Here is a 115,343-nt window from a genome sequence, read left to right as displayed (position 1 = left end):
TAGTCGGCGATCTTCTTGGCAAAGTTCATTTCGGTTCCCCTTCGTTTTGATGACCAATATCTAGATCACTTCAGTAGTGATTAGTAGATGGCCTTGCTGCACATCCGTTATGCATTTTGTGCAAACGAAAGAGGCATATCCGCCATGATCGCGACACAGATGTCCCCACCCCAAACCTCGTCGCACCCCTGGCCTGCCCCACTAAACCACTTGTTAACCAACAAAAAGCCGGATCCGTCGGGTACGAATCCGGCGTTTCCGATTTTTGACCAGATGGTCAGCAGCCATGCACTACAGGGATGTCGTCTCTCGCCCTTGCTCGCGAGCGAGACGACGGTCCTCGCGCATTTCGAACCACATGGCGTTGAGAATGCCGAAAGTGCAGGCCAGACTCAGCCCCAGGATCCACGAAAAATACCACATGGTCTTCTCCTAGTAGGCGTTGGGGTTCTTGTTGAGGCTTTCCGTCGTCACCGGCCCACGCATGATCCGGAATACGAAGCTTGTGTAGATGAGGACGATCGGCAGGAAGAAGGCCGTGGCCAGCAACATGATGAACAGCGTCAGGTGGCTGGACGAGGCGTCCCATAGCGTTAGCCCGGTATTGGGCACGGTCGAGGAGGGCAGAAGGAACGGGAAGAGCGACAGGCCCGCCGTCGAGATGATGCCAATAATGCCAGCGCTCGATCCGAGCAGCGCCGCCAGCTTCAGCCTCCCGCGCAGCGACAGCACCGCCACCGCCAGCCCGGCAAAGCCGATAAGCGGCGCCGCCATCATCCAGGGATAGGTGGCGTAATTGCGCAGCCACCCGCCCGGCACCAGGTCCACGGTCTTTGCCATCGGGTTGATCGGCCCGTTGGGGTCGATGACGCTGGTGATCACATGCCCGTTCATCCCCGCCACCCAGAGCCCGCCCAGGGCAAACAGCACGATGGTCAGCAGACCCGACAAGGTGCCATAGGTCCGGGCCCGATCGGCGATCACGCCCGTGGTGCGTCCGGCGATGACAGCTGCCCCCTGGGTCACGATCATCCCCAGGCTTACCAGTCCGGCCAGAAGCGCGAAGGGCATGAGCAGCTGGAAGAAGTTGCCGGTATAGAAGATGCGCATCGTGTCATCGAGATGGAAAGGTGCGCCCAGGAGCACATTGCCCACAGCCACGCCCATGATCAGCGCCGGTACAAAGCCCCCGACAAACAGGGCCCAGTCCCAGGTCGAGCGCCAGCGCGGATCGGAAATCTTGCCGCGGAACTTGAAGCCCACGGGCCTCAGGATCAGCGCCAGCAGGATCACGATCATGGCGAGGTAAAAGCCCGAAAAGCTCGCTGCATAAAGCGGCGGGAAGGCCGCGAAGATCGCCCCGCCCCCCAGAACCAGCCACACTTGGTTGCCTTCCCAGGTCGGCCCGATGAGGTTGAGCAGCACACGCCGCTCATCGTCGGTCCGCGCCACGACGGGCAGCAGCGCCCCCACACCCAGATCGCGCCCGCCCATCACGGCAAAGCCGATCAGCAACACACCCAGAAGCAGCCACCAGATCAGCCGCAGCGTTTCATAGTCGAGTGGAATACTGCTCACGATCCGAGCTCCTTGGTTGCAGGTGTCGACGGCAGTGTGGTGATGACGAAATCGTCCTCGTCATCATTGTGGGTAAACAGCTTCTCCTTGGGACCGGCCTTGATGATACGCACCATCAGGATGACCATGATGATCAGCAGCACCGTATAGAGCAGCACGAAGAAGGTGAGGCTCAGGACCAGGTCCAGCACAGTCAGTCCCGAAGCCGCGTAGAACGTGGGGAGCACCCCTTCCACCACCCAGGGTTGTCGCCCGAACTCGGCGATGAACCAGCCGCTTTCGATGGCCAGCCACGGGGTCGGCAGCATGAATACCGTGAACCACAGAAGCGGCTTGTTGGTATCGATCCAGCCGCGCGAGGCGCGGTAGAACCAGAGGCCAAAGAAGGCGATGAAGAAGAAGCCCAGGCCCATCATGATGCGGAAGGTCCAGAACAGCGGCCACACATCGGGCACGGTGTCCTCGGCCGCCATGGCGATTTCCTCAGCCGTGGCGTTCTCCACATCGACGCGGTAGCGCTTCAGGAGCAGGCCGTAGCCCAGGTCGGCCCAATGTTCTTCGAACACTGCGCGCGCTTCCATATTGGTGCCGTCGGCGCGAATATCCTGCAGCGCAGAATAGGCCACCATTCCCGAGCGGATGCGGTCCTGCGCACGATCCACCAGTTCGTGTATTCCCTCGAGCTCCTCATCAAGCGAGCGCGTGGTGATGAGGCCGCCCATCCAGGGCACCGAGATCGACCAGGCGGTTTCCCCGTCTGCACCGGGAATGGCAATAATCGTCCATGGTGCCGGTGCCGGCTCGGTGTGGAACGAGGCCTCGATGGCCGCGATCTTCATCTTCTGGTGTTCGGTTGCGACATAGCCGCTTTCGTCCCCCAGCACGACCACCGACAGCGCCGAAGCAAGGCCGAAGCTGGCGGCCACGACCGCCGAGCGCTTGGCCAGCTCCACATGCTTGCCCTTGACCAGGAATAGCGCCGAGATGGCCAGCACGAACACCGCGCCGCAGACATAGCCGGCGCTGACCGTATGCACGAACTTGGCCTGTGCGACCGAGTTGAAGATCACCGCCATGAAGTCGGTGATTTCCATGCGCATCGTGTCGGGGTTGAACTTGGCGCCAACCGGATTCTGCATCCAGCCATTGGCAATCAGGATCCAGAGCGCCGAGAAATTGGCGCCGAAGGCCACCAGCCAGGTTACCACCAGGTGGCCCACCTTGCTCATCCGGTCCCACCCGAAGAAGAACAGGCCCACGAAGGTCGCTTCGAGGAAGAAGGCCATCAGGCCCTCGATGGCCAGCGGCGCGCCGAAGACGTCGCCCACATAGTGGCTGTAGTAGCTCCAGTTCATCCCGAACTGGAATTCCATGACGATGCCCGTGGCAACGCCCATGGCAAAATTGACGCCGAAAAGCGTGCCCCAGAACAGGGTCGCCTTGCGCCAGATATCGCGCCCGGTCATCACATAGACACTCTCCATGATCGCCATCATGAAGGAGAGGCCGAGCGTCAGGGGCACGAAGATGAAGTGATACATCGCGGTAGCGGCGAATTGCCATCGCGAGAGGTCGACGACGAGCATGTCGATCATGGCACGTTCTAACTCTCTGGTTGCGACGGCCAGAGTCGGGGCCGCCAATGTCCCTTCCAATGCCTCATCAGACTGACCTTCGCCTTGATTCAGATCAAGGTGTCAAAATTCCTCGCAAATTAAGGTACAACCAGCACTGTTACTGTGGCCCCAGCCTCCGGATATTCGTGAACACCCGATCCAATTCCGCGAAAAGCGAGAGCACGCACGCGCTCAACCGTCTGCATGGTAAGGGCGGACTTGCCCTGATTGCGGCAATGGCCGCGCCCTTCATTGGCGGCGTGCTGCTGGTCTGGCAGGCATGGACGCTTTCCGATGTGCTGGGGCGCACCATCGAGCATGGGGAAGCCGCCAGCGCCCTCCTCCCGTCCGTTGGTCTCATCCTGGGTCTGCTGGCCATCCGCGCCGGCCTCGGTGCTGTGGGCGAACAGGCTGGCATTGTCGCCGCCGAGGCCATCAAGCGCCATCTGCGCCTGGCGCTTTTCGCCCAGCTCCTGTCTCGCTCGCCCCGCGCCGCTGAAACGCCCCCCTCAGGCGCTGCCGCATCGGCCATTGTCGATCAGGTCGAGGCGCTCGACGGCTATTTCGCCCGCTATCTGCCCGCCGCATTGCAGGCCGCCCTGCTGCCGCTGCTCTTCGGCGCCATCATCCTGCCGCTCGACTGGGTGGCCGGCGTAGTGTTCCTCGTCACCGCCCCGCTGATCCCGCTCTTCATGGCGCTGGTCGGCTGGGGCGCGCAGGTCGCCACCGACCGGCAGGCCCGTGCCCTCACTCACCTCTCCGGCCGCTTCGCCGACCGGCTGCGCGGATTGCTGACTCTGAAACTCTTTGGCCGCGAGGAGGCCGAGACAGCGGGCATAGTCGAAGCCAGCGAGGCCCTGCGCCTGCGCACGCTGAAAGTTCTGCGCATCGCCTTCCTGTCATCGGCCGTGCTTGAATTCTTCGCCGCGCTCGGCGTTGCCGGTATTGCGCTTTATGTGGGCCTCACCTTCATCGATTACCTGCACCTGCGCACCAGTCCGCTCACCCTGCAGCTCGGGCTCTTCCTGCTGCTGATGGCGCCGGAAATCTACAATCCCCTGCGGCTGCTCGCCGCCCACTATCACGACCGGGCCACCGCCAAAGCCGGGCTCGAGGAAATCGAGCGCCAGCTTGGCGGGCTCCCCGCCGAACCGGTTATCCATGCCGACATTGCCCCGCGCCCCGGCCCCGCCATCGCCGTGGCCTTCTCCGGCATCACCCTGCGCACGCCTGATCAACAGCGTACCGTGCTGCATGAAGCGGCGCTCTCCATTCCAGCCGGTCAGCACATTGCTCTTGTCGGTCCCAGCGGTTCGGGCAAATCGACCCTGCTGGAGGCGCTTGTTGGTCTGCGCACAGCCGAGGGTCAGATCACTCTCGATGGCCGCGCCCTGGCCGATTGGGCAGACGGGGATATGCGCGCCCGCACCTTCCTCCTCGCCCAGAAGCCGCGGCTCATCCATGCCAGCATCGCCGCCAATATCGGCCTCGCGCGACCAGGCGTGCCCCGCCGCGACATCGAGGCCGCCGCCGAGCGCGCCCGGGTCGCCGGCTTTGCCAATGGCCTGCCCGATGGCCTCGACACCGTCATCGGCGAAGACGGCATCGGCCTTTCCGGTGGCCAGGCGCAACGCGTCGCCCTCGCGCGCCTGTTTCTGCGCGAGGCCGGCCTGATCCTCCTCGACGAACCCACCGCTCATCTCGATGCTGATCTGGAGGACGAGGTTATGTCCGCCATCCGTGACTATGCCAAGGGGCGCACACTCATCGTTGCCACCCATTCGCTCGCTGTTGCCGGGCGCATGGACAAGGCCTGGCGCATTGCCGGTGGCACCCTGGTGGAAACGCCCATCAGGTCCAGCAAGCGCGGTGTCGCATGAAAGCGCTTCTCACCTTCCTTCCCTTGTTCCGGCAGCGCGGCACAGCACTGCTCCTGGCGCTGCTCCTCTCTGTGGTCACGCTGGTCTCCGGCGTCGCGCTGCTTGGCACATCGGGCTGGTTCATCACCGCCACGGCCCTCACCACGCTGGGCCTCGGCTTCAATATCTTCGTGCCCTCGGCAATGGTGCGCGGCTTTTCTTTCGTGCGCATCCTCGCCCGCTATGGCGAGCGGCTGGTCGGCCACAATGCGACGCTGAAGCTCCTGTCCGACCTGCGCGGGTGGCTGTTTGCCCGCCTTTTCCCGCGCCTGCCGCTGGCGGATCGGTCGCTCCGGCATGGCGACCTCGTTTCGCGCCTCACGGCCGATGTCGATGCACTGGACACCGCCTTCCTCGTCGCCATCGGCCCGCTTGCAGCCGCCGCCATGGTCGGCGCTGTCATGACCGCGATCCTTGCCGTGTTCCTGCCCGCCGCCGCTCTGCCCTATGGGCTGGCACTCGCTCTTGCCGCGCTGGCCGTGCCGTCGGCCATGGTCGCCCTCGGGCGCAAGGCTGGACGCGACAGCGTCGCGGCCCAGGCCGATCTGCGCATGAACGTGCTCGATGGCGTCAATGGTCATGCCGACCTTGTCCTGCTTGGCGCCCTCGGTCGCACCAGCGCTGCCTTCGCCATGGCCAATGACCGTGCCGCTTCGCTCCGGCGCCGGCTGGGCCTCGTCACCACGCTAAGCGGCTTTGCCGTGCAGGTGCTAGCCGCCCTGGCGCTGGCCGGCACGCTCTGGGCCGGCCTCGTTGCCCTCGATGCCGGGCAGATCGATGGCCCACTCATGGCCGCGCTGCTACTGGCCGTGCTCGGCAGTTTTGAGGTCACCAGCCTCATCGTGCGCAGCACAGCCAAGGCCAGCCAGGCCATGGCTGCCGCCGAACGCCTTGTGGCCCTCAACGACCTCGCGCCATCAGTCATCGAGCCCGAAGCTCCCGCGCCCCTCCCGCAAAATGGCGCCATTGCCTTCGAGGATGTGCATTTTGCCTATCCGGGCCTGCCCGAAATCATTTCCGGCCTGACCCTCGTGGTCGCGCCAGGCGAACGCGTGGCCATTGCCGGCGCCAGCGGCAATGGCAAGTCGACCCTGTTGCGCCTCTTGCTCCGTCTCGCCGATCCGCAAGCGGGCCGTATCAGCATTGGCGGCGTCCCGCTCGCCGCTCTCAGCAGCCGCGACATTCACGCCCATATGGCGCTGCTCAGCCAGGATAGCCCCGTCTTCATCGACACGATCCGCAACAATCTGCTGATCGGCCGCGCCGATGCCAGCGATGCCGAACTCTGGGAGGCGCTCGCAAAGGCCCAGCTCGACGCCCATGTGAGCGCCCTGCCGAAGGGCCTCGACACAATCGCGGGAGAGGCGGGACGCACTTTCTCAGCCGGCCAGGCGCGACGACTGTGCCTTGCCCGGGCACTGGTCTCCAATGCACCGGTCCTGCTGCTCGACGAGCCCACCAACGCGCTCGACCGCGACACCGAGGAAGCCTTCTTCCAGGTCATCGCCTCGGGCACGACCGGCCGCACCGTCATTCTCGTCACCCACGCCGCCCTGCCCGAAGGCACGGTCGACCGGGTGCTCACCCTGGAGAACGGCGTGCTGGGCTGACACCCACCACCCCGGCCGTCACACCCACCTGACCGCACTCGGGCTTGACCCGAGTGCCACCCGCCAAATCAAGGCCGTGTCGACTGGTCCTCGGGTCAAGCCCGAGCACGGCACGGTTTGAGTGGAGAATCTGGAGCGACACGCCTCCAGGGGGAGGCTGGGTGGGGCGCCGTAAGTGTACCACGGACCCTCACCCGCATCTCAGCCGCAACCGCGCCAGATCGGGCACAGTCACATGCCTGAAATTCTCGATCTCGATCACGCCTTCCACCTTGAGCCGGCTCATCTGCCGGCTCACCGTCTCGACGGTCAGCCCCAGAAAATCGCCAATGTCGCCGCGGCTCAGCGGCAGTTCAAAAGTGGTTTCGGGCTGGTCTTCGCTGGGGCCAAGATGGGTCGCGATCAGGTACAGGAAGCTCGCCACCTTTTCGGCGGCACTCTTGCGGCCCAGCGTCACCATCCAGTCGCGCGCTTCGTCCAGTTCGCGCAGTGCCTGCATCATCAAGAGGTGCTCTAGCGCCGCATTCTCCCGTAGCAGGGTTTCCAGCGCCGCCTTGGGGATCATGCAGAGATCGACATCGGAGGCCGCCTCGGCGCTCACACGGCTCTCCGTCGCAAAAGGCCGACCGAGCAGGTCTGGCGCAAATTGCAGCGCCACCACCTGCTGACGGCCGTCCTCCAGCACCTTGCTGAGCTTGACCACGCCCGAAAGCACATAGGCATAACTGGCAATGGGCATGGCGTCGGCCAGCAGTTCCTCGCCTGCGGATCGATGCACATGCCGCGTTATCCGCGATAATGCGCTGAGCTGGCTCGGCGTCAGTACACCGCATACGCCCTCGTGCCGCATCTCGCAGCCAAGGCATGGCAAAGCCAATTCGCTGTAACCCGTGTCGTTCCGTACCGTTTGCATGGCCAGGCTCCTGACAAAGCAGGATTTAGGTCTTCCGCATCACCGAAATAAGTCGCCAGACTGTCGCTGTGCCAAGAGGTCGCATTGGTCCTGCACTGGCCCTCGAGCCTGACCCGAGGGCCACTCGCGACGTCCAAGCTACCGTGGGTACACGTTTGCCAAAAATTCGCCAGCGCACCTCTTGACCTTCCCATGATGGGAAGGATTACTTATATCGGGACAAGGAAGAGTCCCATGAACGAACACGCACACCACCATCCCGCCGCGACACCCGTTTCGCTCAATATCGAAGGTATGAGCTGCGCCTCCTGCGTCAATCGCGTGGAGAAGGCCCTGCTCAAAGTTCCCGGCGTCCAGACGGCATCCGTCAATCTGGCCACCGAGCGCGCCACGGTCGCGGGCGGCGATGTCGATGCTCTCATCAAGGCGGTCGAGAAGGTCGGCTACAAGAGTACGGTCCGCCAGCCCGACGCGCCTGCGCATGACCACATGCACCACCACGACGAGGATGCGGCCGTGCTCCGGCGCGACGTCATTATTGCGGCCATTCCCACCATTCCGCTCTTTGTCGTCGAAATGCTCGGCCATCTCTACATGCCCTTCCATATGTGGGTCATGTCGGTCGTCTCCATGGACGTGCTGTGGGTAGCCTACTTCGCCCTCGCCACCTTCGTCCTCTTCGTGCCGGGCCTGCGCTTCTTCAAGGTCGGTATCCCGGCGCTCCTGCGCGGCGCGCCAGAAATGAATTCGCTCGTTGCCCTGGGCGCGGGAGCGGCCTGGCTCTATTCCACCGTCGTCACCTTCGCGCCCCAGCTGGTGTCGGCCGAAACCCGCTATGTCTATTTCGAGGCCGCTGCCGTCATCGTCACGCTGATCCTTGTGGGGCGCTGGCTCGAGGCCATTGCCAAGGGCCGCACCGGCGAGGCCATCAGCCGCCTCGTGCAGCAGCAGGCAAAAACCGCCCGCGTCTCGCGCGACGGGCAGGTCACCGAAATTCCGGTCGAAGCGGTCCGCGTTGGCGACATCATCGTCGTCCGTCCCGGCGAAAAGATAGCCGTTGATGGCGAGGTGACCGACGGCGAAAGCCATATCGATGAATCCATGATCTCGGGCGAACCTCTGCCCGTGTCGAAGGGCGTCGGCGCTGCCGTCGTCGGCGGCACGCTCAACACCTCGGGCAGCTTCAGCTTCCGCGCCACCAAGGTCGGCGCCGACACCATGCTGGCTCATATCATCCGCATGGTCGAAGACGCCCAGGCCGGCAAGTTGCCGATCCAGGCCGTGGTCGACCGCATCACCTCGATCTTCGTGCCCGTCGTCATCGGTCTTGCCATCCTGACGGCCATTGCCTGGTTCATATGGGGCCCGGAACCGTCTCTCACCTATGCGCTGGTCAATGCCGTTGCCGTGCTGATTATCGCCTGTCCCTGTGCCATGGGCCTCGCCACTCCCATGTCCATCATGGTCGGTACGGGCCGCGCCGCACAGCTCGGCGTCCTCTTCCGCAAGGGCGAGGCGCTGCAGCAGCTGCAAAAGGCCGGCATCGTCGCCTTCGACAAGACCGGTACGCTGACGGCAGGCAAGCCTACCCTCACCGATCTCATCCTCGATGATGATTTCGAGCATGACGAGGTGCTGGCGCTCGTGGCCGCAGTCGAAAGCCGCTCCGAGCATCCCATTGCGGCGGCCATTGTCGCGGCTGCGGAAAAGGCTGGGCTGGCCCTGGGCACGGTCACCGAGTTCGCCTCCAATCCTGGCACTGGCGTTACCGCCCGCGTCGATGGTCGCCTCGTGGCCGTTGGTTCGCAGCGCCATATGAGCCATCTCGATTTCTCGGATTTCGCGGAAGCAATCGAGAAGCTGGCCAATGAAGGAAAGACGCCGGTCTTTGCCGCCGTGGACGACAAACTTGCCGCCGCTATCGTGGTTGCCGACACGATCAAGCCCTCAAGCAAGGCGGTCATCGATGCCCTCCACGCCAAAGGCCTCAGGACTGCGATGATCTCGGGCGACAACGCGCGCACGGCAAGGGCCATCGCCGCCCAACTCGGCATAGACGAGGTCCGTGCCGAAGTCCTGCCATCGGACAAGGTCGAGGCCATCAAGTCGCTGCGCGGCCCCCATGGCGTGGTCGCCTATGTGGGTGACGGCATCAACGACGCACCGGCCCTGGCCGAAGCCGATATCGGCATTGCCGTGGGTTCGGGCACCGACGCCGCCATTGAAAGTGCGGACGTGGTTCTTCTCGGGGGCGACCTCAAGGGTGTGCTCAATGCCCTCGTCGTGAGCCGCGCCACCATGCGCAACATCTGGGAAAACCTGTTCTGGGCCTTTGGCTACAATGCCCTGCTCATTCCCGTCGCCATGGGCGTGCTCTATCCGGCCTTCGGCATCCTGCTCTCGCCCATGATCGGGGCCGGTGCCATGGCACTGAGTTCGGTCTTCGTGGTTGGCAACGCCCAGCGCCTGCGCGCCATCAAGGGAGTATCGGCATGAATATCGGCCAGGCCTCCGAAGCTTCCGGCGTTTCCGCCAAGATGATCCGCTATTATGAGCAGATCGGGCTGATCACGCCGCCCTTGCGCACGGACAGCAACTACCGTGTCTACGGTCCCGACGAGGTGCATGTGCTGCGCTTCATCAAGCGCTCCCGTACTCTCGGCTTCTCGGTTGAGGAAACCTCCGCCTTGCTGGGTCTTTGGCAGGATCGGTCCCGCGCCAGTGCCGAAGTCAAGGAGATTGCCAGCACCCATATCGAGGCGCTGGAAACCAAGATTGCCGAGTTGCAGGGCATGGTCAAAACCCTCAGACATCTGGCCCATTGCTGCGCCGGCGACAACCGCCCCGACTGCCCCATTCTCGACGACCTGGCCGGAAAGCCGGCCCACTAAATCAATCCAAAAACGCTTCGGTCACGCGACCGAATTTGACAGGAGACATGCATGAACAAGACTTCAACCTTCGCCGTTCGCGACATGGATTGCAACCATTGCGCCGGCACCGTCCGCGGCGCCCTCGAGAAGGCCCTGCCCGGGACCAGCGTCAGTATCGACCTGGCCGCGCGCAAAGTCAGTTTCACCGGCGACCGCGCCAAGGGCGCCGAAGCCATCCGCCAGGCCGGCTACACGCCCGAAGCGGCATAAGTCTCCCGGGCGCTTTTTTTGGCATGCTGGTGTCACTACCACAGTGCCGTCCTCGGGCTTGACCCGAGGACCACTCGCCACACCAGCGAACCTTCCGGCAGGCCCTCGGGTCAGGCCCGAGGGCGGCGCGGTGTCAGAAGAGGCCACCCGCGCTTTTCATTCACCCACCGTGTCATTTCCACGAAAGCTGGAACCACCGTTCCCAAGCGCGCGGGCACAACCGCACGGCCGGCAATACCACCCCAGGCGAGCGCACATCAGGAAATGGAAGAATTCTGGTGAGCTCCAGCGGCACCAAAGACTAGGCGGGCGTCGCCCGGAGCTCGGATTGGGTAATGCGTCAGCCCGCCTGACGTTCCTGCGACATGTTGTCAGCACTCAAAAAATCGCTGCGCGCTGCAACATTCTTACGCGCGCCACCGTCCCACCCACCGCTCCGTCCTCGGGCTTGACCCGAGGACCGCTCCAAACATGCATGCAATGCGTGTGGCAAACGGCCCTCGGGTCAAGCCCGAGGGCGGAACCGTGGTTCTGCGCGGTTGAGTGCCAACAGCGCCCCACAAATCTGGTGAGCCCCCGCGACGCCAAGGAAGGCGGGCATCGCCCGGAACTCGGTTGAGAGAAATACAGGGATTCTCGTGTCGCCTTGACGACAAGCCAGCCCTCTATAAAGCCTAAGAAAAAGGGGCGTCCGGCAAGCCGGGCGCCCCTCTCGTGTCCGTTCCGGGAAGGATCAGAACGGGCTTTCTTCGTCGATGAACTGGTCGACATTGTCCTGGGTGATGACGGTCGAGTCGAGGATGTAGCGACCGGCAACCTGGATGCCGCCAGTGAAGTGCGACGTCGTCAGCTCGATGGCCGTGGCAATCATGGCTGGGCTGTAGCTGACGTCGATCGGGGTCAGCGGATCGCCGGCCTTCACCGCCTGCAGGATCTGCTGCATGCCGGCGCCGCCGACGATGAACATCTCCTCTTCACGGCCAGCCTGCTTGATGGCTTCGATGGCGCCGAGCGAGATATCGTCGTCCTGGGTCCAGACGGCGTCGATTTCCGGGAAGCGGGTCAGGAAGTCCTGCATCACGCGGAAGCCGTCGTCGCGGTTCCAGTTGGCGAATTCGTTCTCGAGCACCATGATGTTGGAGCCTTCGATGCCGGCCATGAAGCCGTCGAAGCGCTGCTGGTCGATCGGGATCGGCATGCCGCGCAGGATCACAACATTGCCGCCATCGGGCAGTGCGCTCTTGATGTATTCGGCGGCGTTGGCACCGAGGCCCGGATTGTCACCAGCGACGTAGAGGTTCTCCACGCCATCGATCGACAGCTGACGGTCGACCACGGTCACGAACTTGCCGGCATCCTTGACGTGCTTGATGGCAGAGGTCATGGCGTCCGGATCGCCCGGCAGGATCACCAGCGCGTCGATATTGCGGGTGGAGACCATGTCTTCGATGTCGGCGATCTGCTTGGGCGAGTCGGGCGACGAGGCGAAGACATATTCCACGTTCGGATAGGTGGCGCTGAGACGTTCGATCGCCTGCTGGGCGAAGTAGTTGACGCCACCGGTCCAGCCATGGGTCGCGGCCGGAACCGAGACACCGATGGTGATGGTGTCGTCCTGTGCCAAGGCGACGCCGCCCATGGCAAGGGCGATTGCCGCCGACGCCATCAGGGTTTTTGCCAGTTTCATTTGCAGTCCTCCCAAAATGCCCTTTTGCGGGCGATGTGAAACTCGTTCATCCGGCGGGTCCAGGACCCGGTCCGGTTCAGCTGGCGCGCCGCGGTCGTTGCAGCAGCACGGCCAGGATGATGATGACGCCCTGGAAAGCGCCGTTCAGGTACGGGCTGATAAAGCTTTGCAGGTTCAGGATATTTCCGATGAGGCCGAGGATGACGACGCCCACCACAGTGCCCCAGACGCGGCCATAGCCGCCCTTGAGCGTGGTGCCGCCGATGATCACCGCCGCAATCGCCTCCAGCTCCCAAAGCACGCCGGTCGTGCTTGAGGCCGAGCCGAGGCGCGGCACATAGAGCAGCACGGCGACAGCCACCAGCAGGCCCTGCAGGATATAGGTGATCAGCCGGACATTATCGACATTGATCGAGGAATAGCGGGCCACCTGCTCGTTGGAACCGATGGCAGCGCAATGGCGGCCGAACGAGGTGCGGCGCATGACGATCTCGCCGCCAATGGCTACCAGCGCAAAGACCAGGATCGGATAGGGAATACCGAGGAGACCGTCGTAATAGACCGGGCGATAGAGGTCGGCGACCTGGAAATTGAGCGATAGCGTGCCGCCATCGGCGAGGAAGGTCACCAGCGAGCGGAAAATGCCCATCGTGCCCAGCGTCACGATGAAGGCCTCGATGCGCCCTCGGGTAATCATCAGGCCGTTGCCGACGCCGGCCACGCCGCCGAGCAGTATTCCCGCTGCCATGCCGGCCAGGATTACGCTCCAGCTCACGCCCATGACCGGGATCAGCCAGTTCATCACCATGATCATCACCCCGGCGATGACCGCCGCCATCGAGCCGACCGAAAGATCGAGCCCGCCTGCCGTGATCACGAAGGTCGCGCCAATGGCGATGATGCCGATGAAGCTCGAGCGCGCCAGCACATTGGTGATGTTGTTGTAGGTGAGGAAGTTTTCGTTGAGCGTGACGCCGAGCAGCACCAGCAGCGCCAGCGCCAGCAGTGGGCCCACGGTTTTCAGGTCGAGCTTGAAACCGCTCCTGGTCTTGGGTGCCATTTCAGGCGCTGATACGCTCATCGGATCCACTCTGCTTGATGCCTGCGGCGTACCGCATGATTTCTTCTTCGGTGATTTCGGCGCCTTCGAGCACGCCGGCAATGCGCCCGGAGCGCATGACCACGACGCGGTGGGAAAGGCCGATCACTTCCTGGAGTTCGGAGGAGATGACGATGACCGCCTTCCCCTCGGCGGCCAGTGCCGCAATGATGTGATAGATCTGCTGCTTGGTGCCGACGTCGATGCCGCGGGTCGGCTCATCCATGATGACGATATCCGGCTCGCTTTCCATGGTCTTGCCCAGCATCAGCTTCTGCTGGTTGCCGCCCGAGAGGCGCCCGACGGCCACCGAAGCGTCGCGCGCGCGGATGTCGAAGCGCCGCACGGAACGCTCCAGCGCCCGGTCCTCGCTTGTCGTATCGATGAAGCCCATTTTCATATGCTTTTCGAGCGTCAGCAGCGTCAGGTTGGGCCGCAAACCCATATTGAGAAGCAGTCCCTTGCCCTTGCGGTCCTTGGTCATGTAGGCCACCCCGGCATGCACGGACTGGGCGACGCGCGAGAATTCGACGGCCTGTCCGTTGAGCGCGATTTCCCCTTCCGTCTTGTGGGTCAGGCCCACGACAGCTTCGGCGACGGCCGTTCGGCCGGAGCCTATCAGGCCGGCAAAGCCGAGGATTTCGCCCTTTCGCAGGGTGAAGGACACATTGGACACGGACTTGGTCGAGAGGCCCTGCACCCTCAGCACCACGGGCGCATCGACGTCCGGTTCGTGCTTGGGCGGATAAAGGTTGGACAGTTCGCGTCCCACCATCATCTGCGCAATCGAATCCGGCGTCAGCGCTTCGGTGCCGACAGTGGCAATGAGTTGCCCGTCGCGCAGCACCGTCACCCGGTTGGCCAGCTCCATGATCTCATCGAGCTTGTGCGAGATGAACACCACGGCGACCCCCCGCGCCGTCAGGCGGCGGATCTGTTCGAACAGGGTCTGGGTCTCGCCCACCGACAGCACCGCGGTCGGCTCGTCCATGATCAGCACCCGCGCATCGCGGCTGATGGCCTTGGCGATTTCCACCATCTGCTTGTCAGCGACCGACAGGCTCGAGATCCGCGCATCGGGATCCACATGAACATGCAGCGTTTCCATGATGGCGGCGGCACGACGACGCATCTCGCCCACATCGAGGAAGGGACCGCGCTTCAATTCGCGCCCGAGGAAAATGGAATCGGCCACGGTCAGGTGCTCGGCCAGATTCAGTTCCTGGTGGATCAGCACGATGCCCATGGCCTCGGCCTTGCCATCGGGCGGCAGCACCACGGTCTGGCCATCATAGGTGATCGAGCCCGAAGTTGGCTGCTCGATGCCGGAGAGGATCTTGATAAGGGTCGACTTGCCCGCGCCGTTCTCGCCAATGATGGCATGAACCTCGCCGGGAGCGATGTCATAGTCGATGCTGAACAGCACCGGAATTTCGCCGAATGACTTGGAAATGCGGTTTGCCGACAGAATCGGACGCGCAATCCCAGCCGCAGATTCGACCATCCTCCACCCTCCCCCGAGCGCGGCCCGCTTGATGCGCGGCTCTATGCTCAACCTTCGATGTAAAGGTTTTCATGATTGATGTAAAGGTTTACAGTGATCGAAACAAGGGGAACCCTGTGGATCGCGCTGGCGGAGCCGGATCGATCTGCTAAGGGCAGGAGCGCGCTGGACATTTCCCTGTCTGGCGTTGAGGGCGGAGCACCAAGTGCAGCAGCAAAAGCTGGCCACTATTGAAGACGTCGCGGCCATGGCCGGGGTCTCAATTGCTACGGTGAGCCGGGCCATCAATGAGCCCACCAAGGTCGCCGACGCCACGCGCCGCCGCGTTGCCGATGCCGTGGCCCGCACCGGCTATACGACCAATGCCATGGCCCGTTCGCTGCGCATGCGACGCAGCAACATGATCCTCATCCTCGCCCCCGATGTGGGCGATCCGAATTTCTCCAACATCCTCGTCGGTCTGGAGACCGAAGCGAGCAAGCGTGGCTATGGCCTCTTGATCGGCAATACGCAGAACGATCCCAGTCGCGAGACCGATTACCTGCGCTTCATCAGTTCCAACCAGGCCGATGGGCTGATCCTGTTCACCGGCCACCTGCCCTATGGCCTTGGCCAGACTCCCGAAGATGGGCGCCTGCCGCCCATGGTGGCGGTCAACGAACCGGTCATCGGCACCGATGTGCCCTTTGTCGGCGTCGACAATTTCGAGGGCGCACGCATCGCCACCGAACACCTCATCTCCCAGGGCCACCGCCGCATCGCCTTTGTCGGCCGCGCCCCCAACCGCGAAATCGCCCGGCTGCGCGAGGAAGGCTACCGCTCGGCCCTGTCAGGCGCAGGCATTGCCATCGATCCGCGCCTTGTCATCGATGGCGAGGGCACGACCGAAAGCGGCCGCGCCGCCGCCGAGCTGATGTTCGTGCGCGATGCCCTGCCGACCGCCTTCTTCTGTGTCAACGACGCCAGCGCCATGGGCGTGATGATCGCCCTCAATGCCCGCCGCTATGACCTGCCCCGGCAGTTCTCGATCATGGGCTTTGACGACATTTCCTTCGCCAGCTTCCTGACGCCCTCGCTCACCACCATGAAACAGCCCCGTCACCGCATGGGCGAAGCCGCCATGGAATTGCTGCTGACCATGCTGGCCGGCGAAAAACCCAAATCCCGCGAAGTGCTGCTGCGTTCAGAGCTGATCGTCCGCAATTCGGTATCCCGGCCGGAGCGGGGCTAGGTCTCAGTCGCACCCATGGCGTCATTCCCGCGAAAGCGGGAACCTCTGTTTCCTGTCTCACCTCACACACGATGCCGTCCTCGGGCTTGACCCGAGGACCACTCGCAGCGCGTGCCGAATTGCGGAAGGCCCTCGGCGTGACCCGAGGTCGGTCAATCCATCGCGCCGCGAGATGGACCACCCGGACAAGCCGGGTGGTGACGCAACAGGATTTGCACACCGGCCCGCCCCTCCCCCTCCTTCAGGGGGAGGCTGGGTGGGGGTCTTCACACCCACCCTCAAAACCCGTTCTTCGCCAGCCATTCCTTCATCCAGGCGATCTCCGCCTCCTGGGCCGCAATCACCTCCTCCGCGAGCTTGCGCACCTCCGGGTCGGTACCGTGCTCGAGCACGACACGAGCCATGTCCACCGCACCCTGATGGTGCGGGATCATGCCGAGGATGAAATCGGCATCGGCATTGCCGGTATAGGCGATATCCATATCGGCATGCATTTTGGCATTGGCGTCGCGATAGCCGATCGTGGCCGGGCTATCGCCCGCGGCCATCGCTCCGTGGCCGGAATGATCCTGCGCAAAGGCCGGCAGAGCCAGCATGGCAAAGCCAAGGGCAAGAAGAGTGGTTCGCATGGGAGCCTCCTGAGTATGGACGCCCCCTCTCTGCCGCCTTCCCAGATGGCAAGGTCAAGAGGCCGCGCACGGTTTCATTCACGAAAGCGGGAACCCGGTTTCAGGACTCGCGCCACACCCAATTCGCTCCGGGGAGTGCTCGATATCCGAACCCCGTCATTGCCCGGCTTGACCGGGCAATCCACCTTGCGGATGCCCGGACCAGCCGGACAAGCCGGGTGGTGACGAAGGTTGAGTACCCCAACCCCACCCAAACACGACTCCGTCCTCGGGCTCGACCCGAGGACCACTGCCAGCATCCGCGAACGTCACGATATGCCATCAGGTCAAGCTCGATATCTGAACCCCGTCATTGCCCGGCCTGACCGGGCAATCCACCTTGCGGATGCATGGACCACCCGGACAAGCCGGGTGGTGACGATGAACAGGAATTGCGAACCGGCCCTCCCCATTCAGGGGGAGGCTGCGTGGGGCTTCGCCCCTACTCCCCCTTCAGCCGTTCCAGGATGGCGTCGAACTGGACCATCGAGACATTGGCGCCCCATTCCATGCCCGTATCCACGACACCATTGCGCATCTCGAAATCGGGGAAGTTCGAAATCGAGCGATAGAAGGTCTTGCCGTCCCGCTCTTCGAAATGGTGCTCCTCGTAATAGCGTTCGTCTTCCGCAGTCATGCCTTCCACCACGAAGGTGTTCCGGATCAGGCTTTTGGGCTCAACCGCAAGGTAGGTGCCGAACATGGTCCACTTCGTGCCGTCGGGCGACAGGCCCACGATCCGCCACTTGCCGCCGGTGCGCACGTCATATTCCAGGACCTCGTTATTGCCGAAGCCCCACCAATGGGCGACGTGTTCCTTTTCGGTCCACACTTTCCACACCAGCGCCAGCGGCGCGTCAAAGGTGCGGGACATGATGATCAGCGGCTGATCGTCGGGCAGTTCGGTTTTGAACGGGTTGGGAAAGGTCTGGTCGTTCATGGGGGTCTCCTCAGTTCTTGGTGTCCGATGTCGGGGTCTGCAGATGCTTGAGGTAGGCGTCGAGCTGGTCGAGGTTGTTCTCCCAGAACCCGCGATAGGTTTCGATATAGGTCGCCACCTCGCGCATGGGCGCCGCCTCGAGCTTGCAGGGGCGGTATTGTGCCTGCCTTCCGCGCGTGATGAGGCCTGCTACCTCCAGCACCTTGATGTGCTTGGAGACAGCCGCCAGGGTCATGTCAAAGGGTTCGGCGAGTTCATTGACGCCAGCCTCGCCCGTCGCGAGCCGCGCAAGGATCGCGCGGCGCGTCGGGTCGGCCAGGGCGGCAAGAGTGGTGCTCAGGGCGTCGGTCATCGTTCAACCAATCTCTATTCAACTTATGTGTTGAATACTACTTGGTTGAATAAAGGTCAAGCCAGCCGGTGATGGACTTGCGCCCATCCCTGAACCGTCCTCGGGCTTGACCCGAGGACCCCTCCTCGCTGCGCGGGATTTTGCTGGTGGCCCTCGGGTCGAGCCCGAGGGCGCTGTGGTGTTGCGTGAGGACCAGCGTCCCACACGCGTAACCTGCCTTAGTGCGCGGTGGCCATCAGTGACGCATTGCCGCCCGCTGCCGTGGTGTCGATGCAGACGTGCCGCTCGAGCTGCAGGCGTCCGGCATCGTCGGCCGAACCAAGGATCGGCAGCAGCGCTCCCTCCCGTTCGCTCAGTGCCAGGCGCACATTGCGAAGGCCTGCCTCGTCGCCAAACCAGGCGACCGCAGCAAAGCCCTCTCCGGCCCGCAGGCGCTCGGCGTCGAGAGTGGCAATCTCGACCGCGCAGCCCGCCGCCTCGGCCATGGCCTTCTGCGCTGCCACGTCATCCGCCGTGGGCCCAAGGCACAACAGCGTGCCGCGCGGCACCACATGCATCTGGTTGCTTTCGCCGGTCGGCCCGGGCAAGTCCAGCGCGCCCGATTGCAGGCCTGAACCACCTTGGGTAAAGCGTGGCAGATAGTGCGGACCGCCCGCCTTGGGTCCGGTGCCCGACAGGCCTTCTCCGCCGAAGGGCTGGCTGCCCACGACGGCGCCGATCTGGTTGCGGTTCACATAGATATTGCCGGCATGAACCTGCCCGGCCAACCGCTTCACCCGTGAGGCGATGCGGGTATGCATGCCGAAGGTGAGGCCATAGCCGGACGCATTGATCGCCTCGATCACCGCATCGACCTGGTCGGCTGCAAAGGTCGCCACATGCAGGACGGGGCCGAAAATCTCCTCCGGCATATCCTCGATGCCGCCAACGCGCAGCACCGTGGGTGGGAAGAACGTCCCCGCCTCCGGCGCCGCAAGCTGGTGCACCACCCTGTCCTGCCGCTCGGCCACGTAAGCCGCGATCTTGTCGCGCGCCGCGCCGTCGATGATCGGGCCGATATCGGTACTGAGGTCCCAAGGATTGCCCAGGCGCAGTTCGTCCATCGCCCCCTTGAGCATGTGCAGTGTGTGCTCGGCCACATCCTCCTGCACATAGAGAATGCGCAGGGCCGAACAGCGCTGCCCAGCCGACTGGAAGGCCGAAGCGATGATGTCGCGCACCACCTGTTCGCTGAGCGCTGTCGAATCCACCACCATGGCGTTGAGCCCACCGGTTTCGGCGATGAGGGGAGCCGATGGCGACGCGTGTTGCGCCATGCTGGATTCGATGGCCTTGGCCGTCTTCAGCGACCCGGTGAACGCGACACCCGCAAGTGCGGCGTTCGACGTTAGCAATGTGCCAACAAATTGCCCCCCCAGCAGCAGATGCAGTGCATCCTGGGGCACACCCGCTTCGTGCAGCAATTGCACCGCCCGATGGGCAATGAGCGGGGTCTGCGGTGCCGGCTTGGCCAGCACCGGATTGCCCGCCACCAGCGCCGCCGCGATCTGGCCCGTGAAGATCGCCAGCGGGAAATTCCACGGCGAGATACACACGAATGGTCCGCGCGGCGCGGCGGTCAGCGTCTCAGCCTCGTCGGCATAATAGCGCAGGAAATCAACGGCTTCTCGCAGCTCGGCAACCGCGTCGCCCCAGGTCTTTCCGGCCTCGCGGGCGAGGAGTGCAAAGAACTCGGCCGCGTTGGCCTCATAGAGATCGGCGGCCCGGCGCAGGATATCGGCCCGCTCACCAACCGGATACTTGCCCCAGCCCGATGCCGAAGCCCGCGCAAAGGCTTGATCGACATCAGCCTTTGTCGCCTCCGGGACCGTTCCAACCTGATCCCCCAGGTCAGCCGGATTGCTGACCGTAGCGGCCGAGCCAACTCGCCACTGGTACTGGCGGAAGGTGTCGCGGGCGCTCGACGCAGCATAAAACGCAATACCGTCAGTCAGGTCCAACCCCTTGGAATTCCGTCGCTTTCCAAAAATACCAGCGGGGGCTGGAATTGCCGGATTGCCGAAGGCGCCGTCAAGTGCCGTCAGCTTGGCGATGGGATCTTCGGCCACCTGTTCGGCGGGGATATCCTCATCGGCGATCTGATAGACGAACGAGCCGTTCGCGCCATTCTCCAGCAGCCGGCGCACGAGATAGGCGAGCAAGTCGCGATGCGCACCAACTGGGGCGTAAATCCTTGTTGTTGTTTCGTGATTTTTGCGCAAGGCCGCGTGCAGCTGTTCGCCCATGCCGTGCAGACGCTGGAATTCGAAGCTGTCCTTGCCTCGGCCGGCGGCCCTGGCCAGATGCAGCACTGCCGCCGCAGTGTGGGCATTGTGGCTGGCGAACTGGGGGTAGATACGGGTGGACCGAAACAGCCGGCGCGCCGCCGCAATATAGCTCACGTCAGTCGTCGCCTTGCGGGTGTAGACAGGGTAACCTTCCAGGCCAAGCGTCTGGGCGCGCTTGATTTCCGCATCCCAATAGGCACCCTTCACCAGACGCACCATGATTTGGCGGTCGAGCTTTTCGGCTGTTGCATCGAGCCAGTCGATCAGCGGCAGAACGCGCTTGCCATAGGCCTGGACGACAACACCGAAGCCGCTCCAGCCGGCCAGTTCGGGCGTTGCCAGCACCGCCTCGATGACATCGAGCGACAGGTCGAGCCGGTCAGCTTCTTCGGCGTCGATGTTGAAACCCATATTGGCCTTGGCCGCGACCAGCGCCAGTTTACGTGTTGAATCAACGAGTTCGGCCATGACGCGATCGCGCTGACCGACCTCGTAGCGCGGATGCAGTGCGCTCAGCTTGACCGAAATGCCCGGATTGTCGCGCACCGCACCATGCACGCAATGGGGCGCCAGGGCGTTGATGGCATTGAGATAGGCCTGGAAATAGCGTTCGGCATCTTCCTTGGTGCGGGCCGCTTCGCCCAGCATGTCATAGGAATAGCGCAGGCCCTGGGCTTCCGGCTTCTTCGCATTGCCGATGGCCTCGTCGATGGTCCGGCCGAACACGAACTGGCTACCCATCAGCCGCATGGCCTGACCGACGGCGGCACGGATCACCGGCTCGCCCAGACGCGCTACGGCCCGGTGCAGCGCCGATTTCGGGCCGACTTCCGGGTCGCCCAAGACATCTGCGGTCAGGTTCAGCGCCCAGGACGAAAAGTTCACCAGCGCGCTGGGTGACCCACCAAAGTGGCTGGCCCAATCCGCTCCGCCGACCTTGTCATGGATCAGGGCATCGATCGTCTCGCTGTCAGGCACGCGCAGCAGCGCCTCGGCAAGCGACATCAGCGCCAGCCCTTCCTCGCTGTCGAGGCCGTATTCGGCCAGGAAACTCTCCATCAGACCCAGCTTCGCGCCCGAGCGTACAGCGTCCACAAGTTGTACGGCCTGAGCGGAAATGTCCGAGCGCGCCTGGGCGCTCAGGCCCGTTCGCACGATGAGATCGGGCGCAAGGACCGCCTCGTCGGCATAAATTTTGGTGCGCAGGTCGATACGGGCGGAATCTTGGGCGGTCGTCATGAGGGCCTCTGAGGGGGATTTCTCCTATTTTGCCAGAGGCGCGTCAGGCCTTTCGCCCGATATTGATCCTTTTGGTCCATCAGATGTACATTGATGGGCAAATTTTCAGGACGATCGCCTATGAATGGCCAGCCAAGCAGCCCTTTGGACCAGATTGACCGGCGAATTCTTGAGGAACTCGCCCGCGATGGCCGGATGAGCGTTGCCGAACTCAGTCGACGGGTCAATCTCAGCAAGACGCCGTGTCAGGCCCGGATGAAGCGGCTTGAACAGGATGGCTATATCCTGGGCTATCGCGCCGTGATCGACCCGACCCGGCTCGGTCTGCCCCATGTTGCCTTTGTCGAAGTGCGCCTCAGCGACACCCGCAAGGCCGCGCTTGAAGCTTTCAACAAGGCCGTCCGGGCGCTTCCGGAGGTGGAGCAGGCGCATATGATCGCCTCGAGCTTCGACTACCTCCTCAAGGTTCGCACCAAGGACATTGCTGCCTATCGCGAAGTTCTGGGCGAAAAGCTATCCGCTCTGCCCCACGTGGCGCACACATCCACCCATGTATCTATGGAAGCGGTGAAGGACGACGCCGAATAGACGCTCCTTCTCCACCGCATCCAGACCATCCGTTGGAAACACCTATGAAGACCATACTTGTTGTCGGCATTGGCACCGGCAGCCCTGCGCATATGACCGTTGCCGCTGTCGAGGCACTCAATCGGGCCGATGTCCTCTTCGTGCCCGACAAGGGCGCGCACAAGTCGGACCTTGCGGATGTAAGGCGCCAGATCATTTCCCGCTTCGTGCAGAGCGAGCCGCGCCAGATCGGTTATGTCGTGCCCAGGAGAGATGCCAGCCATCCGGATTACGGGCAGGGGGTCAACGCATGGCACGACGCCTTGGCAGACGTGTTCCAACTCCTCATCGCCGACATTCCCGAGGATGGAACAGGCGCATTTCTGGTTTGGGGCGACCCCGGCCTCTACGATTCGACCTTGCGCATTCTCGAACGGGTGCCAGAGTCGCTCTCCATTGAGGTCATTCCCGGTATTACCGCCATTCAGGCCCTGACGGCCGCCCATGGCATCACCCTCAACAGGATTGGCGAACCGGTCACCATCACCACGGGAAGGCAACTTGGCCCGATTACGTCTGACACTGTCGTCATGCTCGACGGGCGAATGGCATTCCTGGATGCAGATCCCGATCTTCAAATCTTCTGGGGCGCCTATCTGGGCACGCCTGACCAGGTCCTGATCGCCGGCCGGTTGGGAGACGTGGCCGCGCAGATCGCCAGCACCCGCGAACTGGCCCGGGAGGAGCATGGCTGGATCATGGATACCTATCTCCTGCGCAAGGCGGAGTAGTGTGCCGCAACGGCGGCTGATAGTGTTCATCCGATGACTCCAGGACCGACTCCAGGCTTGACGCTGCCCCCTGCCGGGGCCCTGACTGCCCCGGCCAGTGGCACCTCGCGCCGCGGCGCCTGCCCGACTTTGACCAACCCGATGCAGACCGGCGACGGACTTCTGGCTCGTATCCGCGTTGAGAATCGCGCGCTTTCGCCCGCGCAATTGGGCGCCATCGCGGTCCTTGCGGCCGAGCACGGCAATGGCGTCGTGGAGATCACCACCCGCGGGAATCTGCAGGTGCGCGGGCTAACCCCCAGCAATACAAAGCCTTTTGCCGATGCTGTGAATGCATTATTGCCGATAGAGGCTGGCCTCGTCGTCGATTGCTCGCCCATTGCCGGGCTCGATCCGGCGGAGCGCGCCAACCCTCTGGCGCTCGTCCATGCCCTGCGCGCCGGCACCGCCTCGATGGCCGACCGTCTCGGCCCGAAAGTCAGCGTCGTCGTCGATGGCGACGGCCAGATCCCGCTCGGCGCGCTCAAGGCAGACATCAGGATTTCCGCCCTGCCCGACCAGCGCTGGGCCCTGACACTCGGCGGAAGCAAAGCTCAAATCCTGGCTGCAGACGCCGCGATCGCGACATCTTTGGCGGTCCTCGGCGCCCTTGCCGCAATAGGTCCAGAAGCCCGCGCGACCGACCTTTTCCCTATAAACGCAGACTCACCGGCGCCCGCGATCGACACGACCGGATGGGACTCGCCGCTACGCCTGCATCAGGGACACACAGTCCCCCTGGCGCTGCCCTTCGGGTCAGTGCAGAGCGGAGATCTCCTCGCATTTACATCAGCTGCGGCGACCGACGGCGTTACGACCCTGAGGCTGGCGCCGGACCACGTCCTGCTTGTCGACAACGCATCCGATCGCCTTGTGGAGCGGGCAGATGAGCTCGGCTTCATCACCCGCCGCAACGATCCCCGGCGACGCATCAGTGCCTGTATTGGCGATCAGGGCTGTGCCTCTGGGCAGATTGCATCGCGTATCATAGCGACCAGGCTGGCGCCGGAATGGGCGGCAGAAGGTCACCTCCACGTTTCGGGGTGCGCAAAGGGGTGCGCACATCCGCGCCGCGCCACGCTGGCGATTGTGGGGCGTCCTGACGGGATTGGCCTTGTCTCCAATGGACGGGCGAGCGATACGCCTCAGCAGGTTATGGACGAAGCACAGCTCGCTGACGCCATCCGCCGGCAACAGGGTGCCCGATGACGCAATACGACTACATCAAGGACGGCAACGCCATCTATCGTCAGTCCTTTGCCATCATACGCGCCGAAGCAGATTTGTCTCGCTTCGCCAGTGACGAAGCGGACCTTGCTATTCGCATGATCCATGCTGCCGGCATGGTAGAGGCGGCCGATCAGTTCGAATTTGGCCCTGGGTTTGTTGCCGCTGCACGGACGGCGCTCAATGCGGGCGCCCCCATTCTGTGTGATGCGGAAATGGTGGCCCGGGGCGTAACCGCAGCGCGTCTGCCCGCCGGAAATGAGGTCATCTGCACCCTGCGTGATCCGCGAACTCCGGAGATGGCCGAGGCCCTCGGCAACACCCGTTCGGCCGCCGCGCTTCACCTCTGGGACCGGCATCTAGAGGGCGCCGTCGTCGCTATCGGCAATGCGCCCACCGCGCTGTTCCATCTGCTCGAAATGCTGCGTGATGGCGCGCCAAGGCCCGCTGCCATCCTCGGCATGCCCGTTGGGTTCGTCGGAGCGGCAGAGTCCAAGGATGCCTTGGCCGAGCAGTCCTATGGTGTGCCCTATGCGATCGTGCGCGGCCGCTTGGGGGGCAGCGCCATCACCGCCGCCTGTCTCAATGCACTGGCGAGGCCGGGCCTGTGAGCGGGAAACTGATCGGCGTCGGCACGGGCCCTGGTGACCCTGAGCTCCTCACCCTCAAGGCCGTGCGCGCCATTTCCGGGGCGGATGTCGTGGCGTATTTCGCCAAACGCGGCAATGCCAGCAATGCGCGCGCCATCGCCTCGGCCCATTTCCGCTCCGGCTTGGTCGAAGAGGCGCTGAATTATCCGGTGACGACCGAAATCCATCGCCATGCCGATGACTACAAGAGCCAGATCCAGGGTTTTTACGACGAGGCAGCCGACCGCCTCGCGGCACACCTCAATGCGGGACGGACGGTCGCCGTGTTGAGCGAGGGGGACCCTCTCCTCTATGGCAGCTACATGCACCTGCATGTGCGTCTCGCACCGCGATATGACACCGAAGTCATAGCTGGCATCACGGCCATGTCGGGGTGCTGGTCGGTAGCCGGACTACCGCTTGTCCAGGGCGACGATGTGCTCACCATCCTTCCCGGCACACTCGATCAGTCGGATCTTGCCCGCCGGCTTGCCGAGACCCAGGGCGCGGTCATCATGAAGCTTGGTCGCAACCTGCCCAAGGTGCGAGCAGCTCTGGAAAACGCCGGACGCCTGGATGGCGCTGTCTATGTCGAGCGCGGAACGATGGACACTGGCAGGTCTCTCGCGCTGAGGGACAAGGCGGATGACGAAGCGCCGTATTTCTCACTGATCCTTGTTCCCGGATGGAGCGCTCGCCCATGACCGGCAAGCTAACCGTCATCGGCACAGGGCCGGGCAACCCGGGGCAGACGACACCGCAGGCGTTCGAGGCCATCGCGGGGGGCGCACTGTTTTTTGGCTACGGTCCCTACCTGGACCGGCTGGTGCTGCGCCCGGACCAAGTGCGCGTGGCGTCCGATAACCGCGAGGAAATCGACCGGGCCCGGGCTGCACTGGACGCAGCCTCGAAGGGCGAATCCGTGTGCGTCGTCTCCGGCGGTGATCCGGGCGTCTTCGCGATGGCGGCCGCGATCTGCGAGGCAGTTGAAACCGGCCCGGAGACCTGGCGGCGGCTCGACATCACCGTTTTGCCAGGCGTCACTGCCATGCTGGCCGTTGCGGCCCGCGCGGGTGCGCCGCTAGGGCATGACTTCTGCGCCATTTCGCTCTCGGACAATCTCAAGCCTTGGGAAGTGATCGAACGTCGCCTCCGCGCCGTGGCCGAAGCGGGTCTGGTTATCGCGCTGTACAATCCCATTTCGAGGGCCCGTCCCTGGCAGTTGGCCACTGCTTTCAAGATCTTACGGGAGGTTCTGCCGGTGACGACGCCGGTAATCTTCGGCCGCGCGGTGGGCCGACCGGACGAAAGTTTCATCGTCGCGCCATTGGGCGAGGCCGATCAGCAAAAGGCCGACATGGCGACCTGCGTCATCATCGGATCGGCCGAAACCCGAATCATCGAGCGGCCGGGGATGGATCCGCTGGTCTATTCACCGCGAGGCGCAAGCTGATGAGCGCGCCCTGGCTCAACATTGTCGGCATTGGGGAGGATGGCCTGTACGGGCTAAGTCCTTCTGCCAGAACCGCTTTGGCCGGGGCCGAGGTGGTGTTCGGTGGAACGCGGCACCTGGCGCTGGCGGGACCGGCGATCAATGGGGAAAAGCGGGAATGGCAGACGCCATTTTCCGCCTCGATTGAGGCCATCCTGGCCCTTCGAGGACGCAGGGTTTGTGTGCTCGCCTCGGGTGATCCGTTCAACTATGGCGTGGGCGCGACGCTGTCCCGCCACGTCGACCCGGCCCAAATGCTTGTTATTCCTCACGCTTCCGCATTCAGCCTGGCGGCGGCGCGGCTTGGCTGGCCGCTTCAGGATGTCGTTTCGCTGTCCCTGCATGGGCGGCCGATCGATCTGATCCGGCCGTTTTTGCATGTCGGGGCGCGGATTTTGGCGCTGACTTCGGACGAAAAAGGGCCCGGGGCGATAGCGGCTTTGCTGGTCGAAGCCGGGTTCGGCCGGTCAATCATTACCCTGGCCGAGGCCCTGGGGGGGCCGAATGAACGGGTTTTTTCGCAGATGGCGGACACTTTCATGCTGACCGACATCAACCCGCTCAATATCTGCGCCATCACTGTCGTGCCCCTGCCCGGCGCGCGCATCCTGCCGCTGGCACCGGGGTTGGATGATGGGCTTTTTGAACATGATGGCCAAATCACCAAGCGCGATATCCGGGCACTGACCCTCTCCGCGCTATCGCCGCGTCCGGGCGAAGTGCTCTGGGATATCGGTGCGGGTTCGGGCTCCATCGGCATCGAGTGGATGCTGTCAGGGACAAGCCTGCGGACGGTGGCCATCGAGGCTGACCCAGAACGCGCCGAGCGTATTGCCCGCAATGCCCGTAACTTCGGCGTGCCCGATCTACGCGTCCTAGAAGGCATGGCACCGACGGCCCTGGCCGGGCTGGATGCGCCCCACGCCATCTTTGTCGGCGGTGGTGGTACCGATCCTGGCGTGATGGAGGCGGCGATGACGGCACTCCGCCCCGGCGGCAGGCTAGTGGCGAATGCGGTGAGCCTTGAAATGGAACAGGTGCTGCTGGTGCTCCATGACGAGCATGGTGGCGAACTCGTGCGCCTTTCCGTGGCACAGGCTGCGCCACTTGGCGGGATGACCGGCTGGCGCCCTGCCATGCCGATCACCCAGTGGCGATGGAGCAAGCCATGACGGTGCATTTCATCGGCGCCGGTCCTGGTGCCGCCGACCTTATCACCGTGCGTGGGCGCGACCTGCTGGCAAGCTGTCCGGTCTGCCTCTATGCCGGCTCCATTGTGCCCAAGGAGATGCTCGACTGGTGCAGTTCCGGCACACGGCTCATAGATACCGCACCCATGTCGCTCGACGAGATAGAGGCCGAATATGTCCGCGCCCACGCAGCGAGCGAAGATGTCGCGCGGCTGCATTCGGGCGACCTGTCGATCTGGAGCGCTGTGGCCGAGCAGATGCGAAGGCTCGACCGGCTCGGCATCCCCTATACGCTGACGCCCGGCGTCCCCGCCTTCGCGGCGGCGGCGGCGGCTTTGGGCCGTGAGCTGACCATCCCGGCCGTCAACCAGTCGCTGGTGCTGACCCGAGTCGGCGGACGCGCCTCACCCATGCCCGAAGGCGAGACACTTGCCGCCTTCGGCGCTACCGGCGCAACCCTGGCGATCCACCTCGCCATCCACTCGCTGTCGCGCGTCATCAGCGAGCTGCGGCCGCTGTACGGCGATGATTGCCCGGTGGCCATCGTCGCCCATGCAAGCTGGCCGGGTGAAGCCATCATTCGCGGGACGCTAGCCACGATCGAGCAAAAATTCGATCCGGCCATCGAACGCACCGCCATCATTTTTGTCGGCAACAGCCTCGGCGCGGAGGATTTCCGCGAGAGCGCCCTTTACGACCCGGCGTATCAACGGCGGTTCCGTGGCCGCGATGGTCTCCCCGACTAGTTTCCTGACCTCGAAAGAGTGCACCGTGTCCGACAATCTCGCCCGACATTTTCTCCTGCGTGACGACGTTACCTTCCTCAATCATGGCTCCTATGGCGCCTGCCCGAGGCCGGTCTTCGAGACCTACCAGGCCTGGCAGCTGGAACTGGAAGGGGAACCGGTGGAATTCCTCGGCCGCCGGTTGCGCACCCTGCTACGGGAGCCGCGCGAAAGGCTGGCGGCGGAACTGGGCTGCGGCGCCGAGGATATCGTCGGCGTCACCAATGCAACGACCGGCCTCAACATTGTCGCGCAGTCGCTCGACCTCAAACCAGGTGATGAGATCCTCACCACCGACCACGAGTATTCTGCGCTGGAGAAGACTTGGGCCTATGTGTGCCGAAACACTGGCGCGCAGCTCAAGGTCGTCACCGTGCCCATGCCGCTGACCAGCGAGGCGGCCTTCACCGAGGCCGTCATTGGCGGTATGACCGACCGGACGCGGGTGCTGTTCCTCAGCCACGTCACCTCGGCCACAGCCCTCGTCTTCCCCATCGAGAAGGCCATTGCCGAAGCACGCCTGCGCGGCATCTGGTCGGTGATTGATGGCGCCCATGCGCCGGGCCAGATCAAGCTCGACCTCGAGGCCATCGGCGCCGACTTCTACGCGGGCAATTGCCACAAATGGCTGATGTGCCCCAAGGGCTCGGCCTTTCTCCATGCCCGGCCGGAGGTGCAGGGTCTGCTCAACCCGCTGGTCATCAGCCATGGCTGGACGGCACAATCGCGCGAGCCGGGTGCCCGCGGTGCATTTGGCAATTCGCCCTTCATTGACGAACTGGAAATGCAGGGCACGCGCGATCCAGCGGCCTGGCTGACGGTGCCTGCGACTCTGGATTTCCGACGCGAGCATGACTGGTGGTCCGTGGTGGAGCAATGCCGTGCCATCGCCCAAGAAACGGGCGAACGTGTTGCTCGCCTTACCGGACTGTCCGCCCTCAGCACCGCGGAATTCTGCGCGCCGCAAATGGTCTCGATGCCTCTTCCAGATTGCGATCCGGTGGAGGTACACACCGCGCTCTTCAATCGCTATGGCATCGAAATCCCAGTCTTCCGCTGGCAGGACAGGTGCATCGCGCGGGTGTCGGTGCAGGGCTACAATTCGCGCCACCAGATGGACCGGCTGGTCGCTGCGCTGACCGAGATTTTCGAAATGGCGCAGTCCTAGTTATGCAAGCAGCGCTGGCTCATCGAGGGCGCTGATTCTGGGCGCCGCATTCGCAGGACGATGACGCGCAGGGCCTTCCCGCACTTTTTCTCACCTGGCGTGAGAGCAGGAACTGGGGGATAACGGCCAATAAAGTAATCTCCCTCTAGTGGCCTGAAAAGCAACGTGGTGCCTTTTTCCGATGTCGGAATGCGACGTGATGACTGGCAGGCTTGCAAGTCGGGCCATCGCTGTATAATTCATCCTCGCGATGCTGGTCATTTGGATGACTGCCTTCTTGGACCAACAGAGCGAGCGGCCGGCTCAATGCTTCGCAGACTTTTTTCTCACCTGCACGAATTTCCCAGACCAAAAAAGCTTGCCGCCTTGGTGGCCTTTGACTTCTGCGCGCTCTCGTTAGCCCTATGGGCCAGCTTTTCGCTTCGATACGGCGTTTGGATTCCGCCGACCCAGCCGATCCAATTCGTTTCCATCCTGACCGCGCCGATTGTCGCGATTCCCATCTTTATCCGGATGGGCCTGTACCGGGCCGTCATCCGATATCTGCCCGAGCGCGCGCTGTGGACAGTGCTTCAGGCGGTGACGCTGGCCACCCTGTGCTGGGTCGTGGTGGTGTTCCTGCTCGAAGTGTTCGGACGCGGCACACTGCCCCGCTCCGTTCCGCTTTTCTACTGGACGTTTTCCCTCATTATCATCGGAGGCAGCCGGTTCCTCGCCAAGCGGCTCCTCTGGTCCGGCACGCAGAATCGGAAAAAGGGGACGCCTGTCGTGATATATGGCGCGGGGCATGCCGGGGTACAGCTGGCCACGACCATGCAACGCGACCCCTCTCACTACCCGGTCGCGTTTATCGACGATAACGCATCGCTTCATGGACGAGACGTTGGAGGTCTGCGGGTCTACGGCGTATCCTCCCTGAGCTCGGTGATTGATCAATATGGCGTGGAAGAAATCGTTCTTTCGATGCCATCCCTACCAATGGCCAGGCGCAAGGAGATTGTCGCCAACATCGGTGGCATGGGCGCCAAAATCCGAACCCTCCCCCCAATCAGCGAACTGATATCGGGCCGCTATCTCATCAGCCAGATTCGCGAGATCGATATCGACGAACTGCTGGGCCGGTCATCTGTTCCCGCCGATCATGCGCTGTTGCGCGAAATGATCGAGGGCAAGGTCATCATGGTGACGGGAGCGGGCGGTTCCATCGGTTCGGAACTGTGCCGGATGATCGTCGAATGGGCGCCGCGCCAACTCGTGCTATTTGAGGCAAACGAGTTCGCTCTCTACCAGATTGAACGTGAGCTGGCGGCAGTCGAGGGCCGGTCGATTGTGCCGGTGCTGGGCTCGGTGAGCGATGACGACAATGTTCGCCACACGATCAAGAAATACCAGGCAGAAGTGGTCTTCCACGCAGCGGCGCACAAGCATGTTCCCTTGGTAGAAGCCAACGTGATCGAGGGCATCCGCAACAATGTGATGGGAACGCGCGTGGTAGCGGACGCGGCGTTCGACCTCGGCGTCCGCAGTTTTGTCCTCATTTCGTCCGACAAGGCCGTACGGCCCACCAATGTGATGGGCGCGACCAAACGTTGGGCGGAACTGATCGTGCAAAGCAAGGCCGAGGAAGCGAAGCGCCTGAATACCGGCCAGCGGTTTTCAGCCGTGCGATTCGGCAACGTCCTTGGCTCGAACGGCTCCGTTGTCCCGCTGTTCAAGGAACAGATTGCCCATGGTGGGCCGCTCACCCTGACCGACCTCAACATGACGCGCTATTTCATGTCGATACATGAGGCAGCGGAACTGATCATCCAGGCGGGAAGCCTGTCGCAGGGTGGCGATGTCTTCCTGCTTGAGATGGGCGACCCGGTTCTTATCAAGGACCTGGCCGTTAATATGGTGCAACTCGCGGGATTGACTGTACGCGACGAGGACAATCCTGACGGTGACATCCAGATCGTGGTCACCGGCAAGCGGCCCGGCGAAAAGATGTACGAAGAACTTTTCTACGATGCCGCCACGGCTCAGCCCACCCGTCACCCCAAAATCATGCGTGCGGTCGGCGACATTGAAGGTGGGCGCTCAATCGCCGAAGCGCTTAGCGAAATCAATGCAGCAATTGCGAGCCGAGATGTCGCAGCCGCCAGGACAATCCTGTTCGACCAGATCGCGACCGTCGATGGCGTAGGTGCCTAGCATGGCGAGGGATTCCGCGAAGGAAGGGGCCGAACCGGCGGTGATCAAGAGCATGACGGGGGGAGAGGCCTTGAGGCTAGCCCGGCAATATTGGCTGGCCTTGGTCCTTGCTCCCGCCTTGGTTTGCGGCGCCGCGACGGCACTTTATCTCAGACTGCCCGTGCTCTACGTCGCCAGTGCGACGATGAGTGCTGACCTGAATGTCGCCTCAAGTTCGATCGAGCCGATGAAAGAGGAGACCGGGGCCAGGATCAGAGTGGAACGCGCCTCGAACTGGGACGTGTTGTTGACGGCGGAGTCCGAAGACAGGCAGGCCGCGATCGAAATGCTTCAGCAGGCGATCAAAAGCATACCGGCTTCGGAAGGCGAAGCGCCGCGGCTACCACCAGCCCAAGCCCTGGAATTGCGCGCCCTCGAAGAGTATCACGCCATGCTGCGCAGCACGCTGAACAAGATGGCAAATCTGGACAGCGCTGAGGCGGCACTGCTCCAGCAGGAACTAGCTCTGGTCGGGAACCGGCTGAATGTAATCAACTTCAACAATGTCCCCGCGGTCGATACAGAACCCGTGATTACGCCGGTACGACGTCCACCCACGATCAACGTCGTAGTATTTAGCTTGCTGGCCACATTGTTCGCAACCTGGTCCATTATCTATTTCCTGGACCGTCGTCGCGCCCGTCGCCTTACTCGCAAAGCTCAGACAGATTGACGTTTCCTTGCTTTTCGCTATTTGCAACGAGCGCACACAGCGGCGAACAGGACTCAGGGCCTGCTCAGATCTCTCCGTATCAAATGCCCTGGAACTTCGACAAACTGGATCGGTAACGTGAAGATAAGCGTATTTGGGACTGGCTATGTTGGACTGGTGACCGGCGCTTGCCTTGCGGAAGTGGGACATTCGGTGCTGTGCGTGGATATTGACGCAGCCAAGGTCGAGCGGTTGCGCAAGGGGCAGATCCCGATCTGGGAGCCCGGGCTGGGCGAAATCGTCGGCGAGAATATCGCTTCGGGCAACCTCTCGTTCACCACTGACAGCGCCGAGGCGGTTGCCCATGGTAACATTCTGTTCATCGCCGTCGGAACGCCCATGGGCGAGGAGGGCGAAGCCGACCTTCGCTATGTTCTCAGGGTCGCCGACAGCATCGGTGAGCACCTGGAGAGCTATCGGGTCATAGCAATCAAGTCGACGGTGCCCGTTGGAACCGCCGACCAAGTTTCAGACCGCATCGCTTCTGAATTGAAGGGCCGCGGGCGCGTCGATACCGACCTGTTCGAAGTGGTATCGAATCCAGAATTCCTGAAGGAAGGCGCGGCCGTCGAAGACTTCCTTCGGCCCGACAGGATACTCATCGGCGCATCCAGCAAACGGGCGGCGGACGCCATGGTTGAGCTCTATGCGCCGTTTGACCTCGGGCACGACAAGACGATCGTCACTGATGTCCGATCGTCGGAACTCACCAAATATGCCGCTAACGCCATGTTGGCGACCAAAATCAGCTTCATCAACGAGATCGCCAACATGGCCGAGCGGCTCGGCGCTGATATTGAGGAAGTTCGCAAGGGCATGGGCTCGGACCCGCGCATCGGGCCGCACTTCCTCAGCGCCGGCATCGGCTATGGCGGCTCCTGTTTTCCCAAGGACGTCGTTGCCCTGACACATGCCGCACGCCAGGTGGGCTACGAGCCTGAACTGCTGGTTGCCGTGGATCACGTCAACTCGCGCCAGAAACAGTCGCTTTTCGTCAAGATTGCGAAGCATTTTGGCGGCGAGGCGGCCCTCAAGGGCAGGAAGATCGCGGTCTGGGGTCTGGCTTTCAAGCCGAACACCGATGACATGCGGGAGGCGCCCAGCCGGACACTGATGGAGGCCCTATGGGCCGCCGGGGCAGTGGTGCAGGCGCACGACCCCATTGCGATGAACGAAACGCGCCGCATCTACGGCGACCGAGACGATCTCGTTCTAGATCCAGACAAGTACGGTGCACTCGATGGGGCCGATGCCCTCGCCATCTGCTGCGAGTGGCACCAGTTCCGCGCACCCGACATGGACGAAATGGGTCGACGCATGGCACAGCGCGTGCTCTTTGACGGCCGCAACATGCTGTCGCCTGCACGTTTTGAAGCCGAAGGCTGGGCTTACTTCGGCGTCGGAAAAGCCAGGCAGGTTGCGGGCGGAGTGAAGGGATGAAGTCTGTACTAGTTACCGGAGGCGCAGGATTCCTTGGATCGCACCTATGCGACCGCCTGATTGCCGACGGGATGCGGGTGTTCTGCCTGGACGACCTGTCCACCGGCACAGCGCGCAATATCGAGCATCACGGCAGCGACAGCCGCTTTTCTCTGCATGAAGCGGATGTGGCCGATCCGATGGACTTCGACGTCGACTACATCTTCAATTTGGCCTGCCCGGCTTCGCCGGTGCATTATCAAGCCGATCCGATCCGAACCATGCGCACGAGTGTGCTTGGCGCGATGAACGTGCTCGAGCTGGCAGAGCGTCGGAAGGCCAAAGTGCTGCAGGCATCCACCAGCGAAATATACGGCGATCCCTTCGTACATCCCCAGCCGGAGAGTTATTGGGGTAACGTCAATACGGTGGGCGAGCGCAGCTGCTATGATGAAGGCAAGCGGGCCGCCGAGACGCTGTTCTCGGATTATAGACGTTGCCGTGGTGTCGACGCGAAGCTGGTGCGCATCTTCAATACCTATGGCCCCCGTATGCTGCCTCAGGATGGGCGCGTCGTCTCCAATTTCATTGTTCAGGCCTTGCTTGGTCAGAACCTGACCATTTATGGCCAGGGGACGCAGACCCGCAGTTTCTGCTATGTGGACGACCTGATCGAAGTCATCGTGCGCACGATGTTCACCGAGGGATTTGCAGGCCCGGTCAACATCGGCAATCCTGTGGAGTTCACGATGCTGGAGCTTGCCGAAAAGGTCCTGCAACTGACGGGGTCGGCAAGCACAATCGAATACAAGCCGCTGCCCTCGGATGACCCGAAGCAGCGCCAGCCTGACATCAGTCTGGCTGCCGATCGACTGGGCTGGCGCCCCGTCGTTGGGCTCGAACAGGGCCTGGAACGCACCATCGCGGACTTCAAAGCCCGCCTGAACACCTGACGAGAGACCAGAATGCTCAATGACAAGTCGATCCTGATTACCGGAGGCACCGGCTCGTTCGGCAAAGCTTTCGTGCGCACAGTACTGGAGCGTTATCCCGACATCCGCCGGCTGGTGATCTTCTCGCGCGACGAACTCAAGCAGTTCGAGATGTCTCAGACCTTTTCCGAGCGGGATTATCCCGCGCTGCGGTACTTCATTGGCGACATTCGCGACGAGTCCCGCCTGCGCCGGGCTTTGGAAGGCATCGACATCGTGGTGCATGCCGCAGCGCTGAAGCAGGTGCCGGCTGCCGAATACAACCCGTTTGAATGCATCAAGACCAATGTTCTGGGTGCGCAGAACCTGATCGACGCTTGTCTCGACACCGGCGTCAAAACCCTTGTAGCCCTCTCGACCGACAAGGCTGCGGCACCGACCAATCTCTATGGTGCGACCAAGCTCTGTTCGGACAAACTCTTCGTCGCCGCGAACAATATCCGGGGCGATCGAGAGCTCAAGTTCAGCGTCGTGCGCTACGGCAATGTCATGGGTAGTCGCGGGTCGGTCATTCCGTTCTTCCTCGATCGCAAGTCGACCGGAACGCTGCCAATCACCGACCCGACGATGACCCGCTTCAACATCTCGCTGCAGGAAGGAGTGGACATGGTTCTGTGGTCCATCGAGAACGCCTGGGGCGGGGAAATCCTCGTGCCCAAGATTCCGTCCTACCGCATCACCGACGTTGCCGAGGCCATCGCGCCCGACTGCAAACAGGAGGTGATTGGCATTCGTCCGGGCGAGAAGATCCACGAGGAAATGATTACCGACAGCGACAGCTTCTATACGGTGGATCTCGGCAGGTACTACGCGATTTTGCCGGCAGCTGGTCAGTATTCCATTGAGGAATATTGCGCCAAGACCGGCGCCGTATCGGTACCCAAGGGGTTCGCCTATCAGAGCGGCACCAACCCCGACTTTCTCAGTGTCGAGCAATTGCGCGACCTCATCCAGACGCATGTCGTCGGCAAGACTGTCGACTGAGGTCCACCATGGCGTTCATTCCCTATAGCACCCAGTCGATCGAAGAGAGCGACATCGAGGCCGTGGTGGAGGTGCTGAAGGCTGATTTCCTGACCCAAGGTCCGGCGATCCCGACATTCGAGAAGGCTTTTGCCGAGCGCCATAGAGTGAAGCACGCCGTTGCGATGAGTAACGCCACGGCCGCCTTACACCTGGGATGCTTGGCACTCGGGGTGGGCCCGGGCTCGATCGTCTGGACCGCACCAAACAGCTTTGTGGCCTCGGCCAACTGCGCCATCTACTGCGGCGCCACGGTCGACTTCGTGGACATTGATCCGCGCACCCGCAACATGTCTCTTGATCGGCTCCGCGAGAAGCTGGAGGCCGCCGAGCAATCCGGACGTCTGCCAAAGGTGGTCATCCCCGTCGATTTTGCGGGCTATTCCTGCGACCTGCGCGAAATGCGCGGACTTGCAGACAAGTATGGGTTCTTCATACTTGAAGATGCGTCCCATGCCACGGGTGCGCGCTACCTTGGCGCACCAACCGGCAGCGCGTGGGCAGACCTCACGGTCTTTAGCTTCCATGCCGTCAAGATCGTAACAACTGCGGAAGGCGGCATGGTCACGACCAATGACGACCGTCTTGCCGAACAACTGCGGCACCTGCGCTCGCACGGCATTACCCGCGAAGCGGGGCTTCTGCAGGGGGAGCCCGACGGCCCCTGGTACTACGAGCAGATCGAACTGGGATATAACTACCGCATGACCGACCTGCAGGCGGCCCTGGGTAGCAGCCAGATGGAACGACTTGGTCCTATGCAGGAACGTCGTACGGCCTTGGCCGACCGCTATGACAGGATCCTGGCCGATCTGCCGTTGGACCTGCCGGTCCGCAGCAACGATCGACAATCGGCGTGGCACCTCTATGTGGTGGAAATCCGTCAGCCGGGTCCAACGCGTCGGGAGGTCTTCGAGGCCCTCCGCGCAGCCGGAATTGGGGTGAACGTCCATTACATCCCGATCCACACCCAGCCATATTACCAGAAGCTGGGCTTCCGGAAGGGCGATTACCCCGCGGCGGAACGCTACTACGAGAATGCAATTTCGCTGCCGCTCTTTCCCGCGTTGACGGACGAGCAGCAGGACTATGTCGCCGCGACCTTGCGGCAGGCGTTGGCGGGGAGCGCGCAATGACGATTGCCGTCATCCCGGCGCGCGGTGGTAGCAAGCGAATTCCACGCAAGAATATCCGCGACTTTGCCGGCAAACCCATGATCGCATTCGCGATTGATGCCGCCTTGTCCAGCGGGCAGTTTGACCATGTCGTGGTGTCAACCGACGATGCGGAAATCGCGGACATTGCTCGCCAGCGCGGCGCCGATGTCCCCTTTATGCGGCCGGCTGGCCTCTCGGATGACTTTACCCCGACGGTCCCGGTGATTGCACATGCCATTACCACATGCACCGACCTGGGCATGGCGACGGAACTGGCCTGCTGTATCTATCCTGGCGTTCCCATGATCGACCCGGCGGATCTGTCGACTGCCCGGGAACGTCTGGAACAGACCGACGCGCATTACGCCTTTCCGGTCGCTCCGTTTCCCGCCGCCATCCAGCGGGCCCTGCGACGCAATCCAGACACAGGTCGCGCCAGCCCGTTCAACCCAGAAAATGTCAATGTCCGGACCCAAGACCTGGAGCCGGCCTTTTTCGACGCCGGCCAGTTCTATTGGGGTCGCCGCCATGCCTGGCTCAATGGCCTCAATATTCACGCCAATGGCACCACGATCGTACTACCAGAATGGCGCGTCGTGGATATCGATACACCCGATGATTGGACGCGGGCGGAATTGCTTTATCGGGCGCTTGTCCAGCAATGAAGGTCGTCGTTCGCACAGACGCATCGATGACACGTGGCAGTGGCCACGTGATGCGGTGCCTGTGCCTTGCAGATGCCCTTAAAAAACAAAGACATACGATAACGTTTGCCAGCATCGACCCGCCGGACCACCTGCGCTTCCTCATCGAACAATCAGGACATGAAGTCGTGGCCCTGCCCGACCAGGGTCAATCACATCTCAAAAGTGAGACTATCTGGCCCGAGGCAGCACAGCGTAAGGACGCGGCAGCGTTGGCCGGCGGGTTTGACCTGGCGATTGTCGATCACTATGGACTTGGCCCGACCTGGGAAGCCCTGGTCCACCCCAGAGTAGGCGCGCTGGTCGTCGTCGACGACCTTGGCCGAGAACACCTATGCGATCTGTTGCTTGATCAAAACTACTACCGCGATGCCGTTGGTCGTTACGCCGGAAAGCTCCCGGCCGATTGCCAGATGCTAATCGGCCCGCAGTATGCGCTACTGCGACCGGAATTTGCCGCGTCGAGGCGCTCCTCGCCATACGCTGATGTAAGGAGGCTCGTCGTCTTTGTCGGCGGCATGGACGCCAGCAACGTCACCTCTTACATCCTAACGGCACTGGATGGCGTGACGACTTCGCGGCCGCAAGTCGACGTGATTATCGGCGCGAGCCATCCCAACCGGGCAGGCATCGAGGTACGTTGCGCCTCCCGAACAGGCTGGACCTGCCATACGCAAACCCCACGGATGGCCGAACTGCTGGCAGGCGCGGACCTGGTCGTCGGCGCAGGCGGAACCAATACTTGGGAACGCATGGTCGTTGGGGTGCCGGCCTTGGCCTTGTGCATCGCCGACAATCAAAGAGTGCTGCTGGACGAATGCGCTTCCGCCGGCCTTCTCTATGTGCCAGATCAATCAGCAATGACCGACCCGGCAATCCTGCGCAGCCATATTGAAGCGCTGCTTCACAACCGTCGCTTGCGTCAGCAGATGGCCTTTTCCGGGTTGCAGCTGGTCGATGGCAAGGGCGCTGACAGAGTGGCTCGGGCTATCGGGGCGCTGCAATCCGTGAACGTTCGTCCGGCCACGGAAGATGACAGCGACATGCTGCTGGCGTGGCGGAACCATCCAGCAGTGCGTGCGGTGTCGCGCAGCACCGACATGGTCTCCGAGGCAGGCCACCGGGCCTGGTTCGAAAAGGTCATGGCCGACAAGGCGCGAAGCCTCCTGGTGGGTGAGCGCGGAGGCTCGGCGTTCGGCTGTGTGCGCTTCGACGAGATCGAGGCAGACACGGCCGAAGTGTCGATATACCTATCGTCGGAGGTCTTCGGCATGGGTCTGGGACGCAGCCTGCTCCTTGCAGGTGAGATATGGTTGGCGAAAAACCGTCCTCATATTGCCCGAATCTATGCAGAGGTACTGCACGGCAATTCCGCATCTGCTCAACTGTTTGAACGCGCCGGTTATCTGCCGGTTTCCTCTCGATACTCCAAAGGCCTGCACACATGAGCGCGCAAGACGACTTCAAGATCGGTTCCCGTATGGTCGGGCCGAACCACCGCCCATTCATCATCGCCGAGATGTCAGGGAACCATAATCATTCACTGGATCGCGCGATCCAGATCGTGGAGGCGGCGGCGGCCGCTGGCGCACATGCTCTCAAGCTGCAGACCTACACGGCCGAGACCATGACCCTCGATGCCGAAGGGGACGAGTTCCACATCCGCGACGAGAACAGCCTGTGGAAGGGCGCGTCGCTCTACGACCTCTACAAGCAGGCCTATACGCCTTGGGAATGGCATGCTCCGATTTTTGCGCGGGCTCGCGAACTGGGAATGATCCCGTTCAGCACGCCGTTCGATGAGACTGCTGTGGACTTTCTCGAAGAACTTGGCGTCGAACTTTACAAGATAGCCTCCTTCGAAAATACCGACCTGCCGCTTATCCGACGCGTGGCCCGGACTGGCAAGCCGATGATCATTTCCACCGGCATGGCCACGGTGGCCGAGCTCGATGATACCGTGCGTGCGGCGCGAGAGGCCGGTTGCAAGGACCTGGTCCTGCTCAAGTGCACCAGCACCTATCCGGCAACGCCGGAAAATACCAATGTCGTGACCATCCCGCACATGCGCGCGCTGTTCGACTGCCAGGTGGGCCTCTCCGACCACACTATGGGTGTCGGTGTCTCGGTCGCTGCGGTGGCTTTGGGCGCAACAGTGGTCGAAAAGCACTTTACCCTGGCCCGAGCCGACGGCGGCGTTGACAGCACCTTCTCGCTGGAACCGCACGAACTTGAGGCGCTGGTCATCGAGACCGAGCGCGCGTGGCAGGGCATGGGCCACGTGCAGTATGGCGCGACCGGGGCAGAGAAGAAGTCGCTGCAATTCCGCCGCTCCCTCTATGCGGTAGAGGACATCGAGGCAGGTGAGGCCCTCACCAGTCAAAATATTCGCGCTATACGCCCTGGGATGGGCCTGCCGCCTAAATTCCTCGAGCAGGTGCTCGGCAATAAGGTTACCAGGCCGGTCAAGCGCGGTACGCCGCTTAGCTGGGACCTGTTCAAGTAGGAATGAGTGCCGCGCCCGTTCCCTTGCGCGTTCTTATCGTCGGTTGCGGCAATATTGCCGGCGGCTTCGACGATGCGCGTCCAGCCGACGCGTGGCCTGTTACGCATGCTGGCGCCTACTCACGCCATGGCGGATTTACTCTGGTGGCCTGTGTCGACCCGGACGCGGAGCGGCGGACTTCCTTTGCCCGGCGCTGGAATGTGGAACATTCCTTTGCCTCGCTCGCCGAGGTGCCTGCTAACCTCACGGTTGACATTGTCAGCATCTGCTCACCCACCGCCAGCCACAAGGAGGACATTCTAGGCGCCATCCAGCGCCAACCACGACTGATCTTCTGCGAAAAGCCGGTGACGCCGACGCTTGAGGAAACCGAGGCAGTGGTGGCGCTATGCCAGGAAAACGACATCCAGCTGGCCATCAATCACACGCGCCGGTGGGCCCCTGACATCGTCGAGCTGGCTCACGATCTGGCGGAAGGCTCCTGGGGCGCACTTCGATCGGTCTCGTGCCGATACAATAAGGGCTTGCTGAACAACGGCGCGCATATGTTCGACATGCTGCTGGCGCTCGTGGGTCCCTTATCTCCGCAATGGGCCGGTGCGCCAGTCCACGATTTCTGGCCCAACGACCCTACCATCCCGGCGGTGCTGACCACTGCAACCGGCGTTCCGGTCCAGGTCAACATCGGCCACGCGGCGGACTATTCCACTTTTGAACTGACCCTCGTGAGCGCAGGCGGGACCATCACCCTGGAAGATGGTGGGTTCAACTGGCGGATTCGCCACGCAGTCGACAGCCCGCATTTCGCTGGCTACAAGGCGCTCGACGCGGGGGCGACTTTGCCGGGCCGTTACGAAGAGGCCATGCTTGCCGCGGCCACCAATATCGAGAATGCGCTGCGGCAGGGCCAGGCCCTGTCAAGCACGGGGACCAGTGCCCTCGCCGCGCAACGCATTTGTCACCAGATCCGATTGCTAGCTGAACGGACAGCTTAGGAACACGAAGATGAGCACTCCTGAAACCCTGGCCCTTTATGGTGGCATGCCGGTCATTGACCACCCGTTGCAGCCGTTCAACAGCATTGGCGAGGACGAGGTCGTCGCCGCCACCGAGGTGATCCGTAGCGGCGTGCTGTCGGCCTACATTGGTGCGCCCGGAGAAGGCTTTATGGGCGGCCCGCATGTGAAGGCGTTTGAGGCCAAGGCGGCCCAGTATTTTGGCGTCAAGCACGCTATTGCCGTCAATTCCTGGACCTCTGGCCTGATTGCCGCGGTCGGAGCCCTCGGCATCGAACCGGGCGACGAAATCATTACCTCGCCCTGGACCATGGCCGCCACGGCGACGGCCATCCTGCACTTCAACGGGATTCCGGTGTTTGCCGACATCGACCCGGTGACGTTCAACCTTGATCCGGTCAGCGTTGAAAAGCTGATCTCGCCCCGGACGCGCGCCATCATGGCAGTCGATATCTTCGGCCAATCTGCCGACATGCGAGCACTCCGCGCTCTCGCCGACAGGCATGGCGTCAAGCTGCTCAGCGACACGGCGCAGGCCCCGGGCGCCATGCAGGACAATCGCTATGCCGGCACCCTGGCCGACATAGGCGGGTATAGCCTCAACTATCACAAGCACATCCATTCGGGCGAAGGCGGCATCATCGTCACTGAAGACGACCGCCTGGCAGACCGCATGCGGCTGATTCGCAACCATGCAGAAGCCGTGGTGCGGACCAACGACCCCGAAGCCCTCAACAACATGCTGGGCTACAATTTTCGCATGGGCGAAATCGAAGCGGCCATCGCTTCGGTGCAGCTGGACAAGCTGGCGGGGCGTGTCGCCAGCCGGCAAAAGGCGGCCGAAGCGGTCAGCGCCGGCCTGACAGGCCTTGAGGGGCTGAGCCTTCCGGTCACTGCGTCGGGCAACAGCCACGTTTACTACGTCTATGGCATGACCCTCAACGTAGAAGCACTCGGCATCTCCCGTGCCCGTATCGTCGAGGCACTCAAGGCAGAAGGCGTGCCCTGGCTGGTGGTCGGCTACCAGAACATTCATCTACTACCCCTCTTCCAGCAGAAGATTGCCTACGGCTCGAAGGGGTTCCCCTGGAACCAGCCCTTCGTGTCTCGCGATATCGACTACGGTGTCGGCATCTGTCCGGTGGCCGAGGACTTGCACGCGCGCACGTTCCTGGGTCTCAACTTGTGCATGGGGGAATATACGCAATCCGACATTGACCTGCTGACCGGTGCGTTCCGCAAGGTCTGGGCCAACCTGGACAAGCTCCGTTCGGCATAGCGACCATGGATTCGACATTTGCCCTGACTGGTCGGCTAACCCAGCTCCGCAGCTTCACCAGCCAGGACATAACCGAGACCTACCTGGGTTGGCTCAACGATCCGGTCGTGACGCGGTTCAGCAACCAGCGTTTTCGCCGGCACGACCGGTCAACATCGCTATCCTATCTCGAAAGCTTCGAGGCAACGCCAAACCTGTTCCTGTCGATGCATCGGCTGGAAGATGGCATGGCCATCGGAACCATGACGGCCTATGTTTCCGTGCCGCATGGCACGGTCGATGTCGGGATCATGGTCGGCGATAGATCGGCATGGGGTCGCGGGTACGGGCAGGATGCTTGGAACACCCTGCTGGATTTGTTGTCCCAACGGCCCGACATCAGAAAGATCACCGCAGGAACGGCTGCGCCCAATGTGGGCATGCAGCGCATCATGGAACGCTCGGGAATGACACTGGAGGCCCGGCGCATCGGCCAAGAAGTCATCGACGGAAAGGCGGAGGATATCCTCTATTATGCCCGTTTCCCCTTACGCTGAGCTAGCCGGTCCCGTTGCCGCGGTCTGCAATGACGCCGGCGCGGCCAACGCCGTTTTCTACGGCCTGAGGGGCCGTTCCGATGATGTTCGCGTGTTTGCTACGGGACCTGCTGCCGATATTGCCCACACCTGTGGCATGCCGAGCAATGTCGCAAGCATCGCGGAGGCCCTGGATGGGGCGGCGCTGTTGCTGAGCGGCACGGGCTGGGCGACGTCTGTCGAACACGATGCCCGGCGCCTGGCGCGCGAACGAGGCCTACCGTCGATCGCTGTCCTCGACCATTGGGTGAACTACCCTGCCCGCTTCGTGCGCGGCGGCGACACGGCGTTCCCCGACCGTTTTTGGGTCAGTGATGAGTATGCCCGCACCGAGGCGCTGAAGCACTTTCCGGCCGACCGGGTCGAGCTTGTGCCTAACCACTATGTCGAGGCACAATTGTCCGGCATAAGGCCCGTGGAGCAGGTGACCGAACCAGTCCTGCTTTATGTGCTCGAGCCGGCGCGCAATAACTGGGGTGCGGGGCGGCCCGGCGAGTTTCAGGCACTGGATTATTTCGTATGCAAGCTGCCACACCTCGGGCTTGACCCTCAGACAGTCATTCGGTTGCGTCCCCACCCGTCCGATGCGCGCGGAAGATACGACGACTGGGTGGAGCGACAGAACGGACTGCCCATCGCATTCGATGGCTCCCAGGACATGGCGACGGCAATCGACTCGGCTCGATGGGTGGCAGGTTGCGAATCCTTCGGACTGGCATTGGCACTTGACGCGGGACGCCGCGTGTTCTGTACCTTGCCCCCAAATGCCCCGCCCTGCCGACTGCCGCATGGCGACCTCATCCACCTGCGCGCGATGGAACAGGCGAAATGAAATATTGCAAACGCTGCCTGCAGCCCGATACGCGACCCAATACCCACTTCACCGAAGCGGGAATCTGCCCAGCCTGCGACTACTATTCGCGACTACAGAATGTCGACTGGCAGGAACGCTACGAGATCCTGCAGACAGTCCTGAGCGAACGCCCCCGCAAACCGGGCCGCATGTTCGACTGCATCATCGGCGTCAGCGGCGGTAAGGACAGCACGCGTCAGGCTCTCTGGGTACGTGACAACCTCGGCCTCAAGCCGCTGCTCGCCTGCCTGTCCTATCCGCCCGAACAGGTGACAGAACGCGGGGTAGACAACATCTCCAATCTCATCGAGCTGGGCTTTGACGTTGTCATGTCTGCCCCTGCTCCAGGAACCTGGCGCGGACTCATGCGCGAGTCCTTCGATCGGTTCACAAATTGGGCGAAATCGACGGAAATGGCGCTCTTCAGCTCTGTTCCGCAATTGGCGATCCGCTACGATATTCCCCTGATTCTCTGGGGCGAAAATCCGGGGCTGCAGCTCGGTGACCTCAAGACTCTGGGCAAGACCGGCTATGACGGCAACAACCTGCGCTACATGAATACGCTGTCGGGCGGGGCAGCCGACTGGATGATCGAGGCTGGCGTATCGCCTCGCGACCTGCTGGCCTATCGGTACCCTTCTCCGGAAGAGTTCGAGAAGCATGACCTGCAGATCATCTATCTCGGCTGGTTCCTCGGAGACTGGTCGCTGATCAACAATGGCCTTTACTCGGCTGCTGCCGGCCTTCAGATCCGTACCGACACCGTGGACAATACCGGAGACCTACGCGGCGTGACGTCGCTGGACGAGGACTGGGTCACGCTCAACCAGATGATCAAGTACTACAAGTTCGGGTTCGGTCGCGTGACTGACTACGTAAATGAGGAGATCCGCATGGGTCGACTCGAGCGAGACAAGGGTATCGAACTCGTCGAAGCCTATGACGACGCCTGTGCCCCCCAGTACATCGAGGATTTCTGCAGCTACATAGACATCTCCATCGACACGTTCTGGGATCAGGTGCACCGCTCCCTAAACCGCAATCTGTTCGACATCGACAATACCGGCAAAATTACCCGGAAATTCAAAGTGGGAGCGGGCCTTTGAAACGGCGCACCATAGGAATCGTTGACTACGGCGTCGGCAATATCGGGTCGCTCGAGCGCTCGCTCAGCATGCTAGGTTACCGATGCAAGACGACACCGGATCCCCAGGTCCTTGGTGACAGCGACCTGATCCTCCTACCCGGTGTTGGTGCGTTTCCTGCCGCGATGGATGCGCTGATCAGCCACAACATGGTCGGTTTCCTTCAGGATCGCGCACAGGCGGGTCAGCCGCTTGTTGGCATTTGCCTTGGCATGCAACTGATGGCCGACCGGTCTGACGAAATCCGTCCTACGTCCGGTCTGGGCATCATCCCGGGCTATGTGACGGCCCTGGGCAATTCCGGCTGGCACATCGGCTGGAACTCGATTGAGGCGGTCGGTGAGGATCCCTTGATCGGCCCGAGCCACGGCCGTGCGGTCTACTTCAATCACTCCTACGCATTCCAGACCTCGAGCGAATACACGGTCGGGGTTTCCCGCCTGGGTGAGTCCATGTCGCCATTTGTGGTCGCCGTTCGGCGTGATAACGCGGTGGGCCTGCAGTTCCACCCCGAAAAGAGTCAGGCCGCCGGCCTCCAGCTGCTTTCGGATGTCATTGAAGGACTGTGCCGTGCTGCGTAAACGGATCGTCGGCGTCATCACCGTACGCAATGGATGGGCCGTCCAATCGTTCGGTTTCGGGCGCTACCTCCCTCTGGGCCACCCGGAAGTTCTGGCACGAAACCTCGACCGCTGGGGGGCCGATGAAATCCTGCTGCAGTGTATTGATCGGAGCCCGCACAACCTTGGCCCGGACCTCAAGCTGGTTGAGCGGGTGGCAGGGAAAGGAATTTCTACCCCATTAATTTATGCAGGAGGCATCCGCAGCGCGGAGGATGGGATCGCGGTCATCCATGCGGGCGCCGACCGTATCGCACTAGACACCATGCTGCACACCAACCCGGATGAAGTGCGCCGAGTTGAGGCTCATCTCGGCGCCCAGGCAATCATCGCGGCGCTCCCGTTAGCTTGCGCAGGTGGCAAGCTGCTTCACAAGAATTATCGCAGCGGCGAGGAGGCCCCGATCAGCGCAGCCATTCTCGAGATTCTGCACAATCGCGTTGCTTCAGAAGTTCTGGCGATCGACTGGAAACATGATGGCGGTATCTCATATGACACGGCGATCCTGGATGCCTTCCCGCTCGAGGGCATGCCAATCATCGCCTTCGGCGGGCTGGCCGATGCCGGGCAACTGCGCGCCGTGCTGAGCCGCCGAATGGTGGTCGCGGCTGGTGTGGGTAATTCTCTCAATTACCGTGAACATGCCGTCCGCCTGCTCAAACAGTCGCTGGGCGACCTGCCGATCCGCGCCCACTCCCACCAACGTGGATTGACAACTGACCATGTCTAGAGCCTGTCGCCGCTGCCTCTATCGCTCCAGCCATCCGCTGGGGCTCGACATCGACGAGGAGGGTATCTGCTCGGGGTGCCGCATTCACGAGGAAAAGGATCGCCTCGACTGGGACGCGCGCTGGCAGAGACTGGAAGCGCTTGTCGAACCCTATCGCAATCAGTCCAACTCAAACTACGATTGCATTGTGCCGGTGACGGGCGCAAACGACTCCTATTTCATTGTACACCTGGTCAAGGAACGGCTCGGACTCAATCCTCTGCTTGTGACCTATAATAAGTATTTCAATACTGCACTGGGCATTCGCAACCTGGCCAATCTGCGCATCCGGTTCAATTGCGATATCCTGGTCCAGAATGTGAACCCGCATTCGGTCAAGGCGATCACCCGCACCACGTTGCGCCAGTTCGGCAGCATGTATTGGCCGCCGCTGGCAGGGCAGACCGTCTTTCCGGTCCAGACTGCGGTTCGCTACAAGGCTCCGTTGATCATCTGGGGGGCGCATCAGGGCCTAGAGCAGGTCGGCATGTTCAGCCATGAGCATGAAGTGGAAATGACCCGGCGCTACCGCGCAGACCATGACCTACTGGCCCGGGAAGGCGATGAGCTGTTGTCGATCTTCGACACTCTGAAAGTCGACGACATCTGGCAATATCGCTATCCAGGTGATGCCGACCTGGCGTCGCACGGCGTACGCGGCATCTACCTGGGCAATTATGTGCGTTGGGATCCCAAGGCCCAGCATGAACAGATGATCGAGACCCACGGGTATCAGTCCGCGGCGTTTGACCGGACCTTCGACACCTATGACCATGTTGATTGCTATAACTACATGGATATCCACGACACGTTGAAGCTCTACAAGCACGGCTATTCCAAGGTCACCGATCACGCTACGCGCGAAATCCGGCACGGACGCATGACCCGGGAGGAAGGCCTGGCGCTGGTGCGCAAGCATGAGCAAGCACCCATGAAGCACGCAGAGAAGTTCTGCGAATGGTTGGGCGTGGACAGGCTCGGTCTGCAGTTCATTCTCGATGAGCACCGAAATCCGGAACACTGGACCGAGGAACGTCCGGGGCAATGGAAGTTCCATGGCTGGAGCACGATGGATCAACCCGAAGCGGCGGCCAATCCTGCGCCGATCCGAGATGACAAGGCCTTCGCTGCGACCGACACACTACAGCTCGATAAGCCTGATCGGTATATCGTGATCGGCAGGGGATATCCTTGAGCCTGCGAAAGTCATCAGCCTTATGAACGTCGATACCGTCCTGTTTACCTCGATAGCAGCGATCCTATCGCCGGTCTGGCTGCTCAACATGATGGCACTGGTTCTCCTGGCGACGGCCGCTGGCCTTCCATTGGCGCGGCGCATCGATGCGCCAGGCGCCACGATCGCGATCAGCCTGGTCGTCGCACTCACTCTCACGGTCGCAATTTCGGGCACTCCCCTACCCTTTATGAAATGGACCATAGCCGTGGCGATGGCGGCGATGGCGCTGGCCAATTTTCTGCCGGTTCGCGCACCAGACTCGCCTCAGCGCCTGCCGCGCCCGGCCCTGATCGCGATGGCCGTCATATGCCTAGTGTTTCTCTGGCTGCTTGGCCGGCCAGAAGCCTACATGCACTATGACTATTTCCACGCCAATATGAGGTCGCTCGACCTGGCACGGTCGGGCAGCGTTCTGTCGGACTGGTATCGCTCCTTAGATCCAGGCGGCTGGTTCCTGATAGACCAGACAACGGCGATTGTCCTCGATGGCCTCGAAATCGTCTGGGCAAGCACGGACACCGGCATCCTCCCGAGGGTGTACACAGCCGCCCTGGCCCTTTGGCTGCTCGCTCTGGTGGGCCGGCGAGACAATACGTCAGTCACGGCGGCCACCGCTGTGGTTCTCGTGCTCTATGTTGCCGACAATTCATTCTCGTTCCGGCCCCATATCTATGTCGGCCTGTGCCTTGCCGTGTTGTCCATCACATTGGCGGAAAAGCGCCGGGGCAGTATCGTTGCTGCGGCCGTCCTCATTGCGGGCCTGGCGCTTGCCAAGCGCGACGGTCTGGTGCTGGCGCCGCTCGTAGCCGTGATCGCGGGCGCCAGCCTGATACGACGAGAATGGATTAAGCCGGGCTGGCTGATTATCGGCACTGTCGTCGCGACCATCGTCGCTATAATTGCCTTGTCTGCGACCAGGATAGGCAGTGTGCCGGTCGGCTTGCAGCTCTGGATGTCGGCTCAGAGTCTGGACCTGCCCTCGCTCATCACGCGCGCTCCGGTCCAGCATCTGGCTGCTCTATTGGTCTTCTGTTCGGTCGTTGTGGCTGTCGCCGATCGGGAACCGCGACGGCTGCTCTTCCTGCCACTGGTGCTTATCGTCCTCACCGGCGCACTGGTGCTTGCATCCGCGGTCCTGCTGGAAGGCGCCGACCGATTCAATGAAGGCACGATGATCCGCAAGCTGCTCTACTTCATGGCGCCGCAAGTTATGGCGTTGCTGGCCCTAGCGGCTCCCCGGATCACCGCCGTGAACGAATTGCACAAGGGGTCCAACCTTGCCTTTGCGGTTGCGATGTCAGCGTTTTTGCTCGTGGTCGGCTACCAGTTGCGCGACATCGTGCGCCCCCGCACAGCATGGGGTATTCCGGCGATCGCGGCGGTAGAATTTTTCCGTCAGGCTGTGCCGGACCCCGACGCGCGTATCGGATTTTACGCCCCGACGCAGGGGGACATGGCCCGAACGCCGTTCGGGGATGTCGACGCCTACCAGTTCCCCCAGATGACGGCATATCTCGGTCGCGATTTTCGGTTTGGCGAAAACCTGCAGTCCCTCCACGACCGGGACGTCCTGTTGGTACCGCCGAGCGTCCAAGGGCCTGACCGCCTGGCGCTGATCGCGGACAGCAACAGGCATTACCGCGAGCTAGAAGGCGGCTATGGCATGCTAGTCGATGCCAACTACACCAATGCCGGCAGCTCGCCGCTCATCTTGCGCACCGCTGACGGCGCGCCACTGACCATGCCATCGCAAAAGCGCCAGTGGCAGAATCTGGAAAAAGCCTACTCGCCTGGACTGTCAATTGTTGAAGTTCCGTGGCCCGCCGGCCAAATCCAGGCCACGTTCGTGTGGCCGGAAGACCGTGCAACCTGGGCCGCGCCGATGAGCGTTACCATTGCCAATCCGCGCGAAGAGTACATCCACCGTGTCGAGTTCCGCGAACATCCATTGGGCGACCGGCTGCCCCTGTCGATCTCGATAACTGCCGAAGGCAGGACGCTGACGCGGCCGGCCAGCGAATTTCTGAACAATGGCAGATATGTGCTGCCTGTGGAGTCGGTCGGCGATTTCACCATTTCCTTCACCGCGGAGAGCCAATCCGTCAGCCGGGTTTGGAAAGTCCCCTATTTCGTTATTTTCGATCTGACCCTGCTCCTGTACGAAGGTTGAAAACCTCGGCAAGCCACAGACCAGAACATGCGCCAGAACGTCCTTTGCCTTTCCCGTTCCTATCTTTCGAATTTGCTTCCGCGTCTGGGTGCTCTGGATGGCGAGGCCGATTATTTTCATATCGTCCAGTCGGATCGGGAGGCTCGGCACGTCGAGGCGCTGGGCGGCAAGGTGGTTCTCAACTTGGAGGCGGTGGTCCGCGACACGTGGCACGGGGACCAAGCCCGATCATGGCGTGAGCCGGACGACTTCCGGGCTGTCACGGGCTTCAGCTGGTCGGCCATGTACTCGGACCGTAATCTTCCCGACCTGCCTGCTGGTAAGCGCGAACGGGTCGCCGCCATCGTGTTTGCGGCCGTCGAGGCCCTTTTCGCCGAACGCCAGTATCACGCGTTTGTCAGCGAACCGGTGGCACTGTTCGTGACCCACATCATTTTCTATTTTTGCCGGAAGACGGGAACACGCCCGCTGCTATGGGCAAACACTTATTTTCCTGATCACTTCTATTTTGCCGATAGCAGCGTCATCTCGAGGCCAACGCCCCGCACGGATGGCCCGCAAAACAGCGAAGTGCTGCGCAACACCGTCGGGACCTACGTTCGTGGCGTGATCGGCGACCGGGCGGGACCAGCTTATCACCATGCCTTTGCCACCAAGGCCAAGACCAAGACCGACTACCTGCAACAGCGGCGCGGTGAGCGTCCGCTGGTGCTCCGGCCAGGGCTGGCCAGTGTCGGCATTCAAGTCGTGCGGCTCTTGCGGGCGCTTTACAAGCGGGCCATCTTCCCACGGGGCAGCGACTATATGGCGGCCGGTTCCGTCTCAGAGCATCGCGCCTACATGAGCTATCTGCTGACGCCCCGATCCGTTTATGACGAAATGCCTGGACCAGGCTCGGATCGAGACGTGGTTTACCCGCTGCAATACGAGCCGGAGGCCTCGCTACTCTACTTTGCGCCAGAAGTTGTAAACCAGCTTTCAATGGTCGAGACCATCCTCAAGGCACTTCCCAGCGACAGCCATCTCTGGGTCAAGGAACATCCAAATCAGTTTGGCGCCTTGGGCACCCGGCCCTGGCGGGCTCTCAAGCGGCGCTATGGCAATCTGCGCTTCATTCACGGGCGCCAAAGCGGACGTGAACTCATCAAACGCTGCGGTCCGCTTGTGACCATTTCAAGCAGCATGGGCATGGATGGGCTGTTGCTCGGCCGGAAGGTGATCGTCGCGGGGGATGTCTTCTACCGGCACTTTACCGGCAGTCTTCCCGTCAACTCGCACGCGGAATTGGCAGCCGCACTAAACGATGCCGAGACGTATCGACCGTCAGACAACGCCGTTGCGAATATCGCCGAACTCGTCGCCTTCGGCGCCCATGCCTATCCGGGAGACCCACAGCCGTCGGCAACTCTTTTCGACGATGCAAACATGGACGCACTTGTTCGCGCCATACGCGCTGAGCGGCTTGCCTGGGTGAAGACAGCGTGAAGCAGTTCATCAAGAAACTATGGATGGTCGACGTACTGGCAGATGACTTGAGACAGTATTTTTTCTGGATGCTGGTGGCGTCCGGCCTTGGCTTTGCAAAGGTTATGGCACTGGCGCAGATCATGTCGCCAGCCGACTTGGGGACCTATGTCTCCGTTGCGGGCGTTGCCCTGCTCAGCGGGACCTTGCTGAGCTTCGGTCAGATTGAAGGCACGACGAAATATTACCCCCGTCTCTGGTTGGCCGGCGAGCACCGCCGCATCATCGACAGCGTACGACTGATTGCGGCCAAACTTGGCTTGCGGTTTCTCGCTGGTGTCGTGGTCACAACGCTCGTGCTCGTGCTCTTGCGCGTTGACGCCCCCTATCTGACAGCCATCGTCGGGTGCGGCATCGGCCTGTGTACATCCTACCTGGCCCTTGCGGCGTCCCTGTTGCGGGCTGCGGAGAACTCTTCAGCGCTGCAGACCTTCAACCTCGTCAGAAACGGATCGGCAATCCTGCTTGCCTGTACGGCTGGTTGGTTGTTCGGATGGCAGGGGGCGCTTGCAGGCGATCTGATCGCGGCCATTACTTCGCTGATTCCGGTGTCCGTCAGCCTGCGGCGCATCCTTGCCGATCACAACCAGCCGCAGGCAGCGCCTGCGGCTGCCGGCGACGAGGTGCTTAAGACAGGCGGGGGAAAGCTCTACCTCTCCTATCTGCTGTCCTCGTCCACGCAGTTGCTCGATCGCGGGGCAGTCGGCCTGGCCCTGGGCGCAGCAGCCGCCGGCAGTTATGGTATCATCGCCTTGATGTTCCAGGTAGGTCAGATCGTGGTCGGTATCTTCGCCCAGCGTGCTGGTCCGCGCGTCATCAAGTCGGCCCACAGATCCGAGGCATCCGGGGGCAGGATTGAAAGTGTACGCAAGCCCCTCTACGGCATGGCCGCGCTGTCGGTGGCGGTAACTGTGGGCCTATTGGCGGCTATGTGGCTCGATCTTCCACCCGGCTTCTTTTCGAAGTACCAACTCGATTGGCAACTAGTTGCACTGGGCGGGGCGGTGTGCTTTACGCAGATCTTCGGCCTTCTGGAATTTCACCTTCTTGCGCATGATCGAGAGCGCGAAATATTGGCGGCGAGTATCGTGGCTGCAGGAACGCAGGCGGGCTTGTTCGCCCTGGCCTGGATGCTCAGCCTTTCTCTTGAATGGTTTGTAGCATCCGTGCTCGTGGCGCGGGGACTGCAGGCGGGGCTCCTTTGGAGATGGATGAATGTCGGACGCCATGCTGCATCCTGATCTGGACGCTGGTCAGTGGCGATCGGCTGCTGCGGCCGCCCGCACCGGACTGCTCTTCTTTACCGTGCTTTCGGTGACGTTTCCCTATGTGCAGATCCTGCCGCTCGGCAGTTATACCCAGCCCTACAGCCTGATCCTTTCGCTCCTTGTCCTGTTGTCGACTGGCTTTAGCGGGTTGCGACAAATGCGCTGGACCGACTCGGCCAACTTAGTGGGCCTTGCCATCGTCGGCTTAGTCCTGTTTGCCATCACCTGCCTGCCGTATCCGGACGTACAGGAATACAAGTATCTGCTGATTTACGTCAGCCCGCTGGTGATTACCGGCGCCTGCGTCACGCTTCTGGGCCAGCACCGCGACCTCGTCGCCAAGCTGGTGGCTGGATCGATCGTGGTCTGGTTCTGGATTTCCATGACCCAGGCCCTGATTGATCCAACCTTTCTAACCGGACTGCTTGGCGTGTGGGGCGAAGCTGCCATCGATATCGCGGCATCCGGGCGCGGCGCTATCGGGCTGGCCCCGGAACCCACTCACCACGCCTTCCACATGCTCCTACTGGCTGCCAGCATTGCCTTTCTAGGTCGGCATCGCTGGGCAATCATCCTGTGTCTTATAGACGTCGTGTTTCTGGCCCGCTCGGCGAGTGGCCTGTTGACTGTTGGACTCGCCATTGTCGCGGCCATGGTCATTTACCTGCCGCGCACAACTCTCTTTCTGGTGATGGTGGCCGCCGGCCTAGTGGCCATGGATGTCGGCAACATCGTGCTGCAAATGGCTGACGGCAACAGGGCCCTCACGCTACTGGGCATCGCGCTCGACAATCCCCTGGCTCTCTTCCTGAGTGACTATAGCACCAATATCCGCATTGGTGGTTCGTTGGTCGGCGCCTGGGAAATCGCGCTGGACCTGATGTACCCGCACGGGTTGTCCTTTGACACTTGGAACGTCGCGCGAGAGCAGTTCCTGGAGCGATATCCTTTCCTGCTCGATCTGAGTACCGTTGGCATTCCGAGTGGCTATGGCGTGTTGTTGTACCAGGCGGGCATTCTGGCTGTGCCATTTGTCGTGCTGTCCACACGGCGCATGATCCTCGCGGCGCCGACCGACCGTCTGACCATCACTGTCGTGCTGTTCGTTCCGCTGGTTTTTGTCTTTCAGTACTACCTGTCGGCGCCCCAGTTTTCGCTCGTCTATGCGGCGGCGATATTCGCGTACATGAATAGGTCGAAGGCATGAGTTCAAGCACACAAGGCCTCGGGCAGCTTGTCCGGGCGGATTGGGACCAGCTCATGCTGCTGTCCGGCCGGCCGGGTCGTTCGCTGCGCCCCTGGAACCTGTTTTCCCCGAGGTTTCTGCCCACAGTTCTGGTGCGCACGGCGGGGGCCTTGCATTGCCGACGCCTGGGGCCGATCGCAAAACTGGTCAGCCTGCTCAACTTTGTGCTGTTCGGCATTGAGGTGCCAAGCAGCCTCCCGATTGCTGGCGGACTGGTTCTGCCACACACGATCGGCACCATCCTTGGTGCCCGCGCGATCGGTACCAATGTCACGATCTTCCATCAGGTGACGCTTGGGGCAGTGACCGCGGACTTCGGATACAATCTCGAAAAGCGTCCCGTCGTGGAAGACGGTGTGACAATCGGCGCCGGTGCCAAGGTACTAGGGGGGATTACGCTGGGCCGTGGCTGTTCTGTCGGCGCCAATGCGGTGGTTCTGCAGTCTGTCCCGCCCGGGGCTACGGCAGTGGGTGTCCCAGCCCGCATTATCGAGCGTTCCTAGCATGTCGGAACCGGCGCGCACGATCATCATCGGCAGGAACTCCAAGGTCTGGCGTGACCTGTCCAGCGACCCCCGCCTTGCGGGCATTACTGCCATCGGCCATACCGACGTCGCTGGATTTGAGTTCCGGATAGATGATAAGGTTTGGATATTTTCGTACTCGCGCCAAATGCAGGACAACCTGGCCCTTTTTGCCCGGCTGGCGGCAAGCGAGGCGCGCGAATTCGCTTATTTCACCACCGCCACCGCCAATGTCGCAGCGGTGACAAGATGCTTTGCCTATCCGCGCATCAAATTGGCATGTGAGGAGGCTTCGCGAGAGCAGATTGGCGCGCGTATCGTCGCCATAGGGGTGGTCTTCAAGGATGAAGCTGCTTTGCCCGGCGGGGTGACGATGGCCACCAGCCTTGACCAGATCGCGGCATTGATCGCGGCCCCCAACCTGCCGCAACAATTCCATACATCGCTGTTCAGAGCGATCGAACGACCCTTTTCCAGCCAGATCGAGCAATGGAGCTTCGCCCTTTACGGCATGCTCCAGCGCCTGACTTCACCCTGGCCCTGCCTGCTGCGACCACTGGACGTGCTACTGCGCGCCTTGGGATGGCGCTGGTATGGATACCTCTATTTGAGTAATCGCCTATGGCTTACGACGATATCGTAATCGGGTCTGGCCTGTCCGGCCTTGCCACCGTCATGGGGCTGCCGACTGGCCGCCGCATCCTCGTCCTCACCGAGGGGGACGCCGTTCGTCCTCGCTTTTATGACGATGGCTTGACCGTGCCCTGCGCCACCAATGGGCTGGGGGGCCTGGGAAATTTCTGGCATGGCGTCATCCCTTTCGGCGCCCGTGCCGCTTTCGCCTCTGGACGACAATCCACATTCGAGGAGTTGTTCGCGCGGTTCTATCCTGGCACGGCTGTGGACGGACGCTATGGATCGCGTTGGCTTTTCATCCCCAAAAGTCCGATCCGTCCTGCAAAGTGGTGGCCGCAATTGCTGGCGGAACGGGAGGGTAAGCTTGAACTGGCGCCGCTGACGGCGAGCGGCATCACATTCGACGCACGGTCCGCCACTGTGCGGACCGATGGCGGCGTGTTCACCGCATCCCGGCTCTGGATTTGCGCAGGAGCCCTCGACACACCAGCTTTGCTGGAGCGCTCTCTAGACGAAGACTACGGGTTCCGCGGAACGGCTTCGGATCACGTGATTGCCTACCTCGGTCAGATTGACAGGCAGCAGCATCCATCCGCTGACCCCATCGCAGTGAAGCGCGGTCCGGGCGGCTACTGGCTTGAAACCCTTCCACAAGGCACCGCCGATATGCTGGTGACAGCCCGGCCGGCACGTTTCTCATATCGGGTGCTGGACAAGGGGATCGAACAACGCGCCGCTTTCGGCCTTCCGACGGGCGGGGCTATTGCCAAGATCGCTCGGTCGGGCTCGCTTGGTCTGCTGTCGGAAGCTGTGTTCAACAAGTTTGGACTATTGGCTCAGTCCAACATGCACAGCATCTATGGCCAGATCGAAGTCAGGGCCGCGTATGATGTTGATCTGAGCACCGGGCGCGTCGTGCCGCGCCCGCAGCACATCCTGGAGAGCCTAGCGGCCAGTCGCGCGGAGCTGGGCCTCCCAGGCTTGACACCATCGCGTCGTCCCGAGCTTTTCATTCGCGGCGTTCACCTTCACAACACTATCGACCCTGCAAGACTGGCAGCCTTTGGCATAGGAGGCTCCCATTCACCGGTGCGCGTCCAGGATGCTTCGACGATCGAAGCGGTCGGAGGGGAGCACCACAGTTTTCACATGATGGTTGCGGCCTTCTCCGCAGCGAGGCAGGCATGACGACCCCATCCAACAAGCGGCCCCTGATTTCCATCATCACGCCAGCATATAATGCAGCCGGGGTGATTGGCGCGACGATCCAGTCGGCCCTCGACCAAGACTACGACCATTTAGAGATGCTGGTCCTGGATGACGGCTCGACCGACAATACGGCCACTGTTGTCGAAGAATTCTCGCAGCGCGACCCACGGGTTCGCCTCATACGGTTGCCGCGCAATTTCGGTGCCCCGGCCGGCCCGCGGAATATCGGGGTGCAACAGGCCAAGGGCGAATGGATTGCCTTCCTCGATGCCGACGACATCTGGCACCCCCGCAAGCTCAGCCTGCAGATCGAAGCGCTGGGCGAGACCGGCGCGAAATTCTGCAGCACACAGATGCTGGACTTCTTTGACGAGAAAGACCTGTCGTTTCCGCCGATCGGCGAGATTTCGGTCGACCGTATCAGCTTCGCTTCGCAATTGATCAGCTACCAAACCCCGACATCGAGCGTCGTGGTTGCCGCGGATGTCATCCGCCAGGTGCCGTTCAACGAGGATCTGCGATACAAGGCGCGCGAGGATCTGGATTGCTGGCTCAAGTGCCACGAAATATTGGGAGGGAGCATCAAGATCCGGCATCCTCTGCTCGGCTATCGCATCTCGCCTACGCAGATCTCTGGCAAGAAGCTGCAGATGGTCAAACGGCACCATTTCGTTCTCAGCCAATACAAGTTCGAAGGCGGCCGCCCATTGGGCCTGGGCGCTCTGGTCTTTACGGCGTCCCACTTTGCCATTGCCCTGTTCAACCGGCTGATACCCGGCCGCGAAAGGCTTTAGTTCATGCGCGTCCTTGTCACCGGCGGCACCGGCTTCGTCGGCAAGAATCTGATCGCGAAACTGACATCCATGCAAGGCATGGAGCCAGTGGCGGCGATTCGTCATTTGGCGGAGCCCGGCGATGACAATATCCTCGCCGTCGGCACGATCGGCAGCGACGCACCGCCCTCGCTGGGCGGGTTCGATGCCATCGTTCACTGTGCAGCGCGCGTCCATGTGATGCACGACGAATCTGCCGATCCCTTGGCGGAGTTTCGCCGCACCAATGTCGACGGAACTGTAGCGCTCGCAGAGCGCGCGGCCGCTGACGGGATCAAGCGTTTCGTTTTCCTCAGTTCGGTCAAGGTCAATGGCGAAGGGACTGAGCCGGGCAGACCCTATAGTCCGGACCAGAAACCGGCACCAGTCGACCCCTATGGCATCTCAAAGCATGAAGCCGAACTTGCCCTATGGGAGATTGCCCAGCGTACCGGCATGGAGGTCGTCATTATCCGTCCTGTTCTGGTGTATGGCCCTGGGGTGAAAGGCAATTTCCTCAGCCTGCTCGGCTGGCTCAGAAGGGGCATCCCGTTGCCTCTGGCGGGGGTCAGAAACAGTCGCAGCATGGTTTCGATCGTCAACCTGGTGGACTTGATCGTAACCTGTCTTGTGCATCCGGCAGCTTCCGGCGGCACCTTTTATGCGGCCGACGCGCGGGGGTTATCCACGTCGGAACTGCTGACGACGCTGGGACGACATATGGGTAGGCCAGCCAGGCTGTTTGCCTTTCCCTTCCCACTCCTTGGCACGGCGGCCAGCCTGCTGTCACGCCGCCCGCAGTTCGACAGGCTGTTCGGCACCCTCGAGGTTGACCTGACGGAAAACACGCGACTCTTGGGCTGGACCCCGCCACAGTCGAGCGACGACGGCCTGCGCGACGTCGCGCTCTGGTTCAGCGATCGCGCGGATGCTTGAAGGACCTGATACCGTGCAGACTATTCTGGGTCTTGCCCTGATCCTGGGAGCAGGCCTCGCCAGCTCTGTCGGAACCGCGCTCGTTCGCCGGCTGGCACCTCAGCTGGGGCTGGTGCAGGCGCCAAATGAACGCTCTTCACACGTGGCGCCAACGCCGCGCGGAGGCGGCATTGCGGTTGCATTGGCGATCGTGGTGTCGGCGGCGCTACTTGCCCTATCCGGCGCCGGTGAACTCTGGCCGGTGGCCGGCCTTACGCTGGCCATCGCGTTGCTGGGATTTGGCGATGACCTGCTGGACCTCTCCCCTGCCCTGCGCTTCCCAGTGCAAGGACTTGTCCTAGGCCTGTTGCTCTGGACGGCCTCGCCCCTGGTCCCGCTGGAGCTCGCGGGGGGCCTGCAATTGTCGGGCTGGCTGTTGGCCCTGGCTATGCTGTTTGCCGGGCTATGGTGGATCAATCTTTTCAACTTCATGGACGGCATCGACGGCATTGCTGCTAGCCATGCCATTCTCGTACTCGCTGGGGCAGGCGTAATATGGCTGAGCACTGGTGGCCCTTTCGAAGAACCACTCCTGATCTTGCTGGCTTGCACAATAGCCGCCACCGCCGGGTTCCTGCTGCTCAACTGGCCGCCCGCCCGCATCTTCATGGGTGATGCGGGATCCAATGCGTTGGCCCTGATCATTTTTGCCATCGCCCTCTATACGACGGCGGGTGACGAAATCAGCTATGCGGCCTGGCTGATCCTGCCAGCAACTTTCGTCGCAGATGCGACTCTCACCGTAGTGCGGCGGACCGCCCGTGGTGAACGTCCCTGGCGGGCGCACCGACGCCACGCATATCAACAACTGTCACGCCGCTGGGGGCACCGGCGCGTGACCATGCTCTATTCGGTCATCACAGGGCTATGGTGTGTACCCTTGGCGGTCTTTGCTGAGAACCAGCCGGCATTTTCGTGGCCGCTGGTGGCATTGGCCTATGTGCCGATCCTTGCCCTGGTGCTGTGGGGCGAAGCGGGTGCCGCCCGCGAGAGCGGCCAAGTCGCGTCCCGAAAAACGGCGGCAGGCCGCTAGCGCATCGTAGTGGGCAAGGTCGAACCGTAACCGGCAAGAATGGCGGCACGGAGCGACTCGGCCACGCTACGGGCCGCAGAATCTTCTATACCTCGAGCGGACTCCAGGTCGACTGGCGTCAGCTTCCCGCCTTGATAGGCGGTGTCGTTGAATCGCGTCGCGGTGAAGATCTCCTGTTCATCACGCGTTACAGTGACCTTTGCCGAAATCCGGATATTGGCGGGACGAGCTACCGTAAAGGCATTGGACACCGACCCGGGCAGGTTGCTAACCTCGGCAGTGACATCAAGGAACGGATCCTGTGGCGACGCAGCACCAGGGAAAGCAACCTTGAGCCGGTCGAGGATAACCTGCTCAATACGACTGTCCGGCGGCGCGAAATTGAACCGCATTGCGGTGCCATCGGCGGCAGCGGAGTTAGTGCCATACACGGGGGCAAAGCTTGAGCAGGCGCTAAGCGCGGATGTTGCGATGGCGAAACTGAGGGTAGCCAGCGTTTTCCTGCCGATCATGCGCCCGCTCCTATTGCAACCAGTTTGCGACTGGAACCGCGCCCGAATAGCCCAGTTCAAGGCCAGCCGGTGCCATCAACTTGAAGGAAGCTGTCGCACGCAAGTCGTTGGGGACAGTGTGCGTGGGCCCGGTCCGGGACACGCCCGCGGAAATTGCCAGGTAGCCGTCATTGTAGCCAACCCCGCCCCCGACTTGCAGGAAGCTGCCAGCATTGATGTCCCAATAGCCGCTGCCCGAAATAGACCAGTATTCAAATACAGGGACTGAAATTTCCGCGCCTATTTCGTGCATGTCGCGAATATTGCCAGTCAGCGGCGTGGCCCGGGCATAGCCATAATTCACCGCTCCAGACCACCCATCCTGGCTGTAGTTGACGCCCAGCCCGGCCCGGCTCAGGCCCAGTGTAGCAGTATCGATCTGCACCTTGGCGCCGGCAGTAATTGCATCAGCCAGCGCGCCATATGCGCCCAGGACCGTATAGGAAGCCGCATTTTCAAGTCCGGAGCCGACACCGACTTGCTGACGGTTGGGTACTGAGAAGGCGTTGGTCCCTGCCAACTGGAAGGACTGACCACCGACAAGCTCGAGATAACTCCCGTCTTCCAGTGTCGCAAGATAGCGACCGCCCACATTGGCACGCAGCCCGGTCTCCTCCCGGTCAATTCCAGTGAAGCGATTGTAGCTGAAGACATTGGTGTCGTCGAAGATCACGCTTTGCGAATCCTCATTGGTGATCCCCGGAGCAGTTGTGGACGCGCCGCGATAGACAATCTGACCAATTGGTTCGATCAGGTGGGTGACGCCGTTGCCATAGGCAGCCAGGGGGTAACGGACGTCGAACGCGGCGATGGGCGTGGCACCCAGCAGCGTTTGGTCAGAGGGCGCCGAGGCTAGATTGCTGTTGCCATCATAGGCGGCTGCGTCTAGCCGAAGGCCCACGAACGGCGTAATCACTGCTCCGCCGGCAATCCACTGGTTCTGCCAGCTGGCTTGCGCCATGCCGTGAACGCGATTGCCCGCATAGCCGTAGTCATAGGGCACGCCGTTGATGGTGCTCGCAGAGTCTGCCTTGCGGGAAATATTGAGGAGCCGGCCCTCGACTTCCACACGACCGCCCTGCTCGGGCAGGCTGAAGGTGCGAGCCACCCGCAGGTTGGGCAACGCCATCCCCTGCTCATCCCGAATTTGCTGGGTATTGTTGCCAAGCAAATTGAACTCTTGGAGCCGCGCGTCGACATATGTGTCTGAGGTGAGATGCGTGGCATAGATTTCGTTGACTGCGGACCGCCTGGGATCGAGCAGATAGTTGGCAAAATAGGCGCTGTCGGTGAACACCGAATAGGCAGCACCGACGGTCCATTCCTCGACCGGTTTGAATTCCCCCGAGGCCTGGATTGCACCACGCCAGTCGCGCTGCGCATCGGCGAAGGCGAAGGCCATCTTGTCGAACTGATAAAGGCCCGACGCCTTGATGCTGAACGAGCCGCGGTCAAAGCGCTGGATCCACTCCGCACCCATCAGGAAGCCTTGGCGGCTCACAAGAGTGGGCGAGAGTATGACGCTGGTGTTTCGGGCCGAATAGACCATAACCGGCACTTCGACCTTCGCTCCAATTTCGTCAGTATAGCCCAGGCTGGGCCTCGGGATGCTGTCGAGCGCATCATTGCTCATGTCGGGGAGCCAGAGGTAAGGCAACCAGGCAACGGGAATCCCCAGCAACGCGATCGAAGGCTGCTCGAGGGTGATCGAGTTATCCTCGGCGTTCTGGACGATTCGGGCAGCACTGATCGACCAGCCGATGCGTTGGCCCTGAGGGCCGACGCAGTCGCCACAGGGGGCATACTGGGCATCGGTGAGGATGGAATTGAGGACCTGGTCGAACTCGGCGCTGTCAGCGGTGATACGAGAGCCGTCATGGGCCGTCACGGTCATGCTGTTCAGGACCGCTCTCTGCAATCCGCCGGTTAGTTTCAGCGTCTCGCTTCGCGATACATTCCCGGCCGGATCGGTGACGGTCGCGTCCCCGATCAGTTCCATCTCTCCTTCGGAACGGCGATAGACCAGCTCTCGTCCTGTCAGAACGTAGCCACTTACGCGCAGCACGACGTCGCCACTGGCGCGGATGACATTCTGGGCGGAATCAAAGATCAGTTCGTCCGCCTCGATGGCAGTTCGGGCTGCGGGATCAATCGGCGCGGAAAAGAAGTCCTGCGGCAGCAGGCCTTGGGCATTAGCCGGCAATCCGGCGGCCGAGGCAGCCACCAGGAACATCGTTCCCAGCAGGTGCGAACGCAAGCTGGGCTTCATCGCAAAGTCCCCCTCGCGCTTTTTGCTCTGGAACTCCGGCTCGGCATGACCACACTACGCTGACATAAGAAAACGCAACGCCGTCCAAAGCCGAAACGCCCGTGGATGGCAAACTACCCCAGCAATCTAGAGTCCGGCAATGAAGAATGTACAAACTCGCCGGCAGTGTGGCTCTTTTGCCGCCCCTTTTGGCCAGCGGAGTTGGGAGGCACGAACGGCCTAGCAGCCAAACTTGCGCCGCAGTAGCGGCCCAGATAATTGAGATGGCATGAGTGACAGCATTCCTCCAACGATCCCAACCCTTTCGATCATCGCCACCCTGGCCGTTGCACCGGTTGCACCGGAAGCGAGCAATACGATCTTCCTGGCGACTAGTGCCGTTGCCCTGTTGCTGGTCTGGCCGCGTGCAATCGCGAATTATTCCCGACCCATCGTCTGGATGCCGCTTCTTGGATTGGCCCTCGTGGGCATTGCCTATGTCGTCAGTGCGGGTCTATCCGGCTTGGCGGGTCTACTTTTCTTCGCGCCTATGCTCGCGATCCTTCCCCTCGTCGTGCTGCTTGGCGATACCGACCAAGAGTCGTACTCCGACCTCATCGGGCTCTTGGCGTTTACGGGCGTTGGCGGCGCGGCGGTGATGGCCCTAGTCGAAGTGCAAACCACCGGCACCGCCCGGGCGGGTACGCTCGTGGCCAACCAGATCCACTTTGCAGACACCGCCCTGATGGTTGGCTTCGCCGGGCTTGTCGGGGTGATCGGCAATCGTGGCAAGGGAAAAGCGATCTACTTTCTCGCTCCCTTAGTTGCCGTCGTGCCGGTGCTGCTGTCGGGGGCACGTGGCGCCGTGATAGCCGTGGTCGCAATGTTTGCAGTTGTAGCGCTGACCGCAGCATTGGTCAGGCTGGTGCCGCGACGTCTTGTTCTGGCGGGCTCGCTGGCAGTCGTCGTCGTGGCAGCTGTGGCGCTGGCACTCGGTGCCAACCAGCTGTCGGGGGTCCAGCGAGTGCTGACCAACATCATCGACATGGCGACGGGGGCCCCAGCCGACTACACGACCGGGTTGCGCCTGCAAATGTATCTGGGCGCCTTCCGAGCGTTTCTGGAAGCCCCGATTTTTGGTCATGGCCCTCTCGTCTTTACCGAGGTTGCCAACCGGCTCGTCGACGGGACTTTCTCGGGTACGCCACATCTGCACAATGACTTGGCCGACATGGCAGCCAGTGGGGGCCTTTTCGGACTGGCGGCTTATCTGCTCTTCGTACTGGCGCCCGTTGTCGAAGCCCTGCGCGCGCCGCCGTCAGGGCATCGGGCCTTCACCATCGTGCTTGCTGTCACGCTGGTCACTGGCTTTGTCATCATGGGCCTGACCAACGCCATGTTCGGCATCCTGACCCTGACCACGACCTTTGCCGTGACCTGCGTCATCATCGGCTTTCTGTGCTCCCCACGAACAGCGACGCAGACCAGACAACAGAACGCGCCATGACCGCCCCAGTCCCAGAGGGTATGACACCTCACCATATTGGGGGGACCTCGCTGCGCTTAAGTATTGCTGCCTTGCACCACATGCCGCGGAATTTGGAATACAACGGAGTCTCGAAGTAGAACGAGGCACTTTCTCGTATTTTGCGTGGGTACGACAGGTCGGGGGACTTACCCTGCCGGATAATCCGACGGCTGCCCCGGCACATAGAACCGGCTGAGGATCCATTTAAGATGGATCGCATCAAGGCGGATGGGACAATTAAGTCTGCACAGGGACGTTGTCCCGAGGTGCGGATGACCGATGACACTGCCAACCAGACCCGCGGCACGGGACTCGGCGGCCTGCCCAGCCCATTGCCGGATGAAGGGCTCGAAATAGGCCTCGTGAATGCACTGGGCCGCCCGGGCGAGGTCAGAACGCGCCCCGATGTTGGGACCGGAGCCGACAAGGGTATCGGCGGCCCGTCCGGCCAGCAGGATTCGGATATCGTCCGCGATGGCCTGGGCGGTCACCACGACTTGGGACGGATCAACCTCCGTTTTCCTTCATGGCCGACGCCGGCCAGGACCGAGAACGCGCTGACTGTCCGTCCCAGATGCACGGCCATGACCGCGTGACCAAACTGGTGCAGCGCACCGCCTCGGGCGGCACCAGGACTTCCAGCAGGTGCTCGGTCTAGAGCGGGCTTGCCAAGTGGGCGGCCCGGGCGCGGGATATTGCTGCAGCGGGCAGAGCTCGGCCTGGCTCTAGCTTGCAGAAACGGGATCAATCGCGCGAGATCGCTGGCCTCAAGCTCGGGCATATGAGACGCTGCAGCGCAGGCATCGATGCCCCCGCAGAGCCGGCAGTCGGTTGTCGGCACTCCTCAAATCGCTTCCTCAACACGAAAAGACCAATCGTCGATAGGCAACACTCGGGCGGTTCATTCGCCGAACTCAAGTTCCTGGCGTCCCATTTCACCCTGACAAGCTTGGTCGCCAACCGGTCAGATCTTTTTCAGCTACAGGCGATTTGCAGGAAGCTGGCTCGTTGTCTCGACACACAGCCCTATAGTCCAAACGGCAAGGTTCCGTTCAGCCTTATTCGCGCTTTCAATATCTGTCCGTCGCACTGGGCGCTAACGGCACCACATCAGCTACTCCAACTGCAAGCTCACAGATTGTGACACCGCACCATATGACCCGGTCCCACTGCTGTCGCCCCCGGCATCACTTCCTTGCAGATCGACGTTGCCCTAGGACACCGCGAGACGAAAGGACACCCTTTGCTGTCGCGGGTCCAGAGCGGGATATCGACGGCGCGGCGCGGTTTGCCCGTCTCGATCTTGCGGGCCTGATTGGGTACGGATTCGATCAGCAGCTGGGTATAGGGGTGACGCGGGTTGTCGGTAATCTTCTGGCTGGGCCCCTGCTCCACCAGATGCCCAGCATACATGACTGCCGCGTCCTCGGCGAAGTAGCGCGCCGTGGCGATGTCGTGGGTAATGTAAAGGGCCGCCAGATCCCGGTCGCGCTTGAGATCCTCGAGCAGGTTAAGGATGCCGAGGCGCACCGACACATCGAGCATCGAGGTCGGTTCGTCCGCCAGCAGCACATCGGGCTGCACCGACAGGGCCCTTGCGATGGCGACGCGTTGGCGCTGGCCGCCGGACAATTCATGCGGGCGGCGCTTCAGATAGTCGGCCGCGGGCCGAAGACCGACGCGCTCGAGCAGGGCCAGCATTTCGGCCTCGACGGCCGGACCCTTGAGATCAGGACGATGCAGGCGAATGGGGCGCTCGAGGTGATAGCCGATCGACTGGGTGGGATTGAGCGAACCAAACGGGTCCTGGAACACCATCTGTACCTGCGAGCGATATTGCTGCATGCGGGTACCGTGAAAGCTGGAAATGTCCTGACCGCGATAGCGGATGGCGCCTGACGTTGGCTGGTAGGCACCCGCGAGCATGCGAGCGCAGGTGGATTTGCCGGAACCGGATTCGCCGACCAGGGCCAGCGCCCTGCCCCGGGTCAATTGCAGCGAAACCCCTGAAAGGGCCTTGAGAAAACTCTGATTAAGGAATGCCCCTCCAAGCACGAATTCCTTGTCGACAGTGTCCATTTCAAGGATCGGCGCCTCGGCGACCGAGGCGGAGCCGACCCGTTCTAGTTCAGCAAGTGACATGCGGCCTGGCTCCGGTGTTCGGGGTAAAAGCGCAGTTCGGGAGCGTCGCTACGGCAGACGTCCATGGCGTGAGGGCAGCGCGGTGCGAAGCGGCAGCCCTGCGGTAGCGAACGGAGGTCAGGCGGCGTGCCGGCAATGCCTTCCATGCGGACGCGCGGCCCGGTCAGCGGCGGAAAGCTGTTCCCGAGTGCCCGCGTGTAGGGATGTTGCGGCGCGGTGAGGATCGCCTCGGCCGGCGCCACCTCGACCAGTTCACCCGAATACATGACGCCGATGCGGTCACAGAATTCGATCATCAGTCCAAGATCGTGGGTGATGAACAGCACCGAGAAGCCAAGGCGATTCTTGAGGTCGACGATCTGCTCGATGATGTCGCGCTGCACCACCACGTCCAGCGCCGTGGTCGGCTCGTCCATGATGATGAGCTTGGGTTTGAGGGCGAGGGCGATGGCGATGCAGATGCGCTGGCGCATGCCACCGGAAAACTGGTGCGGGAAGTCGTCGAGGCGCTTGGGCGGGATGCCCACCAGTTCGAAAAGTTCCACTGCGCGGGCGCGGGCGCCGTCCTTGCCCAGGTTCGGCTCATGCGTCTCGATCACGTCCATGATCTGCTCGGATACCGGGATCACCGGGTTGAGCGCATTCATGGCCGACTGGAAGACGAAGCTTACCTCGTTCCAGCGATAGGCCTTCAAACGCGCCTTGTCGAATTTCAGCACGTCCTCGCCATTGAGCCGCACCTGGCCGCCCGAGACAAGGCCCGGGAGGCGGGTAAGACGGGCAAGAGCAAAGGCCACGGTGGACTTGCCGCAGCCGCTTTCGCCGGCAAGGCCGAAAGCCTCGCCCTCGCGGATATCGAAGTCGATGCCGTTGACGGCGCGAGCAACGGAATGTTCGCCCACATAGTCTACGGTGAGGTTTCTCACCTCGATCAGGGCCCGTTCAGAAGACATCGGCGCTTCTCCCCCTGCGCATGAGGAATTTCTTGATGCGGCCGATCTTGCGGGAGGCCTTCAATTGCGGATTGGTGATTTCATCCACGGCGAAATTGACCAGCACCAGCGCGGCGCCGGTCAGCATGATGGCAATGCAGGGCGGCCAGATCTCCCACCAGGCGCCAGATTGCAGCGCCAGGTTGTTCTGGGCCCAAAACAGCATCGTGCCCCAGGTCACGGCGTTGGGATCGCCGAGGCCGATGAATTCGAGCGCGGCTTCGGCGAGGATCGCCGCGATCGTGCCAAGCACGAAGCCGCCCATGACGAAGCTGAGCATGTTGGGGAAGATTTCGACGAGGATGATTCGCCACTTCTTCTCACCCATGAGTTCGGCCGAAAGCACGAATTCGCGGGTACGGAGCGACAGGGTCTGGGTCCGGATGGTACGGGCGGCCCAGCCCCAGCCGGTCAGTGCCAGAACCATGCCGATAACGAGGGGACTGGCCTGTTCAACCATTGTGGCGATGACGATGATGAGTGGCAGGCCCGGTAGCACCAGAACCACATTCACGAAGAAGGTGATGATGTCGTCAGTCCGGCCACCGAAATAGCCCGCGGAAATGCCGAGCGCGAGACCGATCATTGCCGCCGCAATGCCGGCGCCGAAGCCAACCGCGAGACTGACCCGGCCGCCATAGGCGAGCTGGGTAAAGACGTCCTTGCCCATGCGGGTCGTGCCCAGAACATGCTCATAGCTGGGCATGACATGGGGTTTGCCGGCGCGACGATTGGGGTTGTAGTCGCTCATCATCGGTCCGAAGATCGAAAAGAGCACCAGCGCCAGAAGGATCACAACGCCGGTCATACCCTTGGGATTGGTAACAAAGGCGGCGAGGCTCGATGGCAGGCGGCTGGTCCAGCCCGGCCGCGGCCGAACGCCGAGTTCGCGCATCAGCTCGGCCTGACTTGGAGCCATGGCGTTGAGCGCTTCCTGGTCGAGCCGGTCGGTCAACGAAATGGAGGAAGTCTGGGTGATGTCGGCCATGGGTCAGCCCTTTCTCAGACGAGGATCGAGGATGACATTGGCGATGTCGGAGAGCAGATTGGCAACCAGCACCGACATGGTCAGCAGAAGCAACTGCCCCTGGATGAAGGAGTAGTCGCGGCTCTGGATAGCGGTGAAGGTGAACTTGCCAAGGCCGGGATAATTGAACACCTGCTCGGTGACCAGCGCGCCGCCAATGAGAAAGCCGACCGAGAGCGCCAGCGCGGTGATCTGCGGCATGATGGCGTTGCGCGCCACATAGCGATAGCGCACCCGGCGATCGCTGAGTCCCTTGGCGCGGGCAAGGATCACGAAATCCTCGTTGAGCAGGTTGATCATCACGTTGCGCATGCCCAGGTGCCAGCCGCCGAAACTGACGATGAAGATCGAGAGCACGGGGAGCGTGGCGTGATAGAGCACGCTGCCGATGAACTGCAGATCCCATCCGGGCATCAGGTTCGGATCATGCGCGCGGCCCAGCGGAAACCACTTAAGCTGCAATGAGAAGGCGTAAAACAGCACGAGCGCCACGATGGCCGGCGTGAAGGCGTTCAGCATCACGTTGATAGGCGTGAAGAAACTGTCGAAGAAGCCGCCGCGATGCCAGGCGGCATGAATGCCCATCATCGACCCGATGACAAAGGCGAAGAAGATGGCAAGACCAACCAGAACCAGAGTCCATGTGGCCCCGTAAAACAGCAATGACGCCGTGGGTTCGGGGAACTGCACCGTCGAGATGCCGAAATCGAACCGCAGCACATTGCCGAAATAGGTGAGGTATTGCTCCCAGAGCGAACCCGTCGCGCCATAGGCCTCGCGGATGGCCTGTACCTGAGCCTCGTTCAACCGCCCCTGGAAAGAAGCGATGATGCGTGCCGATGGATCGCCCGGCATCATCCGGGGAATGAAGAAATTCAGTGTGACGGCCATGAAGAAGGCCGCGAGATAAAAGGCTATCCGCCTCAACAGGAAAACCATTCCGTCCTCTCAATGCCCATGCAGCACGAGGCGCCGCCCAACACGGGCCCCGTCGGCGTGGTGCGCAAGTGCCGGGCGGAGATCGGGAGGCGAGCCCCGCCGCGACGCTCTGGCTCTGGACACCCGGGCCGGCTGGAACGACCAGCCCGGGTGCAGCCAGATGGGGAAGCCGCTTATTCGATCGGCTTCAGGGCCAGGGCGTGCCACACGCGTTCACGCGTGCCGTCATGCACCTGGGGACGGAACTTCTGGTCTTCCTCGGTCACCCAGCCGGTGAAGCGGCGGGTCGAGTATTCGTACCAGATGGGGTTCGCGAAGAGCGAAATGGTGGGCAGGTTCTCGGCGACAGCCTTGTGAATGTCGGTGAGAGCAGCCTTCTGGGTGGCCTCGTCGGCAGAGCCCTTGAAAATGTCGAGAGCCGCTTCGACTTCCGGGATCTGCATCTGGTGCATGGCCTGGAAGTCGATCTGGCCTTCAACCATCAGACGCGGATTGAACATCGGCGAATACTGGTTGTAGGGGGTCGGGCCACCATTGGTCCACATGACATAGACGTCGAAATCGCCACCCGGCACGCCATCAAACCAGGCGCCCTGGTCCATGGTTTTGAGGCTGGCATTGACGCCGATATCCTGCAGGTTCTCGGCAACGGTCTGTCCGGTGTTGACCCAGTCGGTCCAGCCCGAAGGCATGGAAATGCCGAAGGCAATCGGGCTGCCATCGAGATTGTCGCGCCAGCCGTCACCGTCCTTGTCGACAAAGCCGGCTGCGTCGAGCATGGCCATGGCCTCATCGGGGTCGTACTGCATCAGCCAGGTATATGGCTCGAGGGCCGCTTCATCGTACCAGGTGTTGTACATTTCGCCGGTGCCGATGGGATACTTGGTGGCTGTGGTCAGGCCGAAGGTCGAGATTTCGAGCAGGGTGTCGCGGTCGATGGCGACCGACATGGCCTTGCGGAATTCGAGGTTGTCGAACGGGGCCTTGGTGGTGTTGAGCTGCAGGTTCACGTCCGAACCGGCAGGCAGCCAATAGTTGTTGAACTCGGACTGCGGCAGGAAAGTCACGTCCGGATCGGTGAGGCCGTCGCCCAGCCAGTCGAGATCGCCGGCCGACAGGGCAGCCACGGTCTGCTCGTTGCCGTTCATCTGCGGGAAGCGCAGGCAGTCGATGGCATTGTCGGCATTGTAGCGGCTCAGCTCGTTGCGGCAGAGGTCGAAGCCGTTGCGGGTAAAGCCGCGCGGCTTGGTCCAGGGGCCGGTGGCGACAACTTCGAGCGCCGGGTAGTTCTTGGGATCGTCCACGCTTTCCCAGATATGCTGGGGCAGCGGATAGAGGCCGTTGAGGCCATAGCGGGCCAGCGCATCGGGCTCGTTGAGATTGAACTTGACGGTGTAGTCGTCGATCTTCTCGGCGCTGGTGACGTTGCCGGTCTCGCCGTTGAAGACGTCGATGCCCATCGGATAATCCGGGTGCGCCTTGGCATATTCAAAGCTGAAGACGACGTCGTCAGCGTTGAAATCCTCGCCATCGCTCCACTTCACGCCTTCGCGCAGCGTGTAGGTGATGGATTTGAGGTCTTCGCCAATTTCCCAGCCGACTGCCAGGGCTTCTTCGTTCTCGCCGGGGTGCCAGATATTGTCGATCCAGAGCGGCTCGTAGGCGAAGTCGCGCATGCGCTGCTGCGGGCCGGTGGGGTTGTTGGGGTTGTAATTCTCCACCATCGCGTCGGTGTGATAGGGCAAGAGGCGCAGGATCACTTCGTCATCCTGAGCCATTGCAGGGGCGGTTGCGGCCAGCGCCGTCATGCCTACACCCAGCAGAGCCATTACTCTGATCGTCTTCATAGAAAGTCCCTCCACTTGTTTCTCCTCCTCGTGGAATGGCGATTTATGGGATCGATCCCACACTGGATGCGGGATCAAAATTCCGTCTGTAGCTGGACCGGCATCTCCTCCGCGCCGGCCAATGCAGCGTTCAGGCCACCTCCCTCTGCTGACGTGGCTCGGCAACGCTTGACCGCACCACAAGGCTTGTCTCGATGATCGACTGCAGGGGACCGGTTCCGGGTTCTCCGAGCAGCTTGAGCAGCAGCGAGGCAGCGGCCTCACCGAGCATATCGACGGGCTGACGCACGGTGGTCAGGGGCGGCCACGTGTGTCGGGCATGAAAGGCGTCGTCGAAACCCATGACGGACACATCTTCGGGCACGCGCAGCCCCGCATCGCGGAGCGCCAGCAAGGCACCGGCAGCCATGTCGTCGTCACCCGCGAAAATCGCGGTAAAGTCGCGGCCAGACGCGATCAGATCGCGCGTGGCCGAATAGCCGAAATTCTGGTGGAATTCACCATGGACGATATGAATGTCGCCCAGACCCAAGGCGCGCTCCGCCAGCGCCGCTTCAATTCCCTGCATACGGGCGACGGTATCGCCATACTCGACCTGGCCAGACAGGTGCACGATCTTGCGGTGTCCCTGATCGAGCAGGTGCCGCATGGCGGAACGGGCCCCCTCGTAATTGTTGAGGATCACCCTGCCCCGCGAGGCCGGGAACGGATTGTGGCCGATGGAAACCAGCGGGATGCGCGCCTTGCGCACGATGTCCACCACGTCTTCGCGCACCGGGCGTTCGAGATAAACCAAAATGCCGTCGCAGGAGCGATCGACAAGCTCGATGATGGCACGCGCTTCCTCGTCCTGATCGGCATAGCCCGAGGAGACGATCAGCGACTTGCCGGCAGGGCGCACCGCCCGCTGCACGCCATAGATCATGTTGGCGAAGTAGGGCGTACCGACGTCAACCAGAACGGCGCCAATCAGGTTGGATCGATTGGACCGGAGGGCCTGGGCCAGGGTGTTCGGACGATAGCCGAGTTCGGCAATGGCCGCTTCGATGGCCTTGCGATTGCTTTCGGAAACATAGCCATTGCCGGCCACCACCCGTGAAACGGTGGAGCGTGATACGCCCGCGCGTTTTGACACGTCGGTGATGGTTGCCATCCCGTTCCCGTCCTCCCCGCCGGTCTCTTATGGGACCGATCCCACAAATCATGAAATCGATTGCATGCCTGAGTCAAGCGGGTGCCGATCAAAATGATCAAATCCAGTCGCAGCAAGGACTTACGCTGTGCATTTCGGGATATTGCTGCTCCTGAGCCGTATTTTCGTCAGGCCCTGTCGCTCACAAGGCGGGTTGGCAGCAATTCGCCCTGCTCGCTGAGGATCGAATAGGCAATGCCTGTGAACAGGGAGTTGATGCGGCGCAAGGCATGCATGGTTTCGAGGTGCAGCTCGCTGGTTTCAAAGCTGTTTGGGTCGCCGGCACGCAAGCGGGCGAAATGCCGTTCCATGCTCCGCCGCTCCATCAGGCCGACCTCGTCCTTTTCGGTGACGAGCTGGCGGGCAGATTCGGCGTCCTCGGAAACCAGGACATTGAGGGCGAGCTGCATATTGGCCAGTACGCGTGCGTGGAGGTCCGTCAACTCCTCCCAGCCCTGGTGCGAAAAGGTGATGCGCCGGTCGAGTTTCTGGTCGGCGACGCGCAGGAGTTCGCGGGCGACGATGTCGCCGGCCTGTTCGAGGCTGATGGCAAAAATGCTCAGATCGGAAGCGCGACGGGATTGAGCGGCGTCCATCGAGCCCCAGTCGAGACGGGTCAGGAACAGCTTGATTGCCCGGTTGGCGGCGTCGACTTCGGGCTCCAAATCCTTGACGCGCCGGATGGCCGCCTTATCGCCGCTGCGTACGATTTCCATGATTGGCTGCAGCATGACCTCTACTAACTCACTCATACGCAACAATTCTCTCGTTGCGCTGGTGAGGGAAGCGTCGATGTTTCCGTGCGGATCATCCACGAGCGCGGTGCGCCGAAGCCGAGCGACATCAGCCTGACCGACGGGCGGCGCCTGCCTGATCAGCCAGGTCACGAGCGCCTCGACCAGCGATACCAGGGGCAGGCCGATGAGCAGGACGGCAAGGTTGAAGAAGATGTGCAGGAGGCTCGCCTGCTGCCCGACATTTCCCGGCAGAGCCCCAGGACCATCCAGATGAACGAGTTGCAGGAGCACCAGGCACAGGATTGCTGCACCGCCGCGCAGCGCCAGGGCGCCGGCTGCAATGCGTCTCGCCCGGACGTCCGAGCCCCGCGTCATGCCCCAGGCGATCAGCGTGCCGCCCAGATTGGCCCCGAGCAGGAAGGCGGCCGCCACCTCGATGGGAATGAGGCCAGCCGTACCAAAGGTGATGATGACCAGAACGCTGGCCACCGAGGAATAGGAGGCCCAGGTGATCAGCGCCGCCGCTGCAAAACTGGTCCAGGGATCGCCCTGTAGATAGGTGACGAGCGCCTCCAGGACTTCGCTGTCCCGCCACGGTGCGGTCGCCTCCGACACCATCTGGAGCGAAAGCAGAACGAAGGCGACGCCCAGGATCATGCGGCCGACCTGCTTGGCACGCCGGTCGTTGCCGCGCAGGAAGAGCAGTCCGCCAATGATGATCAGGGGTGATGTAAACAGCGACAGATCGAATGACAGGATGCTGGCAACGAAGGCCGAGCCAAGATAGGCGCCCAGCATGAGGGCCAGGCCGGTCGTCACGGTCATGAGGCCCCCGCCGGCAAAACTCGCGGCCAGCGCGGCGACCGCCGTCGAGCTCTGCAGCGCAACGGCCAGCGCCATGCCAATCAGTGCCGCGCCGATACGACTGCGTTCCGCGCGCGCCAGCGTGCGCTTGAGCTCGGCCGAATAGGCGCGCTCCACCGCTGTGCGCACCATGCGCACAGCCCAGAGCAGCAGCACGATGGCGGCAATCAGCTGGACGACGATGAAATACATGACCTCCCCTATCCCCTCTGCCGTTTCGAACAGCTTTGGCATGATGTTCACATGAGCACACCCAACGCAATGCACGCCCACAGGTGTTGAAAAGCTATCGCCGCATTGCAGGAAGAATATGGAATTTCATACTGTTGCCCCTTCAATTGCAGGAACGACACTATCCCTTCAATGTTCATATGAACATTTTCTTGTTGCAATGGTCCGGCCCGATGCTACCGTTTGCCCAGCTCGGGGCGGGGAGGCCCCGGCATAAAAAAAAGGGAGTGAGCATGTCCAAGAACACTTTGTGTCTGTCTGTCGGGCTGGCCGCGATTCTCACCGCGAGCCCGGTCATGGCGCAGACGGAGATCGCCTGGTGGCACGCAATGGACGCCGAACTGGGACAGCGGCTGGAAGCCATTGCCCAGGGCTTCAACGAAAGCCAGGACGAATTCGTGGTGGTCCCGAGCTACAAGGGCACCTATCCGGAAACCCTGACCGCCGCCATCGCGGCATTCCGCGCCAATGAACAGCCTGCCATCGTGCAGGTCTTCGAAGTCGGCACCGGCACGATGATGGCCGCCACCGGCGCGGTGAACCCGGTCTACCAGATGATGGCCGATGCCGGCGAACCATGGGATCCGTCGGGCTTCCTCGCCCCGGTCACCGGCTATTACTCGGACACCAACGGCAACATCCTGTCGATGCCGTTCAACTCGTCCACACCGATCATGTACTACAACAAGGACGTCTTCGAGAAAGCGGGGCTTGATCCCGAGACGCCGCCCAAGACCTGGGCCGAGCTCGAAACGATGAGCCGCCAGATCATGGAATCAGGCGCCGCGCCCTGCGGCTTCACCACCGGCTGGGTCAGCTGGATCCAGACGGAAAACCTGTCGGCCATCCACGACCAGCCCTATGGCACGCTGGAAAACGGCTTCGGCGGCCTCGGCACCGAATTCCAGTTCAATGGACCGGTACAGGTCAAGCACTGGGACAATCTCAAGAAATGGGCCGATGAAGGCCTGTTCGAATATGGCGGCCCGGTCGGCGGTGCCGATGCCCCGCCCAAGTTCTATGCGCAGGAATGCGCCATCTACATGAACTCGTCGGCCTCGCGCGCCGGCGTCATCAACAATGCCAAGGAGTTCGAAGTCGGCTTTGCGCCCCTGCCCTACTATGACGACGTGACCGCCGAGCCGAAGAATTCGATCATCGGCGGCGCAACGCTCTGGGCGCTCAACGGCAAGGACCCCGAGGTCTACAAGGGCGTCGCACAGTTCTTCACCTATCTCTCGAGCCCGGAAGTGCAGGCCAAGTGGCATCAGGATACCGGCTATCTGCCGATCACCAATGCCGCCTACGAGCTGGGTCAGGAACAGGGCTATTACGAAGCCAATCCGGGTTCGGACATTGCCATCAACCAGATCACGCGCGGCGAGCCTACCGCCAACTCGAAGGGCGTCCGCTTCGGCAACCTGACCCAGGTCAGGACTGCAGTGGACGAGGAATTCGAAGCCCTGCTCTCGGGCAGCAAGACTGCACAGGAAGCCCTGGATTCCGCCGTCGAGCGCGGCAACCAGATCCTGCGCGACTTCGAAGCCGCCAATAGCTGAACCTCCCTGGCTCATCCCGAGCAATCGGGGTGATTCTGCCGGATGGCCCCAAGGCCATCCGGTCCTTCCGGACCTGACTTTGGGGGAGCTGTCGGCCCATGCAATCCAAACGCACCATCTTTCCGAACAAGCTGCTGCCTTACGCGCTTCTGGCGCCGCAATTGGCGGTCACGCTGGTCTTCTTCATCTGGCCCGCCGCTCAGGCCGTCAAATCGTCCTTTGAGCGCGAGGACCCGTTCGGCTTCCGAACCACGTTCATCTGGTTCGAAAATTACACGCGCCTGTTTGCCGATCCGAGCTACCTCAACTCGCTGCACAAGACCGCCATCTTCGCCGTATTCGTCACCCTGCTCTCCATGGGCCTGTCTCTGTTGCTGGCCGTGGCCGTCAACCGCGTGATCCGCTCCAACCGCGCCTATACGACCCTGCTGGTCTGGCCCTATGCGGTGGCTCCGGTCGTGGTCGGCATTTTGTGGTGGTTCATGTTCAACCCCACTATCGGAATCGCGCCCTATCTGCTGCGCGGCCTTGGCATCAGCTGGAACCACCGCGTCGATGGCACCCAGGCCATGATCCTTGTCGTCATCGCCGCGAGCTGGAAGCAGATTTCCTATAATTTCCTGTTCTTTGTGGCGGGGCTGCAATCGGTGCCGCAATCGCTCAACGAGGCGGCCGCCATCGACGGTGCGGGACCCTTCAAGCGGTTCTGGACCATCGTCTTCCCGCTGCTCTCGCCCACGACCTTCTTCCTGCTCATCGTCAACATCAATTACGCCATGTTCGACACTTTCGGCCTCATCGACGCCACCACAAATGGCGGCCCGAACCAGGCCACCAATATCCTCGTCTACAAGGTTTATGCCGATGGCTTCCTCGGCCTCAACATCGGCTCGTCGGCGGCCCAATCCGTGGTGCTGATGTTCATCGTCATCGTCCTCACCGTCATCCAGTTCCGCTATGTCGAGCGGCGCGTGCAGTATTAGGGAGCGCAGAGAATGGTCGAAAATCGCCCCTGGCTCAGCTTCCTCACCCATCTGGTGCTGATTGCCGGCGTCGTCGTCGTCGTCTTTCCCGTCTATCTGGCCTTCGTGGCTTCGACCCATGGCAGCGGTGACTTCATGCGCGGCCTCGTGCCCCTGCTGCCCGGCCCTCACATGGTCGAAAACTATGGGCGCATGCTCACCCAGGGCATTTCCACCGCCGGTGCGCCGCCTGTCTCGATCATGCTGATGAACTCACTGATCATCGCGGTGGTGATTGCAGTGGGCAAGATCGCCATATCGCTGCTCTCGGCCTATGCGATCGTCTTCTTCAAGTTCCCGTTCCGGCTCCTGGCCTTCTGGATCATCTTCATCACCCTGATGCTGCCGGTCGAGGTGCGCATCATCCCCACATTCGCGGTAGTGGCAAATCTGGGGCTGCTCAATTCCTATGTCGGGCTCACCCTGCCGCTGATCGCCTCGGCAACCGCCACGTTCCTGTTCCGCCAGTTCTTCCTCACCGTGCCCGATGAGCTGATGGAGGCGGCGCGCGTCGATGGCGCCGGGCCGATGAAGTTCTTCCGCGATATTCTGCTGCCGCTCTCGCGCACCAATATCGCGGCGCTCTTCGTGATCCTCTTCATCTATGGCTGGGTGCAGTACCTCTGGCCGCTGATCGTCACCACCGAAAGCCGCTATTATACGGTTGTCATGGGCATCAAGCGGCTGGCCGCCACCGCCGATGCCGAGCCGTTGTGGAACCTCGTCATGGCTTCGGTGATCCTGGCCATGCTGCCCCCCGTCCTTGTCGTCATCTTCATGCAGCGCCTGTTCGTCAAAGGCCTCGTGGAAACGGAGAAATAGACCATGGCCACGATCGACCTGATCGACCTCAAGAAGAACTACGGCAATGTTCCGGCCGTCAAAGGCGTCAATCTCAACGTGGCCGACGGCGAGCTGATCGTCCTGGTCGGCCCCTCGGGCTGCGGCAAGTCCACGCTGTTGCGCATGGTGGCGGGTCTCGAAACCGTGAGCGAAGGCCGCATCGAGATTGGTGGGCGCGACGTGGTCAAGGCCGAGCCGGCCGAACGCGACATTGCCATGGTGTTCCAGAACTACGCGCTCTACCCGCATATGAGCGTGCGCGGAAACCTTGAATATGGTCTCAAGAACCGGGGCACGCCGCGCCCGGAAATCGACCGGCGCGTGCGAGAGGCCGCCGATATCCTCGAGATCGGGCCCCTGCTCGACCGCAAGCCGCGCCAGCTCTCCGGCGGCCAGCGCCAGCGCGTCGCCATGGGCCGGGCCATCGTGCGCGAACCGGCAGCGTTCCTCTTCGACGAACCGCTTTCCAATCTCGACGCCAAACTGCGCGTGCAGATGCGGGTGGAAATCCGCAAGCTGCAGCGCCGCCTCAAGACCACGAGCCTCTATGTCACCCACGACCAGCTCGAAGCGATGACGCTGGCCGACCGGCTGGTGGTGATGAATGGGGGCCTCGTCGAACAGATCGGCACGCCCACCGAAGTCTATGACCGCCCAGCAACCGTGTTCGTGGCCGGCTTCATCGGCTCGCCGCCGATGAACCTCATCCCGGTTTCCACGCTGTCGGCCAAGCCTGTATCCCTGCCCGCCGGTACCGACATCATCGGCATCCGGCCCGATGCCCTGTTCCTGAGCGAACAGCCGGGGGACGGCATTGCCCTTGCGGGCAGTGTCGAACTGCTTGAACCGATAGGCGGGGAAAGCCATCTGCACGTGCGGCTGGACAATTCTGGCCAATCCGTAGTGTTGAGCGTGCCGGGGCGCCCGGAAATCATCGAAGGTTCGTCCGTGACCCTGCATGCTGCCCTCGCGGACATCCACCCATACAATGCACAGTCGGGCCTGCGGACGGACACGACTGTCGCAAATCTGTAGCAAAATCGGCCTAAGGGCCTGCCCACCTTTACACAAAGACGCGTCATGACAGCCCAATCCTCCATCGGTCCCGTCCGCAACGAAGTCCAGGCCCATCGGGGCGCCTCGGCCATTGCCCCGGAAAACACCATTGCCGCCTTCCGCGCTGCGGCCGAAGCGGGCGCCAAGTGGGTCGAACTCGACGTTGCGCTCAGCGCCGACGGCACACTCGTCGTCATCCACGATGACAGCGTCGACCGCACCAGTTCGGGCAAGGGTTCACTCGGTGATCTGACCGGCGCCGAAATTGGCAGCTTCGATGCCGGCAACTGGTTCGACCCGCGCTTTGCCGGCGAACGCATCCCGACCCTGGCCGAGACCATCAAGGCGCTCGGCGAACTCGGCCTCAGCGCCAATGTCGAAATCAAGCAGCACAAGCACCACAAGTCGCTCGACCAACTGGTCCGGGCCGTGCAGGCCGATATCAGCAAGCGCGCCGCGGGCACCGAGATCATGATCTCGAGCTTCGATCCCGAAGCGCTCAAGGCGATGCATGCGCTTGAGCCCGAACTCGAGATGGCGATGCTCTGGGGCCGGCCGCCGGAAGACTGGGCCGAACAGCTGGCCGCCATCCCGGCGACCACGATCCACATGCATTTCAAGGCTCTCAGCATCGGCATGCTGGAAGAGACAACCAGGCGCGGCATCAAGGTTCGGGCCTGGACCTGCAATGATCCGGTGCAGCTCGTCTCCTTCTGGGGTGCGGGCCTGACCGGCGTCATCACCGACGATCCGAAGGTCTTCCTCGGGTAGTGGGGTCACCATGGGGCAAGACATGCTGTCGAGCCGGCAACGCGATATTCTGGCCCTGATCGAGGCCGAGGGCGCCCAATATATCGAGCAGCTCGCCGGCCGCTATCAGGTGACGACCCAGACCATACGGCGCGACATCAACGCGCTGTGTGACGAGGGTTATGCGCGTCGTTTCCACGGCGGCGTCGATGCCCCGGTGGAGAGCCGCAATATCTCGATCAATGCCCGCGCGGCGCTCAACAGCGCCGCCAAGCGCCGCATTGCCAGCCGCATCGCGGCGGCCATCGAGCCGGGCTCGACCGTGTTCATGGGCATTGGCAGCACCGTGCAGTTCGTGGCCGAGGCCTTGCGCCTGCATCAGGGGCTGCGGATCGTCACCAACAATATCGACGTGGCGCTGATGCTGTGTGACGCGCCGCAGGTCGAGGTGCACATGACCGGGGGCCTCTTGCGCCACAATGATCGCGACGTCGTCGGCGCGGACTCGCTGCATTTCTTCGAGAAGTTCTACGCCTCCTATGCGGTTATCGGCGCGGGGGCGCTCGACCCGGACAAGGGCGTGCTGGACTTCAGCTATTCGGAAGCCCAGACCACGACGACGCTGATCGCCAATTCACGCATCCAGTTCCTGGCCGCCGATGTCAGCAAGTGGACGCGCGACGCCAGCGTGCGCGTCGTGCCGTTCGGGCGGATCACCACCCTGTTCACCGACCGCCTTCCTGCCGATGGCAAGGCGGCGGCGGCGCTGGTCGAGGCGGGCACGGAAGTCGTGGTATGCGACGAGGAGCCCGCATGATGTTCCAGGGCGCCGCACCAGAACCGGAAGACCTCAGCGCCGTCCAGTATCTGTTCACCGATATTGATGACACGCTGACTACCGAGGGGCGTTTGCTGCCCCAGACCTATCAGGCGCTCTGGGACCTGGCCAATGCCGGCATTCGCATCGTCCCCGTCACGGGGGGCTCGGCCGGCTGGTGCGAGCATATCGTGCGGGCATGGCCCGTGGCCGCGGCCATCGGCGAGAGTGGCGCTTTCGTCATGACGGCAGAGGGCAATCGCGCCACGTTCGAATATTGGGAAGACGAGACGCTGCAGCGGCAACGCCAGGCGGAGCATCTGTCCACGATCATACCGCTCCTGGGCGACCGCTTCCGCCTTGCGCATGACCAGTGCCTCCGGGTGGCTGACGTCGCCATCGACATTGTCGGCCACGAGCGCACAGCGGTCGACCAGCTGGCGGCTGTTATCCGAGACATGGGCGGCACGGTCGCGATCAGCTCGGTGCATATCAATACGTGGCTGGGTGACTATGACAAACGGTCCATGAGTGAGCGCCTGCTCAGGGGCATGGGGCTCAGCGACGGCGACGTCGCCCATTTCGTCAGCTTTGTGGGGGATTCGCGCAATGACGGGCCGATGTTCAGCTTCGTCAGCAAATCCTTCGGCGTGGCCAATATTGCTCCGGTTCTAGCCGACCTGCCCAAGCGCCCGCAATGGATCACCTCACGTCCGGCGGGACTGGGTTTCGTGGAAATGGCGCAGGCGCTGCTGGAGGCCCGGCGCGCCTAGTCTCCCTTAATATGAGATTTGTGACCGAATAGACCCCAATCTTGGACAGCGGGCAGGCTACGAGGGCGGCAGGCAGGACATGCTGCGCTGGTGCCTCGACGAGGTGGCTGAGCAGCCGACCCACTGACTTTGCTTTTCAGGCCCACCTGAAAACGGCGACGCACCTGCGCCGCCGTCTGTATTGCCAGCATCAGTTGGATCAGGTCAGTACGACGTGCTGGGTCAGTTCCTCGATGGTCGTATCCTTTTTGGTCACATCCAGCACCTTGGTGCCGTGGCTCATGATCACGAAGCGGTCGCAGACCTGGTAGGCGTGGTAGAGATTGTGCGTTACCAGCACGCTCGATACACCCTCGGCCTTGAGCTTCAGCACCTGGTTGAGCAGGGCCTCGGTCTCGCGCACTGAGAGTGCCGAAGTCGGTTCGTCCAGCAACAGCACGCGGCGCTTGAAGAAGACAGCGCGGGCAATGGCCACGGCCTGCTTCTGGCCGCCGGAGAGATCGCCCACCATCTTGTCGGGGCTATCGATGCCCGAGATGTGGACGGCGCTTTCCAGAACCTGCATGGAAATCTCGCGCATGCGCTTCAGGTCCATGAAACCAAAGCGGTCAGTCAGCTCACGTCCCAGGAAGATGTTGCGCGAGATCGAGAGCGAATCCACGAGAGCCGTGTTCTGGTAGATGGTTTCCACCCCCGCCTCGGCGCTGTCGCGGCGGCAGGTGAACACCTGCTTCTGCCCATCGACCGAGATATGGCCCGAAGTCGGGCGGTGGATGCCCGAGATGAGGTTCACCGTCGTCGACTTGCCGGCCCCATTGTCGCCAAGCAGGCCCACGACCTCGTTTTCGTTGATCTCGAAGCTGAGGTCGCTGAGCGCCTTCAGGGGCCCGAAGCTCTTGTTGATATTGTGAAGGGCGAGGAGGCTCATGCTGTTGCTCCCCGGCGATCAAGGCCGTGATTGAAGATCGAGGCGACCACGATGAGCGTGGCGATGAACATGTCGAGATAGAAGCCGGGCGCCCGCATCAGCAGCAGCACGTCGGTGATGGTGAAGATCAGCATGACGCCGAGGAAGACGCCGAGGATCGAGCCGCGTCCGCCTCGCAACGAGAGGCCGCCGATGACGCAGGCGGCGATGGCCTGGAGTTCAAGCCCGGCCCCCTGCCCCGGCTGCACCGAGCCGACGCGGGTGGTGGCGAGAATGCCGGCAAAGGCCGCCATGAAGCCGGCGATGGCGAATGCGATCATCTTGATGCGGCCAGTATTGACGCCAATGGCAGTGGCCGCAGCGCGGTTGCCGCCGGTTGCAAAGATATGGTTGCCCAGCTTGTGCCGGTGCAGCAGCGCCCAGAAGGCGAGGCAGAGCAGGATGAACCAGATGAAGGCGGCGTTGATGCCGAAGTAAGTGCCGCCGAACATGGCGTTGAACACCGGATTGGGGTCGAACCGCACCTGCACCGCGCCATTGATGAGCAGCACGGCACCGCGCCAGAACAAGAGGCCACCGAGCGTGACGATGAAGCTGGGGAGGTTGAATTTCAGCGTCAGGAAGCCATTGCCCAGCCCGATGACCGCGCCGACCATGAGGCCGATGGGCGCGGCGATGAAGGCGTCAATTCCGTTGCCCACCAGCATGGCCATGATGATGGCGGTGAGCGTATAGACCGAGCCGATGGAGAGATCGAACTCGCCCGCGATCATCAGGATGCCGGCGCCCAGAGCGAGGCAGCCCAGCACGGGCACCGAACGCATCAGGATGCCCATATTCTGCGGCGAGAGGTAGCGGAAGTCGTCCGGGAAGGCGAGGCCGGCAATGATGCAGCCCAGCTGCACGACCAAGAACACCAGCAGGATGGCGCCGGCAGGCATGCTCAGGATCTGGTGCAGCCAATCGGCCGGAGATCGCCGGGGGGTCCCGGTACGAACGGTTTCAAGTTCGGTCACGGTCATATCCAAGTCCAGAAAACGGGGGCATCAGCGCTCGGGAAGATGCTGCCGGCAGTGGCAAACACTGCCGGCAGCCTCCTGACCGCGGGACCCTTTGGAAGATCAGCGGTAGGTTCCGATAAGCGGCTTGACCGCCCCGATACGGGCCTGATCGAGGAATGCCCCCTGGCCGGTGTCGACGTCGGTCGGGGTCAGGCCGTAGCGGGCCGCCATTGCGATCTGGGCGATCGGATAGTAGCCCTGCAGGTAGGGCTGCTGATCCATGGTGGCGAACATGGCGCCGGACTCGACCGCGTTGACGATTTCGATAGCGAGATCGAAGCCGCCGAACGGCACATCGACGCCCGCATCGGCAATGGCGCCCGCGCCCACGGTCGAGGTGACCGAGCCGGTGCCGAAGACGGCCTTGATGTTGGGGTTGGCGATGAGCGCCTGAGCCATGATGTTCTGGGCTTCAGCCGGGTCGAGACCGGCGCGCACGGTTTCCACCGTGATGCCGTGCTCGCTCATGGCGCGTTCGATGCCACCGCCACGCGCAACGGCGAAGCTGGCTTCAGGAATTTCGCGCGGGTTGAACACCACGTCGCCTTCCTTGAGGCCGAACTCTTCGATCATGCGGATGCCCAGCTCGTAGCCCGAGGCTTCCTCGTTCATGCCAACATAGGCCTGGCGGCAATTGCCGGCAGCGCCTTCGAGGTCGTCATTGTTGAAGCCGATGACGATCACGCCGGCGTCGACGGCATTGCAGATGCTGTCGTCGAAGGCGTCGGAGCTGGAGATTGCCACGGCAATGCCGTCCACCCCAGTCGCCACCGCACTGTCGATCAGGTCGTTCTGGCGGACCGGATCATTGTTGGCATATTGCACGTCGAGATCGACGTTGAAGGCGGCAGCGGCATCCTGCGCGCCCTTCACCACCGGGTTGAAGAACTGCACCGATGGATCGAGATAGATGATCATGGTGGCCGAAACCGGCTCCTGATCCTGAGCCATGACGGCCCCGGCACTCAGGAACAGGGCGCAGCCGGCCAGAAGTGCCGTCTTTGACTTGGTCAAATGCATCGCTTAATCCTCCCTTGGATCGAATGCGGGTCTCCTCAGACCCCGCGTCGGACGGTGCTTCCGACCAAAGAGCGCACCGCCCAATCCCTCTCCGTGGTTCCGGCTTCTCCTGCCCTGGGATCGCTCCACCGGAGCGATTTTCATTCGGTCAGGAGGGCTGGAACCATGGCTGTGGCCGCCCAAGGGTCATGTGCAAACCCTTGAACTGGCTGTATTCATCAAAGCCGTAGCGGCCCAGTTCGCGGCCCACGCCGCTTTTCTTGTAGCCGCCGATGGGCATTTCCGGCGTTCCGTCGATCACCGAATTGATCCAGCAGCGGCCGGCACGGATGCGGCGCGTGGTCTGGATGGCGGTTTCGAGATCGCGCGACCAGACGCTTGCCGAAAGCCCGAACGGGGTTCCATTGGCCAGGGCGACCGCCTCCTCCGGCGTGTCGAAGCCAATGGTGGCCAGGACCGGCCCAAAGATTTCCTCCTGGGCAATGGCCATGTCGGGCCGCACCTTGTCGAAGACGGTGGGGGCAAAGAAATTCCCCGCTTCGACGCCCATCTTGCTGCCACCGAGCAGCAGCTCGGCGCCTTCGGCCACGCCCTTGTCGACATAGGCCGCGACCTTCTCGATATGCTGGTCCGAGACCATGGCGCCGTAGCGGGTGGTGGCGCCCAGCGGATCGCCATAGGGCAGACGCTTAGACAGGCTTACCAAGCGGTCCAGCAGAGCCGGACGGATGGCGTTGTGGACAATCAGCCGACTGCCCGAAATGCAGCACTGTCCGGCATTGTGATAGACGCCATAGGCAATGCCATCGGCCGCGGCCTCGATATCGGCATCGGCAAAGACGATCTGCGGGCCCTTGCCGCCCAGTTCGAGGCCGACGCGCTTGATATTGGAAGCAGCGATGCCGGCCAGCTGCGTGCCGACACGGACCGAGCCGGTAAAGGCCAGGACGTCGACGCGCGGATCTTCGGCGAGGATCTGCCCCACTGCGGGACCAGTGCCGGTGATGACGTTGAACACACCCGGCGGCACGCCGGCCTCAAGTGCGATTTCAGCCAGGCGAACAGTGGTGCCCGAGGTGAATTCACTGGGCTTGACCACCACCGTGCAACCGGCGCCAAGCGCCCACGGGACGCGCTCGGAGACGATGATGAAGGGGAAATTCCACGGCGTGATGATGCCAACGACGCCGGCAGGCTCGCGCAACACCAGGCCAAGGCGATTGTCGCCAATGGCATTGTGGGTGTCGCCTTCGAGCCCACGCGCCATGCCCGCCGCGTAGCGCCACATATCGGCGCAGTAGTCGATTTCGCCCCGCGCCTGGGCCAGCGGCTTGCCGGTTTCCAGGCATTCGGCCAGCGCCAGCTCGTCGCGATTGGCGAGGATGCCCGATGCCACAGCATGCATGATATTGGAGCGTTCCCCGCCGCTCATGCGCGGCCAGGGGCCGTTGTCAAAAGCCTTGCGGGCGGCGGCAATGGCGAGATCGGCATCGGCAGTGGCGCCGGCGGGCCAATTGGCGATGACGCTGGCGCGGTGACCGGGGCTGCGGCGCTCGATGGTTTCGCCCGAGAGGGCATCGCGGGACTTCCCGTCGATAAGCATGCGATAGGTGCGTTGATCAGCGAGCCGCGGATCACTAAGGTTCGGGATTACGAAATTGTCCTGAAAGCGCGGCTCGATGGTCATAAGCGTCGGTGAGCGAACGCCCACCCTCCTCGTCGTTCCGGTCTGCACTTGCGCAACCGGTATGGAATTGTATGGTACCGTATGGCTCCTCCACGCAGGATGTCAATGGGCGGAGTGTGTTGTCATATGACCATCGATATTGCGGCTTCCGACACGGCCGAAAGTGCGGCCGCTTCGATCGAAAAAGACCTGCGCCGAGCCATTGTCGAACTCGACATGCTACCGGGCACGCGTCTCTCGGAGCAGGACATTGCCACCCGCCTGGGCGTCTCGCGCCAGCCGGTTCGCGAGGCGATGATCCGGCTTGCCAATTCGCGGTTGATCGAGATTCGTCCGCATCGCGGTACGGTCGTGGCCCGGATTTCGGCGCGCGAAATGACCGAGGCCCTGTTCGTGCGGCAGTCGGTCGAGATCTCGGTGGTGGAGAAGGCGGCGCAGAATTTCGACCCCTGGCAGCGCAAGCGCATCGAGACGCTGCTGGACGAGCAGGAGATCGATGCATCAAAACTCGACCATGCCGGCTTCCGCGAGCACGACGAGGCCTTCCACATCGCCATCGCCAAGGGCGCAGGCGTGGGCATTGCCTGGATCGCCATTGCCGACATGAAGTCGCATATGGACCGGGTGTGCAACCTGACGTTGCAAACGGAGGCCGACATGGCCCGCCGCGTACGCGAACACCGCGCCATCATGGCCGCCATTGACGCACGGGACGTCGAGGGCGCCAAGGCAGCCATGGCCAAGCATCTGGGCAGCATTCTAGACCACCTGCCTGCCCTCGAAACCAAACATGCCAGTCTCTTCGTCTAGCCCATGACCGACTTCGCCCGATATCCCAGCCTGGCCGATACGCCCGTCGTCATTTCCGGTGGCGCCTCGGGCATTGGTGAATCCATGGTTCGCCATTTCGCGACCCAGGGCGCCAAGGTGGGGTTCTTCGACATACAGGCCGAGGCTGGAGAGCGCCTGGCCGCCGAGCTGAGGGCAGCGGGGCACGCTGTCGCCTTCGCGCCCTGTGACGTGCGCGACATCGCCGCCTGCCAGTCTGCCATTGCTGACTTTGCAAAGGCGCATGGCGATGCGCTGGTGCTGATCAACAATGCCGCCCATGACGACCGGCACAACTGGGCCGATGTCACGCCCGAATACTGGGACGAACGCATGGCCACCAATCTCAAGCATGGCTTCTTTGCCATGCAGGCGGTGGCGCCGGGCATGATCCGGGCCGGACGCGGCTCGATCATCAACATGGGGTCCATTAGCTGGATGATCATGGTACCGCGCCTGCCGCTCTACGAGACGGCCAAGGCGGCCATGCATGGCCTTACGCGTGCCATGGCGCGCGACCTGGGGAAGCACGGCATCCGCGTCAATACGCTGGTGCCGGGCTGGGTGATGACCCAGCGCCAGCTCAGCGAGTGGGTGGATGCGCGGGCCGAGAGCCTCATCGAGGAAAGCCAGGCACTGCCTGGCCGGCTCTATCCCGAGGACGTGGCGCGCATGGCACTGTTCCTCGCGGCCGAGGACAGTGCCATGATCACGGCCCAGCAATTCCTTGTCGATGCCGGCTGGGCCAACACCTAGGACCTAGTCCCCCCAGCGGGCATTCTCTTCATCCGACAGGCGCTTCTTGAGGGCGGCCATCTTCGCCTCGTCCCAGCCCGGAGGTTCGGTCAGCGCCACCCAGGTATCGGTGTAGTCGGCAGCCGAATATTTATGGCCATATCCCACCGGGGCGGACAGGCCCAGGCCCATATCCATACCCAGCTGCAGCAGCGTTGCCACCGGATACCAGCCCAGCTCGGGCGTGACGCCATGCCCGCGCTCGCCGACCATCCAGTCGGGCGTCTGATAGAGCGAGGAAAAGCTGAAGAAGACGATCGGATCGCTGGGGTGCTGGATGAAGGCGACGCGGATCGGACCCCAGTCGTCGGTGCTCTCGGCCAGGAAGTCTTCGCCGCTATTGCCGAACCGAACGATGGTGCTGTCCCCCAGAACAGGGCGCCATTCGGGGGAGCCGGGCTCGCGATTTGCTGTCGACTCGCGCCAGACCCGGCTGGTGAATGGCGGGCCTGCCCACATGGCGCCGTTGATCGGATCTCCGACGATTTCATAGAGATTGGCCGAGGCCTGGGAATTATGGGCCCCGAGGCTCAACCCGCTGAGCCAGAGCTCCGGGCGATCGTCCGGCGGCAGAGTTCGCCAGTGATCGTATACTTTCTTGAACATGGCCTGCGCCGATTCGCGTCCGTAGTCAGGCTCGACCACCAGCGACAGCGGGCTGATCAGGTAGGAATATTGCAGAGCCACGCTGGCCACATCGCCATCCCACAAATACTCGATGGAATCCTGGCTTGCCGGATCGATCCAGCCGGTGCCGACCGGCGTGGCAATGACCAGGATCGACCGATCGAACGAGCCGATGCGCAGCATTTCATCGAGCGCCATCTGGGCCCGCTCCTCCACCGTCGGGGCCGAGCGCATGCTCACATAGGTGCGCAGCGGTTCCATCGCGGGCCGGCCGGTCATTTCGGCGATGTCGGCCTGCGTCGGCCCGGTCTCAACAAAGGTACGGCCGTCGCGGCCGATCGTGTCCCAGGCAACCAGCGACTCGGCGCTGCCCGAACTGTTGGGATTGGCCGGCGGCGCTGTGTCGTCGGTGGCGATCGCGTCGAGCTGCTGGAAGAAGGAGTCGGCAGCGCGGAGCCCGCCCTGCAGGAGTACGCCATTGAACAGCATGGCCGCCAGCACGCCCACTGCCACCAGACTGAGCAGGAAAGACACCCTCCGAGGCAGTCGACCGAACAGCTTTTTGGCGACGAACTGGATGGCCACCACGATAACGGTCCCGACCACGACCAGGATCAGGGCCGGCACCAAGGCAACCAGCACGACAAGAAATGGGTCGGTATTGTCGGCTGGTGGCTGCCCCATCGCTTCGCGCACGGCGTTCTGCCAGCCCGTCGTCGCCCAGAGCGAGAAAACGGTGATGCCGGCCGTGACGATGCCGATGATCCAGCCCAGCCAGCGCCCGGTACTTCCCGCGGGCCAGCGCAGGCCCAAATATTCCCAGACCCACTGGATGACCGAGCCGATCGCATAGCCAGCGGCAAAGGCGACACCGGAGACGATGCCCTGCACCAGATAGGCGCGGGGCAATAGCGACGGGGTCAGGGACATGGAAAACAGCAGCAGGCCAACGACTATGCCCGGCTTGGAAACGAACCGGATGAGCTTGGTCAGCCAGGATGTCTGGCGCATTTCGACACCGGCCGATTCCGCCGTCGACACCTTGTCGGTCATTTTCGCCTCCGCGTTTGTGTTCGATCCTGAATGCCGTGATCGGCAGGCGCTCGAGTAGAGCCCCGAGGCTCCTGCGTGGTTGGCCCGGCGCGCGTCATGGTTCCGCCGCCAATTGGGCCTTGAAGGCATCGTTCTGGGCGACCATGACCGCATCCACCGCGTCCACCTGGATGAGCCCGCCCCGGGCGTCATAGAGGTCGAGGATCACGTAGATCGAGAACGACACTGCTATGCCGAAGGCCAGGACATGCACGGGCTTGACCGATGTACCGCGCGTCAGCCCGATGCCCGCAAGGATTGCGCCAAGCACCGCCAACAGAACCAGCGAAGGCAGAACCATAGGTGGGAGCCCCATCTGGTCCTGTGAATCGCGCTTGGTGGTCAGGTCTATCCACTGGTTTATCGGTGGCAGGACGAGGCCCGCATGGGGCGGCATCCCCTGCTTTTCCAAGCCCTCCACCGACAGCCGCCAGACTTCATTCTGGATATCGGTCGCCTGTCGCAGGGCCGCATCACGCTCTTGTTCGGTTCCCTCGATACCCACGCCGGTGGCAATATCCATCCAATTGACCATGAGGTCCCGTATCGGCCGGCGATCTTCCGTTTCGAGCAGGTCGATCCGCATCCAGGCGGTGCCGATGGCGTTGGTCTGCTCGATGACCAAAACGCGGCGCGTGTCGAAACGCTGACCTGCGGAGGTGAAGGTGAAGGCGATCAGAAGCCCCAGCACGGCAAAGACCACGCCCTCGACGGCCCCGGCGCCCTCCTTCTCACTGGGCCATTTGAGGCCAATCCAGCGCCCGATGGCCACGCCGGCGACCAGCGCCAGAAACACGCCCAGGGAAACCAGCACATCATCAAGCATCTCGCGCTCCCTTCTTAGACATGGTCAGGTTCGGGTGCAGGCCAGACTTAGCGGAAAACTGCGCGTTTCTTGCCACCCGTTTGGGTAATGCAAACTTCGAATGAGCCGGGATAGGGTTCACGCCACGGGCGCGCGCCGAAGTCCAACGGCCCTGCCATGGCAATTCGACAAGGATGGTTCGGACATGACCCCAGCTCCCTCGCCGCCGCCACGTCCAGACATGGTGTGGATCCCTGGGGGTGTCTTTGCCATGGGATCGAACGATCACTATCCCGAGGAAGCGCCTGTCCATCGCGTCGGCGTCGACGGGTTCTGGATGGACAGGATGCAGGTGACCAACGCCCGCTTTGCCGTGTTCGTGCGCGAGACCGGCTACGTCACCGTCGCCGAGCGCAGGCCCCGTGCCGAGGACTATCCCGGCGCGCCCCCGGAAAACCTGGTCGCCGGGTCCCTCGTTTTCCACAAGACCGACGGCCCGGTCGACCTCACCCGCATTGATCTCTGGTGGCGCTGGACGCCCGGGGCCAGCTGGAAGCATCCCGAGGGGCCGGACAGTGACGTGCGCGGACGACCGCAGCATCCGGTGGTGCATATCGCCCACGAGGACGCCCTTGCTTTCGCGCAATGGGCCGGCGGGACCCTGCCGAGTGAAGCCGAATGGGAATGTGCCGCCCGGGGCGGCCTCGATAGCCGCGCCTTTGTCTGGGGTGACGAGCACATGCCAAAGGGCAAGCCGCAGGCCAATACCTGGCAGGGTGAATTCCCCTGGCAGAATACCGCTGCCGATGGCTTCCTGGGTACCGCGCCGGTAGGGTCGTTCCCGGCCAATGGGTTCGGCCTCAGGGACATGGCCGGCAATGTGTGGGAATGGACCGACGACTGGTGGACGAGCCAGCACGGGGCCGATGCCGACAAGCCCTGCTGTATTCCGCACAATCCGCGCGGGGGGGCGCAGCAGGCCAGCTACGATCCGGCTGCGCGGGACTCGAAAATCCCGCGCAAGGTTGTCAAGGGCGGCTCGTTTCTGTGCGCGCCGAACTATTGCCTGCGCTATCGCCCGGCTGCCCGGCGCCCGCAGATGGTGGACACTGGAACGTCCCATATCGGATTCCGCTGTATCGTGAGATCCTGAGAGACGTTCCCTAGTGCGCGCCCCCACTGCCTGCCTCATCGAGCTGGCGCATCACCGCATCCAGATTGAATGAGGCGGGCTTCTGCCGGGGCGGATACTTGATGAAGTTGTCGATCTCCTTGGCGACCAGTCCCTGCATGCCATAGATCAGGAACGCATGATCCAGCACCCAGTCATAATAGGTGTTGGAGTTCTCGTCGGCGCGCTCGAAGGGGTCGCGGCGCAGGTTGAACATCTTGGGGATGCGCAGGGACACGAAGGGTTCAGCCCAGCAGGCCAGTTGCTTGGCGCGCTGTTCCTTGAGGACAACCTTCCAGTCCTTGAAACGAATGGCCAGGATATCGCCATCATCACTGATGTAGAACATCGTGGTGCGCGGGCCTTCTTCAGTCTTGCCAGTCAGGTAGGGGACCAGATCGTAACCGTCGATATGCACCTTGTAGGTCATATCGCCGACCTTGTGACCCTTGAGCAGCTTGTCCTTTATGTCCGTGTCGCCGGCTGCTGCCAGCAGCGTGGGAAGAAGGTCCTGATGGCAGGCGATGTCGTTGAAGACACTGTTGGGCTGGATCTTGCCGGGCCAGCGCATGAAACACGGGACGCGCCATGCCCCTTCCCAATTGGTATTCTTCTCGGCGCGGAACGGGCTGATGCCGGCATCGGGCCATGTGTTGTAGTGCGGGCCGTTGTCGCTCGAATACATGACGAAGGTATTGTCGGTGATGCCCAGCTCGTCGAGCTTGTCGAGCAGCACCCCGACCATCCCGTCATGAACGACCATCATGTCATTGTAGAAGCCCTGTCCGCTCTTGCCCTTGTGCTTGTCGGGGCAATGGGTGCGGAAATGCATGCCTGATGTGTTGAACCAGACAAAGAAGGGCTGGTCGTTGTTGTGGGCGTCCTCGATGAACTTCAGGGCGGCCGCGAGGAATTCCTCGTCGACGGTTTCCATGCGCTTCTTGGTCAGGGGGCCGGTGTCTTCAATCTTCTGCCCGCCCTTGCCGTCGGCCCAACAATGGAGCACCCCCCGGGGGCCATATTTCTTGCGGAATTCCGGGTCCTTGGGATAGTCGGGGAGCTCCGGCTCTTCCTCGGCATTGAGATGATAGAGATTGCCGAAGAATTCGTCGAAGCCATGCATGGTGGGCAGGAATTCATCCTTGTCGCCCAGATGGTTCTTGCCAAACTGGCCGGTCCTGTAGCCCATGGGCTTGAGGAGTTCGGGGATGGTGGGGTCGTCCTTCTGGAGGCCGAGATCGGCGCCCGGCATGCCCACCTTGGTCATGCCCGTGCGGACGGGGTTCTGTCCGGTTATGAAGGCAGCGCGGCCTGCGGTGCAGCTCTGCTGACCATAGTAATCGGTAAAGGCGCAGCCCTCATTGCCGATGCGATCGATGTTGGGGGTGCGATACCCCATCTGCCCGCGACTATTGTAGCTGATATTCCACCAGCCGATATCATCACCCCAGATGATGAGCATGTTGGGCTTGGTTGCGGCCATAGCGTTCACCTCAGATCAATGTGCTTGAACATGGAGAGGGCTGCACGCCGCATCGCGCCCCGCAAACGTGAATGCGGCTCGTCGAGAAGGGTTCCACGCCTGTCCAATTGTGATTTGAAACGCGTTGTGTCCGCCCGGGCACACGGAACTAATCGAGGCCGCCTTCGTTCACGGCAGCGTAGACTTCCCCATTCATTGGCGTATCTGCGGCGAGACGCCCCCGGCTTGAGAGGAGCTTGTGGGCCATGATCGAGATTTTCGCCGAGATCGCTATCGTCGTCTTCGTGGTGGGCAGCATGGTTGCCCTGGGCCTCAGCCTCACCTTCACCCAGATCCGGACCGCCCTCTCCAACGGGCGCATGATCGTGGTGGCCCTGGTGCTGAACTTTCTCCTGTCACCGCTGTTGGCAATGCTGGTCGCCTGGGTCTTTGGGCTGGACGACTACCTTGCCGCGGGTCTCATACTAACAGCTTGTGCGGCTGGCGCGCCGTTCCTGCCCAAGTTGATCGCCTTGGCCAAGGGGGATGCCGCCACCGGCGTCGGCCTCATGGTGCTGCTGATGGCCGTCACCGTGCTGTTCATGCCTCTGGCGCTGCCGGCGTTGCTGCGTGGTGTCTATGTGAACCCCCTGGACGTCGCCCAGTCCCTGGTCTTCCTCATGCTGCTGCCGCTCTGCCTCGCCCTCATTGCCCATGGCCGCTATGGTGAGGCCACCGCGCCGCTCAAGAAGCTCTGCCAGCAGGCGTCGAATATCTCGTTGCTGCTGCTTGCGGGCACGCTGATCGTGGTCAATTTCGATTCCATGATCGGCCTTGTGGGCACACACGGGCTTATCGCGGCGCTGACCCTCTACGGCATCCTGGCGGTGGTGGGCTATATGCTGGGCGGTGCCGAAATGTCTCTGGCTACCGCGCAGCGCAATACGGCGGCCGCCATGGTGGTCGCGGGGCAGAACTTCGGCGCGGATGTCATAACCTATGTGACGGTAGCATCCATTGTAGGCCTGCTGATCATTTTCCCGCTGGCCGCAGAACTCGGCAAACGCAAGATGACCAAACAGGCTGAGAGCGAGCCGGAAGATGCCGTCGGGGATGAGCCCGCCGGCTAGGATGACGCTCCGGCGCCCTGCGCAGCGCGATAGGCCGCTTCCGTCGCCTCGAAGCGAACACCCGTCGCCGGGAAGATATTCTCCGGCCCGATCACATCTTCCAGGCCATCTTCGCGGAGCGACTTGATCATACTGGCACTGACCTCTGCCAGCATCAGCCGGCAATTGCTGGCTTTCAGCGTCTTGGCGTAGTGCTCGAGCCAGTCGATACTGGTGAGACTCTGGATGGTCTGCCCATCATAGCGGAATATCACCGTGGAGCCCGGCATGGTCTCGGGCGCAGGCATCAGGTGATCTATTGAATAGAAAGTGGCGAAATAGATTGGTCCGTTCACGTCGATGACCGTCGTGCTGCCCGGCGCGATCTTGTCCGGGAAGGGCAGCTCGTGCCACTTTCCGGCATCGTCGCGCTGCAGTTCCACAAGGTTTATCTGTCCGGAAGCGCGGAAGGCATAAAGCAGCAGCGACAGGACCACGCCGGTGAAGATGGCCACTGTCAGATCCTGCAGGACGCCGGCCGTGATGGTGATGCCCGCAAGTACGGTGTTCGGCCTCGTGACCTGCCAGCCGCGCAGCAACACACGGCCTTCCTTGAGCATCACTTCAAAGCCTATGACGATCAGCACGGCCGCCAGGCCAGTCATCGGGATAAGCTCGGCGACCCCGCCACAGACGACCAGCACCAGCGCCAGAATGACGGCGCCAAAGACGCCCGCCCATCGGCTCCGCGCCCCGGCACTGAAATTGACACCCGTGCGCGACAGCGACCCGCAGGCCGGCATGGCCTGGAAAAATGACCCGGCCAGGTTGCCCAGCCCCTGACTGAGGAAATCCCGTGACATGCTGGAGCGCGACCTGTCGGGATTGGGATAGGTTGTTCCCACACCCGAGCTTTCCGAGAGACCAACCACAGCCACCGCAATGGCGCCGATCAGAAGTGAAGGGATGAGCGTCACGTCGGGCAGGACGGGCGTGGGCAGGGCTTCAAGGCCGCTGGGCACAGAGGCCACGTCACCAACGGTCTCGACTGCCGTCCAGCCGGCGAGGAGCACGACGACTGTCACCGCAATGATCACCACCACATCGGCAATGCGGGCCAGCGGCGAGCGCTTCAACAGGAGCAGCGTGACAATGGATGCGGCGCCCACAACCGCAGCAACATAGTTCCAGTCTCCGAAGTGTCGCAAAATATCGAGCGCCTTCACCAGCTTGTTGGTGTCGAGCTCGGAGGCGTAACCGACCAGATCCTTGAGCTGCCCCAGCACGATCAGCAGTGCGGTAGCGAAGATGAACCCTGCCATGACCTCGCGCGACACGAAGCGGATGACGCTGCCCAACTTGAGGGCGCCCAGCCCGGTCATGATGAGGCCGACCAGGAAGGTGAGCGTGAACATGGCGCGCACCGGGTCTTCGGGCTGGAGGCTCGCCAACTGGTCGCCGGCCACCAGGGCCAGGGCGTTGGTGATGGTCACGATCATCAGCGAGGTGCTGCCCGTGAGCGAGGCGACAATTGTCGTGATCATGCCGGTGTAAAGGCCATAGACGGGGTCGACGCCGGCGACCATGGCGTATGCCATGCCCTCGGGAATCGACACCAGCGCCACGGTCAGGCCGGCACTGAGATCAGGGACCAGACTCCCACCGGGCCCTGACACCTTAGCCAGCTTGCTTGTCTCTTCTGTCATTCCGGCCTCCCCGGCGCGGCCGCGTGGATGGGCTGACCCGCCGTTTCACAACGGTGCGGTTGCGGGCGGGTCGACGATGGGTCGGCCAGCTATCCCAGTTTGGTGAAGTCGGGCGGCGGGTTGCCGGCCATTGCCGCAGACGGGCCGGAGGACTGGGGCGGCGGCGTGGGTGCGGCCGGGGTGACGACAGGCGCCTGCGCCGCCCTTGCATCCTCGGCAGCCTTGGCAGCACGTTCGGCCGCTGCCGCGGCCCTGTTGGCGTCCTCCGCCGCGGAATCGCGCTTCCGGTCATCCGGGTCGCGCAATTGCTTGAAGACATAGAGCGGGAGGAGGATCGCGGCGATCAGGCTGCCGAGCCAGACCAGCAGCGTCGCCGCCAGCAGGTTGGCAACACCACCAATATCCATGCGCACAAGGAGAGCATCGGTGACGATGAGGCCGAAGAAGATTGTCACCAGCGCTATGCCGCCAACCAACTGAGGCATCTGTCTGAGGGAAATCTTGGTGACCAATGGCCCCGCCAGCGTCTGGAATGCGGAGAAGACCAACACTGCCAGGATGAAGCCCTGAAAATCGATCTGGAAGCCGGGCAGGAGTAGAATTGCGGCAAGCAAGCCTGCGGCGTTGGCGATCAGATAGGCACAGAGAGACAACAGTAATCTAATCAACTTGAAATCTCCTTGAACGACTGTTCAAACCCTGGAGACCGGCGCGTTGGGCCACGCCTTTTGTTGTGATAGACTTGGCATTTAGGGTACGTCGATTAGCTCCGACTGTCCACCCTAGAATCTTCTGGGATCGGGCGTTGAAGGCCTTGCCCACCCCTCGCGACCCCCGCGCGCCGTGGCGCGGACGGCCGGTCATCACCCTAATGCCGTGCCGCCGCTTCCAGTTCCGCAAACCCGTGTCACAACCGCACATTCCTCGCGCGTCGGGCGCGCGACATGCGGCACGGAACGCAGAACGGGGCGCGGCGTTGAATCGGCGAGTTGAGTGAGGAGTCCCCGCCATGCCCGCCACCCGCCCAATCTGGAAAGGCCAGCTGCGCCTGTCGCTGGTGTCCATCCCGGTGGAATTGTTCAGCGCCGCGCGCTCGGATGCCAAGCCGAGCTTCCGGCAAATTCACGAGCCGACCGGCAAACCGATCCACTATGAAAAGGTGGTGGCAGGGGTAGGAGCGGTCGACAAGGACGACATCGTCAAAGGCTTCGAATACGAAAAGGGCGACTATGTCCTGCTCACCGATGACGAGATCGACGCGGTCAAGCTCGAGACCCGCAAGACCATGGAATTGACCCAGTTCGTGGAGGCCGAGGAGATCGACCCGATCTACTACGACAAGGCCTATTTCGTCGTGCCCACCGATGAACTGGCGGAAGATGCGTTCCGGGTGATCCGCGATGCCCTGCGCCAGACCGGCAAGGTGGGTATTGGCCAATTGGCCATGCGCGGCAAGGAATACCTGGCGGCAGTCAAGCCGAGCGGCAAGGGGCTGGTACTCGAAACGCTCCACTACAAGGACGAAATCCGCAAGGCCGATCCCTTCTTCTCGGAGATTTCGAGCAAGGAAGCGGAGCCGGACCTGCTCGAAGTGGCAACGGCGCTGATCGAGAAGAAGACCAAGGAATTCGATGCGGGCGCCTTTACCGACCACTACCAGGAAGCGCTGCACGAGCTGATCCAGCGCAAGATGAAGAACAAGGGCCGCAAGATCACTGCCGACATGGACGATGAGCCGGCGCGCCCCAGCGGCTCCAACGTGGTCGACCTGATGGCGGCGCTCAAGGAGAGCCTCGAGGGTGGAGCCAAGAGCACAACCCGTCGCAAGCCGGCGGAAAAGAAGCCGGCGGCCAAGACCCCTACGACCCGCAAGCCTTCCACGACGTCACGCAAGAAGGCGAGTTGATCCATGGTGGAGCGGGCGGCGGATCTCCTGCGTGACTACAAAGCCAAGCGCAATTTTGCCAAGACGCAGGAGCCGGCTGGCGCCGCACCCAAGGCTGGCAAGGGTCGCGGCAGTTTCGTGGTCCAGAAGCACGACGCCACGCGGCTGCACTACGATTTCCGGCTGGAACTCGATGGCGTGCTCAAGAGCTGGGCCGTTACCAAGGGGCCGTCCAACAACCCCGGCGACAAGCGCCTGGCGGTGCGGGTCGAGGATCATCCCCTCGAATACGGGACGTTCGAGGGCACGATCCCGGAGGGCGAATACGGCGGCGGCACGGTTATGCTGTGGGACCGGGGCACTTGGGAGCCGGTTGGCGACCCGCATGAGGGGCTCGACAAGGGTGACCTCAAGTTTCGCCTCTATGGCGAACGGGTGAAGGGCGAATATGTGCTGGTGCACATGAAAGGGCGCGACACCAAGCGCCGTTCGGGCCCTGATCGCGAGAACTGGCTGCTGATCAAGCATCGGGACAGTTATTCGCGTGACAAGGATACGCTGACCACGCGCTTCACCCGTTCGGTTGACACCGGCCGCGATTTCAAGCAGATCGCCAATGGCGCCAAGCCCGTCAAGTCCAGCGCCACCAAGGCCAGAGCCGTCTGGCATTCGGACCCGGAAGCAGCCGGAGAGGCCGACCGGACGGCCGGAACTCCTGCAAAGGCCCGGAGCGGCAAGACGCCTGACTTTCGCCCGGTGCAGCTGGCCACCCTGACCGATAGTGTGCCGACCGCCGAGGGCTGGCTGTTCGAGATGAAGTATGACGGCTACCGGTGCCTGGCTGCGGTCAAGGGCGACAGCGTCCGTCTATATACTCGCAACGGCCTCGACTGGACCGAGCAGTTCGGCGCGCTGATCGAACCACTGCAGAAGCTCAAGATCGGTTCGGCGCTGATCGATGGCGAAATCTGCGCCTTCGACGCCAAGGGGCGCACGGATTTTTCCACGCTCAAAACAGTGCTCTCGAATGGCGGGAGGCTCGAATATTTCGCCTTCGACCTGCTCGAAGCCAATGGCACGGACCTGACGAAACTGCCGCTGGTCGAGCGCAAGGCGAGGCTGAAAGATCTGCTGGCCGCGTCGGGCCGCAAGGACCCGGTCCAGTATTCATCGCATGTAGAAGGGCACGGGCAGAAAGTGCTCGATGCCCTATGCCGCGATGGGCATGAAGGGGTGATCGCCAAGCGCGCAGACGCCCCCTATCGCGGTGAGCGCAGCAAGAGCTGGCTCAAGATCAAATGCCTCAAGCGACAGGAGTTCGTCATTGGCGGGTGGTCGCCGTCGACCAAGCGCCGTGGCTTCGCGTCACTGCTGCTGGGCACGTGGGACGGCAAGAAACTGCTCTATCGCGGTCGCGTCGGCACCGGTTTCAATGCGGCGACGCTGGAAGCGCTCGATGCCGAGTTGAAGCGCCTCGCCCGCAAGACCAGCCCCTTTGCCGCCGTGCCCGACGACATGACCAAGGGCGTCCATTGGGTGACGCCAGAGCTGGTTGCGGAAATTTCCTACGCGGAACTGACCAGCGACGACATCCTGCGCCATGCCAGCTTCATCGGCCTGCGCGGGGACAAGGCAGCCGAGGAGGTGCGGATGGAAAAGGCTGAGCCACTGGTGGACGATGGCGAAGATGTCGCCGAAAAACTGGGTGTCCGACTGACGTCGCCAGACCGGGTGGTGTTTGCCGGCCCCGAGATCACCAAGTCGCAGCTCGTTGCCTATTACGAGGACGTAGCCAAGGCCATGCTGCCTCATATCTCCGGGCGGCCGCTCAGCCTCGTGCGCTGTCCGCAGGGGCCGAAAGGCCACTGCTTCTTCCAGAAGCATGACACCGGAGGCTTTCCCAAGCAGATCCACACGCGACCGCTGGCCGAAAAGGACGGCGACGAGCAGGATTATTTCTATGTCGAAGACGTGGCTGGGCTCGTCGCCGGCACGCAGATGAATGTGCTCGAATGGCACATCTGGGGCAGCCATTTCGATAGTGTGGAGCAGCCGGACCGGCTGGTTTTCGACATCGATCCCGATGAAGGGCTGGCCTTTGCCGAGATCACCAGCGCGGCCCTGGACATCCGCGATCGCCTCAAGGATCTCGGCTATACGAGCTTTCCCATGGTCTCGGGCGGCAAGGGCCTCCATGTCATCGTTCCGCTCAAGCCAAAGGCGGAATGGCCCGAGGTGAAAACCTTCTGCAGGGATTTCGCCCAGGCCATGGCGGATGAGGAGCCGCGTCGGTTCACCGCCAACCTCTCCAAGGCCAAACGCAAAGGGCGGCTATTCATTGACTATCTGCGCAATGAGCGCGGCTCGACTGCCATCTGCCCGTGGTCAGTGCGCTCGCGCGATGGCGCTCCGGTTGCCGTACCAGTGGAATGGGACGAAGTGCCCAGGCTCAAGAAGGCCAATGGCTTTTCGCTCGCCGAGGCGGTCGAGCGGGCGCAGGGCAAGCCCTGGCCCAACTATTTCCGGCAGAAGCAGGTGCTGAAGAGCTAAGAAGCAGCGCCTGTGGCACATGCATGTACCCACAGACTGTCATCCCGGCGAGCTGCCAGAATGGACCCCGGCTTGCGCCGGGGCATTTCTCAGTGGATGAAAAGTTCTAAACCCCGCCCTCGACCGCGTCACGCGACAGGCCGGACATGATCTCGGCCTTGCCGTTGCGGATGATGACGATTTCTTCGAGCCGCAGGCCGAAACGGCCCTGCAGGTAGATGCCCGGCTCGATGGAGAACACCATGCCCTCGTCCAGCACGGTGGGACTGGTGGCCGTGATATAGGGCGCCTCGTGAATATCGATGCCGAGGCCATGGCCCGTGCGGTGGAGGAAGTTCGGGCCATAGCCCGCTTCCGTGATGACATCACGCGCGGCCTTGTCGACGTCAGAGGCTTTTGCGCCCGTGACGGCGGCAGCAAGCGCGGCTTCCACGGCACCATCAACAATGGCGTGGATCTCGTCATAGCCCTCGGGCTTTGACCCGAAATAGCCCATGCGGGTCATGTCCGACGGGTAACCATCGAGTCGGCAACCGGTATCGATGAGCACCGCATTGCCGGACTGGAGTTGCGTCGAGCCAGTATGATGATGCGGGAAAGCGCCGTTGGGGCCGAAGCAGACCGAACAGAAGACCGTTTCGGCGCCATTGGCCTTGTAGAAGGCGCCAATGAACCCGGCCACCTCAACTTCGGTCATGCCGGTTCTGAGCTGGGCGAAGGCCGCCTCGACGGCGCGGTCGTTGAGCAGGTGCGCGGCCTTGATGCGACGGTACTCGTCCTCGTCCTTGCGCGAGCGCAGATAGCCCACCGTATCGCCGGTGAAGCGGCGCGTCGCACCCGGTAATGCATCGAGCACGAGCAGCGCGAAGTCGGCGCGCATGGTTTCGTCGAGCACGATGGAGGGGGCTTTCCGATCAATGCCGGTGGCGGCCAAAAGCTGTTCAAGCGCAGCGCCGGGACCATCGGAGTCGGCCCAGGGGAAGAAGGGGAGATCAGTATGCTGGCGCGAGGAGTCAACGTTCAGCGCGGGCATCAGGAAGCCGGCAAAGCTCTGGCTCACGACAAGCAAGACGGGGCGCTCATCGCCATGGGGCGAGAGGTCAGCCAGGTAGCGCATATGGCTTGACGGACCGATGACGACGAGATCGGTCGCGGTTTCGGCCATGCGGGCGCGTAGGTTCTGCATGCGGGTGGCGAGTGCGGTGGTCATGGCGGCGATCCTTGAAAAAAAGCAGGAGGCGAGCCGGGCGGGAGGAGGTGCCCGGCTCGCCAGGGCATGATCGGTGTCGGACAATCGGTGCAGATCGCCCGGATCATGCTGATGCGACGGCCCGAGGGACAGGGCCGTCGCAATGCGAAACCCGAGACCGGGAGAACCCTTAGTTCTTGGTCACAAGATTGTAGTAGACGAAGTCCGAGTTGGAGCCGTTCACATAGCCTTCGACATTGGCGCCCATAGCGATCTGCAGCTGGGCCTGGAACATGATGACGATCGGGCTTTCAGCCTGAACCTGCTTCTGCAGCTCGATGTACATCTCGTTGCGCTTGGCCTGGTCGGCCTCGGCAAGAGCGGCGTTGACCGCGTCATTCATCTCCTGCGGCACGGCCCAGGCATTCCGCCAGGTGGTCGTGGCCGTGTAGTTGTCGTCGGCATTGTTGGAATTGTAGGCAAACGCCTTGGCATTGGAGTGCGGATCCATGAAGTCCGGGCCCCAATAGAGGAGCATGGCTTCGTGGGTGCGCTCGCGATACTTGGTGATCACCTGGGCGCCGGTACCGGGCAGGATTTCGAAGTTGATGCCGGCTTCGGCAAAGCCGGCCTGCAGCGACTGCGCCATGTCGGTGAACGGGGCTGAATTGATCACGTCGAGGGTGACGTTGATCGGCGTGGTGATGCTGGCATCGGCCAGGATCTGCTTGGCCTTTTCCACGTCGTAGCTGAACGGCGTTTCGTCATAGGAGCCTGGGAAGCCCTTGGGCCAGAAGGCCTGGTGCTTTTCCATCTGGCCCTTGAGGATGGTCTCGGTCATGCCGTCATAGTCGACGAGGTAGCGGGCAGCTTCCCAGACGGCCGGCGGGGTCAGTTCCTCGGTCTTCTGGTTGAAGGAGAGGAAATGTACGGCGGCCTGCGGGAAAGCTTCGACCTTGATGTTCTCGCCAAGGCCAGCGATCTGGTCGGGGGTCAGGTTCTTGGCCATGTCGACGTCGCCCGAGGTCAGCAGCAGCTGCTGGGTGGCGGCTTCGGCGACGTGACGGATCAGCACCTGCTTCATGGCCGGAGCGCCGTTCCAGTAGGTCTCGTTGGCGGTGAGGCGCACGAGTTCGGCCGGACGGTAGTCGGTCAGGACGAACGGGCCGGAGCCGGCCGAATTGGTGTTGAGCCAGGCATTGCCCCAGTCACCATCGACCTCGTTCTGCATGACGAGAACTTCGTCGACGATGGCGCCGGGACGGGCGGCCAGCACGTTCAGCACGAAGGCGGAAGCGAAATCGCCTGTCCACTTGACGGTGACGGTGTTGCCATCGACGGTGACCATCTCGTCGATGTTTTCAGGGGTCCAGCCGAGCTGGGTGAGGATAAAGGCCGGCGTCAGGTTGAGCGTCACGACGCGCTTGAACGAGAACTTGACGTCCTCGGCGCGCACCGGATTGCCCGAGGCGAAGGTGGCACCATCGCGCATGGTGAAAGTCAGGGTCTTGGCCGCTTCATCGGCAACCCATTCGGTGGCCAGGCCCGGAGCCAGGACAGTGGTGTCCTCGGCAGCGTACTGGACCAGCTTGTCGTACAGGTTGGCGTTGATTTCACCGGCCGAGAATTCATAAGCCTGAGCCGGATCGAGTGCGACGATGTCGTCGATGTTCTGGGCAATGACCAGCGCATCGGCAGGCGTCGCGGCATAGGCAGCGCCCGCTGCCAGCGGCAGGGCGAGCGCGGACGCCAAGAGGGCAGCGCGGAAGAGCTTCATATGCGTTTCTCCTTTGAAGTGACTTTCTTGCGGACCGGCTTGTTGGTGCCGGTTTTGGATTTGCCGAGGGCCGAACGTGGTTGGGCCGTCGAGCGAAACAGGGCGAGCGTGCCGGTCCACAGCAGCCGGGCTGGCTTGTCTGTGTGGTTGGCCCAGGAATGGGGGCGATTGCCGCGGAAGTGCAGGCTGTCGCCGGCTTCCATGATCATTTCCTCGCCATCGAGACGCTGGGTGATGGCGCCTTCGAGCACGAAGAGGATTTCCTCGCCCTCATGGGCGACCGTCTCGGAGCGATAGCCTGATGGCACGGTCATCAGAAAGCTTGAGAGCTGGTTGCCGGGAAAATCGGCGCCCAGGCGCTCATAGATGATCGACGACCCATCGATGGAAAAGCGGTTGCGCTCGCCGTTGCGGGTCAGCGCATTATGCGTCGCCGGCGCGGAAACGAAATAGTCGATGCTGACGCCCAGGGCCTTGGCAATCTGCGCCAGCGTGCCCAGCGAAGGCGTCGCGTGGTCGCGTTCGACCTGGCTGAGATATCCCACCGAAACGGCGGCGGCCTCGCCCAGCTCCATCAGCGTCATATGCTGCTGGCGGCGGCGCGCACGGATCAGCGCACCCACTTTCGGGTGCCCTTCCTGCTTGTTCGCCAGTGCCTCGGCCATACTCCGCCCCACCAAAATTTTTTTGATATAAGCAAAGTTTCTTGTATGGTGAAAGCGAAATGTGAAGGTTCTGCGACCCGCCAGCTGATCTTGTTGGCGGCGCTAATAATCTGTTTCCAAAGAGGAAAATCTATTGGCGATCGACCAGCAAACAGCCCCGCCGCCTCTGGCGCCCAATTTGCGAAACAAGCGCATGGGACGGCTTGCGCTGGAAATCGGAAGCTTCCTCGTCACGCTTTTCCTCACCTTTCTTGGCCTGCTCGCCATTACCTTCTTCATCGGGCGGATCATCCCGATCGACCCGGTACTTTCAGTGGTCGGCGACCGCGCCACGCAGGCGCAATACGACGCCGCAAAGATCGCCATGGGTCTCGACCAGCCGCTGTGGCGGCAGTTCATCACCTATGTCGGCAATGTTCTTACGGGTGATCTCGGGCGTTCGATCTCCACCGGCCGCCCGGTGTCGGAAGACCTGGCGCGCTTCTTCCCTGCCACGTTCGAAATGGCGACTTTGGGCATCATCATCGGCGTCGTTCTGGGCGTACCACTCGGGGTCACGGCCGCAGCACGGCAGGGCAGCTGGACGGACCAGACCATCCGTGTCGTTGGCCTGCTCGGCTATTCCGTCCCCGCCTTCTGGCTCGGGCTCGTGGGTCTCGCCATCTTCTATGCCCAGCTCGGCTGGGTCGGCGGGCCGGGGCGTCTCGACATCTTCTACGATGGTCTTGTTGAGCCAGTCACCGGCATGATCCTCATCGACTCGCTGATCCGCGGCGAGATCGACATATTCTGGAACGCCGTCAGCCACATCATCCTGCCCGCGGCCGTGCTGGGCTTTTTCAGCCTCGCCTATATTGCCCGCATGACGCGCAGCTTCATGCTCGACCAGCTCAACCAGGAGTTCGTCACCACGGCGCGCGTCAAGGGCGTGCCGGAACGGACCGTCATCTGGCGCCACGCCTTCAACCCGATCCGCGTGCCGCTGATCACCGTCATCGGCCTCTCCTATGCGGGCCTGCTTGAAGGCTCTGTCATGATTGAGACGGTGTTTTCCTGGCCTGGCCTCGGCAACTACCTCACCACTGCCCTGCTCAATGCCGACATGAACGCCGTGCTCGGCGCGACGCTGGTCATCGGCGCGGTGTTCATCATCATCAACAAGGTCTCGGACGTGCTCTACCGCGTGCTGGACCCGAGGGCCCGCTAATGACCACAAGAGACTGGCTCCTCGCCGATAGTCCCACCTCCCGCTGGCAGGCCAATGCCGGCCGCGCCTATCGGGTCTTTGCGAGCCTGCTGCGCAATCCGCTGTCGGTGGTGGGAGGGATCGTTATCCTTACCCTGTTGCTGACCGCTGCCTTCGCGCCCTGGATCGCGCCCTATTCGCCCACCGGGCAGAACCTTTCCGCGCGCCTCCTGCCGCCCTCAGGCGAGCACTGGATGGGCACCGACGAGCTGGGGCGCGATATTTTCTCGCGCGTGATCTATGGCTCCCAGATCACCCTCACCATCGTGCTGCTCGTCGCCCTGATCTCGGCGCCTCTGGGCCTCCTGGTCGGCGCGATTTCCGGCTATTTCGGCGGCTGGGTGGATCGCGTCCTGATGGGCTTTACCGACATTTTCCTGTCGCTGCCCAAGTTGATCCTGGCCCTGGCCTTCGTCGCCGCCCTCGGGCCGGGCATCAACAACGCCATTATCGCCATCGCCATCACCTCGTGGCCGGCCTATGCCCGCATAGCCCGCGCCGAAACCCTCACCATCCGCAATGCCGAATATATCTCGGCGGTGCAGCTGGCCGGCGGCGGGCCGATCCGCATCATCGTCCAGCACATTCTGCCGCTCTGCACCTCGTCCATGATCGTGCGCGTGACGCTCGACATGGCCGGCGTCATCCTGACCGCTGCCGGCCTCGGCTTCATCGGTCTCGGCGCGCAACCACCTCTGCCCGAATGGGGCGCAATGATTTCGCGCGGCCGTACCTTCATTCTCGACCAGTGGTGGGTAGCGACCATGCCGGGTTTTGCCATCATCATCGTGTCGCTGGGCTTCTGCTTCCTCGGCGACGGGCTGCGCGACGTGCTCGATCCCAAGAATGAGGGGAAGAGCTGATGATTATGACTTATCCCAGCACTTCCGGCAAAAACGATGCCATCCTTCGCCTTGACCCGAGGACCACTCAAAGCACGTGCCGGATTGCGAATGACCCTCGGATCAAGTCCGAGGGCGGCGCAGTGGTTGTGGAGGGTTTTCACCAATGAGTGCCCCCCTCCTCGAAGTCGAAAACCTGCGCGTCTCCTTCCCCACCCATCGCGGGCGGGTGGAAGTGGTAAAAGGTCTCTCCTTCACCCTCGGGCGAGAGCGCCTGGGCATTGTCGGGGAATCGGGTTCTGGCAAGTCGATGACCGGCCGCTCGATCCTCAAGCTCATCCGCAAGCCGGGCGAGGTCACCGCCGACACGCTGCGCTTTGACGGCATCGACATTCTCGGCCAGTCCGAAAAGCAGATGCGCGCCATCCGCGGCGCTCGCATTTCCATGGTCATGCAGGACCCAAAATTCTCGCTCAATCCGGTCATGACGGTGGGCGAGCAGATTGCCGAGGCGCTGGTGACCCACCAGAGGCTGGGCCGCCGCGAGGTGCAGCAGCGCATCCTCGACATGCTCGCCGCCGTGCGCATCAATGATCCCGAGCGCGTGGCAAAGCTCTATCCGCATGAAGTCTCGGGCGGCATGGGCCAGCGCATCATGATCGCCATGATGCTCATTCCCGAGCCGGAACTGCTGATTGCCGACGAGCCGACCTCGGCGCTCGACGTGTCGGTGCAGGCGCAGGTGCTCGACATCATTGATGATCTCGTCACTCGCAAGGGCATGGGGCTGATCCTCATCAGCCACGACCTGGCGCTGGTCAGCCGCTACTGCGACCGGATCCTCGTCATGAATGCCGGCCGGGTGGTGGAAGAATGCGCCGCCGGGCAGCTTGAAAATGCCCAGCACCCCTATACGCGCGGGCTGCTGGCCGCCATGCCCGTGATCGACGAAACCCGCGACGAACTTCCCGTGCTCGACCGCACGCAATGGGCCGGCACATGACAGCCATCGATCTCAAAAACCTCGACGTTTCCTATGGCGACACCAAGGTCGTCCATGGAGTCAATCTCTCCATCCCTGAAGGCGAGAGCTTTGCGCTCGTTGGAGAATCAGGCTCGGGCAAATCCACGATCCTGCGCGCCATTGCGGGCCTCGCCCCCGACTGGACCGGAGAGATTTCGGTGCTCGGTCAGAAGCGCAGCCACCATGTCGACCGCGCCGTCTCGCGACAGGTGCAGATGGTGTTCCAGGACCCTTATGGGTCCCTCCATCCGCGCAAGACCATTGACGCTACGCTCACCGAACCTCTGGCCATCCATGGCATCGGCAATCGCGGGGAGCGGGTCGAGGCCGTGCTGAAATCCGTCGGTCTCGACCAGCGCTTCCGCTTCCGTTTTCCGCACCAGCTTTCCGGTGGTCAGCGCCAGCGCGTGGCCATTGCCAGGGCGCTGATGCTGGAGCCAAAGGTGCTGCTGCTCGACGAGCCAACCTCGGCGCTCGACGTCTCGGTACAGGCCGAAATCCTCAACCTGCTCAAACGCCTGCGGCGCGAGCAGAACCTCACCTTCCTCCTCGTGACGCATAACCTGCCCGTCGTGAGCTTCCTTTGCGACCGGCTGGCGGTGATGCGCCATGGCCGTATTGTCGAGGTGGCCGACGTGGCCCAGCTCAAGGCCGGCAAGCTCAGCGAGCCCTATTCCCAGGAATTGCTGGCGGCGACAGAGGGCGGGTGACCGCCCTGCTCCGCCAGAAGCCACTATCGACCAAGGACTACCCCCAATGACCAACCATACGACTGCCCTTCTCGCCTTCGACGCCGCCATTGCCAAGGCGCAGACAGCGGAAGCCGCGTTCACCGCCTTGCAGGACCTCGCGCGCGCCACTGTCGGCGCCAAGCTCTTCACCATCATGCTGGTGGACATGCCCAACGAACTCTCGCGCCGGGCCTTTACCAGCGATCCGGTGAGCTACCCGACCTCGGCCACCAAGCCGCTGAACTACGGCCCGTGGTTCGACATCGTCCACGGCAAGCGCGAATACTTCGTCGCCAACACCATCGAGGACATCGCCAAGGTGCTGTTCGACCATGAGCTGATCAATGCGCTGGGCTGCCAGTCAGTCGTCAATGTGCCCATCATCATCAAGGACGAGCTGGTCGGCTGCATGAACCTGCTCGACGTCGCCGGCCACTATACGCCCGAGCGGCTGCAGACCATTCGCGAAGTACTGTCGGTGCCGGCCAAGCTGGCCGTGCTCGCCGCGCGCGCCTGATTTTCAAGCGCTCACAAAGGCCCCGTTGATCCCGCAGCGGGGCCTTTTCAGCTCAGCAGCAAAATGCCCATCAGCAACAGAGCGGTGAAGGCGCCATTGAGGGCCATGGCGATGCCGGCGAAGGCGCCGGCCATGTCATTGACCTGCAGGGCCCGCGCCGTACCGATGCCATGCGAGGCGACGCCGACGGCAAAGCCCCGTGCCGCATAGTTTTTGATCCCCAGCGCATTCATCAGCGGCGTTACCACGATGGCCCCGGTAATGCCGGTGAGGATAACCAGCACCGCCGCCAGCGAGGGAATACCCCCAAGGCTCTTGGCCAATTCCATGGCGATGGGAGCGCTGACCGATTTCGGGGCGATGGAGGCCAGCACTTCGCCCGGTGCACCGAACAGGGCGGCGATGGCCAGGGCGCTACCCATGGCGGTCAGCGACCCGGCCACCAGCGCGACCGATATCGGGATCAGGGACCGGCGCACGGCGGACAGGTTGCGGTAAAGCGGCACGGCCAGGGAAACGGTTGCCGGACCAAGCAGAAAGTGGATGAACTGCGCACCCTCGAAATAGGTCTGGTAGGTGGTGCCGGTGACGACAAGCAACGGAATGACCAGCGCGGCGCTGACGAGCACGCTGTTGGCCAGCGGCGAATTGCCCAGCAACGCGCCGATGCGCAGCGCCAGGACAAAGGCGAGAAGCGTGACGGCCAGCCAGGTCAGTGGCGAGGCGGCCAGATAGACCCAGATTTCGCCCAGACCGCTCATCGCGCCATCAGCTTTTCGGTGAGAATGAAGGCGTAAACCGTGACCAGGAGCGTCAGAACGGTGGACGCCAATACTGCGAGCAGCAGGATCGCGCCCCAGGCCTGGATCAGTCCGGCATGCTGGATAATGCCCACAGCAGAGGGCACGAAGAGCAGCGAGAGTATGCCCAGCAACCCATCCCCGGTCGCGATGACGACCCGGGCCTTGTCGCCCATGAGGGTGAGCAGGCCCACGAGCAGGAGCATGCCGGCAACCGGCCCCGGAAAGGCGAAGCCGGGCACCACCAGCCCGAAGAGGTGCACCAGCGTTTCGCCCGCCAACTGGCAGAGCACAAGAAGCGCAAAGCCGGCGACCCAGTCGGCCGGGCGCAGGGGCCGCGTTGTCGCGTCATTCATGCTGATCGGTCCGTATTCAAGAACGCCCTAGTTGAGCGCGTTCTTCACCAGGCGTCCATTGGCCATGATCATGGCCATGTGGGCGCCATCGCCACCGAGCAGGTTGATGTCGTCGAGCGGATTGCCATCGACCACGAGCAGGTCGGCAAAGGCGCCTTCGGCCACGACGCCCGCCTGCCCTTCGAGGCGGCAGAGACGCGCGCCGACCAGCGTGGCCGAGCGGATGATCTCGAGCGGGGTGAGCACCTTGGCCAGCAGCTCGAATTCCATGCAGTGATACTTGCGCAGCTCGCCCAGAAGGTCGGAGCCGAAAGCCATGGGCAGGCCGGCATCGCGCATGATTTCAAGCGAGCGCAGGCCGCCCGAGCGCACGACATCGATCTTGGCGAATTCGGCAGCGCCGAGGCCCAAAGCCTCGCCTTCGATGGCGAGGGCGTCGTAGGCGACCAGTGTGGGCACGGCGATGCAGCCCTTCTCGGCCGCCTTGCGGGCGGTTTCCGGCTCGATCAGGTTGCAGTGCTCGAGGCTATGTACTCCCAGATCGACACAGCGGGAAATGGCCTTGTCTGTGTAGACATGGGCGGCAACATAAAGGCCGGCATTTTCGGCCTCTTCGACCATGGCAGCGATCTCGTCGCGCGAATACTGGATCGAATGGATCGGGTCGTTGGGCGAGGATACGCCGCCATTGGCCATGACCTTGATGAAGTGCGCGCCTTCCTTGATCATGGTGCGGCAGGCGGTGCGCACATTGTCGACGCCATCGACGATCAGGCCCATGGAGCCGACGCGATCGGAGAACAGGCCCGGCCGGTCGTCGGTGCGCTTGCGAAGGTCGGCGTGGCCACCGGTCGTGGTGAGCCCCTTGCCGCAGATAATCATGCGCGGGCCGTTGATCAGCCCCTGCTCCACCGCCAGCACCAGGCCATGATCGGCGCCGCCAAGATCGCGCAGGGTGGTGAAACCGCGGGTCAGCGCCTCTTCCATCACCCGCGCCGAACGTAGGGCCGCGAGCGATGCGGGGGCGATCATATTGCCCCAGAGGTCCAGCGTCTCGGCGACCACATGCACATGGCAATCGATGAGGCCCGGCATGATGGTCTTGCCCCCGACATCGATGACCTCGACGCCGCTGGGGCGGTCGAGATCGACGCCGATGGCGGCGATGCGCTGGTCGACGACCAGAACGTCAAGACCGGACCGGATGGACCCGGCTTCGACGTCGAGAAGATTGCCGCCTGTAAACAGAAAGGAGGTGGTCATGAAAAAAATGCTCAGCGATGGTGGCAGGCGATCATCTGGCCGTCAGCACGGGCCGTCAGTGCAGGCTCGGTGTTCTTGCAGAGGTCGGTCGCAAGTGGACAGCGTGGGTGGAAGGCACAGCCGGTCGGCTTCCTCGTCGCGCTGGGAATGTCGTCATTGGTGGCGCTGAAACTGTGACGCTTGCGTGGATCGCGCGAGGGCGCCGACCGCATCAGCAGCTCGGTATAGGGGTGGCCGGGGGCAGAGAAAATCTGCTTTTTCGGCGCGATCTCGACGATCTTGCCCAGATACATGACAGCGACGCGGTGGGAGATGAACTCGACCACGCCCAGGTCATGGGAAATTGACAGGTAGGAGACGCCCAGATCGCGCTGGAGATCGCTCAGCAGGTTAAGGATCTGGGCCTGCACCGACACGTCTAGCGCCGAAACCGGTTCGTCGCAGACAATGATGTCGGGCTTGAGCGCCAGGGCCCGGGCGATGCCGATACGCTGGCGCTGGCCGCCAGAAAACTGATGGGCGTAGTTGTCGGCCTGATCGGGGCGCAGGCCGACGCGCTCCATCAATTTGCTGACGCGGGCATTGCGCTCGGCCCGGGTGCCGACATTGTGGATGTCGAGGGGCGCGCGGATGATGTCCTTGACCCGCTGGCGCGGATTGAGGGACGAGAACGGGTCCTGGAACACGATCTGCATGCGGCGGCGATAGCTCTTGAGTGCAGAACGGTTGAAGCCTTCGATGCCCTGGCCGTCGAATTCGACATTGCCGCCGGTAGGCTTGAGCAGTCCCATGAGCGCCAGGCCCGTGGTCGACTTGCCGCAGCCGCTTTCGCCCACAAGGCTCAGCGTTTCGCCGCGATTGATGGTGAAGCTCACGCCATCGACGGCCTTGACCGCGCCCACCTGCCGGCGGAACACGCCGCCGCGGATGGGAAAATGGACCTTGAGGTTTTCAACGTTCAGAAGCGGAGCGGCATCAGGCTGCATCGACATGCTCCCAGCAGGCGGCCCAGTGGTTCGGGCGTTTTTCTTCGAATGGCGGGCGCTCTTCGTGGCAACGCGCCGAAGCGCGCGGGCAGCGCGGCGCGAAGGCACAGCCCTTGGGCAGGTTCCACAGCGGGGGCACGGTGCCCGGAATATCGGCAAGGCGGTCGCCGTCTTCGCTGGCCGCGCCGGCACCCGGTACCGCGCCTATCAGGCCCTCGGTATAGGGGTGGAGCGGATTGTCGAAGAGATCGTAGACGCTCGCCTCCTCGACCTTGCGGCCCGCATACATGACCACCACGCGGTCGGCCACTTCCGACACCACGCCCAGATCGTGCGTGATGAGGATCTGCGCCGTGCCAAGGCGCTTTTGCAGGTCCGAGATCAGACCCAGAATCTGCGCCTGAATGGTCACATCGAGTGCAGTGGTCGGCTCGTCAGCGATGATGATGCGCGGCTCGCAGGCCAGGGCCAGGGCGATCATGGCGCGCTGGCGCATGCCGCCTGAAAGCTCATGCGGAAACTGGCGCGCGCGGCGTTCCGGGTCGGGCATCTGCACGAGACGCAGAACCTCGACGGCGCGCTGATCGGCTTCAGCCTTGCTGCAACGGCGATGCTCGCGCACGCCCTCGGCGATTTGCTCGCCGATGCGCAGCACCGGATTGAGCGCGGTGAGCGGTTCCTGGAAAATCATGGCGATCTTCTCGCCGCGGAACTGCTCGACCTGACGCTGGTTCATGGCCAGGAAGTCCTGGCCATCGATCATCACCTTGCCGCCAGTGATGGTGGCGGCTTCTGGCAGAAGGCGCAGCAGCGACAGGGCCGTCATCGACTTGCCGCAGCCGCTTTCGCCCACGATGCACAGGGTTTCACCCGCATGCACCGACAGATTCATATCGGAAACGACGGCGAATGAGCCATTGGCTCCAACGATCTCGATATCGAGACCGGAAACCTCGATCACCGGTAGAGGGGCACCACCCGTTGTACTCATTGCCGTCGTCTCCTAACCCGGTCCAGGGACCGGATTTCCTTGCCTATTCCGTCGCGCCTTCGAGATTGCCGACCATGTAGCCATAGTCGCCGCTATGGACGAGGTTGCGCGTCAGATGCTGCATGATCATGATGCCATTGGCGAATGGCGTCGGAATTTCCTCAAGTACTTCAAACGTATAGGGGCTCACCACGCGAGCCAGCAGCTCGCCGCCCTTGATGATCTCGCCATTGGCGGGTGCCAGCGTTTCCACCCAGCCACCCTGGGTGGGACGGATACCGGCGAGTTCGTTGACGACCACCTGCTTGGGGTTGGTCCAGGGATCGCCCGGAATGGCGCCGAGGGTCTTGAGCATGTTGAGCACGCCATCGACGGTGCGCTTCACATAGGGGGTCTGGTCGACAATGCCGCCGCCCAGCTCGATCACGGCGACCGGGATGTTGCGGGTGTCGATGGTCACGCTCTTGGTCGTGCCGCCGAACACTGTGCCCTGCTTGTTCTCGACGGGCCGATAGAGAACCTTGGAGCCGAAGGCGCGCGAGAGGCGCTCGTCGTTCCAGATATAGACATAGTCCACGGTCGGGCGGTCAGTGCCCGAATGCAGATCGATATGCACGTCGATGACGTTGAGGAATTTCTCGGTCATCGCATGGGCGAGCTGCTGGGAATAGGTGCCCTTGGGATTGCCGGGGAACTGGCGATTGAGGTCGACCTTGTCGATCGTGCCGTAGCGCTCGTTGACGGCAAAGGCATAGGGATTGGCAACCGGCATCAGGAGGATGCGGCCCTTGAGCGGCACGTCCTTGAGGGCGCGGAACAGGTCGAGAATGGCCTGGGAACCGGTATTCTCGTTGCCGTGGATCGAGGCCGAGATGCCGATGGTGGGGCCGTCCTGCTCGCCGACCAGCTCATGCATGTAGAGGACGGCGTCGCTGCCATCGGCATGGGTGGTGAACTTGGGCCGCAGCTGGTTGATGGATTTTACCATTCGAATAGTCCTTGGTTACTTGGCCTGATTACTTGGCCTTGGCGGCCTTTCCGCCGCCACGGGAGAGCTGGCGTGGGTCGAGAATGTCTCTCAAGCCGTCACCGAGAAGATTGAAGCCGAGCACCGTGATCATGATGGTGGCGCCCGAAACGATAGAGAGCCACGGGGCATCACGCATGAAGCGGGTGCCATAGGCGAGGGTCCAGCCCCAGGTCGGCTGCGGCGGCGGCAGGCCGAAGCCGAGGAAGCTCAGCGCCGATTCCGAGATGATTGCGGTGCCCAGGCCCAGCGACGCCAAAACGATGATCGGGCCGATCGCATTGGGCAGGATTTCGCGGAAGATGATGCGTAGGGGGCTGGCCCCGAGCGCCTTGGCCGCCTGCACATAATTCTGCTCGCGGAGCACCAAGGCAGTCGAACGGACCACGCGGGCATATTCCGTCCAGGCCACGACGATGATGGCCAGCGAAACATTGACCACACCCGGCCCGAGCACCGCGACGATGGCCAGCGCCAGCACGATGGCAGGAAAGCCGAGGAAGATGTCGGTGATGCGCATCAGGAGCTGGTCGACCCAGCCACCGAAATAGCCGGCGGCAAGGCCCACGATCGTGCCGATGGTGGCCGATACGGTGACCGAGATCACCGCGATGGTGAGCGAGATGCGGGCGCCGAAGACCAGGCGCGACCACAGGTCTCGCCCGAAATTATCGGTACCCAGGATGTGCTCCATGGTCGGCCAGTCGAAGCGGTTGCGCATGTCCATCTGCTCGATGCCGTGGGTCGCCACATAGGGGGCGAAGATGGCGAGCAGCACGATGGTCAGCGAGATGAGGGCGCCCACGACGAGCGACACATTGGTAAGGGCCTTTGGCAAACGCATGGTCATTACCCGAGACGAATACGCGGGTCGACCGCGGCGTAGAGGAGGTCCACCACCAGGTTCACAAGGGCAAACACGATGGCAAAGGTCAGCACGATGCCCTGGATGAGCGGCAGGTCACGCTGGGAGATGGCGGCAATGGTCAGTTGGCCGAGGCCGGGCCAGGCGAAGATGGACTCGGTGAGCACGGCGCCGCCAAGCAGTGCGCCGAAGCGCAGGCCGATGACCGAAAGCACCGGCAGCAGCGCATTGCGCAGGGCGTGGTGCACAACCACACGGCCACGGCGCAGGCCCTTGGAAAAGGCGGTGCGGACGAAGTCTTCGCGCAGCACTTCGAGCATGGAGGCACGGACGAGGCGCGAGATGATGGCCGCAGAATTGGCCGCCAGCGCCAGGGCCGGCAGGGCGATGTGGCTGAGGGAGTCCCAGAGCACTTCAGGGTGCCCCGTCAGCGCCGCCCAGATTGCCTCGGGCAGCGGCACACCGCGACCGATGGCCGGCAACCAGCCCAGCTGCACGGCAAAGAGCAGCATGAGCAAGAGGCCCAGCCAGTAGACCGGCATGGAGACGCCCAGCTGGGCGAACAGCATGGTCACGGTATCGACCCACGAGCCCTGGCGGATCGCCGCCAGCACACCCAGGGTGATGCCGATGATGCTGGCCAGCAGCAGCGCCACAACAGCCAGTTCGATAGTGGCACCTAGGCGCCCGGCGATGATTTCGGCCACCGGCTGGTTCTGAAAGATCGAACGGCCCATATCGCCGTGCAGGAGCGCGGCGAAATAGTCCCAGAGACGGATGTACCAGGGATCGTTGAGCCCCAGCGTGTTGCGCAGGTTCTCGATGGCCTCGGGCGTGGCGTCCTGCCCGAGCAGCACGGCGGCCGGATCACCGGGGATGATGAGCAAGAGGCCAAAGGTCACCACGACCATGCCGATGGCCATGGGGATGAGCAGCAGGAGCCGGCGGATGACATAGGCTAGCATGGCGCCATACCTCGGGTTTGGGAAAGGCGATCAGCCAAGGATGATCTCTTCGAGCTTGCGCGGAAATTTGGTGAGGCTGTCCGGCCCGGCAGCGGTGACCAGAACCGTATCGGCGAGGCGGTAGCCGCCAAGGCCCGGCACATAGAGCGCCGGTTCAGAGGAGCAGACCATGCCCGGCAGGAGGACAGTGTCATCGCCGCCTTCCACCCAGGGCGCCTCGTGGAACATGACGCCCATGCCGTGGCCGACGCGATGCAGGCAGTATTCGCCCACACCCTGCTCACGGATGAAACCGAGCGCGCGGTCATCGGCTGAGGCGCAGGTGGCTCCGGCGACAAGACCGGCAGTGCCGATGGCCTGGGCCTCTTGCGCCAGAGTGTAGAACCGCTCCTGCTCCTTGCTGGGTTCGCCCAGGATGAAGGTACGCTCGCTTTCGGCGGCGCGGCCGCCGACGCGACAGCCAAGCGAGAGGATCATGCTCTCTCCCCGCTGCGGCCGATGGGCCGAGGGCATGCCATGGGGATAGGCAGACCGGAGCCCGGAATAGACCAGACCGCCGGCAATGCCCTGCACAAACATGATGTCCTCGTGCTCTCGGTTCATGGTGTCGAGGGCGTGGCGGATGATATGCGCCTCGATCTCGATTTCGGTCGGCATGGTGAGGCCCGAGCGCAGGGCTTCGGAAATCAGCGACGCGCCGGCGGCCACCATGGAATCGGAGATGCGGGCGGCCTCGCGCTGCAGCACCAGTTCTTCGGGGCGCTTGGTGAGGCGCATCTTGGCCACAATGCCCGACGGCTGGATGCGCGCATTGGGAAAGGCTGCGGCGATCTGACCGATGCGGCCAAAGGCAATGCCAGGCGAATGGGCGATGGTGCCCTTGATGTCGCCCAGGGTGCGCGCCA

At 62.4% G+C, this 115,343-nt stretch carries 104 protein-coding genes (2 of these 104 cut by a window edge); 62 read left to right on the top strand and 42 right to left on the bottom strand.

Features of this window, described 5'->3' with window-relative positions:
- The 4 genes from MQW79_RS18135 to MQW79_RS18120 all read right to left on the bottom strand — a co-directional run.
- Positions 1–29, bottom strand: partial view of a DUF1127 domain-containing protein gene (locus tag MQW79_RS18135; protein WP_476585912.1) — the 5' portion only. Its footprint begins 118 nt before the window's first position; the window shows 29 of its 147 coding nt (coding positions 1–29); it begins with the start codon at positions 27–29; the stop codon falls past the left edge of the window.
- 262 nt (positions 30–291) lie between these two features.
- A complete protein-coding gene (cydX, locus tag MQW79_RS18130) occupies positions 292–423 on the bottom strand; it encodes a cytochrome bd-I oxidase subunit CydX (protein WP_476585911.1) in 132 nt (43 codons plus the stop codon).
- A 9-nt stretch (positions 424–432) separates the two neighbouring features.
- Complete coding sequence (gene cydB, locus MQW79_RS18125; RefSeq protein ID WP_476585910.1) at positions 433–1,578, bottom strand: cytochrome d ubiquinol oxidase subunit II; 1,146 nt, start codon at positions 1,576–1,578, stop codon at positions 433–435.
- Positions 1,575–3,170, bottom strand: a complete 1,596-nt coding sequence (locus MQW79_RS18120) for a cytochrome ubiquinol oxidase subunit I (RefSeq protein ID WP_476588263.1) — start codon at positions 3,168–3,170, stop codon at positions 1,575–1,577. The genes cydB and MQW79_RS18120 overlap by 4 nt, the downstream gene beginning before the upstream one ends.
- A 170-nt stretch (positions 3,171–3,340) precedes the next feature.
- Between MQW79_RS18120 and cydD the strand changes: the two genes are divergently transcribed.
- Entirely contained in the window at positions 3,341–5,074 is a 1,734-nt protein-coding gene (gene cydD / locus MQW79_RS18115) for a thiol reductant ABC exporter subunit CydD (protein ID WP_476585909.1), read from the top strand.
- Entirely contained in the window at positions 5,071–6,723 is a 1,653-nt protein-coding gene (cydC, locus tag MQW79_RS18110; protein ID WP_476585908.1) for a thiol reductant ABC exporter subunit CydC, read from the top strand. The genes cydD and cydC overlap by 4 nt, the downstream gene beginning before the upstream one ends.
- 190 nt (positions 6,724–6,913) lie before the next feature.
- Here the strand turns inward: cydC and MQW79_RS18105 are convergent, their stop codons facing one another.
- A complete protein-coding gene (locus tag MQW79_RS18105; protein ID WP_476585907.1) occupies positions 6,914–7,636 on the bottom strand; it encodes a Crp/Fnr family transcriptional regulator in 723 nt (240 codons plus the stop codon).
- 234 nt (positions 7,637–7,870) lie between these two features.
- Between MQW79_RS18105 and MQW79_RS18100 the strand changes: the two genes are divergently transcribed.
- From MQW79_RS18100 to MQW79_RS18090, 3 genes are read left to right on the top strand one after another with little or no spacing between them, the layout of a single operon-like run.
- The gene (locus MQW79_RS18100) at positions 7,871–10,132 is read left to right on the top strand and encodes a heavy metal translocating P-type ATPase (protein WP_476585906.1); all 2,262 of its coding nucleotides are present in this window, start codon (positions 7,871–7,873) and stop codon (positions 10,130–10,132) included.
- Positions 10,129–10,527, top strand: a complete 399-nt coding sequence (gene cueR / locus MQW79_RS18095; protein WP_476585904.1) for a Cu(I)-responsive transcriptional regulator — start codon at positions 10,129–10,131, stop codon at positions 10,525–10,527. The genes MQW79_RS18100 and cueR overlap by 4 nt, the downstream gene beginning before the upstream one ends.
- A 51-nt stretch (positions 10,528–10,578) precedes the next feature.
- Entirely contained in the window at positions 10,579–10,779 is a 201-nt protein-coding gene (locus MQW79_RS18090; RefSeq protein ID WP_476585903.1) for a heavy-metal-associated domain-containing protein, read from the top strand.
- A 733-nt stretch (positions 10,780–11,512) separates the two neighbouring features.
- Here MQW79_RS18090 and MQW79_RS18085 read toward each other — a convergent pair.
- The 3 genes from MQW79_RS18085 to MQW79_RS18075 all read right to left on the bottom strand — a co-directional run bounded on the left by MQW79_RS18085 (position 11,513) and on the right by MQW79_RS18075 (position 15,069).
- A complete protein-coding gene (locus MQW79_RS18085) occupies positions 11,513–12,466 on the bottom strand; it encodes a substrate-binding domain-containing protein (RefSeq protein ID WP_476585902.1) in 954 nt (317 codons plus the stop codon).
- Positions 12,467–12,542: 76 nt separating this feature from the next.
- Positions 12,543–13,547 carry an ABC transporter permease gene (locus MQW79_RS18080; protein WP_476585901.1) on the bottom strand — a complete coding sequence of 335 codons (1,005 nt, stop codon included), beginning with the start codon at positions 13,545–13,547 and terminating at the stop codon, positions 12,543–12,545.
- The gene (locus MQW79_RS18075) at positions 13,528–15,069 is read right to left on the bottom strand and encodes a sugar ABC transporter ATP-binding protein (RefSeq protein ID WP_476585899.1); all 1,542 of its coding nucleotides are present in this window, start codon (positions 15,067–15,069) and stop codon (positions 13,528–13,530) included. The genes MQW79_RS18080 and MQW79_RS18075 overlap by 20 nt, the downstream gene beginning before the upstream one ends.
- A gap of 205 nt (positions 15,070–15,274) precedes the next feature.
- Between MQW79_RS18075 and MQW79_RS18070 the strand changes: the two genes are divergently transcribed.
- On the top strand, positions 15,275–16,300 hold the full coding sequence (locus tag MQW79_RS18070; protein WP_476585898.1) for a LacI family DNA-binding transcriptional regulator: 1,026 nt from the start codon (positions 15,275–15,277) through the stop codon (positions 16,298–16,300).
- 278 nt (positions 16,301–16,578) lie between these two features.
- Here the strand turns inward: MQW79_RS18070 and copM are convergent, their stop codons facing one another.
- The 4 genes from copM to putA form a co-directional block, all read right to left on the bottom strand.
- Positions 16,579–16,929, bottom strand: coding sequence for a CopM family metallochaperone (copM, locus tag MQW79_RS18065; protein ID WP_476585896.1), 351 nt, complete (start codon positions 16,927–16,929; stop codon positions 16,579–16,581).
- Between the two features lie 481 nt (positions 16,930–17,410).
- Positions 17,411–17,908 (bottom strand): SRPBCC domain-containing protein, encoded by a 498-nt coding sequence (locus tag MQW79_RS18060; protein ID WP_476585894.1) that lies wholly within the window; start codon positions 17,906–17,908, stop codon positions 17,411–17,413.
- A gap of 10 nt (positions 17,909–17,918) precedes the next feature.
- Entirely contained in the window at positions 17,919–18,260 is a 342-nt protein-coding gene (locus MQW79_RS18055; RefSeq protein ID WP_476585893.1) for an ArsR/SmtB family transcription factor, read from the bottom strand.
- A 218-nt stretch (positions 18,261–18,478) separates the two neighbouring features.
- Positions 18,479–21,826, bottom strand: coding sequence for a bifunctional proline dehydrogenase/L-glutamate gamma-semialdehyde dehydrogenase PutA (gene putA / locus MQW79_RS18050; protein WP_476585892.1), 3,348 nt, complete (start codon positions 21,824–21,826; stop codon positions 18,479–18,481).
- A gap of 120 nt (positions 21,827–21,946) precedes the next feature.
- Here putA and MQW79_RS18045 point away from each other — a divergent pair, with 120 nt between their 5' ends.
- From MQW79_RS18045 to MQW79_RS17870, 36 genes are all read left to right on the top strand, one after another.
- Positions 21,947–22,414 carry an Lrp/AsnC family transcriptional regulator gene (locus tag MQW79_RS18045; protein ID WP_476585891.1) on the top strand — a complete coding sequence of 156 codons (468 nt, stop codon included), beginning with the start codon at positions 21,947–21,949 and terminating at the stop codon, positions 22,412–22,414.
- Between the two features lie 44 nt (positions 22,415–22,458).
- The gene (cobF, locus tag MQW79_RS18040; RefSeq protein ID WP_476585890.1) at positions 22,459–23,184 is read left to right on the top strand and encodes a precorrin-6A synthase (deacetylating); all 726 of its coding nucleotides are present in this window, start codon (positions 22,459–22,461) and stop codon (positions 23,182–23,184) included.
- A 57-nt stretch (positions 23,185–23,241) separates the two neighbouring features.
- Positions 23,242–24,432, top strand: coding sequence for a precorrin-3B synthase (locus MQW79_RS18035; protein ID WP_476585888.1), 1,191 nt, complete (start codon positions 23,242–23,244; stop codon positions 24,430–24,432).
- Positions 24,429–25,061: a precorrin-8X methylmutase gene (locus tag MQW79_RS18030; protein ID WP_476585886.1), complete on the top strand. Its 633-nt coding sequence runs from the start codon at positions 24,429–24,431 to the stop codon at positions 25,059–25,061. Before MQW79_RS18035 ends, MQW79_RS18030 begins: the two co-directional genes overlap by 4 nt.
- Positions 25,058–25,783, top strand: a complete 726-nt coding sequence (locus MQW79_RS18025) for a precorrin-2 C(20)-methyltransferase (RefSeq protein ID WP_476585885.1) — start codon at positions 25,058–25,060, stop codon at positions 25,781–25,783. Before MQW79_RS18030 ends, MQW79_RS18025 begins: the two co-directional genes overlap by 4 nt.
- A complete protein-coding gene (locus MQW79_RS18020) occupies positions 25,780–26,532 on the top strand; it encodes a precorrin-3B C(17)-methyltransferase (protein ID WP_476585884.1) in 753 nt (250 codons plus the stop codon). The genes MQW79_RS18025 and MQW79_RS18020 overlap by 4 nt, the downstream gene beginning before the upstream one ends.
- The gene (cbiE, locus tag MQW79_RS18015) at positions 26,532–27,743 is read left to right on the top strand and encodes a precorrin-6y C5,15-methyltransferase (decarboxylating) subunit CbiE (protein WP_476585883.1); all 1,212 of its coding nucleotides are present in this window, start codon (positions 26,532–26,534) and stop codon (positions 27,741–27,743) included. The genes MQW79_RS18020 and cbiE overlap by 1 nt, the downstream gene beginning before the upstream one ends.
- Positions 27,740–28,507 carry a precorrin-4 C(11)-methyltransferase gene (cobM, locus tag MQW79_RS18010; RefSeq protein ID WP_476585882.1) on the top strand — a complete coding sequence of 256 codons (768 nt, stop codon included), beginning with the start codon at positions 27,740–27,742 and terminating at the stop codon, positions 28,505–28,507. The genes cbiE and cobM overlap by 4 nt, the downstream gene beginning before the upstream one ends.
- A 25-nt stretch (positions 28,508–28,532) precedes the next feature.
- Positions 28,533–29,714: an aminotransferase class V-fold PLP-dependent enzyme gene (locus MQW79_RS18005; RefSeq protein WP_476585881.1), complete on the top strand. Its 1,182-nt coding sequence runs from the start codon at positions 28,533–28,535 to the stop codon at positions 29,712–29,714.
- A 306-nt stretch (positions 29,715–30,020) separates the two neighbouring features.
- A complete protein-coding gene (locus tag MQW79_RS18000; RefSeq protein ID WP_476585879.1) occupies positions 30,021–31,907 on the top strand; it encodes a polysaccharide biosynthesis protein in 1,887 nt (628 codons plus the stop codon).
- Between the two features lies 1 nt (position 31,908).
- Entirely contained in the window at positions 31,909–32,619 is a 711-nt protein-coding gene (locus MQW79_RS17995) for a hypothetical protein (protein WP_476585878.1), read from the top strand.
- A gap of 117 nt (positions 32,620–32,736) precedes the next feature.
- Positions 32,737–34,098 (top strand): UDP-glucose dehydrogenase family protein, encoded by a 1,362-nt coding sequence (locus tag MQW79_RS17990; RefSeq protein WP_476588262.1) that lies wholly within the window; start codon positions 32,737–32,739, stop codon positions 34,096–34,098.
- Positions 34,095–35,030 carry a UDP-glucuronic acid decarboxylase family protein gene (locus MQW79_RS17985; RefSeq protein ID WP_476585877.1) on the top strand — a complete coding sequence of 312 codons (936 nt, stop codon included), beginning with the start codon at positions 34,095–34,097 and terminating at the stop codon, positions 35,028–35,030. The genes MQW79_RS17990 and MQW79_RS17985 overlap by 4 nt, the downstream gene beginning before the upstream one ends.
- A gap of 12 nt (positions 35,031–35,042) precedes the next feature.
- Positions 35,043–36,053, top strand: coding sequence for a UDP-N-acetylglucosamine 4,6-dehydratase (inverting) (gene pseB, locus MQW79_RS17980; RefSeq protein WP_476585876.1), 1,011 nt, complete (start codon positions 35,043–35,045; stop codon positions 36,051–36,053).
- An 8-nt stretch (positions 36,054–36,061) separates the two neighbouring features.
- Positions 36,062–37,228: a UDP-4-amino-4,6-dideoxy-N-acetyl-beta-L-altrosamine transaminase gene (gene pseC / locus MQW79_RS17975; RefSeq protein ID WP_476585874.1), complete on the top strand. Its 1,167-nt coding sequence runs from the start codon at positions 36,062–36,064 to the stop codon at positions 37,226–37,228.
- Positions 37,225–37,914, top strand: coding sequence for a pseudaminic acid cytidylyltransferase (gene pseF, locus MQW79_RS17970; RefSeq protein WP_476585873.1), 690 nt, complete (start codon positions 37,225–37,227; stop codon positions 37,912–37,914). The genes pseC and pseF overlap by 4 nt, the downstream gene beginning before the upstream one ends.
- Positions 37,911–39,401 (top strand): UDP-2,4-diacetamido-2,4,6-trideoxy-beta-L-altropyranose hydrolase, encoded by a 1,491-nt coding sequence (pseG, locus tag MQW79_RS17965; RefSeq protein ID WP_476585872.1) that lies wholly within the window; start codon positions 37,911–37,913, stop codon positions 39,399–39,401. The genes pseF and pseG overlap by 4 nt, the downstream gene beginning before the upstream one ends.
- Complete coding sequence (pseI, locus tag MQW79_RS17960) at positions 39,398–40,459, top strand: pseudaminic acid synthase (RefSeq protein ID WP_476585871.1); 1,062 nt, start codon at positions 39,398–39,400, stop codon at positions 40,457–40,459. The genes pseG and pseI overlap by 4 nt, the downstream gene beginning before the upstream one ends.
- 2 nt (positions 40,460–40,461) lie before the next feature.
- Positions 40,462–41,454 carry a Gfo/Idh/MocA family protein gene (locus MQW79_RS17955; RefSeq protein ID WP_476585870.1) on the top strand — a complete coding sequence of 331 codons (993 nt, stop codon included), beginning with the start codon at positions 40,462–40,464 and terminating at the stop codon, positions 41,452–41,454.
- A gap of 10 nt (positions 41,455–41,464) precedes the next feature.
- Complete coding sequence (locus MQW79_RS17950; RefSeq protein ID WP_476585869.1) at positions 41,465–42,754, top strand: DegT/DnrJ/EryC1/StrS family aminotransferase; 1,290 nt, start codon at positions 41,465–41,467, stop codon at positions 42,752–42,754.
- A gap of 5 nt (positions 42,755–42,759) precedes the next feature.
- Positions 42,760–43,290: a GNAT family N-acetyltransferase gene (locus MQW79_RS17945; RefSeq protein WP_476585867.1), complete on the top strand. Its 531-nt coding sequence runs from the start codon at positions 42,760–42,762 to the stop codon at positions 43,288–43,290.
- Positions 43,268–44,161 carry a hypothetical protein gene (locus tag MQW79_RS17940; protein ID WP_476585865.1) on the top strand — a complete coding sequence of 298 codons (894 nt, stop codon included), beginning with the start codon at positions 43,268–43,270 and terminating at the stop codon, positions 44,159–44,161. The genes MQW79_RS17945 and MQW79_RS17940 overlap by 23 nt, the downstream gene beginning before the upstream one ends.
- Entirely contained in the window at positions 44,158–45,288 is a 1,131-nt protein-coding gene (locus MQW79_RS17935; RefSeq protein WP_476585864.1) for an N-acetyl sugar amidotransferase, read from the top strand. Before MQW79_RS17940 ends, MQW79_RS17935 begins: the two co-directional genes overlap by 4 nt.
- Positions 45,285–45,908 carry an imidazole glycerol phosphate synthase subunit HisH gene (hisH, locus tag MQW79_RS17930; RefSeq protein ID WP_476585862.1) on the top strand — a complete coding sequence of 208 codons (624 nt, stop codon included), beginning with the start codon at positions 45,285–45,287 and terminating at the stop codon, positions 45,906–45,908. Before MQW79_RS17935 ends, hisH begins: the two co-directional genes overlap by 4 nt.
- Positions 45,898–46,677: a HisA/HisF-related TIM barrel protein gene (locus MQW79_RS17925; protein WP_476585860.1), complete on the top strand. Its 780-nt coding sequence runs from the start codon at positions 45,898–45,900 to the stop codon at positions 46,675–46,677. Before hisH ends, MQW79_RS17925 begins: the two co-directional genes overlap by 11 nt.
- Positions 46,670–47,911 carry an N-acetyl sugar amidotransferase gene (locus tag MQW79_RS17920; protein WP_476585858.1) on the top strand — a complete coding sequence of 414 codons (1,242 nt, stop codon included), beginning with the start codon at positions 46,670–46,672 and terminating at the stop codon, positions 47,909–47,911. Before MQW79_RS17925 ends, MQW79_RS17920 begins: the two co-directional genes overlap by 8 nt.
- A 22-nt stretch (positions 47,912–47,933) precedes the next feature.
- A complete protein-coding gene (locus MQW79_RS17915) occupies positions 47,934–50,123 on the top strand; it encodes a hypothetical protein (RefSeq protein ID WP_476585857.1) in 2,190 nt (729 codons plus the stop codon).
- 27 nt (positions 50,124–50,150) lie between these two features.
- Positions 50,151–51,608 (top strand): capsular polysaccharide export protein, LipB/KpsS family, encoded by a 1,458-nt coding sequence (locus MQW79_RS17910; protein ID WP_476585856.1) that lies wholly within the window; start codon positions 50,151–50,153, stop codon positions 51,606–51,608.
- Entirely contained in the window at positions 51,605–52,888 is a 1,284-nt protein-coding gene (locus MQW79_RS17905; protein WP_476585855.1) for a hypothetical protein, read from the top strand. Before MQW79_RS17910 ends, MQW79_RS17905 begins: the two co-directional genes overlap by 4 nt.
- Positions 52,863–54,122 carry a hypothetical protein gene (locus tag MQW79_RS17900; RefSeq protein WP_476585854.1) on the top strand — a complete coding sequence of 420 codons (1,260 nt, stop codon included), beginning with the start codon at positions 52,863–52,865 and terminating at the stop codon, positions 54,120–54,122. Before MQW79_RS17905 ends, MQW79_RS17900 begins: the two co-directional genes overlap by 26 nt.
- On the top strand, positions 54,119–54,664 hold the full coding sequence (locus MQW79_RS17895) for a serine O-acetyltransferase (protein ID WP_476585853.1): 546 nt from the start codon (positions 54,119–54,121) through the stop codon (positions 54,662–54,664). Before MQW79_RS17900 ends, MQW79_RS17895 begins: the two co-directional genes overlap by 4 nt.
- A 1-nt stretch (position 54,665) precedes the next feature.
- Entirely contained in the window at positions 54,666–55,328 is a 663-nt protein-coding gene (locus MQW79_RS17890) for a hypothetical protein (protein WP_476585852.1), read from the top strand.
- Positions 55,307–56,509 carry a hypothetical protein gene (locus tag MQW79_RS17885; protein WP_476585851.1) on the top strand — a complete coding sequence of 401 codons (1,203 nt, stop codon included), beginning with the start codon at positions 55,307–55,309 and terminating at the stop codon, positions 56,507–56,509. Before MQW79_RS17890 ends, MQW79_RS17885 begins: the two co-directional genes overlap by 22 nt.
- Positions 56,506–57,324: a glycosyltransferase family 2 protein gene (locus tag MQW79_RS17880; protein WP_476585849.1), complete on the top strand. Its 819-nt coding sequence runs from the start codon at positions 56,506–56,508 to the stop codon at positions 57,322–57,324. Before MQW79_RS17885 ends, MQW79_RS17880 begins: the two co-directional genes overlap by 4 nt.
- A 3-nt stretch (positions 57,325–57,327) precedes the next feature.
- Positions 57,328–58,278, top strand: a complete 951-nt coding sequence (locus tag MQW79_RS17875; protein ID WP_476585848.1) for a UDP-glucose 4-epimerase family protein — start codon at positions 57,328–57,330, stop codon at positions 58,276–58,278.
- A 13-nt stretch (positions 58,279–58,291) separates the two neighbouring features.
- Positions 58,292–59,350, top strand: a complete 1,059-nt coding sequence (locus MQW79_RS17870; RefSeq protein WP_476585847.1) for an MraY family glycosyltransferase — start codon at positions 58,292–58,294, stop codon at positions 59,348–59,350.
- Here the strand turns inward: MQW79_RS17870 and MQW79_RS17865 are convergent.
- The gene (locus MQW79_RS17865; protein WP_476585845.1) at positions 59,347–59,862 is read right to left on the bottom strand and encodes a hypothetical protein; all 516 of its coding nucleotides are present in this window, start codon (positions 59,860–59,862) and stop codon (positions 59,347–59,349) included. The genes MQW79_RS17870 and MQW79_RS17865 overlap by 4 nt on opposite strands.
- 10 nt (positions 59,863–59,872) lie before the next feature.
- Entirely contained in the window at positions 59,873–62,134 is a 2,262-nt protein-coding gene (locus tag MQW79_RS17860) for an LPS-assembly protein LptD (protein WP_476585844.1), read from the bottom strand.
- Positions 62,135–62,438: 304 nt separating this feature from the next.
- On the opposite strand from MQW79_RS17860, the gene MQW79_RS17855 reads away from it, so the two are divergent.
- Both MQW79_RS17855 and MQW79_RS17850 read left to right on the top strand, forming a co-directional pair.
- The gene (locus tag MQW79_RS17855) at positions 62,439–63,656 is read left to right on the top strand and encodes an O-antigen ligase family protein (protein WP_476585843.1); all 1,218 of its coding nucleotides are present in this window, start codon (positions 62,439–62,441) and stop codon (positions 63,654–63,656) included.
- Between the two features lie 230 nt (positions 63,657–63,886).
- Complete coding sequence (locus MQW79_RS17850) at positions 63,887–64,273, top strand: hypothetical protein (protein WP_476585842.1); 387 nt, start codon at positions 63,887–63,889, stop codon at positions 64,271–64,273.
- Positions 64,274–64,808: 535 nt separating this feature from the next.
- Here the strand turns inward: MQW79_RS17850 and MQW79_RS17845 are convergent.
- The 7 genes from MQW79_RS17845 to MQW79_RS17815 all read right to left on the bottom strand — a co-directional run bounded on the left by MQW79_RS17845 (position 64,809) and on the right by MQW79_RS17815 (position 73,651).
- A complete protein-coding gene (locus tag MQW79_RS17845) occupies positions 64,809–65,819 on the bottom strand; it encodes an ABC transporter ATP-binding protein (RefSeq protein WP_476585841.1) in 1,011 nt (336 codons plus the stop codon).
- A complete protein-coding gene (locus tag MQW79_RS17840) occupies positions 65,801–66,772 on the bottom strand; it encodes an ABC transporter ATP-binding protein (RefSeq protein WP_476585840.1) in 972 nt (323 codons plus the stop codon). The genes MQW79_RS17845 and MQW79_RS17840 overlap by 19 nt, the downstream gene beginning before the upstream one ends.
- The gene (locus tag MQW79_RS17835; RefSeq protein WP_476588261.1) at positions 66,762–67,706 is read right to left on the bottom strand and encodes an ABC transporter permease; all 945 of its coding nucleotides are present in this window, start codon (positions 67,704–67,706) and stop codon (positions 66,762–66,764) included. The genes MQW79_RS17840 and MQW79_RS17835 overlap by 11 nt, the downstream gene beginning before the upstream one ends.
- A 96-nt stretch (positions 67,707–67,802) precedes the next feature.
- The gene (locus MQW79_RS17830; RefSeq protein ID WP_476585839.1) at positions 67,803–68,777 is read right to left on the bottom strand and encodes an ABC transporter permease; all 975 of its coding nucleotides are present in this window, start codon (positions 68,775–68,777) and stop codon (positions 67,803–67,805) included.
- Positions 68,778–68,950: 173 nt separating this feature from the next.
- Positions 68,951–70,624: an ABC transporter substrate-binding protein gene (locus tag MQW79_RS17825; protein ID WP_476585837.1), complete on the bottom strand. Its 1,674-nt coding sequence runs from the start codon at positions 70,622–70,624 to the stop codon at positions 68,951–68,953.
- A gap of 130 nt (positions 70,625–70,754) precedes the next feature.
- Entirely contained in the window at positions 70,755–71,777 is a 1,023-nt protein-coding gene (locus MQW79_RS17820) for a LacI family DNA-binding transcriptional regulator (protein WP_476585836.1), read from the bottom strand.
- A gap of 167 nt (positions 71,778–71,944) precedes the next feature.
- Entirely contained in the window at positions 71,945–73,651 is a 1,707-nt protein-coding gene (locus tag MQW79_RS17815) for a Na/Pi cotransporter family protein (protein ID WP_476585835.1), read from the bottom strand.
- 230 nt (positions 73,652–73,881) lie between these two features.
- Here MQW79_RS17815 and ugpB point away from each other — a divergent pair, with 230 nt between their 5' ends.
- The 7 genes from ugpB to MQW79_RS17780 all read left to right on the top strand — a co-directional run bounded on the left by ugpB (position 73,882) and on the right by MQW79_RS17780 (position 80,468).
- On the top strand, positions 73,882–75,207 hold the full coding sequence (gene ugpB, locus MQW79_RS17810; RefSeq protein WP_476585834.1) for a sn-glycerol-3-phosphate ABC transporter substrate-binding protein UgpB: 1,326 nt from the start codon (positions 73,882–73,884) through the stop codon (positions 75,205–75,207).
- Between the two features lie 98 nt (positions 75,208–75,305).
- Positions 75,306–76,190, top strand: a complete 885-nt coding sequence (ugpA, locus tag MQW79_RS17805; RefSeq protein WP_476585833.1) for a sn-glycerol-3-phosphate ABC transporter permease UgpA — start codon at positions 75,306–75,308, stop codon at positions 76,188–76,190.
- A gap of 12 nt (positions 76,191–76,202) precedes the next feature.
- Complete coding sequence (gene ugpE, locus MQW79_RS17800; RefSeq protein WP_476585832.1) at positions 76,203–77,051, top strand: sn-glycerol-3-phosphate ABC transporter permease UgpE; 849 nt, start codon at positions 76,203–76,205, stop codon at positions 77,049–77,051.
- A 3-nt stretch (positions 77,052–77,054) separates the two neighbouring features.
- Complete coding sequence (locus MQW79_RS17795; protein ID WP_476585831.1) at positions 77,055–78,107, top strand: sn-glycerol-3-phosphate import ATP-binding protein UgpC; 1,053 nt, start codon at positions 77,055–77,057, stop codon at positions 78,105–78,107.
- Between the two features lie 45 nt (positions 78,108–78,152).
- Positions 78,153–78,899, top strand: coding sequence for a glycerophosphodiester phosphodiesterase family protein (locus MQW79_RS17790; RefSeq protein WP_476585830.1), 747 nt, complete (start codon positions 78,153–78,155; stop codon positions 78,897–78,899).
- A 10-nt stretch (positions 78,900–78,909) separates the two neighbouring features.
- Complete coding sequence (locus MQW79_RS17785; protein WP_476585829.1) at positions 78,910–79,695, top strand: DeoR/GlpR family DNA-binding transcription regulator; 786 nt, start codon at positions 78,910–78,912, stop codon at positions 79,693–79,695.
- Complete coding sequence (locus tag MQW79_RS17780; RefSeq protein WP_476585828.1) at positions 79,692–80,468, top strand: HAD-IIB family hydrolase; 777 nt, start codon at positions 79,692–79,694, stop codon at positions 80,466–80,468. Before MQW79_RS17785 ends, MQW79_RS17780 begins: the two co-directional genes overlap by 4 nt.
- A gap of 199 nt (positions 80,469–80,667) precedes the next feature.
- Here the strand turns inward: MQW79_RS17780 and MQW79_RS17775 are convergent, their stop codons facing one another.
- The 4 genes from MQW79_RS17775 to MQW79_RS17760 form a co-directional block, all read right to left on the bottom strand.
- Positions 80,668–81,396, bottom strand: coding sequence for an ATP-binding cassette domain-containing protein (locus MQW79_RS17775; protein WP_476585827.1), 729 nt, complete (start codon positions 81,394–81,396; stop codon positions 80,668–80,670).
- Positions 81,393–82,424 carry an ABC transporter permease gene (locus tag MQW79_RS17770; protein WP_476585825.1) on the bottom strand — a complete coding sequence of 344 codons (1,032 nt, stop codon included), beginning with the start codon at positions 82,422–82,424 and terminating at the stop codon, positions 81,393–81,395. Before MQW79_RS17770 ends, MQW79_RS17775 begins: the two co-directional genes overlap by 4 nt.
- Positions 82,425–82,517: 93 nt before the next feature.
- Positions 82,518–83,477, bottom strand: coding sequence for a sugar ABC transporter substrate-binding protein (locus MQW79_RS17765; RefSeq protein ID WP_476585823.1), 960 nt, complete (start codon positions 83,475–83,477; stop codon positions 82,518–82,520).
- A gap of 148 nt (positions 83,478–83,625) precedes the next feature.
- Entirely contained in the window at positions 83,626–85,164 is a 1,539-nt protein-coding gene (locus MQW79_RS17760) for an aldehyde dehydrogenase family protein (protein ID WP_476585822.1), read from the bottom strand.
- A 126-nt stretch (positions 85,165–85,290) separates the two neighbouring features.
- On the opposite strand from MQW79_RS17760, the gene MQW79_RS17755 reads away from it, so the two are divergent.
- Together MQW79_RS17755 and MQW79_RS17750 are read left to right on the top strand one after the other, a co-directional pair.
- Positions 85,291–85,974 (top strand): GntR family transcriptional regulator, encoded by a 684-nt coding sequence (locus tag MQW79_RS17755; RefSeq protein WP_476585821.1) that lies wholly within the window; start codon positions 85,291–85,293, stop codon positions 85,972–85,974.
- 3 nt (positions 85,975–85,977) lie between these two features.
- Entirely contained in the window at positions 85,978–86,748 is a 771-nt protein-coding gene (locus tag MQW79_RS17750) for an SDR family NAD(P)-dependent oxidoreductase (RefSeq protein WP_476585820.1), read from the top strand.
- Positions 86,749–86,751: 3 nt separating this feature from the next.
- Here the strand turns inward: MQW79_RS17750 and MQW79_RS17745 are convergent, their stop codons facing one another.
- Together MQW79_RS17745 and MQW79_RS17740 are read right to left on the bottom strand one after the other, a co-directional pair.
- Positions 86,752–88,467: an alpha/beta hydrolase gene (locus MQW79_RS17745; protein WP_476585819.1), complete on the bottom strand. Its 1,716-nt coding sequence runs from the start codon at positions 88,465–88,467 to the stop codon at positions 86,752–86,754.
- Between the two features lie 94 nt (positions 88,468–88,561).
- Positions 88,562–89,332 carry a hypothetical protein gene (locus MQW79_RS17740; RefSeq protein ID WP_476585818.1) on the bottom strand — a complete coding sequence of 257 codons (771 nt, stop codon included), beginning with the start codon at positions 89,330–89,332 and terminating at the stop codon, positions 88,562–88,564.
- A gap of 184 nt (positions 89,333–89,516) precedes the next feature.
- Between MQW79_RS17740 and MQW79_RS17735 the strand changes: the two genes are divergently transcribed.
- A complete protein-coding gene (locus tag MQW79_RS17735) occupies positions 89,517–90,464 on the top strand; it encodes a formylglycine-generating enzyme family protein (RefSeq protein ID WP_476585817.1) in 948 nt (315 codons plus the stop codon).
- A 10-nt stretch (positions 90,465–90,474) separates the two neighbouring features.
- Here MQW79_RS17735 and MQW79_RS17730 read toward each other — a convergent pair whose 3' ends face one another.
- Positions 90,475–91,965 (bottom strand): arylsulfatase, encoded by a 1,491-nt coding sequence (locus MQW79_RS17730; RefSeq protein ID WP_476585816.1) that lies wholly within the window; start codon positions 91,963–91,965, stop codon positions 90,475–90,477.
- Between the two features lie 245 nt (positions 91,966–92,210).
- On the opposite strand from MQW79_RS17730, the gene MQW79_RS17725 reads away from it, so the two are divergent.
- On the top strand, positions 92,211–93,074 hold the full coding sequence (locus tag MQW79_RS17725) for a bile acid:sodium symporter family protein (protein WP_476585815.1): 864 nt from the start codon (positions 92,211–92,213) through the stop codon (positions 93,072–93,074).
- Here MQW79_RS17725 and MQW79_RS17720 read toward each other — a convergent pair.
- Together MQW79_RS17720 and MQW79_RS17715 are read right to left on the bottom strand one after the other, a co-directional pair.
- The gene (locus tag MQW79_RS17720) at positions 93,071–94,759 is read right to left on the bottom strand and encodes a SulP family inorganic anion transporter (RefSeq protein WP_476585814.1); all 1,689 of its coding nucleotides are present in this window, start codon (positions 94,757–94,759) and stop codon (positions 93,071–93,073) included. The genes MQW79_RS17725 and MQW79_RS17720 overlap by 4 nt on opposite strands.
- A gap of 89 nt (positions 94,760–94,848) precedes the next feature.
- The gene (locus MQW79_RS17715; RefSeq protein ID WP_476585813.1) at positions 94,849–95,427 is read right to left on the bottom strand and encodes a hypothetical protein; all 579 of its coding nucleotides are present in this window, start codon (positions 95,425–95,427) and stop codon (positions 94,849–94,851) included.
- A gap of 341 nt (positions 95,428–95,768) precedes the next feature.
- Here MQW79_RS17715 and ku point away from each other — a divergent pair, with 341 nt between their 5' ends.
- Together ku and ligD are read left to right on the top strand one after the other, a co-directional pair.
- The gene (gene ku, locus MQW79_RS17710) at positions 95,769–96,665 is read left to right on the top strand and encodes a non-homologous end joining protein Ku (protein WP_476585812.1); all 897 of its coding nucleotides are present in this window, start codon (positions 95,769–95,771) and stop codon (positions 96,663–96,665) included.
- 3 nt (positions 96,666–96,668) lie between these two features.
- Entirely contained in the window at positions 96,669–99,194 is a 2,526-nt protein-coding gene (gene ligD / locus MQW79_RS17705) for a DNA ligase D (RefSeq protein ID WP_476585811.1), read from the top strand.
- Positions 99,195–99,300: 106 nt separating this feature from the next.
- Here the strand turns inward: ligD and MQW79_RS17700 are convergent, their stop codons facing one another.
- From MQW79_RS17700 to MQW79_RS17690, 3 genes are all read right to left on the bottom strand, one after another.
- Positions 99,301–100,404, bottom strand: a complete 1,104-nt coding sequence (locus MQW79_RS17700) for a M24 family metallopeptidase (protein WP_476585810.1) — start codon at positions 100,402–100,404, stop codon at positions 99,301–99,303.
- A 169-nt stretch (positions 100,405–100,573) separates the two neighbouring features.
- Complete coding sequence (locus MQW79_RS17695; protein WP_476585809.1) at positions 100,574–102,160, bottom strand: ABC transporter substrate-binding protein; 1,587 nt, start codon at positions 102,158–102,160, stop codon at positions 100,574–100,576.
- A complete protein-coding gene (locus tag MQW79_RS17690) occupies positions 102,157–102,825 on the bottom strand; it encodes a helix-turn-helix domain-containing protein (protein ID WP_476585808.1) in 669 nt (222 codons plus the stop codon). The genes MQW79_RS17695 and MQW79_RS17690 overlap by 4 nt, the downstream gene beginning before the upstream one ends.
- 193 nt (positions 102,826–103,018) lie before the next feature.
- Between MQW79_RS17690 and MQW79_RS17685 the strand changes: the two genes are divergently transcribed.
- The 5 genes from MQW79_RS17685 to MQW79_RS17665 all read left to right on the top strand — a co-directional run bounded on the left by MQW79_RS17685 (position 103,019) and on the right by MQW79_RS17665 (position 107,185).
- Positions 103,019–104,032 carry an ABC transporter permease gene (locus tag MQW79_RS17685; RefSeq protein ID WP_476585807.1) on the top strand — a complete coding sequence of 338 codons (1,014 nt, stop codon included), beginning with the start codon at positions 103,019–103,021 and terminating at the stop codon, positions 104,030–104,032.
- Positions 104,032–104,934, top strand: a complete 903-nt coding sequence (locus MQW79_RS17680; RefSeq protein WP_476585806.1) for an ABC transporter permease — start codon at positions 104,032–104,034, stop codon at positions 104,932–104,934. The genes MQW79_RS17685 and MQW79_RS17680 overlap by 1 nt, the downstream gene beginning before the upstream one ends.
- Before the next feature lie 145 nt (positions 104,935–105,079).
- On the top strand, positions 105,080–105,916 hold the full coding sequence (locus MQW79_RS17675) for an ABC transporter ATP-binding protein (protein ID WP_476585805.1): 837 nt from the start codon (positions 105,080–105,082) through the stop codon (positions 105,914–105,916).
- Positions 105,913–106,647 carry an ABC transporter ATP-binding protein gene (locus MQW79_RS17670; RefSeq protein ID WP_476585803.1) on the top strand — a complete coding sequence of 245 codons (735 nt, stop codon included), beginning with the start codon at positions 105,913–105,915 and terminating at the stop codon, positions 106,645–106,647. The genes MQW79_RS17675 and MQW79_RS17670 overlap by 4 nt, the downstream gene beginning before the upstream one ends.
- Positions 106,648–106,693: 46 nt before the next feature.
- Positions 106,694–107,185, top strand: a complete 492-nt coding sequence (locus MQW79_RS17665; RefSeq protein ID WP_476585802.1) for a GAF domain-containing protein — start codon at positions 106,694–106,696, stop codon at positions 107,183–107,185.
- A 47-nt stretch (positions 107,186–107,232) separates the two neighbouring features.
- Here the strand turns inward: MQW79_RS17665 and MQW79_RS17660 are convergent, their stop codons facing one another.
- The 9 genes in view from MQW79_RS17660 to MQW79_RS17620 are tightly spaced (at most 43 nt apart) and all read right to left on the bottom strand, a layout consistent with a single transcriptional unit that may run on beyond the window.
- Positions 107,233–107,946, bottom strand: coding sequence for an LrgB family protein (locus MQW79_RS17660; protein WP_476585801.1), 714 nt, complete (start codon positions 107,944–107,946; stop codon positions 107,233–107,235).
- Entirely contained in the window at positions 107,943–108,341 is a 399-nt protein-coding gene (locus MQW79_RS17655) for a CidA/LrgA family protein (RefSeq protein WP_476585799.1), read from the bottom strand. The genes MQW79_RS17660 and MQW79_RS17655 overlap by 4 nt, the downstream gene beginning before the upstream one ends.
- Positions 108,342–108,368: 27 nt before the next feature.
- Positions 108,369–109,604: a metal-dependent hydrolase family protein gene (locus MQW79_RS17650; protein WP_476585797.1), complete on the bottom strand. Its 1,236-nt coding sequence runs from the start codon at positions 109,602–109,604 to the stop codon at positions 108,369–108,371.
- Between the two features lie 11 nt (positions 109,605–109,615).
- Complete coding sequence (locus MQW79_RS17645; RefSeq protein WP_476585795.1) at positions 109,616–110,590, bottom strand: ABC transporter ATP-binding protein; 975 nt, start codon at positions 110,588–110,590, stop codon at positions 109,616–109,618.
- On the bottom strand, positions 110,580–111,581 hold the full coding sequence (locus MQW79_RS17640) for an ABC transporter ATP-binding protein (RefSeq protein WP_476585794.1): 1,002 nt from the start codon (positions 111,579–111,581) through the stop codon (positions 110,580–110,582). Before MQW79_RS17640 ends, MQW79_RS17645 begins: the two co-directional genes overlap by 11 nt.
- A 43-nt stretch (positions 111,582–111,624) precedes the next feature.
- On the bottom strand, positions 111,625–112,569 hold the full coding sequence (locus tag MQW79_RS17635; protein ID WP_476585793.1) for a succinylglutamate desuccinylase/aspartoacylase family protein: 945 nt from the start codon (positions 112,567–112,569) through the stop codon (positions 111,625–111,627).
- A gap of 28 nt (positions 112,570–112,597) precedes the next feature.
- Complete coding sequence (locus tag MQW79_RS17630) at positions 112,598–113,452, bottom strand: ABC transporter permease (RefSeq protein WP_476585792.1); 855 nt, start codon at positions 113,450–113,452, stop codon at positions 112,598–112,600.
- Between the two features lie 5 nt (positions 113,453–113,457).
- Positions 113,458–114,438: an ABC transporter permease gene (locus tag MQW79_RS17625; RefSeq protein WP_476585790.1), complete on the bottom strand. Its 981-nt coding sequence runs from the start codon at positions 114,436–114,438 to the stop codon at positions 113,458–113,460.
- Positions 114,439–114,468: 30 nt separating this feature from the next.
- A protein-coding gene (locus MQW79_RS17620; RefSeq protein ID WP_476585789.1) for a M24 family metallopeptidase crosses the window boundary here: on the bottom strand, positions 114,469–115,343 show its 3' portion. Its footprint extends 298 nt past the window's final position; 875 of the gene's 1,173 nt are visible here — the last part of the coding sequence; the start codon falls outside the window, past its right edge; the stop codon is at positions 114,469–114,471.

It is taken from the genome of Devosia sp. Micro-HW1, assembly GCF_056341075.1.
The sequence above is the reverse complement of the archived record's forward strand: the minus strand, read 5'-3'. Positions and strand labels throughout refer to the sequence as shown.

Coding starts and splice junctions, on each gene's coding strand:
- cydX (WP_476585911.1), bottom strand. CDS start 423: ATGTGGTATTTTTCGTGGATCCTGGGGCTGAGTCTGGCCTGCACTTTC.
- cydC (WP_476585908.1), top strand. CDS start 5,071: ATGAAAGCGCTTCTCACCTTCCTTCCCTTGTTCCGGCAGCGCGGCACA.
- MQW79_RS18105 (WP_476585907.1), bottom strand. CDS start 7,636: ATGCAAACGGTACGGAACGACACGGGTTACAGCGAATTGGCTTTGCCA.
- MQW79_RS18100 (WP_476585906.1), top strand. CDS start 7,871: ATGAACGAACACGCACACCACCATCCCGCCGCGACACCCGTTTCGCTC.
- cueR (WP_476585904.1), top strand. CDS start 10,129: ATGAATATCGGCCAGGCCTCCGAAGCTTCCGGCGTTTCCGCCAAGATG.
- MQW79_RS18090 (WP_476585903.1), top strand. CDS start 10,579: ATGAACAAGACTTCAACCTTCGCCGTTCGCGACATGGATTGCAACCAT.
- MQW79_RS18085 (WP_476585902.1), bottom strand. CDS start 12,466: ATGAAACTGGCAAAAACCCTGATGGCGTCGGCGGCAATCGCCCTTGCC.
- MQW79_RS18080 (WP_476585901.1), bottom strand. CDS start 13,547: ATGAGCGTATCAGCGCCTGAAATGGCACCCAAGACCAGGAGCGGTTTC.
- MQW79_RS18075 (WP_476585899.1), bottom strand. CDS start 15,069: ATGGTCGAATCTGCGGCTGGGATTGCGCGTCCGATTCTGTCGGCAAAC.
- copM (WP_476585896.1), bottom strand. CDS start 16,929: ATGCGAACCACTCTTCTTGCCCTTGGCTTTGCCATGCTGGCTCTGCCG.
- MQW79_RS18060 (WP_476585894.1), bottom strand. CDS start 17,908: ATGAACGACCAGACCTTTCCCAACCCGTTCAAAACCGAACTGCCCGAC.
- MQW79_RS18055 (WP_476585893.1), bottom strand. CDS start 18,260: ATGACCGACGCCCTGAGCACCACTCTTGCCGCCCTGGCCGACCCGACG.
- putA (WP_476585892.1), bottom strand. CDS start 21,826: ATGACGACCGCCCAAGATTCCGCCCGTATCGACCTGCGCACCAAAATT.
- MQW79_RS18045 (WP_476585891.1), top strand. CDS start 21,947: ATGAATGGCCAGCCAAGCAGCCCTTTGGACCAGATTGACCGGCGAATT.
- cobF (WP_476585890.1), top strand. CDS start 22,459: ATGAAGACCATACTTGTTGTCGGCATTGGCACCGGCAGCCCTGCGCAT.
- MQW79_RS18030 (WP_476585886.1), top strand. CDS start 24,429: ATGACGCAATACGACTACATCAAGGACGGCAACGCCATCTATCGTCAG.
- MQW79_RS18020 (WP_476585884.1), top strand. CDS start 25,780: ATGACCGGCAAGCTAACCGTCATCGGCACAGGGCCGGGCAACCCGGGG.
- cbiE (WP_476585883.1), top strand. CDS start 26,532: ATGAGCGCGCCCTGGCTCAACATTGTCGGCATTGGGGAGGATGGCCTG.
- cobM (WP_476585882.1), top strand. CDS start 27,740: ATGACGGTGCATTTCATCGGCGCCGGTCCTGGTGCCGCCGACCTTATC.
- MQW79_RS18000 (WP_476585879.1), top strand. CDS start 30,021: ATGCTTCGCAGACTTTTTTCTCACCTGCACGAATTTCCCAGACCAAAA.
- MQW79_RS17995 (WP_476585878.1), top strand. CDS start 31,909: ATGGCGAGGGATTCCGCGAAGGAAGGGGCCGAACCGGCGGTGATCAAG.
- MQW79_RS17985 (WP_476585877.1), top strand. CDS start 34,095: ATGAAGTCTGTACTAGTTACCGGAGGCGCAGGATTCCTTGGATCGCAC.
- pseB (WP_476585876.1), top strand. CDS start 35,043: ATGCTCAATGACAAGTCGATCCTGATTACCGGAGGCACCGGCTCGTTC.
- pseC (WP_476585874.1), top strand. CDS start 36,062: ATGGCGTTCATTCCCTATAGCACCCAGTCGATCGAAGAGAGCGACATC.
- pseF (WP_476585873.1), top strand. CDS start 37,225: ATGACGATTGCCGTCATCCCGGCGCGCGGTGGTAGCAAGCGAATTCCA.
- pseG (WP_476585872.1), top strand. CDS start 37,911: ATGAAGGTCGTCGTTCGCACAGACGCATCGATGACACGTGGCAGTGGC.
- pseI (WP_476585871.1), top strand. CDS start 39,398: ATGAGCGCGCAAGACGACTTCAAGATCGGTTCCCGTATGGTCGGGCCG.
- MQW79_RS17955 (WP_476585870.1), top strand. CDS start 40,462: ATGAGTGCCGCGCCCGTTCCCTTGCGCGTTCTTATCGTCGGTTGCGGC.
- MQW79_RS17950 (WP_476585869.1), top strand. CDS start 41,465: ATGAGCACTCCTGAAACCCTGGCCCTTTATGGTGGCATGCCGGTCATT.
- MQW79_RS17945 (WP_476585867.1), top strand. CDS start 42,760: ATGGATTCGACATTTGCCCTGACTGGTCGGCTAACCCAGCTCCGCAGC.
- MQW79_RS17940 (WP_476585865.1), top strand. CDS start 43,268: ATGCCCGTTTCCCCTTACGCTGAGCTAGCCGGTCCCGTTGCCGCGGTC.
- MQW79_RS17935 (WP_476585864.1), top strand. CDS start 44,158: ATGAAATATTGCAAACGCTGCCTGCAGCCCGATACGCGACCCAATACC.
- MQW79_RS17920 (WP_476585858.1), top strand. CDS start 46,670: ATGTCTAGAGCCTGTCGCCGCTGCCTCTATCGCTCCAGCCATCCGCTG.
- MQW79_RS17915 (WP_476585857.1), top strand. CDS start 47,934: ATGAACGTCGATACCGTCCTGTTTACCTCGATAGCAGCGATCCTATCG.
- MQW79_RS17910 (WP_476585856.1), top strand. CDS start 50,151: ATGCGCCAGAACGTCCTTTGCCTTTCCCGTTCCTATCTTTCGAATTTG.
- MQW79_RS17900 (WP_476585854.1), top strand. CDS start 52,863: ATGTCGGACGCCATGCTGCATCCTGATCTGGACGCTGGTCAGTGGCGA.
- MQW79_RS17895 (WP_476585853.1), top strand. CDS start 54,119: ATGAGTTCAAGCACACAAGGCCTCGGGCAGCTTGTCCGGGCGGATTGG.
- MQW79_RS17890 (WP_476585852.1), top strand. CDS start 54,666: ATGTCGGAACCGGCGCGCACGATCATCATCGGCAGGAACTCCAAGGTC.
- MQW79_RS17885 (WP_476585851.1), top strand. CDS start 55,307: ATGGCTTACGACGATATCGTAATCGGGTCTGGCCTGTCCGGCCTTGCC.
- MQW79_RS17880 (WP_476585849.1), top strand. CDS start 56,506: ATGACGACCCCATCCAACAAGCGGCCCCTGATTTCCATCATCACGCCA.
- MQW79_RS17875 (WP_476585848.1), top strand. CDS start 57,328: ATGCGCGTCCTTGTCACCGGCGGCACCGGCTTCGTCGGCAAGAATCTG.
- MQW79_RS17865 (WP_476585845.1), bottom strand. CDS start 59,862: ATGATCGGCAGGAAAACGCTGGCTACCCTCAGTTTCGCCATCGCAACA.
- MQW79_RS17860 (WP_476585844.1), bottom strand. CDS start 62,134: ATGTTCCTGGTGGCTGCCTCGGCCGCCGGATTGCCGGCTAATGCCCAA.
- MQW79_RS17855 (WP_476585843.1), top strand. CDS start 62,439: ATGAGTGACAGCATTCCTCCAACGATCCCAACCCTTTCGATCATCGCC.
- MQW79_RS17850 (WP_476585842.1), top strand. CDS start 63,887: ATGGATCGCATCAAGGCGGATGGGACAATTAAGTCTGCACAGGGACGT.
- MQW79_RS17845 (WP_476585841.1), bottom strand. CDS start 65,819: ATGTCACTTGCTGAACTAGAACGGGTCGGCTCCGCCTCGGTCGCCGAG.
- MQW79_RS17840 (WP_476585840.1), bottom strand. CDS start 66,772: ATGTCTTCTGAACGGGCCCTGATCGAGGTGAGAAACCTCACCGTAGAC.
- MQW79_RS17835 (WP_476588261.1), bottom strand. CDS start 67,706: ATGCGCGAACTCGGCGTTCGGCCGCGGCCGGGCTGGACCAGCCGCCTG.
- MQW79_RS17830 (WP_476585839.1), bottom strand. CDS start 68,777: ATGGTTTTCCTGTTGAGGCGGATAGCCTTTTATCTCGCGGCCTTCTTC.
- MQW79_RS17825 (WP_476585837.1), bottom strand. CDS start 70,624: ATGAAGACGATCAGAGTAATGGCTCTGCTGGGTGTAGGCATGACGGCG.
- MQW79_RS17820 (WP_476585836.1), bottom strand. CDS start 71,777: ATGGCAACCATCACCGACGTGTCAAAACGCGCGGGCGTATCACGCTCC.
- MQW79_RS17815 (WP_476585835.1), bottom strand. CDS start 73,651: ATGCCAAAGCTGTTCGAAACGGCAGAGGGGATAGGGGAGGTCATGTAT.
- ugpB (WP_476585834.1), top strand. CDS start 73,882: ATGTCCAAGAACACTTTGTGTCTGTCTGTCGGGCTGGCCGCGATTCTC.
- ugpA (WP_476585833.1), top strand. CDS start 75,306: ATGCAATCCAAACGCACCATCTTTCCGAACAAGCTGCTGCCTTACGCG.
- ugpE (WP_476585832.1), top strand. CDS start 76,203: ATGGTCGAAAATCGCCCCTGGCTCAGCTTCCTCACCCATCTGGTGCTG.
- MQW79_RS17795 (WP_476585831.1), top strand. CDS start 77,055: ATGGCCACGATCGACCTGATCGACCTCAAGAAGAACTACGGCAATGTT.
- MQW79_RS17790 (WP_476585830.1), top strand. CDS start 78,153: ATGACAGCCCAATCCTCCATCGGTCCCGTCCGCAACGAAGTCCAGGCC.
- MQW79_RS17785 (WP_476585829.1), top strand. CDS start 78,910: ATGGGGCAAGACATGCTGTCGAGCCGGCAACGCGATATTCTGGCCCTG.
- MQW79_RS17780 (WP_476585828.1), top strand. CDS start 79,692: ATGATGTTCCAGGGCGCCGCACCAGAACCGGAAGACCTCAGCGCCGTC.
- MQW79_RS17775 (WP_476585827.1), bottom strand. CDS start 81,396: ATGAGCCTCCTCGCCCTTCACAATATCAACAAGAGCTTCGGGCCCCTG.
- MQW79_RS17765 (WP_476585823.1), bottom strand. CDS start 83,477: ATGCATTTGACCAAGTCAAAGACGGCACTTCTGGCCGGCTGCGCCCTG.
- MQW79_RS17760 (WP_476585822.1), bottom strand. CDS start 85,164: ATGACCATCGAGCCGCGCTTTCAGGACAATTTCGTAATCCCGAACCTT.
- MQW79_RS17755 (WP_476585821.1), top strand. CDS start 85,291: ATGACCATCGATATTGCGGCTTCCGACACGGCCGAAAGTGCGGCCGCT.
- MQW79_RS17750 (WP_476585820.1), top strand. CDS start 85,978: ATGACCGACTTCGCCCGATATCCCAGCCTGGCCGATACGCCCGTCGTC.
- MQW79_RS17745 (WP_476585819.1), bottom strand. CDS start 88,467: ATGACCGACAAGGTGTCGACGGCGGAATCGGCCGGTGTCGAAATGCGC.
- MQW79_RS17740 (WP_476585818.1), bottom strand. CDS start 89,332: ATGCTTGATGATGTGCTGGTTTCCCTGGGCGTGTTTCTGGCGCTGGTC.
- MQW79_RS17735 (WP_476585817.1), top strand. CDS start 89,517: ATGACCCCAGCTCCCTCGCCGCCGCCACGTCCAGACATGGTGTGGATC.
- MQW79_RS17730 (WP_476585816.1), bottom strand. CDS start 91,965: ATGGCCGCAACCAAGCCCAACATGCTCATCATCTGGGGTGATGATATC.
- MQW79_RS17725 (WP_476585815.1), top strand. CDS start 92,211: ATGATCGAGATTTTCGCCGAGATCGCTATCGTCGTCTTCGTGGTGGGC.
- MQW79_RS17720 (WP_476585814.1), bottom strand. CDS start 94,759: ATGACAGAAGAGACAAGCAAGCTGGCTAAGGTGTCAGGGCCCGGTGGG.
- ku (WP_476585812.1), top strand. CDS start 95,769: ATGCCCGCCACCCGCCCAATCTGGAAAGGCCAGCTGCGCCTGTCGCTG.
- ligD (WP_476585811.1), top strand. CDS start 96,669: ATGGTGGAGCGGGCGGCGGATCTCCTGCGTGACTACAAAGCCAAGCGC.
- MQW79_RS17700 (WP_476585810.1), bottom strand. CDS start 100,404: ATGACCACCGCACTCGCCACCCGCATGCAGAACCTACGCGCCCGCATG.
- MQW79_RS17695 (WP_476585809.1), bottom strand. CDS start 102,160: ATGAAGCTCTTCCGCGCTGCCCTCTTGGCGTCCGCGCTCGCCCTGCCG.
- MQW79_RS17690 (WP_476585808.1), bottom strand. CDS start 102,825: ATGGCCGAGGCACTGGCGAACAAGCAGGAAGGGCACCCGAAAGTGGGT.
- MQW79_RS17685 (WP_476585807.1), top strand. CDS start 103,019: ATGGGACGGCTTGCGCTGGAAATCGGAAGCTTCCTCGTCACGCTTTTC.
- MQW79_RS17680 (WP_476585806.1), top strand. CDS start 104,032: ATGACCACAAGAGACTGGCTCCTCGCCGATAGTCCCACCTCCCGCTGG.
- MQW79_RS17675 (WP_476585805.1), top strand. CDS start 105,080: ATGAGTGCCCCCCTCCTCGAAGTCGAAAACCTGCGCGTCTCCTTCCCC.
- MQW79_RS17670 (WP_476585803.1), top strand. CDS start 105,913: ATGACAGCCATCGATCTCAAAAACCTCGACGTTTCCTATGGCGACACC.
- MQW79_RS17665 (WP_476585802.1), top strand. CDS start 106,694: ATGACCAACCATACGACTGCCCTTCTCGCCTTCGACGCCGCCATTGCC.
- MQW79_RS17660 (WP_476585801.1), bottom strand. CDS start 107,946: ATGAGCGGTCTGGGCGAAATCTGGGTCTATCTGGCCGCCTCGCCACTG.
- MQW79_RS17655 (WP_476585799.1), bottom strand. CDS start 108,341: ATGAATGACGCGACAACGCGGCCCCTGCGCCCGGCCGACTGGGTCGCC.
- MQW79_RS17650 (WP_476585797.1), bottom strand. CDS start 109,604: ATGACCACCTCCTTTCTGTTTACAGGCGGCAATCTTCTCGACGTCGAA.
- MQW79_RS17645 (WP_476585795.1), bottom strand. CDS start 110,590: ATGCAGCCTGATGCCGCTCCGCTTCTGAACGTTGAAAACCTCAAGGTC.
- MQW79_RS17640 (WP_476585794.1), bottom strand. CDS start 111,581: ATGAGTACAACGGGTGGTGCCCCTCTACCGGTGATCGAGGTTTCCGGT.
- MQW79_RS17635 (WP_476585793.1), bottom strand. CDS start 112,569: ATGGTAAAATCCATCAACCAGCTGCGGCCCAAGTTCACCACCCATGCC.
- MQW79_RS17630 (WP_476585792.1), bottom strand. CDS start 113,452: ATGCGTTTGCCAAAGGCCCTTACCAATGTGTCGCTCGTCGTGGGCGCC.
- MQW79_RS17625 (WP_476585790.1), bottom strand. CDS start 114,438: ATGCTAGCCTATGTCATCCGCCGGCTCCTGCTGCTCATCCCCATGGCC.